90 protein-coding genes and 1 pseudogene (2 of these 91 running past the window's edge) are annotated in these 115,343 nt (G+C 71.6%); 52 read left to right on the forward strand and 39 right to left on the reverse strand.

What is annotated here, in order from left to right; translation table 11 throughout:
- Nucleotides 1–892: the 5' portion of an EamA family transporter RarD gene (gene rarD / locus WMF36_RS11470; RefSeq protein WP_437579638.1), read on the reverse strand. The gene continues 35 nt to the left of window position 1, outside the view; 892 of the gene's 927 nt are visible here — the first part of the coding sequence; its start codon is at nucleotides 890–892; the stop codon falls past the left edge of the window.
- 225 nt (nucleotides 893–1,117) lie between these two features.
- On the opposite strand from rarD, the gene WMF36_RS11475 reads away from it, so the two are divergent.
- From WMF36_RS11475 to WMF36_RS11490, 4 genes are all read left to right on the forward strand, one after another.
- The gene (locus WMF36_RS11475) at nucleotides 1,118–2,680 is read left to right on the forward strand and encodes a HEAT repeat domain-containing protein (protein WP_437579639.1); all 1,563 of its coding nucleotides are present in this window, start codon (nucleotides 1,118–1,120) and stop codon (nucleotides 2,678–2,680) included.
- Between the two features lie 194 nt (nucleotides 2,681–2,874).
- On the forward strand, nucleotides 2,875–3,120 hold the full coding sequence (locus WMF36_RS11480; protein ID WP_437579640.1) for a hypothetical protein: 246 nt from the start codon (nucleotides 2,875–2,877) through the stop codon (nucleotides 3,118–3,120).
- Nucleotides 3,121–3,191: 71 nt separating this feature from the next.
- Entirely contained in the window at nucleotides 3,192–3,434 is a 243-nt protein-coding gene (locus tag WMF36_RS11485) for a hypothetical protein (RefSeq protein WP_437579641.1), read from the forward strand.
- Between the two features lie 403 nt (nucleotides 3,435–3,837).
- Nucleotides 3,838–4,269, forward strand: a complete 432-nt coding sequence (locus WMF36_RS11490; RefSeq protein WP_437579642.1) for a hypothetical protein — start codon at nucleotides 3,838–3,840, stop codon at nucleotides 4,267–4,269.
- 132 nt (nucleotides 4,270–4,401) lie between these two features.
- Here WMF36_RS11490 and WMF36_RS11495 read toward each other — a convergent pair whose 3' ends face one another.
- Nucleotides 4,402–4,773, reverse strand: a complete 372-nt coding sequence (locus WMF36_RS11495; RefSeq protein ID WP_437579643.1) for a thioredoxin family protein — start codon at nucleotides 4,771–4,773, stop codon at nucleotides 4,402–4,404.
- Nucleotides 4,774–4,873: 100 nt separating this feature from the next.
- Between WMF36_RS11495 and WMF36_RS11500 the strand changes: the two genes are divergently transcribed.
- From WMF36_RS11500 to WMF36_RS11520, 5 genes are all read left to right on the forward strand, one after another.
- On the forward strand, nucleotides 4,874–5,410 hold the full coding sequence (locus WMF36_RS11500; protein ID WP_437579644.1) for an RNA polymerase sigma factor: 537 nt from the start codon (nucleotides 4,874–4,876) through the stop codon (nucleotides 5,408–5,410).
- Nucleotides 5,411–5,461: 51 nt separating this feature from the next.
- Nucleotides 5,462–6,259 (forward strand): N-formylglutamate amidohydrolase, encoded by a 798-nt coding sequence (locus WMF36_RS11505; protein WP_437579645.1) that lies wholly within the window; start codon nucleotides 5,462–5,464, stop codon nucleotides 6,257–6,259.
- A 213-nt stretch (nucleotides 6,260–6,472) separates the two neighbouring features.
- Nucleotides 6,473–7,267 (forward strand): hypothetical protein, encoded by a 795-nt coding sequence (locus tag WMF36_RS11510; protein ID WP_437579646.1) that lies wholly within the window; start codon nucleotides 6,473–6,475, stop codon nucleotides 7,265–7,267.
- A gap of 128 nt (nucleotides 7,268–7,395) precedes the next feature.
- Nucleotides 7,396–8,508, forward strand: coding sequence for a phytanoyl-CoA dioxygenase family protein (locus WMF36_RS11515; RefSeq protein WP_437579647.1), 1,113 nt, complete (start codon nucleotides 7,396–7,398; stop codon nucleotides 8,506–8,508).
- A 211-nt stretch (nucleotides 8,509–8,719) separates the two neighbouring features.
- A complete protein-coding gene (locus tag WMF36_RS11520) occupies nucleotides 8,720–9,604 on the forward strand; it encodes a Uma2 family endonuclease (RefSeq protein ID WP_437579648.1) in 885 nt (294 codons plus the stop codon).
- Between the two features lie 91 nt (nucleotides 9,605–9,695).
- On the opposite strand, the gene WMF36_RS11525 is transcribed toward WMF36_RS11520, so the two are convergent.
- Nucleotides 9,696–13,682, reverse strand: coding sequence for a hybrid sensor histidine kinase/response regulator (locus WMF36_RS11525; protein ID WP_437579649.1), 3,987 nt, complete (start codon nucleotides 13,680–13,682; stop codon nucleotides 9,696–9,698).
- Nucleotides 13,683–14,065: 383 nt separating this feature from the next.
- On the opposite strand from WMF36_RS11525, the gene WMF36_RS11530 reads away from it, so the two are divergent.
- Genes WMF36_RS11530 through ureG form a run of 7 tightly spaced genes read left to right on the forward strand, consistent with a single transcriptional unit; the run spans nucleotide 14,066 to nucleotide 19,273 of the window.
- Nucleotides 14,066–14,920, forward strand: a complete 855-nt coding sequence (locus tag WMF36_RS11530; RefSeq protein WP_437579650.1) for an urease accessory protein UreD — start codon at nucleotides 14,066–14,068, stop codon at nucleotides 14,918–14,920.
- A 10-nt stretch (nucleotides 14,921–14,930) separates the two neighbouring features.
- Nucleotides 14,931–15,272 carry an urease subunit gamma gene (locus WMF36_RS11535; protein WP_437579651.1) on the forward strand — a complete coding sequence of 114 codons (342 nt, stop codon included), beginning with the start codon at nucleotides 14,931–14,933 and terminating at the stop codon, nucleotides 15,270–15,272.
- A gap of 18 nt (nucleotides 15,273–15,290) precedes the next feature.
- Complete coding sequence (locus WMF36_RS11540) at nucleotides 15,291–15,602, forward strand: urease subunit beta (protein ID WP_437579652.1); 312 nt, start codon at nucleotides 15,291–15,293, stop codon at nucleotides 15,600–15,602.
- Nucleotides 15,603–15,614: 12 nt separating this feature from the next.
- On the forward strand, nucleotides 15,615–17,336 hold the full coding sequence (gene ureC / locus WMF36_RS11545) for an urease subunit alpha (RefSeq protein WP_437579653.1): 1,722 nt from the start codon (nucleotides 15,615–15,617) through the stop codon (nucleotides 17,334–17,336).
- Between the two features lies 1 nt (nucleotide 17,337).
- Nucleotides 17,338–17,955, forward strand: a complete 618-nt coding sequence (locus tag WMF36_RS11550; protein WP_437579654.1) for an urease accessory protein UreE — start codon at nucleotides 17,338–17,340, stop codon at nucleotides 17,953–17,955.
- Nucleotides 17,952–18,632: an urease accessory protein UreF gene (locus tag WMF36_RS11555; RefSeq protein WP_437579655.1), complete on the forward strand. Its 681-nt coding sequence runs from the start codon at nucleotides 17,952–17,954 to the stop codon at nucleotides 18,630–18,632. Before WMF36_RS11550 ends, WMF36_RS11555 begins: the two co-directional genes overlap by 4 nt.
- The gene (ureG, locus tag WMF36_RS11560; RefSeq protein ID WP_437579656.1) at nucleotides 18,629–19,273 is read left to right on the forward strand and encodes an urease accessory protein UreG; all 645 of its coding nucleotides are present in this window, start codon (nucleotides 18,629–18,631) and stop codon (nucleotides 19,271–19,273) included. The genes WMF36_RS11555 and ureG overlap by 4 nt, the downstream gene beginning before the upstream one ends.
- A gap of 240 nt (nucleotides 19,274–19,513) precedes the next feature.
- On the opposite strand, the gene WMF36_RS11565 is transcribed toward ureG, so the two are convergent.
- On the reverse strand, nucleotides 19,514–20,032 hold the full coding sequence (locus WMF36_RS11565; RefSeq protein ID WP_437489835.1) for a peptidylprolyl isomerase: 519 nt from the start codon (nucleotides 20,030–20,032) through the stop codon (nucleotides 19,514–19,516).
- A gap of 451 nt (nucleotides 20,033–20,483) precedes the next feature.
- Between WMF36_RS11565 and WMF36_RS11570 the strand changes: the two genes are divergently transcribed.
- Nucleotides 20,484–20,726, forward strand: a complete 243-nt coding sequence (locus WMF36_RS11570) for a hypothetical protein (RefSeq protein ID WP_437579657.1) — start codon at nucleotides 20,484–20,486, stop codon at nucleotides 20,724–20,726.
- 60 nt (nucleotides 20,727–20,786) lie between these two features.
- Here WMF36_RS11570 and WMF36_RS11575 read toward each other — a convergent pair whose 3' ends face one another.
- Nucleotides 20,787–22,370: a carboxylesterase/lipase family protein gene (locus WMF36_RS11575; RefSeq protein ID WP_437579658.1), complete on the reverse strand. Its 1,584-nt coding sequence runs from the start codon at nucleotides 22,368–22,370 to the stop codon at nucleotides 20,787–20,789.
- 390 nt (nucleotides 22,371–22,760) lie between these two features.
- Complete coding sequence (locus tag WMF36_RS11580; protein ID WP_437579659.1) at nucleotides 22,761–23,375, reverse strand: response regulator transcription factor; 615 nt, start codon at nucleotides 23,373–23,375, stop codon at nucleotides 22,761–22,763.
- Nucleotides 23,376–23,485: 110 nt separating this feature from the next.
- Between WMF36_RS11580 and WMF36_RS11585 the strand changes: the two genes are divergently transcribed.
- The 5 genes from WMF36_RS11585 (at nucleotide 23,486) to arfB (ending at nucleotide 29,085) form a co-directional block, all read left to right on the forward strand.
- Complete coding sequence (locus WMF36_RS11585) at nucleotides 23,486–24,757, forward strand: hybrid sensor histidine kinase/response regulator (RefSeq protein WP_437579660.1); 1,272 nt, start codon at nucleotides 23,486–23,488, stop codon at nucleotides 24,755–24,757.
- 52 nt (nucleotides 24,758–24,809) lie between these two features.
- Nucleotides 24,810–26,180, forward strand: a complete 1,371-nt coding sequence (locus tag WMF36_RS11590) for a hybrid sensor histidine kinase/response regulator (RefSeq protein ID WP_437579661.1) — start codon at nucleotides 24,810–24,812, stop codon at nucleotides 26,178–26,180.
- A 275-nt stretch (nucleotides 26,181–26,455) separates the two neighbouring features.
- Nucleotides 26,456–26,860, forward strand: a complete 405-nt coding sequence (locus tag WMF36_RS11595) for a hypothetical protein (protein ID WP_437579662.1) — start codon at nucleotides 26,456–26,458, stop codon at nucleotides 26,858–26,860.
- Between the two features lie 115 nt (nucleotides 26,861–26,975).
- Entirely contained in the window at nucleotides 26,976–28,493 is a 1,518-nt protein-coding gene (locus WMF36_RS11600) for a DUF1990 family protein (protein ID WP_437579663.1), read from the forward strand.
- A 163-nt stretch (nucleotides 28,494–28,656) separates the two neighbouring features.
- Nucleotides 28,657–29,085 (forward strand): alternative ribosome rescue aminoacyl-tRNA hydrolase ArfB, encoded by a 429-nt coding sequence (arfB, locus tag WMF36_RS11605; RefSeq protein WP_437579664.1) that lies wholly within the window; start codon nucleotides 28,657–28,659, stop codon nucleotides 29,083–29,085.
- A gap of 9 nt (nucleotides 29,086–29,094) precedes the next feature.
- Here the strand turns inward: arfB and WMF36_RS11610 are convergent, their stop codons facing one another.
- The 6 genes from WMF36_RS11610 to WMF36_RS11635 form a co-directional block, all read right to left on the reverse strand.
- Complete coding sequence (locus tag WMF36_RS11610; protein WP_437579665.1) at nucleotides 29,095–30,063, reverse strand: Uma2 family endonuclease; 969 nt, start codon at nucleotides 30,061–30,063, stop codon at nucleotides 29,095–29,097.
- A gap of 100 nt (nucleotides 30,064–30,163) precedes the next feature.
- Nucleotides 30,164–30,673, reverse strand: a complete 510-nt coding sequence (locus tag WMF36_RS11615) for an NUDIX hydrolase (RefSeq protein WP_437579666.1) — start codon at nucleotides 30,671–30,673, stop codon at nucleotides 30,164–30,166.
- 267 nt (nucleotides 30,674–30,940) lie between these two features.
- Entirely contained in the window at nucleotides 30,941–31,759 is an 819-nt protein-coding gene (locus tag WMF36_RS11620; RefSeq protein WP_437489857.1) for a hypothetical protein, read from the reverse strand.
- Between the two features lie 69 nt (nucleotides 31,760–31,828).
- Nucleotides 31,829–32,875, reverse strand: a complete 1,047-nt coding sequence (locus WMF36_RS11625; protein ID WP_437579667.1) for a nicotinamidase — start codon at nucleotides 32,873–32,875, stop codon at nucleotides 31,829–31,831.
- 60 nt (nucleotides 32,876–32,935) lie between these two features.
- Nucleotides 32,936–34,861, reverse strand: a complete 1,926-nt coding sequence (locus WMF36_RS11630; protein WP_437579668.1) for a hypothetical protein — start codon at nucleotides 34,859–34,861, stop codon at nucleotides 32,936–32,938.
- A 67-nt stretch (nucleotides 34,862–34,928) separates the two neighbouring features.
- Complete coding sequence (locus tag WMF36_RS11635; RefSeq protein ID WP_437579669.1) at nucleotides 34,929–35,792, reverse strand: protein phosphatase 2C domain-containing protein; 864 nt, start codon at nucleotides 35,790–35,792, stop codon at nucleotides 34,929–34,931.
- A 427-nt stretch (nucleotides 35,793–36,219) separates the two neighbouring features.
- Between WMF36_RS11635 and WMF36_RS11640 the strand changes: the two genes are divergently transcribed.
- The 3 genes from WMF36_RS11640 to WMF36_RS11650 all read left to right on the forward strand — a co-directional run bounded on the left by WMF36_RS11640 (nucleotide 36,220) and on the right by WMF36_RS11650 (nucleotide 37,929).
- A complete protein-coding gene (locus WMF36_RS11640; RefSeq protein ID WP_437579670.1) occupies nucleotides 36,220–36,918 on the forward strand; it encodes a DUF2238 domain-containing protein in 699 nt (232 codons plus the stop codon).
- Between the two features lie 69 nt (nucleotides 36,919–36,987).
- Nucleotides 36,988–37,176 (forward strand): RHS repeat-associated core domain-containing protein, encoded by a 189-nt coding sequence (locus WMF36_RS11645; RefSeq protein WP_437579671.1) that lies wholly within the window; start codon nucleotides 36,988–36,990, stop codon nucleotides 37,174–37,176.
- Nucleotides 37,177–37,452: 276 nt separating this feature from the next.
- A complete protein-coding gene (locus WMF36_RS11650) occupies nucleotides 37,453–37,929 on the forward strand; it encodes a hypothetical protein (RefSeq protein ID WP_437579672.1) in 477 nt (158 codons plus the stop codon).
- A 435-nt stretch (nucleotides 37,930–38,364) separates the two neighbouring features.
- Here the strand turns inward: WMF36_RS11650 and WMF36_RS11655 are convergent, their stop codons facing one another.
- Nucleotides 38,365–39,054, reverse strand: a complete 690-nt coding sequence (locus WMF36_RS11655; RefSeq protein WP_437579673.1) for an NUDIX hydrolase — start codon at nucleotides 39,052–39,054, stop codon at nucleotides 38,365–38,367.
- 283 nt (nucleotides 39,055–39,337) lie between these two features.
- On the opposite strand from WMF36_RS11655, the gene WMF36_RS11660 reads away from it, so the two are divergent.
- A complete protein-coding gene (locus tag WMF36_RS11660) occupies nucleotides 39,338–40,177 on the forward strand; it encodes an STAS domain-containing protein (protein ID WP_437579674.1) in 840 nt (279 codons plus the stop codon).
- A gap of 62 nt (nucleotides 40,178–40,239) precedes the next feature.
- Here the strand turns inward: WMF36_RS11660 and WMF36_RS11665 are convergent, their stop codons facing one another.
- Together WMF36_RS11665 and WMF36_RS11670 are read right to left on the reverse strand one after the other, a co-directional pair.
- On the reverse strand, nucleotides 40,240–41,754 hold the full coding sequence (locus WMF36_RS11665) for a L,D-transpeptidase (RefSeq protein ID WP_437579675.1): 1,515 nt from the start codon (nucleotides 41,752–41,754) through the stop codon (nucleotides 40,240–40,242).
- A gap of 50 nt (nucleotides 41,755–41,804) precedes the next feature.
- Entirely contained in the window at nucleotides 41,805–43,202 is a 1,398-nt protein-coding gene (locus WMF36_RS11670; protein WP_437579676.1) for a WD40/YVTN/BNR-like repeat-containing protein, read from the reverse strand.
- Nucleotides 43,203–43,384: 182 nt separating this feature from the next.
- Between WMF36_RS11670 and WMF36_RS11675 the strand changes: the two genes are divergently transcribed.
- The 5 genes from WMF36_RS11675 (at nucleotide 43,385) to WMF36_RS11695 (ending at nucleotide 45,610) form a co-directional block, all read left to right on the forward strand.
- Nucleotides 43,385–43,516 carry a hypothetical protein gene (locus WMF36_RS11675; RefSeq protein WP_437579677.1) on the forward strand — a complete coding sequence of 44 codons (132 nt, stop codon included), beginning with the start codon at nucleotides 43,385–43,387 and terminating at the stop codon, nucleotides 43,514–43,516.
- Nucleotides 43,517–43,564: 48 nt separating this feature from the next.
- Nucleotides 43,565–44,074: an RNA polymerase sigma factor gene (locus WMF36_RS11680; protein ID WP_437579678.1), complete on the forward strand. Its 510-nt coding sequence runs from the start codon at nucleotides 43,565–43,567 to the stop codon at nucleotides 44,072–44,074.
- Nucleotides 44,064–44,612 (forward strand): hypothetical protein, encoded by a 549-nt coding sequence (locus WMF36_RS11685; RefSeq protein WP_437579679.1) that lies wholly within the window; start codon nucleotides 44,064–44,066, stop codon nucleotides 44,610–44,612. The genes WMF36_RS11680 and WMF36_RS11685 overlap by 11 nt, the downstream gene beginning before the upstream one ends.
- Before the next feature lie 81 nt (nucleotides 44,613–44,693).
- The gene (locus WMF36_RS11690; protein ID WP_437579680.1) at nucleotides 44,694–45,104 is read left to right on the forward strand and encodes a DUF2809 domain-containing protein; all 411 of its coding nucleotides are present in this window, start codon (nucleotides 44,694–44,696) and stop codon (nucleotides 45,102–45,104) included.
- Nucleotides 45,105–45,199: 95 nt separating this feature from the next.
- Nucleotides 45,200–45,610: a GFA family protein gene (locus WMF36_RS11695; protein WP_437579681.1), complete on the forward strand. Its 411-nt coding sequence runs from the start codon at nucleotides 45,200–45,202 to the stop codon at nucleotides 45,608–45,610.
- Here WMF36_RS11695 and WMF36_RS11700 read toward each other — a convergent pair.
- Nucleotides 45,607–46,011 carry a DUF4267 domain-containing protein gene (locus WMF36_RS11700; RefSeq protein ID WP_437579682.1) on the reverse strand — a complete coding sequence of 135 codons (405 nt, stop codon included), beginning with the start codon at nucleotides 46,009–46,011 and terminating at the stop codon, nucleotides 45,607–45,609. The two genes, WMF36_RS11695 and WMF36_RS11700, sit on opposite strands and share 4 nt — an antisense overlap.
- A gap of 195 nt (nucleotides 46,012–46,206) precedes the next feature.
- Here WMF36_RS11700 and WMF36_RS11705 point away from each other — a divergent pair, with 195 nt between their 5' ends.
- Nucleotides 46,207–47,202: a cupin domain-containing protein gene (locus tag WMF36_RS11705; RefSeq protein WP_437579683.1), complete on the forward strand. Its 996-nt coding sequence runs from the start codon at nucleotides 46,207–46,209 to the stop codon at nucleotides 47,200–47,202.
- Between the two features lie 36 nt (nucleotides 47,203–47,238).
- On the opposite strand, the pseudogene WMF36_RS11710 reads toward WMF36_RS11705, so the two are convergent.
- Nucleotides 47,239–47,448 (reverse strand): annotated as a pseudogene (locus WMF36_RS11710) (protein kinase domain-containing protein); the annotation flags it as partial.
- Nucleotides 47,449–47,521: 73 nt separating this feature from the next.
- On the opposite strand from WMF36_RS11710, the gene WMF36_RS11715 reads away from it, so the two are divergent.
- Nucleotides 47,522–48,640, forward strand: coding sequence for a DUF3089 domain-containing protein (locus tag WMF36_RS11715; protein WP_437579684.1), 1,119 nt, complete (start codon nucleotides 47,522–47,524; stop codon nucleotides 48,638–48,640).
- Between the two features lie 34 nt (nucleotides 48,641–48,674).
- On the opposite strand, the gene trxA is transcribed toward WMF36_RS11715, so the two are convergent.
- The 9 genes from trxA to WMF36_RS11760 form a co-directional block, all read right to left on the reverse strand.
- Nucleotides 48,675–49,076: a thioredoxin gene (trxA, locus tag WMF36_RS11720; RefSeq protein ID WP_437489889.1), complete on the reverse strand. Its 402-nt coding sequence runs from the start codon at nucleotides 49,074–49,076 to the stop codon at nucleotides 48,675–48,677.
- A gap of 152 nt (nucleotides 49,077–49,228) precedes the next feature.
- Entirely contained in the window at nucleotides 49,229–49,675 is a 447-nt protein-coding gene (locus WMF36_RS11725; RefSeq protein ID WP_437579685.1) for a hypothetical protein, read from the reverse strand.
- 7 nt (nucleotides 49,676–49,682) lie between these two features.
- A complete protein-coding gene (locus tag WMF36_RS11730; protein ID WP_437489893.1) occupies nucleotides 49,683–50,072 on the reverse strand; it encodes a DUF4150 domain-containing protein in 390 nt (129 codons plus the stop codon).
- A gap of 12 nt (nucleotides 50,073–50,084) precedes the next feature.
- Nucleotides 50,085–50,735, reverse strand: coding sequence for a DUF3540 domain-containing protein (locus WMF36_RS11735; protein WP_437579686.1), 651 nt, complete (start codon nucleotides 50,733–50,735; stop codon nucleotides 50,085–50,087).
- A gap of 35 nt (nucleotides 50,736–50,770) precedes the next feature.
- Entirely contained in the window at nucleotides 50,771–51,814 is a 1,044-nt protein-coding gene (locus WMF36_RS11740; protein ID WP_437579687.1) for a pentapeptide repeat-containing protein, read from the reverse strand.
- On the reverse strand, nucleotides 51,811–54,486 hold the full coding sequence (locus WMF36_RS11745; RefSeq protein WP_437579688.1) for a DUF2169 domain-containing protein: 2,676 nt from the start codon (nucleotides 54,484–54,486) through the stop codon (nucleotides 51,811–51,813). The genes WMF36_RS11740 and WMF36_RS11745 overlap by 4 nt, the downstream gene beginning before the upstream one ends.
- Before the next feature lie 109 nt (nucleotides 54,487–54,595).
- A complete protein-coding gene (locus WMF36_RS11750) occupies nucleotides 54,596–57,019 on the reverse strand; it encodes a type VI secretion system Vgr family protein (RefSeq protein WP_437579689.1) in 2,424 nt (807 codons plus the stop codon).
- Nucleotides 57,020–57,114: 95 nt separating this feature from the next.
- A complete protein-coding gene (locus WMF36_RS11755) occupies nucleotides 57,115–59,457 on the reverse strand; it encodes a DUF2169 family type VI secretion system accessory protein (RefSeq protein WP_437579690.1) in 2,343 nt (780 codons plus the stop codon).
- Nucleotides 59,458–60,014: 557 nt separating this feature from the next.
- Nucleotides 60,015–63,944, reverse strand: coding sequence for a protein kinase domain-containing protein (locus WMF36_RS11760; protein ID WP_437579691.1), 3,930 nt, complete (start codon nucleotides 63,942–63,944; stop codon nucleotides 60,015–60,017).
- Nucleotides 63,945–64,085: 141 nt separating this feature from the next.
- Here WMF36_RS11760 and WMF36_RS11765 point away from each other — a divergent pair, with 141 nt between their 5' ends.
- Entirely contained in the window at nucleotides 64,086–64,229 is a 144-nt protein-coding gene (locus WMF36_RS11765; RefSeq protein ID WP_437579692.1) for a hypothetical protein, read from the forward strand.
- Between the two features lie 6 nt (nucleotides 64,230–64,235).
- Here the strand turns inward: WMF36_RS11765 and WMF36_RS11770 are convergent, their stop codons facing one another.
- Together WMF36_RS11770 and WMF36_RS11775 are read right to left on the reverse strand one after the other, a co-directional pair.
- The gene (locus WMF36_RS11770) at nucleotides 64,236–64,616 is read right to left on the reverse strand and encodes a hypothetical protein (RefSeq protein WP_437579693.1); all 381 of its coding nucleotides are present in this window, start codon (nucleotides 64,614–64,616) and stop codon (nucleotides 64,236–64,238) included.
- A 383-nt stretch (nucleotides 64,617–64,999) separates the two neighbouring features.
- Nucleotides 65,000–66,565 (reverse strand): AbgT family transporter, encoded by a 1,566-nt coding sequence (locus tag WMF36_RS11775; protein ID WP_437579694.1) that lies wholly within the window; start codon nucleotides 66,563–66,565, stop codon nucleotides 65,000–65,002.
- Between the two features lie 210 nt (nucleotides 66,566–66,775).
- Between WMF36_RS11775 and WMF36_RS11780 the strand changes: the two genes are divergently transcribed.
- The 5 genes from WMF36_RS11780 to ssuD all read left to right on the forward strand — a co-directional run bounded on the left by WMF36_RS11780 (nucleotide 66,776) and on the right by ssuD (nucleotide 75,615).
- On the forward strand, nucleotides 66,776–71,791 hold the full coding sequence (locus WMF36_RS11780) for an AAA family ATPase (protein WP_437579695.1): 5,016 nt from the start codon (nucleotides 66,776–66,778) through the stop codon (nucleotides 71,789–71,791).
- Nucleotides 71,792–71,897: 106 nt separating this feature from the next.
- Complete coding sequence (locus tag WMF36_RS11785) at nucleotides 71,898–72,596, forward strand: methyltransferase (protein ID WP_437579696.1); 699 nt, start codon at nucleotides 71,898–71,900, stop codon at nucleotides 72,594–72,596.
- Nucleotides 72,597–72,633: 37 nt separating this feature from the next.
- Nucleotides 72,634–73,407: a class I SAM-dependent methyltransferase gene (locus tag WMF36_RS11790; protein ID WP_437581896.1), complete on the forward strand. Its 774-nt coding sequence runs from the start codon at nucleotides 72,634–72,636 to the stop codon at nucleotides 73,405–73,407.
- 76 nt (nucleotides 73,408–73,483) lie between these two features.
- On the forward strand, nucleotides 73,484–74,272 hold the full coding sequence (locus tag WMF36_RS11795) for an SAM-dependent methyltransferase (RefSeq protein WP_437579697.1): 789 nt from the start codon (nucleotides 73,484–73,486) through the stop codon (nucleotides 74,270–74,272).
- A gap of 203 nt (nucleotides 74,273–74,475) precedes the next feature.
- Nucleotides 74,476–75,615, forward strand: coding sequence for an FMNH2-dependent alkanesulfonate monooxygenase (gene ssuD / locus WMF36_RS11800; RefSeq protein ID WP_437579698.1), 1,140 nt, complete (start codon nucleotides 74,476–74,478; stop codon nucleotides 75,613–75,615).
- Between the two features lie 74 nt (nucleotides 75,616–75,689).
- On the opposite strand, the gene WMF36_RS11805 is transcribed toward ssuD, so the two are convergent.
- The 7 genes from WMF36_RS11805 to WMF36_RS11835 all read right to left on the reverse strand — a co-directional run bounded on the left by WMF36_RS11805 (nucleotide 75,690) and on the right by WMF36_RS11835 (nucleotide 83,262).
- The gene (locus tag WMF36_RS11805; RefSeq protein WP_437579699.1) at nucleotides 75,690–76,832 is read right to left on the reverse strand and encodes a sigma 54-interacting transcriptional regulator; all 1,143 of its coding nucleotides are present in this window, start codon (nucleotides 76,830–76,832) and stop codon (nucleotides 75,690–75,692) included.
- A gap of 160 nt (nucleotides 76,833–76,992) precedes the next feature.
- Entirely contained in the window at nucleotides 76,993–77,559 is a 567-nt protein-coding gene (ssuE, locus tag WMF36_RS11810; RefSeq protein WP_437579700.1) for an NADPH-dependent FMN reductase, read from the reverse strand.
- A 498-nt stretch (nucleotides 77,560–78,057) separates the two neighbouring features.
- Nucleotides 78,058–80,034 (reverse strand): hypothetical protein, encoded by a 1,977-nt coding sequence (locus tag WMF36_RS11815; protein ID WP_437579701.1) that lies wholly within the window; start codon nucleotides 80,032–80,034, stop codon nucleotides 78,058–78,060.
- A 341-nt stretch (nucleotides 80,035–80,375) separates the two neighbouring features.
- The gene (locus WMF36_RS11820; protein ID WP_437579702.1) at nucleotides 80,376–80,624 is read right to left on the reverse strand and encodes a hypothetical protein; all 249 of its coding nucleotides are present in this window, start codon (nucleotides 80,622–80,624) and stop codon (nucleotides 80,376–80,378) included.
- A gap of 198 nt (nucleotides 80,625–80,822) precedes the next feature.
- A complete protein-coding gene (locus tag WMF36_RS11825) occupies nucleotides 80,823–81,575 on the reverse strand; it encodes a hypothetical protein (RefSeq protein ID WP_437579703.1) in 753 nt (250 codons plus the stop codon).
- Complete coding sequence (locus WMF36_RS11830; RefSeq protein ID WP_437489920.1) at nucleotides 81,572–82,177, reverse strand: RNA polymerase sigma factor; 606 nt, start codon at nucleotides 82,175–82,177, stop codon at nucleotides 81,572–81,574. The genes WMF36_RS11825 and WMF36_RS11830 overlap by 4 nt, the downstream gene beginning before the upstream one ends.
- A complete protein-coding gene (locus WMF36_RS11835) occupies nucleotides 82,177–83,262 on the reverse strand; it encodes a hypothetical protein (protein WP_437579704.1) in 1,086 nt (361 codons plus the stop codon). Before WMF36_RS11835 ends, WMF36_RS11830 begins: the two co-directional genes overlap by 1 nt.
- Before the next feature lie 961 nt (nucleotides 83,263–84,223).
- Between WMF36_RS11835 and WMF36_RS11840 the strand changes: the two genes are divergently transcribed.
- Both WMF36_RS11840 and WMF36_RS11845 read left to right on the forward strand, forming a co-directional pair.
- Entirely contained in the window at nucleotides 84,224–88,132 is a 3,909-nt protein-coding gene (locus tag WMF36_RS11840) for a protein kinase domain-containing protein (protein WP_437579705.1), read from the forward strand.
- Between the two features lie 53 nt (nucleotides 88,133–88,185).
- Nucleotides 88,186–88,920, forward strand: a complete 735-nt coding sequence (locus WMF36_RS11845) for a hypothetical protein (RefSeq protein ID WP_437579706.1) — start codon at nucleotides 88,186–88,188, stop codon at nucleotides 88,918–88,920.
- A 108-nt stretch (nucleotides 88,921–89,028) separates the two neighbouring features.
- Here the strand turns inward: WMF36_RS11845 and WMF36_RS11850 are convergent, their stop codons facing one another.
- Together WMF36_RS11850 and WMF36_RS11855 are read right to left on the reverse strand one after the other, a co-directional pair.
- Nucleotides 89,029–90,339, reverse strand: coding sequence for an ammonium transporter (locus WMF36_RS11850; RefSeq protein WP_437579707.1), 1,311 nt, complete (start codon nucleotides 90,337–90,339; stop codon nucleotides 89,029–89,031).
- A gap of 236 nt (nucleotides 90,340–90,575) precedes the next feature.
- A complete protein-coding gene (locus tag WMF36_RS11855; RefSeq protein ID WP_437579708.1) occupies nucleotides 90,576–92,228 on the reverse strand; it encodes a 4-alpha-glucanotransferase in 1,653 nt (550 codons plus the stop codon).
- Nucleotides 92,229–92,523: 295 nt separating this feature from the next.
- Between WMF36_RS11855 and glgX the strand changes: the two genes are divergently transcribed.
- The 9 genes from glgX (at nucleotide 92,524) to WMF36_RS11900 (ending at nucleotide 110,263) form a co-directional block, all read left to right on the forward strand.
- Nucleotides 92,524–94,875 (forward strand): glycogen debranching protein GlgX, encoded by a 2,352-nt coding sequence (glgX, locus tag WMF36_RS11860; RefSeq protein WP_437579709.1) that lies wholly within the window; start codon nucleotides 92,524–92,526, stop codon nucleotides 94,873–94,875.
- A 539-nt stretch (nucleotides 94,876–95,414) separates the two neighbouring features.
- Nucleotides 95,415–98,636, forward strand: a complete 3,222-nt coding sequence (gene treY / locus WMF36_RS11865; protein ID WP_437579710.1) for a malto-oligosyltrehalose synthase — start codon at nucleotides 95,415–95,417, stop codon at nucleotides 98,634–98,636.
- Nucleotide 98,637: 1 nt separating this feature from the next.
- Nucleotides 98,638–100,467, forward strand: a complete 1,830-nt coding sequence (treZ, locus tag WMF36_RS11870; protein ID WP_437579711.1) for a malto-oligosyltrehalose trehalohydrolase — start codon at nucleotides 98,638–98,640, stop codon at nucleotides 100,465–100,467.
- Between the two features lie 34 nt (nucleotides 100,468–100,501).
- Entirely contained in the window at nucleotides 100,502–101,302 is an 801-nt protein-coding gene (gene tsaA, locus WMF36_RS11875; RefSeq protein ID WP_437579712.1) for a tRNA (N6-threonylcarbamoyladenosine(37)-N6)-methyltransferase TrmO, read from the forward strand.
- A gap of 235 nt (nucleotides 101,303–101,537) precedes the next feature.
- Entirely contained in the window at nucleotides 101,538–104,630 is a 3,093-nt protein-coding gene (locus WMF36_RS11880) for a hybrid sensor histidine kinase/response regulator (protein ID WP_437579713.1), read from the forward strand.
- Nucleotides 104,631–104,922: 292 nt separating this feature from the next.
- Entirely contained in the window at nucleotides 104,923–106,008 is a 1,086-nt protein-coding gene (locus WMF36_RS11885) for a polyprenyl synthetase family protein (RefSeq protein WP_437579714.1), read from the forward strand.
- A gap of 114 nt (nucleotides 106,009–106,122) precedes the next feature.
- Nucleotides 106,123–109,371, forward strand: a complete 3,249-nt coding sequence (locus WMF36_RS11890) for a cation-translocating P-type ATPase (RefSeq protein WP_437579715.1) — start codon at nucleotides 106,123–106,125, stop codon at nucleotides 109,369–109,371.
- Nucleotides 109,368–109,652 (forward strand): hypothetical protein, encoded by a 285-nt coding sequence (locus WMF36_RS11895; protein ID WP_437489933.1) that lies wholly within the window; start codon nucleotides 109,368–109,370, stop codon nucleotides 109,650–109,652. Before WMF36_RS11890 ends, WMF36_RS11895 begins: the two co-directional genes overlap by 4 nt.
- Nucleotides 109,649–110,263 (forward strand): HMA2 domain-containing protein, encoded by a 615-nt coding sequence (locus tag WMF36_RS11900; protein ID WP_437579716.1) that lies wholly within the window; start codon nucleotides 109,649–109,651, stop codon nucleotides 110,261–110,263. The genes WMF36_RS11895 and WMF36_RS11900 overlap by 4 nt, the downstream gene beginning before the upstream one ends.
- 21 nt (nucleotides 110,264–110,284) lie before the next feature.
- On the opposite strand, the gene WMF36_RS11905 is transcribed toward WMF36_RS11900, so the two are convergent.
- Nucleotides 110,285–110,572, reverse strand: a complete 288-nt coding sequence (locus tag WMF36_RS11905; protein ID WP_437494793.1) for a TMEM165/GDT1 family protein — start codon at nucleotides 110,570–110,572, stop codon at nucleotides 110,285–110,287.
- 563 nt (nucleotides 110,573–111,135) lie between these two features.
- On the opposite strand from WMF36_RS11905, the gene WMF36_RS11910 reads away from it, so the two are divergent.
- Together WMF36_RS11910 and WMF36_RS11915 are read left to right on the forward strand one after the other, a co-directional pair.
- The gene (locus tag WMF36_RS11910; protein ID WP_437579717.1) at nucleotides 111,136–111,351 is read left to right on the forward strand and encodes a hypothetical protein; all 216 of its coding nucleotides are present in this window, start codon (nucleotides 111,136–111,138) and stop codon (nucleotides 111,349–111,351) included.
- Nucleotides 111,348–112,475 carry a collagen-like protein gene (locus tag WMF36_RS11915; RefSeq protein ID WP_437579718.1) on the forward strand — a complete coding sequence of 376 codons (1,128 nt, stop codon included), beginning with the start codon at nucleotides 111,348–111,350 and terminating at the stop codon, nucleotides 112,473–112,475. The genes WMF36_RS11910 and WMF36_RS11915 overlap by 4 nt, the downstream gene beginning before the upstream one ends.
- Before the next feature lie 335 nt (nucleotides 112,476–112,810).
- Here the strand turns inward: WMF36_RS11915 and carB are convergent, their stop codons facing one another.
- A protein-coding gene (carB, locus tag WMF36_RS11920; protein ID WP_437579719.1) for a carbamoyl-phosphate synthase (glutamine-hydrolyzing) large subunit crosses the window boundary here: on the reverse strand, nucleotides 112,811–115,343 show its 3' portion. Its footprint extends 740 nt past the window's final position; the window shows 2,533 of its 3,273 coding nt (coding positions 741–3,273); the start codon falls outside the window, past its right edge; its stop codon occupies nucleotides 112,811–112,813.

Consider the following 115,343-nt stretch of genomic DNA (forward strand, 5'->3'; position numbering starts at 1 on the left):
GCAGCGCGGCGTCGGCGCTGAACACAGCGAGCCCGGTCCAGATGCAGGCGAAGCTCACGGCCTGGGTGGCCGTGAACGGCTCGCCATAGACCAGCACGGCGAGCAGGAACTGACCGCTCGGCGCGAGGTACTGGAGGAAGCCGAGGGTGGTCAGCGACAGGCGGCGCGCCGCGTTCGTGAACCAGACGAGCGGCAGCGCGGTGATGATGCCTGTCGCGGCGAGGAGGACGTGCGTCCGCAGATCGGTATGGCCCATGGCGCCCGAGCCGTCGACGTGGAGGGTGGCCAGGTAGGCTGCGCCGAGCGGGGCGACGAACAAGGTCTCCAGGGTGGAGCCAGGGAGCGCGTTGACGGCGACGACCTTCCGCAGCAGGCCGTAAACACCGAACGTCCCGGCCAGGGCCAGCGCGATCCAGGGGACCGAGCCGGCGCGCGCGGCGAGGTACACGACGCCCGAGGCGGCGAAGCCCAGCGCGAGCCACTGGGCGGGCCGCGGCCGCTCGCGCAGGAAGAGCATGCCGAGGAGCACGCTGAGCAGCGGGTTGATGAAGTAGCCGAGGCTGGCGTCGAGCAGGCGCCCCACCGCGACGGCGTAGATGAAGAGGACCCAGTTCGCCGAGACGAGCGCCCCGGTCGCCGCCATGGAGGCGACGACGCGCCGGTCGCGCAGCGCCGCGCCGAGCGCGCCGAGCTGCCCCGTGGCCAGCGTGAGCGCGGCGAACGAGAGCAGGCTCCACACGGTGCGGTGGGCCAGGATCTCGAACGCGCCAACATGACGGAGCTGCTTCCAGAAGACGGGAACGATGCCCCACGCGCTGTAGGCCGCGACGCCGTAGACGACGCCCCACGCCGCTTCTGGGCGGCTCTCCGGAGCGTTCTCGGGCGTGCGCATGAACGGTTGTGCTCTTCGAGGCGCGATGCCCGCGGCCCGGCGCCGCCGTCACGCGGCGCCGCTCGTGTCCTGCCGGCGGCGAACATGTCCAAGTCGCTCGCGAATTTCAAGCGTCTTCTGCGGGCGGGTCCGCCGCGCGACTCGTCGTCTTCCCGCTCGATACAAGCGCAGGCGTCCCGCCGGTGGGTGACCGCCTCGCGGCCTGATAGGATCGCGGGCGTAGCCGTGAACGACCGTCGCGACACCCTCGTATCCATCCCTCATGAGGAAATCCAGAGCGCCGAGGATCGCTCGTGGACCGAGCGGCTCCTCGGCTGGCTGGTGCTGCCCGAGCTCCCCGCGGCCGAGCGGGACGAGATCGCGACGACCCTGGAGCGTGTCGAGGACCCCCGCGCGGAGGCGCGGTTGACGTGCATCGTCGAGGCGCGTGAGCTCCCCGAGGCGGCGCGCGAGGCCGCGGGCGCGATCCTGAGGAGCGCCGGGAATCCTCCGGGCGGTGCCCGGCTCAGGGCCATCTGGGCGGGGGGTGACGCCTTGCTCCGCCGTCACGCGATGCTTCTCATGGGACGCGCCGAGGCGGACATCGTCGAGCCGGTTGCCCGGGACCCCGCGCACCCGCTTCACAAGGAGGCTATCGAGGCCCTCGCGTTCGACTTCTCGGAGCCGCGCTTCCAGGCGCTGAAGATCGCCGCCCTCGAGCACCCCGACGCGGACGTCCGCAAGGTCGCCGCCGACGCACTGCTGTGGGACGAGCCCGTCGCGGCCGAGGCGCCGCTCCTCCGCGCCGCGGCGGATCCAGCGGTCGACGTTGCTATCGCTGCGCTAGACACGCTCCATTACTATCCGACCCAGCGCTGCCTCCGCGCGGTCGCCGCGCTCTGCGGGCACCCTGACGAGAGGGTTCGCGCCGCGGCAGGTCGCTGTGCCTTCGAGATCCGCGAGGACAGGTTTCGGTGGGCGCTCGACCGCGCCGACCCGGCCGAGCGGCGCCGTCTCCTTGCATGGATGGATCCGGTCCGGCATCTCCTTGGCATCCCGGAGGACGATGCCGTACCCCGGACCGACGACCCCGCTACGCACGCGCGGATCTACCCGCCCGGTAGTGACCGCGGGTCGGACGTAGATCTGGAGACGGCCGAGCTCGTTGCGCTCTATGCCGATCTCGACGGCTGCTGGGCGGACAGGAAGAGTCGGTTCTCGGAACGTTTCCGAGCAGAGCGTTATGCTGCGGACCGCGGAGTCTTGACGGCGTTCCTGGTGGGACACCCCGATCCCTGGATCCGCGAGCGGTCCGCGGCGCTCCTCGCCGCGTGGGGCGAGCACAGGGCCCTCCTCGGGCTCACCCACGACCCTGCTTTTCATGTCAAGAAGAGCGCGATGTACTGGCTCGGCCAGCTCTCGGCGAACCGGGCCCTGGCAGCTCCCGCCTGGGAGCACCTCGGCGAGCTCGGGACGACGGGCACACACGCCCTCGAAACCCTGAACACCTACGTCGCACATGCGCGGAAGGAGGATTCGATCCCCCGGCTCCTCACGCTCGCCCGCAGCGATGGGCGCGAGCCGGTCCGTTGCGGTGCCGTCGATGCGCTCGCCAAGCTCGGCGCTCGCGCCGAGATCGAGGCGCTGCTCCCCCTGCTCGCCGAGCCGCCGCAGGTGACGTGGGGGACTCACATCGCGCTCCTGAGAGCATGCAGGCCCCTCGGTCTCCACCCAGGACGGTGCGACGCGCTCCGCGCGGTCGACAACATCGATGTTCAGATCGCGCTCGTGCGCATGATGGCGGCGTGATCGGCCGCTGACTAGCTCGCCAAGGAGAGCCCTGAACATTCGAGCTGCTGCTTGTTCGATGGCCAGCATCGGAAGGTGTTGACAAGGGATGGGGTCGCCTCACGAGCGCGCTGGACGCTTATCGGCTTGCCGAGCAAGCTGCCAAAAATGGGCGAGATCCACGGGAGGCAGCGGCGCGCGCCAAGGCTGTGGAGATGGAGGCGAAGGTCGCGACGCTCAGAATTGTCGTGCCCGAGCCCGTAGCAGCGTTGTCAGGGCTGAAGGTCACGCGCGATGGAGAGGTGCTGAGGCCTGAAGCATTGAACAAGTATATGCCGGTCGACAAAGGAACGTATGTGCTCAAGGCGACGGCCAATGGAAAACATCCATGGACCAGGCAAGCTCATATCCATGCCGACGGCTTCGAGGCATCCTTCACGGTCGTCATGCGCGATCTCTAGATCTCAGCGGCGAGCTCCGGGACCGGATGAGGACCTACGGAGCCCAAAGCTCTGCGCCTCCGCTCCCGCCCGTGGACGATGCCCGCGCCACGCTGATCCCGGAGGACGAGGCGGCGCTCTGGGCCGGCGAGGGGACGTACGCACCGAAGTGGGCGCTGCCGCCGCGGGTCTCCCCGGACGAGAAGGTGCCGCGGGAGCTCCTGGTGCAGCCGCGGGGAAATGTCGCCGCGGCGGCGCGCGAGCTCGGAAGAGATCGCGCGCAGGTGCACCGGTGGCCCAGGCGGTACAACACGAACATCGACGAGCTCCGCTGACCGCGTAGTCCGCGAGGCGCGCCGCGGCCGGGATCCAGGCGACATTGGACGGCGCGGCGCTGGCCTCCAAGGACGGTCCTGCATGCCCGCTCGTGGGCTCGCCCGAGGCCCACCGTGCTCGCGGCCGCCACCGCGCAGCGCGTGCGCGTCGCGTGAGCCCCGCGCTCGCCGGCTCGATGGGGGCAGGCCCCGCGCGCGCAGGGCCGCCCGATCGCGGGCAACACCGCGCTTCCCGTCCTCCCGAGGAGAGCGGCCGCGCTCGCCGCCGCGCCGCGAGATCCTCGTGGCACCCGCGTTGCTGGGCGCGGAGCGCGGCGCCGGGATCTGCGCCGAGCACAGCGAGGTAGGAATGCGAAGTATCTACTCTGTGGCAGGGCTATGCGCAGTGATGATGGTCGCGTGCATGGACAACACGACCGACGAGACAGAGCCGGGAGAAACAGGGCCGGGAGAGGCCCAGCCTGAAAAGATGGGATTCGTCGCCGTCCAGTGGGCGATCGAGGACAGGACCGACGCCTCTCAGTGCAAGGCGTACGGCGCGAACGCGGTCGAGCTGATGCTCATCAACGCGGAGAACAACCACGTCACCAGGCAGGTGGTCCCGTGCGAGCGGTTCGACGCGAGCATCCATGTCACCGCCGATGACTACGTCGGAACGATCACGCTGATCGACGAGAACGGCAGGCCGGTCAGCGAACCGCTGCCGCTGGGACCGCTCGAGGTCTCCGGGGCCGAGACGACGACGCGCCGGATCAGCTTCCCCGCCGCCGAGGGGCAGGGCGACACCGAGGGGCAGCGAGACAGGCAGCGACCGCGCGACCGGCATCGACGGTAGCACGCGGGTGGGCCGGGTCGCCCGCGCGACCCCCCGAGCGAGCTCCAACGCGGGCTCGCCGCCGCGGCATCCCCAGTCCCCCGCCAGAGCCGCCGCGGCATCCCCACGCCAGGGAGCGCCGACGAGACGCCATCACGGCGGCGACGGCGCTCGGTCCCTCCGCTCCCCCGCGGAGAGCTCCCGCCCCTCGACCAGCTTCAGGAGCTTCTCCTTCGTGGTCAGCCCCACGTGGCGCGCCACCTCCTTGCCGCCGGCGAACGCGACGACCGTCGGGAGCCCTCGGATGCCGAAGCGGCGGGCGAGCGCCGGGCTCCGATCGCCGTCGACCGCCACCACCTTCAGGCGACCTGCGCCCTCCTCCGCCAGCCGGTGCAAGATCGGCGCGAGCGCGCGGCACGGCGGGCACCACTGCGCCGTGAAATCGACGAGGACGGGCACCCCGGCCTCCAGCACCTCGGCATCGAAGTCGAGCTCGTTGATCTCGTGGACAGGATTCATGGACATTGCGCGAGCCTCCATGCCTTCCCAGGTCTCGAGACCGGCATCCATTACACCGCTCGCCGGTGTAATGTGGGCGCGGCTCGAGACCTGACCTCCGTAGACCATGGAAGCCATCAAGGACGCGGACGACATCCTGGGGCACGTGTCGCACCTTGTGCGCTCGGAGCGTTCGGCGCTCGCGGCGCTGGCGCGCGCGGAGGGGGTGACGCCCGAGGACGCTGTCGACTGCGTGCAGGAGGGCCTCTGCACGCTGCTCACCGTCGCGCAGCAGGGCGCGCTCCCGGACGACGCCGGCGCGTGGGGGGGCGTGCTCGCCGGGATGGTGCGGAACGCCGCGCGCAACCGGCGCCGCCGCCACTTCCGCGCCCGGCCGCACGAGGACGTCGACGCGCACCCGGAGGCCGCGGGGGAGGTCCCGGCGACCGACGAGGCGATCGCGCGCGCGGAGGAGCACGTCCGCCTGCGCGCGTGCGTCGAGGAGCTCTGCGAGATCCAGAAGGCGGTCGTGACCCTGCGCATGCTCGAGGAGCAACCGGGGGAGGACGTGGCGCGCGCGCTCGGCATCTCGGCCGGCCACGTCGCGGTCCTCCTGCACCGCGCCAAGGTCGCGCTGCGCGCCTGCATGACGACGCCGTCCTGATCGCGCGCGGCGCGGACGCGCTCGGGTCTGCTATGTCTCGGGCGAGACGCCATGAGCACCCCTCCGCCTGCCTTGCGCATCCTTGCACCCGACGAGCCGCCTGCGTTCGAGGTGGTGAATCCCCAGGGTCGCTCCAGCGCGGTCCTGCTCTGCGACCACGCCTCCAACGCGGTCCCGCGGAGCCTCCCCGAGCTGGGCATGCACGAGGATGCGCTCTGCCAGCACACCGGCTGGGACATCGGCGCGGCGCGCCTTTCGCGCCGCCTGTCCGCGCTCCTCGACGCGCCGCTCGTGCTCTCCGGCTACTCCCGCCTGGTCATCGACTGCAACCGGCCGCTGGGCTCGCCGACCTCCATCCCCGAGATCAGCTGCGGCGTGCCCATCCCCGGCAACGCGATCGACGCCGCGGAGGCCATGGCGCGCGCCGACGCCTGCTTCTGGCCCTACCACCACGCGATCACCGCGCTCCTCGACGAGCGGCGGGACCGCCGCAAGAGCACGGCGATCCTCAGCCTCCACAGCTTCACGCCGTCGATGCCCGGCGAGGACCGGCCCTGGCACGCGGCCATCCTCTACGGCCGCGATCGGCGGCTCGCCGCGCTGTTCCTCGAGGCGATGCGCCGCGAGCCCGGGCTCTGCGTCGGCGACAACGAGCCCTACTACGTGACCGATGGAGGCGATTACGGGATCCCCGTGCACGGCGAGGCCCGCGGCCTGCCGTGCGTGCTCCTCGAGATCCGCCAGGACGGCCTGCTCAGCGACGAGGGCGTGGAGGCCTGGGCGCAGCGCCTGGCCGCGATCTACCGGGAGATCGAGGCCGACCTCTTCCCCGGGGCCGGCAGCGCGTGACGCCCGGCGCGCGCGGGGGCCGCCGCCGCGGGGACGCGGACGGCGCTCCAGGGGGCGCTGGCAAGAAAGGAACAGGCCGCCGCGGCGTCAGGAGATGAGGCTCCCTGGGCTCCGCTGACGCCCGGCCTCGTTCAGGCCAGCGTGGCGGAGCTGCGGCGTAGGACCAAGGTCCCATGGCGCGGAGGGGCGTCGTGACCCCACCCTGGCCGGGACATGATCCCCGAGAGGCAAGTCCTGGACGTGGTAGCGGTCGCGGCGTCGGCGGGCCGAGAGCGCCCCTCCCCGGCGAGGCGCGAGATCGGAATCCCGGCCGTCGACCTGGTCGTGCTCATCGATTCCAGCGAGGCGATGAAGGAGCTGGCAGACACGCTCAGCAAGGTGGTCGGCGCGGCCATCGGCGCCGCCGGGCTGAAGCACCCGGTGAACCTCCGCGTCACGTACCTGGGCATCGAAACCGCGTTTCCCTCTACCGTCTTCATGATCTCGGCGCGCGGCTACCTGACCGTGGCGCGCAGGGTCGATGAAGCGTTGCTCACGAGCCGCCCCCGGGGGCCATGGAGTGGCGCGTCGGAGGGGCAATCCGCCGGCGTCGAGGGGAGCGCGGGGCGCGTCCTCGTCGACATCGTGGCCCACTTCGACTGGCGATCCGGGGCCACCCGCAACGTGCTCTTCCTGGGCGATGGGCCGCTCGATGGAGTCCGCTCCCGCACGCCTGCAGGGCAGGACGAGGACCGCGGGGCCGCGGGCCGTGTCATCGAGGCCGCCCGGCAGATGGGAGCCCGCGTGCACATGTGCCCGAGCCTCGGCCGGTCCCGGGGCGACGCGGCGACGCAGGAGAGGCGGCGTACGGGCATCAAGGCAGACTACGCGCGCGTGGCCGTCGAGACGGGCGGTCAGTTCCTCGTCGTGCAGGACAGCCTGGGGGCCTGCCTCACGATGCTCGAGAGCGTGATCGGCGGCAGCACGACGGCCCCGCGCATCACCACGGCGGCGCGCATGCCCAGGTAGACGCAGCGGCGAGCCGAGGATCCCCGGGGCCACGGGCCTCGCGCGCCCCGGGTGGCGCCCGAGCGAGGAGCCGCGACATCGGTTGATGCCCCGCCGCTGGAGGTGTAGTTGCCATTGTCAGGACTGCCATGAATCCGAGTAGCCAGCGACTCATCGAGATGCACCTGCAGCACGGCGAGAGCCTGGTGGCCCGATCCGACGGGGGAACGTCCGTCGACTGCGAGCCGCACCCCGATCTGCCGCATCTCTACACCGTCGACGCGGGCAAGCTGGCCCCCGGCGAGCCGTTTCGATACGTGGTGCGCCGCGCCGATGGGACCGAGACCGCGGAGCGTTACTTCGCCCACGCGCTCGACAAGGGCGGGCCTGTGGACGTGTGGGAGGGGATCCGCGCCGTCGACAACGCCTTTTACACGGCCGAGGTCCAGCATCACATCGAGCGCCGCGGGTTCGCGGTGGTCCGAGGCGTCCTGTCCGCGGACGTGGTGAGCACCTTGCGCGCCGTCGTGCACCCCCTCATCGCCGACGTGTGGAGAGAGGACAGGGCCGCCTACCGGGACAAGATCAACCTGGAGAAGGTGCTGCTCGGTGTCCCCTGCTTGCTCCAGGCGCTGGCCGAGAAGCTGGCGCCGCTCCTGCGGAGCATCGTGGGGGACGAGGTGTTCCTCGAGTACGAGCAGGTCATGGCGGTGCGCGCGGGCTCATCGTACGCCACCCGGCGCCATCGGGACGTCGACGGCGGCAAGGACGGCTTCTCCGAGGCGTCCAGGCGCCACAAGGGCTCCGTCCACCTCTGGATTCCACTCGTCGATATCGACGAGACGCGGGCGTGCATCTATGTCGATCCGTTCGACGCGCCGGAGCGGTCCATCGAGCTGGAAATGCGGGCCGGCGACGCGCTGTTCCTGCACAACTACGTATGGCACGGGAGCCGCGCCAACGCCTCCGTGGTGGATCGCGTTTCGTGGCTCCTGAACTTCGCGCCCGCGCCGAGCCACGATGAGACCAACCCGGGCGCTGATCTCAACCTCCAGATCCTGCGCGGCGGGGCGCCCACCGATCTGGGCCCTGACGTGTGCTGCCGGCTGGTCCGGGAGAAGCACACGTTCTTGAACCTCTTCGATGCGTTCTTCACCTACGATCCATCCCTGATGCGGATGGTCCACCCGGACAACAGGCGGGTGAGGACCCCACGCGCGACCGCGAGCCATCCGTCCCGTCACGCGGACGATGAACGGTAAGCGCCTGTGGCGAGCGAGCGCGGCGATCGGGGAAGCGCGCGCTCCTGGTCGAGCATCCATCGGGCACCGGAGACGGTCCTGGCGAACGCCTCCCCTCCGCTGCCGCGACGGCGTTCGGTGCTAGGTTCTCGGCATGGTCCTACCCGCCTCCCGAACGCCGCGGCCGCCCGGCCCACCGCTGATCGCTCCGACGGAGGAGGAGTGGCGCGCGATGACCCCGGCGGAGCGCGAGCGCCTGCTGGTGAGGATCCTCGACGCCCTGTCGGACCCGAAGAGCGCCATGGCCGAAGGGCGGCCCCACCACAAGGCCAAGGGGCGGGCGATCGACATGCTCACCCTGCACTTCGGCTCCACCGGTCGCGTCATCTACATGGCGGAGGAGCTGGCGGTCCTGTACCCGGGTGAAGACGTGTTCGTCCCGGATATCCTCGCAGTGCTGGACGTTCAGCAGCCCGAGGACGATCCGCGGATGGCGTGGGTGGTGGCCGACGAGGGCAGGGGGCTGAGCCTGGTGCTGGAGGTCCTGCACCAGGGCGACCGGAACAAAGATCTCGTCGCCAACGTCGAACGGTACGCGCGCCTGGGCATCCCCGAGTACTTCGTCTACGACCGGCTCCGGCAACAGGTCCACGGCCACCGGCTCCCCGGGCCGGATGCCACGCGCTACCAGCGCATCGTGCCGCAGATGGGGCGTCACGCTTCGGCGGTGCTGGGCCTCGACCTGGCGGTCGTCGGCAACCGGCTCCAGTTCTTCCAGGGCATGGCCGAGCTGTTCGGCTCCGCGGACCTGATCGGCCGCCTGAAGGGGATGATGGAGAGCCTCGAGTCGAGGGCCGAGCAGGCGCAGGCCCAGGCCGAGCAGGCGCAGGCCCAGGCCGAGCAGGCGCAGGCCCAGGCCGAGCAGGCGCAGGCCCAGGCCGAGCAGGCCATGGCAGGCCTGCGAGAGGCCCTCCTGGCCGCGCTCGCCATGCGCCGGATCCCGTGCCCGGACGAGGCGCGCGCGCGCCTGCTGGCCTGTCAGGACCCGGCGACGCTGCAGCGCTGGCTGCTGCGGGCGATGAGCGCCGACTCCCTCGAACAGATCCTCGCCGAATAGCGAAGAATAGCGAAGAAGAGCTCCTCGCCGACGAGCGATGCCCCGCGGCTCGTTGACGGCCGGGGACCTCGCGCTCGCCTCGGCGCTGCCCTCACCCGGATGCCGGCTGCTCGCCGGGCGCGGCCAGCCGCGCGCCGAGCTCGTGGAGCCGGAACTCCTCGGCCAGCCCGCGCACCTCCCGGAGCCACGGCGCGAGCCGCGGGTCCTCCGCTTCGAGCGCGGCGAGCCGCTGCACGAGATCCTGGAGGCGACCCCGCTCGACGAGCTCGGCGAGCCGCGCGAGCTCCTCCGGGGACGGCGGCACCACCGGTGCACGCGGCGGCGCGCCGTCGCCGTCGTCCACGCTGCGCGCGCCCTCGGGCGCCGCGCGGACCCAGGTGAGCGCGAGGCGGCGCTCCAGGTGCTCGAGCAAGGCGCCGAGCTCGATCGGCTTCGGGAGGAAGCCGTCGCAGCCGGCGGCAGCGCTGCGCGCGCGCTCGGGCGCCTCGACGCTGGCCGACGTGGCCAGGATGGGCACGCCCGAAAGCCCGGGGAGCCGGCGGATGCGGCGCGCGGCCTCGTCGCCGCCGAGGTCGGGCATGCGGAGATCCATCAGCACGAGGTCCGGCCTGCGCCCGGCCGCGAGCGCGACGGCCGCCTCCCCGCCTGCGGCCTCGACGACCTCGAAGCCGAGCGGGGCGAGCGCGTCCCGCAGGAAGGCACGGTTGTCCTCGTGGTCGTCGACGACGAGGATCGCCCGGCGCGCGCCCTCGTAGCCCGCGATCGCCTCGCCCCCGCGCCGCTCGCCGGACGGCGATTCGCCGGCGAGCACCGGGAGATCGAGCGCCACGGTGAAGGTGCTGCCCTCGCCGGGCGCGCTCTCCACGTCGACGCGGCCGCCCATCCGGTCGACGATGCGGCGCGTGATCGCGAGCCCCAGGCCCGCGCCCTCGCCGTGCGCGCGCCGCTCGCCGGCCTGCTCGAACGGCTCGAAGATGCGCGCGAGATCCGCCGGCGCGATGCCGGGGCCGGTGTCCTCGACGCGGAAGAGGACGCCGCCGCGCGCGCGCCCGTCGCGCGGCGCGACCCGGAAGGTCACCCGCCCGGCGCGGGTGAACTTGATGGCATTGCCGAGCAGGTTGAGGAGCACCTGCGTGAGCCGCTTCTCGTCGACCCGGACCCACGCCGGCGTGCCCTCCGCCACCTCGAGCTCGAACCCGAGCCCCCTCTGCGCCGCCCGCACCTTGCACACCTCCGCGACCGTCCGCGCGAGCGACGGCAGGTGGACATCGCCCGGCGCGAGATCCAGCCGGCCGGCCTCGATGCGGGCGAGATCGAGGACATCGTCGATGAGCGCGAGCAGGTGCTCGCCCGACCGGCGCACCACGTTGGCGCTTTGCCGATCCTCCGGGGCGAGCCGCCCGGAGCGCTGGAGGAGCTGCGCGTACCCGAGGATGCCGTTGAGCGGCGTGCGCAGCTCGTGGCTGACGCTCGCGAGGAAGGTGGTCTTCGCCTGGCTCGCGGCGTCCGCGGCGTCCTTGGCGGCCTGGAGCTCGGCGGTGCGCTGCTCCACGAGGAGCTCGAGCTCGCGCGTGCGCCTCCGGAGCGCCCGGAGCCGCAGGCGCACGCCGCCGTAGGCGAGCCCGGACAGCGCCGCCGCGTAGCCGAGGTAAGCCCAGGCGGTGCGCCACGGCGCGGGCCGGACGCGGAAGGCGACCGTCGCCGGGCCGGCGACGTTGCCGGCGTGGTCGCGGCCCCAGACCTGGAAGGTGTACGGGCCGGGCGCGAGGTTCGTGTAGCGCGCGCTCGAGTCCGCGCTCCACGCGCCCGGCGATGCGTCGAAGCCGACGAGCTGGCTGCGGTAGCGCGTGCTGCGCTCGTGGAAGAGGCTCAGGAGCGCGTACTCGAACGAGACGGTGTTCTCGTCCCAGGCGAGCGACGCGCCCGGCGAGAGGGCGAGCGCGCCGCCCGCCGCGCGCGCGTCGAGCGCGAGCGGCTTGGGCGCGAGGTCCGGGACCTCCTCGGCCGGATCGAGCACCGCCACCCCGCCGGTCGTGCCCGCCCAGACGCGGCCCCGGCTGTCGATGAACGAGCCGTTCTGGTTGCACTCGTTGCTCGGCAGCCCGTCGTCGGTGGTGAAGGTGTAGGCGGCGAGCTCGGCGGGGTCGTCGGGCGTCGGGGCGCGCGGGGTGAAGCGGGTGACGCCGCGGTCGGTGAAGGCGTAGATCCGGCCCTGCGCGTCCGCGCGCACGCCGTAGACGATGCTGTCCGGCAGCGCCGGCCGGGTCCGCTCGTTCAGCGGCTCGAGCCACGCCTCCGCGTCGAGGTCGTAGCGCGAGATCCCGCCCTGGGTGCCGATCCAGAGCACCCGCGCGCCGCGCGCGTCCCGGATCTCGGTGAGCGCGGCGACCGCGTCCGAGGCGAGCGGCGCGTCCGCGGCCGTGTAGCTCCGCCACTGCCCGTCCGTGAGCCGCGATAGCCCCCTCATGGTGCCGAACCAGGTGGAGATCTTCCCGCCCGGGGCCGTGGTCTCGAGGACGCCGGTCACGTGATCGTCCGCGAGGGGCACCTGTGCCTTCGTGAAGACCTGCCACACGCCGTCCGCGTCCAGGCGCGCGGCCCCGGTGTCCGTCGCGATCCAGAGCGAGCGCCCGTCCAGGGACTCCGACAGCGCCTGGACGCCGACGCCGGGGAGAGGGGAGCTCTGCTTCGTGTACGTGGTGAGCTGCCCGCCTGCCCAGCGATGGACCCCGGCGACGCCGAGCCAGACCACCCCGGGCTCGCGCGTCGACGGCAGGAGGAAGGTCACCAGATCGCCGAGCTTGCCGGCGAGCCCGGGGGCGTCGATCGGCGCGAAGCCTTGCCCCGAGGACCGCACCACCGTGTCGTTCACGGCCACCCAGAGCTCGGGCGGGCCGCCCTCGGCTCCCGGCGCGCGCACCTCGGCGATGGAGCTGATGGTGCCGGACAGGCCCGCGTTCCGCTGCGTGAACCCCACCCACCCGTCGTGCCGCAGGCGCGCGAGGCCGCCGGTGTTGGTGCCGATCCAGAGCGTGCGGCCGCCGTGCGCCTCGCCGGTCGCCGCGAGCGCCATCACGTGGTCGTCCGGCAGCGTGGAGCTCTCCTTGGTCAGCGCCGTCCAGGTCCCGCCCTGCAGCCGCGCGAGACCGCCGCCGTAGGTGCCGGCCCAGAGCGTCCGCGCGCCCGTGCCGCTCACCGTCTCGGCGAGCGCCCGCACGGGCTGCGCCAGCACCGGCACGGTCGCCGGGGCGAAGCTCTCCCACCGCCCCTCCGCGAGCCGGGCGATGCCCCCCCGCGTGCCTGCCCAGAGCACGCGGCCCCCGGCTTCCCCGGGGGTCTCGAGCAAGCTCATGACCACGTTGCTAGGCAGCCCGTCGGCGGTCGTCGCGAAGCGGGCGCAGCCCCTGGCGTCGCAGCGGAAGAGGCCCTCACCGGTGCCGATCCAGAGCGCCGGCTCCCCGCCGGGGAGCGTCGTTGCGTGCAGCGAGCGCACGTCCGGGTGCTCGAAGCCGGGCCCCAGGTCCACGCGCGTCCACCGCTCGCCGTCGAGCCGGTAGAGGCCGTCCGTGGTCGAGGCAAAGACCGCGCGCCCCTGGCCCGCGGGCGCCTCGAGGAGCGCCCGGACCGGCTTCTCGGCCGCGAGCCCCTCGGCGGCCCCGAAGCGCGTGAAGCGCCCGTCTGCGTAGCGGATGACCTGGCCGGTCATCATCCCGAACCAGGCGGCGCCGTCCTGCCCCACGGCGACCGCCTGCACCCAGCTCGATCCTCCGGCGGTCGGCAGGGGGAGGGGCGTGAAGCGACGCCCGTCATACGACGCCGCGCCGCCCTGGGTGCCGATCCACAGGCGGCCGCCGGGCTCGAAGGCGATGGCGTTGATGGTGATCTGGGGGATGCCGTCCTCCGCGTCGAAGACGCGCATCGACGGCGCGCCGCGCGCCCGGAGGTCGCCTGCTGCGGGCGTGTCGCCCGTGGGGGCGGGCGCGTCGCCCGCGGCAGGCGCGGGCGCGAGGGTCACGGCGAGCCCGAGCGCGATGGCGACGCGCAGACGCCCGCCGGGGAAGGAGAATCGACCGAGCATGTCGGCCGCATTCTAGACGAGATCGCGGCGGCCGATCTGTCCCGACCAGGCGTCGCCCAGGTTCGTCCCTGGTTTGATGAGAGAATGAACCCCAGAGGACACAGAGGAGAGAGCACGAACTCTGTGCCTCTGTGGCTCAGGTCCTTTCCCATCACGGAGCCAGGAGCGAGCTTGTGAACCCCACCGCTGGAGATCGTCCGCCCTGAGAGCGGCGCTCGGACGCGTCTGGTGCAGGCGCGTCCGCTCGCCGGGAGAGGCGGCCGGCGTGGGGCCAAAGTCCTATGGACAGCGCTGCGTGCACCGGAGTACAAGCCCGAGGACGGATCGACGAGCAGCGAACGGCGGCGAGGCGGAGCACTTTGCACGATCGACAGGGGCTCTCATTGGCTGACCCGAAGGACCACCCCGAGCACCGCCTGGGGCTGCAGCGGGACAACGGGTTTCTCGAGGTCCGCTTCGAGCGGCACGATCGCACGAGGCCCGTGCACCTCGCGCACCGCGCCCCGTGCCGCATGCTCTTCCCGCGGCAAGAGCCGGACGAGCCGCTGCTCGGGGTGTTCATCACGACCTCCGGCGGGATGGCCGGAGGCGATGTCCTCCAGGTCTCCGTCGAGGCGCGCCGCGGCGCCACGGCCACCGTGACGAGCCAGGCCGCCGAGAAGATCTATCCTTCGCTCGGCGCCCCCAGCTGCCTCTCGCTCGATCTCCGCGTCGGCGAGGGCGCCGCGCTCGAGTGGCTGCCCCGGGAGACGATCCTGTTCGACAGCGCCCGCCTCGAGCGGCGCGTCGAGCTCGACGTCGCGCCCGGCGGGAGCCTGCTGGCGCTCGATCTCCTGGTCTTCGGCCGGCTGGCCCGGGGCGAGCGCTTCACGGCCGGCGCGCTGCACGACGTCTGGCGCGTCCGGCGCGGAGGGCGGCTCCTCTGGGCGGACGCGCTCTCCCTCTCCGGCGACATCGCCGCACAGATCGCGGCCCCCGCGGGCTTCGGGGGCGCCACGGCGGCGGGGCTCGCGCTGCTCGTCGCCGACGACGCGGCGGCGTGGGTCGACGAGGCCCGCGCGCGGCTCTCGCGCGGGTCGTCCCGCGCGGGCGCCACGCTCGTCGGCGGGGTGCTCGTGGCCCGGGCGCTCGGCGAGGAGCCGGCGCACGTGCGGCGCGATCTCACCGATCTGGTCTCGTGGCTCAGGGCGGCGCGCTCGGGCCATCCGGCGCGCATGCCGCGCTTCTGGTCGATCTGAGGAGGAGTCGATGAATCTCACCCCCCGAGAGAAGGACAAACTGCTGATCTCCATGGCCGCGATGGTCGCGCGTCGGCGGCTGGAGCGCGGCGTCAAGCTCAACTACCCCGAGGCGATCGCGCTCATCTCCGACTTCGTGCTGGAGGGCGCCCGCGACGGCCATTCGGTGGAAGATCTGATGTGCCGAGGCGCGCGCGTGATCTTCCTGGATCAGGTGATGGAGGGCGTCGCCGAGATGATCCACGATGTCCAGGTCGAGGCGACGTTCCCCGACGGCACGAAGCTCGTCACGGTCCACCACCCGATCGGCCCGCGGCTCGGGATCCAGTCGGAGCCCCAGGGCAAGCCGTAGAGGCGAGGAGGAGGTGTCATGATTCCCGGAGAGATCATCAGCCCGGCGGCGCAGCTCGACATCCAGGTCAACCTGGGCCGGCCCGTCGTCACGCTCAGCGTCGAGAACACCGGCGATCGGCCGATCCAGGTCGGCAGCCATTACCATTTCTACGAGACGAACGAGGCGCTCGTCTTCGACCGCGAGAAGACCCGCGGCATGCGGCTCGACATCCCGGCCGGCACCGCGAAGCGCTTCGAGCCGGGCCAGAAAGAGGAAGTGTCCCTGGTGCCCTACGGCGGCGACCGCGTCGTCGTGGGTTTCCAGGGGAAGGTCAACGGCTCGCTCTAGGAGGCTCAGGCGATGGCTCATCCGATCTCTCATTCCAGCTACGCGAGCCTGTACGGCCCGACCGTGGGCCAGAAGGTGCGGCTCGCCGACACCGATCTCTTCATCGAGGTCGAGCAGGACCTCACCGCGCTCCACGGCTATGGCGAGGAGGTCACGTTCGGCGGCGGCAAGGTCATCCGCGACGGCATGGGCCAGTCCCAGCGGACGCAGGCCGAGGGCGCCGTCGACACGGTGATCGTGGGCGCGCTCATCCTCGACCACTGGGGCATCGTCAAGGCGGACATCGGCCTCAAGGACGGCCGGATCGCCGCCATCGGCAAGGCCGGCAACCCCGACGTGCAGGACGGCGTGACGATCGTCATCGGCCCCGGCACCGAGATCATCGCGGGCGCCGGGAAGATCGTCACCGCCGGCGGCATCGACACGCACATCCATTTCATCTGCCCTCAGCTCGTCGAGGAGGCGCTCTGCTCGGGCCTGACGACGCTGATCGGCGGAGGCACCGGGCCGGCGGCCGGCACGACCGCGACGACCTGCACGCCCGGCCCCTTCCACCTCCGGCGCATGCTCCAGGCCGCCGAGGCGCTGCCGGTCAACATCGGCCTGTTCGGCAAGGGGAACACGAGCCGTCCCGCCGGCCTCATCGAGCAGATCGAGGCTGGCGCCTGCGGGCTGAAGCTCCATGAAGACTGGGGCACCACGCCGGCGGCGATCGACAACTGCCTCGCTGTTGCCGACGACTATGACGTCCAGGTGGCGCTCCACTCCGACACGCTGAACGAGGGCGGCTTCGTGCAGGATACGATCCGGGCCTTCAAGGGGCGGACGATCCACTCGTTCCACACCGAGGGGGCCGGGGGCGGCCATGCGCCCGATGTCATCGCGCTGGTCGGGGCGCCCAACGTGCTCCCGGCGTCCACGAACCCGACCCGGCCGTATACCCGGAACACGGTCGTCGAGCACCTCGACATGCTCATGGTCTGCCATCACCTCAAGAAGGAGATCCCGGAGGACGTGAAGTTCGCCGAGAGCCGTATCCGGAAGGAGACGATCGCCGCCGAGGACATCCTGCACGACCTCGGGGCCATCTCGATCATGGCGAGCGACAGCCAGGCGATGGGGCGCGTCGGCGAGGTCGTCCTGCGGACCTGGCAGACCGCCGACAAGATGAAGCGCCAGCGCGGCAAGCTGCCCGAGGAGAAGCAGGACAATGATAACTTCCGCGCCAAGCGCTATGTCGCCAAGTACACAATCAACCCGGCCATCGCCCAGGGGGTCAGCCGGCATATCGGCTCGGTCGAGGTCGGCAAGCTCGCCGATCTCGTGGTCTGGTCGCCGGCCTTCTTCGGGGTCAAGCCGGACATGGTGCTCAAGGGCGGCTCGATCGTCATGGCGGCGATGGGCGATCCCAACGCCGCCATCCCGACGCCGCAGCCCGTGCACTACCGGCCGATGTTCGGGGCCTATGGCCGGAACGCGATCGAGAGCTCGGTGCTGTTCGTGAGCCAGGCGTCGCTCTCGCGCGGGGTCGCGGCGAGCGCCGGGCTGTCGCGCCCGCTGCTCGCGGTGGAGAACACCCGGTCGGGGATCTCGAAGGCGAGCATGATCCACAACAGCGCCACGCCGCGCATCGAGGTCGATCCGGAGCATTACACGGTGAAGGCCGACGGCGAGCTGCTCACCTGCGAGCCGGCGGAGGTGCTCCCCATGGCCCAGCGCTACTTCCTGTTCTGACATGCGACGCGCCATCGAGGTTATCCCCCACGGGAGCACGCCTGAAGCCGCCGCCGAGGCGTGCGTGACGCTCGCCTACGACGACCGGCACCGCCGGAGGATCCGGCTCGCGACCGAGGATGGGTGGGAGTTTCTGCTCGACCTACCGGAGGCGACCGTGCTCGGCGACGGGGACGGCCTTCGCCTCGACGACGGCGCCTGGATCCGGGTGCGCGCGGCGGACGAGGCGCTCGTCGCGGTGACGTGCCGCGAGGCGCCGGACCTGGCCCGCATCGCCTGGCACATCGGCAACCGTCATATCCCGGCGGCCTTCGACGGCGCGCGGATCCTCATCCGCCACGATCATGTCATCGTCGACATGGTCCGGGGGCTCGGCGCCGAGGCGACGCCTCTTCGCGCGGCCTTCACGCCGGAGCGCGGCGCCTACGACCGGCAGGCGCCGCACGGCCATGGGCATTCCCACGAGCATGGGCATTCCCACGAGCATGGGCATTCCCACGAGCATGGGCATTCCCACGAGCATGGGCATTCCCACGAGCATGGGCATTCCCACGACCATGAGCACGGTCATGGGCATTCCCACGACCATGAGCACGGTCATGAGGACCGACACGGGTGAGCTCCGTGGGCGATGGCGCGCTCTACCGCCTGCTGAGCTGGATGTCGCCGGCCTATCCGGTCGGCGGATTCAGCTACAGCCACGGGCTGGAGTGGGCGGTCGAGGCGGGTCTGGTCGGCACGGCGGAGCAGCTCCGGGCCTGGGTCGCGACGATCCTCGGCGAGGGCTCCGGCCGGGTCGATGCGGCGCTCCTCGCGGCCGCCTTCCGCGCCGAGCACGACCGGGAGCTCGACGAGGTGGCCGAGCTCGGGGCGGCGCTCCGGGGCACCCGCGAGCTCGCCCTGGAGAGCGCCCAGCAGGGGGCCGCGTTCCTCACCATCACCCGCGCCGCCTGGCCGCACCCTCGCCTCGACGCGTTCGCCGAGCGCCACGCCGGTGAGGCGCCGTTCCCGGTCGCCGTCGGGCTCGCCGCGGCCGCGCACGGGGTGCCGCTCGAGGCGGCGCTCCTTGCGTACCTGCACGGCTTCGGCTCGGGCCTTGTCTCGGCGGGCATGCGCCTGATCCCGCTCGGCCAGACGGACGGCCAGCGCATCGTGGCGGCGCTCGAGCCGGTCATCGCCGGCGCTGCCCGGCGCGCCGGAGACACGCCGCTCGACCGCATCGGCGCCGCGACGCCGGGGGTCGATCTCTCGTCGATGCAACACGAAACCCAGCACACGAGGTTGTTCCGATCATGACAGCAAGCACTCACGGTCCCCTCCGTGTCGGTATCGGAGGGCCGGTCGGCTCCGGCAAGACGGCGCTCGTCGATCGCCTCTGCAAGCGCATGCGCGACGAGTGGCGCCTCGCCGTCGTCACAAACGACATCTACACGAAGGAAGACGCGGAGTTCCTGACCCGCTCGGGCGCGCTCAGCGCCGATCGCATCGTCGGCGTCGAGACCGGCGGCTGCCCCCACACGGCGATCCGCGAGGACGCCTCCATCAACCTGGCGGCCGTCCGCGAGATCTCGCAGCGCCTCGCTCCGCTCGATCTCGTGTTCGTCGAGTCCGGCGGAGACAACCTGGCCGCGACCTTCTCACCGGAGCTCGCCGACCTCACCATCTACGTCATCGACGTGTCGGCCGGTGACAAGATCCCGCGCAAGGGCGGCCCGGGCATCACCCGATCGGATCTGCTCGTCATCAACAAGATCGACCTCGCGCCCATGGTCGGCGCGAGCCTGGAGGTGATGGATCGGGACGCCCGCAAGATGCGGGGAGAGAGGCCGTTCCTCTTCACCAATCTGAAGGAGAACAAGGGAGTCGAGGAGATCGCCGCCTTCATCGTCAGGAAGGGCGGCCTCGACGCCAGGACGAGCGCCCCGGCAGGCGGCTGAGAGGCCAGCAGCGGACCCCAGGTCATGGCGGGCTGGGGAATCCCCTCATTTTGTGCCCGTTTACAGCGGGAAATTGAACAGGGAGGCGGGGAGGCGGGGAGTTTTTCTGAGATTTTACTCCCCGTCTCCCCGCCTCCCTGTGAATTTTCCGAAAAATTTGAGGGGATTCCTCAGCATGGCGGGGGGATGGGGCAGGGCGCGCGCCGCCATCACGTCAGCGCGGCAGCGCGGCGGCGCGGATCAGGCTTCCTGCACGACGACGCGATTCATGCGGATCGGGGTCTGGGGCCGATCGCCTCCGTCGGTGCGCGCCGTCTCGATCTTGCGCACGACGTCCATGCCCTCGATCACGCGGCCGAACACGGGGTGCTTCGAGGGGCCGGGCGTGAACCAGTCGAGGTAGGCGTTCTGGACGGTGTTGATGAAGAACTGGCACGAGCCGCTGTTGGGGCTGCCCGTGTTGGCCATGGAGAGCGTGCCGGGCTCGTTCGAGAGCTTGGCGTTGGCCGGGTGCTCGTCCTGGATGCATCCGTCGGGCCCGTCGCCCGTGCCCGCCCGCGGGCTCTTCGGGTCGCGGCTGTGCGGACAGCCGAACTGGAGCATGAAGCCGTTGATGACGCGGTGGAAATGCAGCCCGTCGTAAAAGCCACTCTTCGCGAGCTTGAGGAAATTGCCGGCGGTGATGGGCATCTTGTCGAGGTAGAGCTCGATCGTGATGTTGCCCAGGGAGGTCTCGAGGAGCGCGGTCGGGTTGGCCATGGGCGAGAGGGTAGTAGAAGGCGCGGTCGGGCGGCAAGAGCCGGCGAGGTGCCGCGCGCACCTCCGCCCTGGGCAACGCGCGCCGCTCGGTCCGTGGCCCCACGCGGCGCCCCGCGGCCCGCGCCGGCGCTCACCCGGGAGCGGCGATTGGCTCTTGGAGCACCGATCCGCTTGAAGACCGAGAATGAACCACAGAGGACACCGTGGACACAGAAGAGAGGCAGGGGAATGGCACGTTCATTTCTCTCTCCTCTGCGCCCGCCGCGCCGCCGCTGGAGGCGCCGGTGGAATCGGAAGAGGAGCCGCTGGCCGATCCGGCGTGAATCGAGTTCATGTTGTAATTTGGCTCACTTTTGCTTTAAAATGTAAGCAATTTTCATAGGATACATCTCCGCGGACCAGAGCGCGTTGTGGTCGCGGGCGAGTTGGGTCGCGATGGGACCAGAACGCGTTGTGGTCGCGGGCGAGCCGGGGTCGCGACGGCTCAGGATGGATCGACGTCCGAGGTGAGGACGCCAAGAAGGGCGGCGTCGGCCAGGGCGGGGGCGGTGGCCGACGGGGCGGGATCAGCGTGGAGGGCGTCACCTTCGAGCTGGGACCGCCGGGTAAGGGCGGTATCAGCTGGGACCAGGAGGGCAACATGATCACGGGAGACGACGGCGTCGCGGTCGAGACGTTTCGGTTTCCTGAATAGGCGAAGTCTGGTTCTCCGCCTGCTTCCAGGTTGCCCGTCTCTGCGCGCCGGCGAGCCGCTCTACCGCGGCCCACCGCCCGAGCCGCCGCCCGCCGCCAGCGCCGCCTCGAGCACCGGGTACTGCGCGATGAGCGCGTCGAGGCGCACCTTCCTGAAGTCGTGCGCGAGCTCGATCTCCTCGCCGAGCTTCAGGGTCTTGTCCCGCATGAGCAGTCCCCCCGTCTCGTGCTTGGGCCACGCCGTGTCGCCCGCCGGCGTACCGGTGTTCGCGAAGGAGAACCAGTAGCTGCTGACCTTCTCGGACATCGTCCGATCGGCCGCGGTGAACCTGTCCTTCCTGCCCCCGAACGGGAAGATCATCTCGCCGCCGTGCGAGACGCCGTGGGGCTGGTCAGCGCGGTCCCCCTCGGGCACATAGCTGAAGTAGTACCACCGCGTGTCGGCCACCTTCGAGTGCTTGTCGGCGAGCCACCGGGTCTGCGCGGTGAACAGCATGTCGCGCAGCACCAGGCCGGCGAAGCGGCTCGGGTCCTTGAGGTCCTCCTCGGTCACCTCGGGGTCGCTGCGGTAGAGACCCTTCAGGGTCTCCAGCGCGTCCTCGGCTTCCTCCCCGCCCGCGTCGATGATCATCTGCATGACGGCCGCCGGATCCATGCCGAACGCCGCGAGGACGCTCGCCTCGTCGCTGTTGCTGCCGATGATGAGCGGCTTTCGCGCCTGCTCGCCGGCCTCGAAGGTGGCCCTGAGCCCCGTCGGCAACACCACGTCGCCGCGCACCGGGCTCGGGCCCAGGTAGGGCACCTGGCCCCGCGGGTTCTCCGGGGTCGGCATGAACTTCGCGGTGAACTTCTCCGCCGGCACCGCCCGCAGCTCCTCGGCCGTGGCCTGCGCGCCGTTGAGCTTGAACAGCGCCGACGCCACCTTGACGCCGAGCTCGGACGCCTTGAGCCGGGTCTGCTCCGGGATCGCATAGGGGCTCTGCGCGATGCCCTTGTGGAACAGGGCCGGCGTCCTGTCCCTCGAGAGCGGGGAGGCGAAGAGGGCGAGGACGCTCTCGGCCCCCGCCGACTGGCCGAAGATCGTGACGTTGCCAGGGTCGCCGCCGAACGCCGCGATATTGCGCTGCACCCACTCCAGCGCGGCGATCTGATCGAGCAGGCCGAAGTTGGCCGGCCCGAGCTCCCTGTCGAGCCCGGGATGGGCGAAGAACCCGAGGAGGCCCACGCGGTAGTTGAGGGTCACCACCACCGCGCCCTTCCTGGCCAGCGGCCCCCCTCCGTAGAGCTTGTCGCTGCCGATGCCGATCTTGAAGGCGCCGCCATGGATCCACACCATCACGGGCTTGCGCGCGCCGGGCTCCACGCCGCTCGTCCAGACGTTCAGGTACAGGCAGTCCTCGCTCTGCGGCCCCACGTCGCCCGAGCCATCCATCGACGGATAGGTGGGCTGAAGGCAGGCCTTGCCGAAGGTGTCGGCGAACCGGGTCTCCTTCCAGGGCTCGACCGGCTGGGGCTCCTTCCAGCGCAGGTCGCCGACGGGCGGACTGGCGTAGGGGATCCCCTTGAACACGAGGATCTCGCTCTCGACGACCCCCTGGACCGGGCCCTCTACGGTGTTGATGATCGGCGTGATATTGCTTGTCATGGATTCGTCTCCTTGGATTCGAATTGTGATGGTTGGGCGCGCCGGAGCGCGCTTCCGTGAAAGCTGGGGAGATGGACGTCGCGCGGAGCGGCGCGCCGCGGCCCGGGCTGAGCGCAGGTCCCGGGCGGCCGTCCGCTCAAGGGCTCGATCCCTGCATGAGAGTCGATGAGAGTCGATGCCTCCGCGCACCGCCGCGAAGCCCGCCGGAGTTAATCCCGGAAGCTTGGCCCTCGCCATGGGACCTTGGTCCCATGAGGGTCGTCGCAGGCAGACGACAGGATGCCGTAAGACCAAGGTCCCATGGGCGGTGTCGCCTCGCCGTCGCGGGGGGGCGACGCATCACCATGAGATCTTCGTCCCATGGCGGCTCGCGCGCCCCGCGCGCCAGGATCAGGGCCCCTGGAGCCGATCCACGAGCCGCACGAGCTCCGCCACCGACTCGACGCCGAGCTTCTCCATCACCCGGCCGCGGTGCACCTTGATCGTCTTCTCCGCCGCGCCGAGCTCGTCGGCGATCTGCTTGTTCAGGAGCCCCTGCGCGACCCGCAGGCACACCTCGCGCTCGCGCGGGGTGAGCGCCTCGAAGCGCGTCCGCAGCGCCTCTTGCTCGCCCCGGGTGGCGCGCGCCGCTGCGTCGCGCGCGATGGCGCGCTCCACCGCCGCGAGCAGCTCCTCGTCGTCGCAGGGCTTCGTGAGGAAGTCGATCGCGCCCGCCTTCATCGCCCGCACCGAGCTCGACACGTCGCCGTGGCCGGTCAGGAACACGATCGGCAGGGGGCACCCCCGGCGCGAGAGCTCCTCCTGCAGCTCGAGCCCGCCCAGGCCGGGCATGCGCAGGTCGACCACCACGCAGCCCGGCCGCTCCGAGGGCGCGCGCTCCAGGAACGCGCCGGGCGACGCGTGCGCCTCCACCGCGTACCCCGCCGCGCGCAGGAGCCGCTCGAGGGCGCGCAGCACCGAGGGGTCGTCGTCCACAACGCACACCGTGGGCGAGGTCGCGAGCATGGCAGCGACCGCATTCCACGCCCAACCCGGTGAGGGCGTCAACCCGCGGGCAGACGTCGTGGCAGCGAAGCGCTTGACGCACCCGTCGGCGCGCTGGCATCTGGTCCGCCATGGCGCCGGACCGCCCCCCGCTCGTCTTGCTGGTGGACGACGATCCCGGCAGCCTCAAGCTGCTCTCGGAGGCCCTCGCGGGCCAGCCCGTTACCCTCGCGGTGGCGATCGACGGGGAGATGGCGCTCCGGCAGGTCCGGCGCGAGGTGCCCGACCTCGTCCTGCTCGACGCCGTGATGCCGGGCCTCTCCGGCTTCGAGGTCTGCCGCCGCCTGAAGGAGGACCCGGCGACGCGCGCGGTCCCCGTCCTGTTCATGACCGTGCTCGCCGACACGGCGAGCCGCGTGCGCGGGCTCGAGCTCGGCGCGGTCGATTACGTGAGCAAACCGTTCGTCCGCGAGGAGCTCGTGGCCCGCGTGCGGACGCAGCTCGCGATCCACGCCGCCGCGAGGGCGCTCTCCGAGAAGAACGACGAGCTCGCGCGCGCCCGCGCCTCGCTGGAGGTCGAGGTGGCGCGGCGGACGGAGGAGCTGCGCGCGGCCAACCAGCGCCTCGCGCGCGAGATCGAGCTGAGCCGGGCCGCCGAGCTCAAGGTGCAGAAGGCCCAGGACGAGCTCGCGCACCTGAACCGGGTGTCGGCGATGAGCGAGCTGGCGGCCTCGATCGCGCACGAGCTGAACCAGCCGCTCGCCGCGATCCTGAGCAACGCGCAGGCGGCGCAGCGGCTGCTCGCGCGGACCCCGCCGGACGTCGCCGAGGCGCGCGCCGCGCTCGACGACATCGTGGCGGACGACCGCCGCGCCGCGAAGGTCATCCAGCGGATGCGCGCGATGCTCCGCAAGGGCGAGCTCAGCGCGGTCGCGCTGGACCTCGGCGAGGTCGTCCGCGAGGTGGCCCGGCTCCTGGCCAGCGCCGCGCTCCTCGCGGGCGCGACCCTGCGGATCGAGCTCGCGCCGGGGCTGCCGCGCGTCCGGGGCGACGGCATCCAGCTCCAGCAGGTGCTCCTCAACCTCCTCGTCAACGCGCTCGACGCGGTCTCGCGCCGCCCGCCCGAGGCGCGCCTCGTGGTGGTACGGGCCCGCCCGGCCGACGGCGGCGGCGTCGAGCTCTCGGTGGCAGATTCCGGCGAGGGCGTCCCACCGGCGGACCTCGAGCGGATCTTCGAACCGTTCTTCACGTCGAAGGCCCAGGGGCTCGGCGTGGGCCTCGCCATCAGCCGCTCGATCGTCGAGGCGCACGGCGGCCGGCTGTGGGCCGAGCGCGGCGCCGGCGAGGGGGCGACGTTCCGCTGCGCCCTGCCGGTCTGGGACGAGGCCAGGGGCGCGCCCTGAGACCAAGGTCCCATGGCGGACCGCAGGGGGGGCGTGCCACAGAGTTCCCGTCATGGCAGCGCCTCGATCCCGCGCTCAGGTCGCCGAGGGTGTCCGAGGCGGCGAGGCGATCGACGCGCGCGCCGACCCGCTGGCCTCGGGCTCCCGGCTGGCGCGCGCCCGCCCGCCGCTCGTCCTGCTGGTGGACGGCGATCCCGGCAGCCGCGCGCTGCTCTCGGCGGCCCTCGCGGGCCAGCCGTTCGATCTCACGGAGGCCGGCGATGGGGAGGCGGCGCTGGAGCAGGTCCGGTGCGAGGAGCCCGATCTGGTCCTGCTCGACGCTGCGATGCCGGGCCTCTCCGGCTTCGAGATCTGCCGCCGCCTCAAGGAGGACCCGGCGACGCACGAGATCCCGGTCCTGTTCATGACCGTGCTCGCCGACACGGCGGGCCGGGCGCGGGGGATCGAGCTCGGCGCGGTCGATTGCGTGACCAGGCCGTTCGTCCGTGAGGAGCTCGTGGCCCGCGTGCGGGCGCAGCTCGCCGCGCGCGCGGCGACGAGGGCGTTCTCTGAGGTGCACGAGGAGCTCGCGCGCGCCCGGGCCTCGCTGGAGCTCGAGGTGGCGCGGCGGACGGAGGCGCTGCGCGAGGAGATCCGGCGCCTCGAGCGCAAGATCGAGCTGAGCCGGGCCGCCGAGAGCGAGGCGCAGCGGGCGCAGGAGGAGCTCGCGTGCCTGAACCGGGTGTCGGCGATGAGCGAGCTGGCGACCTCGATCGCGCACGAGCTGAACCAGCCGCTCGCCGCGATCCTGAGCAACGCGCAGGCGGCGCAGCGGCTGCTCGCGCGGACCCCGCCCGATGTCGCCGAGGTGCGCGCCGCGCTCGACGACATCGTGGCGGACGACCGCCGCGCCGCGAAGGTCATCCAGCGGATGCGCGCGAGGCTCCGCAAAGGCGAGCTCAGCGCGGCCGCGCTGGACCTGAACGAGCTCGTCCGCGAGGCGCGCCGGCTCCTGGCCGGCGCCGCCCTCCGCGCGGGCGCGACCCTGCAGACAGCGCTCGCGCCGGGCCTGCCGCGCGTCCGGGGCGACGGCGCCGAGCTGCAGCAGGTGCTCTGCAACCTGCTCGTCAACGCGTTCGATGCGGTCTCCAGCGGTCCGCCCGAGGCGCGCCGCGTGGTGGTCCGGACGCGGGTGGGCGGCGCAGGCCGCGTCGAGCTCTCGGTGGCGGACTCCGGCGAGGGGGTCCCGCCCGAGGATCTCGAGCGGATCTTCGAGCCGTTCGTCACGACGAAGGCCCGCGGGCTCGGCGTGGGCCTCGCGATCAGCCGCTCGATCGTGGAGGCGCACGGCGGCCGGCTGTGGGCCGAGCGCGGCCCCGGCGAGGGGGCGACGTTCCGCTGCGCGCTGCCGGCATGGGACGAGGGCGCGCGCCCCGCAGGGTGATCCTGGCGCATCGCGCCCGACGCCGGGCGTTGCATGGAGCGCCCCCGGGATGAGCTGAGGCAGCTTGTCTCATCCGTGGCTGCCTGCCGCGGGCGAGCCTCCTCCGGAGGCGAGGCGATGGTCAGGTCGCCGCCCGGCGAACTCTGTAAACCATCGTATTTACAAATGATTCTAGGTGCGTGCTCGCGGCGGCACCGTTCGTGTAACGGCCGCCTCCCACGCACCGGGCCCGGCCTTCGCGCCGGGTCCTTTTCAGCACAACGGAGGAGGTATCCATGACGCAGGCAAGCAATCCGAGGTGGTGGGATGAGCAGAGGACGTCCGGCTGGGAGCGCGTGAAGGAAGCGCTGCGCCGCGACTGGGAGCAGACCAAGGCGGACTTCACCAACAACAAGGGGCAGGAGCTCAACCAGGACGTCGACGACACGGTGAAGCAGGCGCTCGGCAAGCAGGCGATCCCGCCGCGCCACGTGCCGAACAGCGACTGGGACGAGGTCGAGCCGGGGCTGCGCTACGGCTGGGGCGCGGCGGGCCAGTACAGCGAGCACCGCGACTGGGACGATCGGGTCGAGAGCAAGCTCAGGGAGGAGTGGACCGATCTCAAGAGCGGGCGCACGTGGGACGAGGCGAAGGGCACCGTGCGGCGCGGGTGGGAGTCGGCGCGGCGCAAGGCGTCCTGAGCGGCGCGCGCAAGGGCGGCGGCCGGACCCGAGAGCCCCGGGCGCGCTGCGGGCTGGGCCTGGCACGGCCGCCGCCTTTCGTTGGCCATCCGATGGGTGCAAAGGAGAACGGGGAATGAAGGTTCTGGTGACCGGCGGCACAGGGGTGGTGGGCCCGGAGGTGGTGCGGCGACTCCTGCGGAGAGGGCACAGCGTCCGGCTCCTGTCGCGCCACGCGAGCGACGATCGCAGATCGTTCGAGGGCGATGTCGAGGCGTTCGACGGCAACATCGGCGACGCCGCGTCGGTGCACGGCGCCGCCGAGGGGTGCGACGCGGTGATCCACCTGGCGGCCGTCGTCGCCGAGCGGCCGCCGGAGGTCACGTTCGAGGGCGTCAACGTCGAGGGCACACGCAACCTCGTCGCCGAGGCCGAGCGGGCGCGCGTCCAGCGCCTCGTCTATGTCTCATCGCTCGGCGCCGATCGCGGCGAGTCGGACTACCATCGCTCGAAGAAGCAAGGCGAGGAGATCTGCCGCACGTTCTCGCGCGAGTGGATCATCGTCCGCCCTGGCAACGTCTTCGGCCCGGGCGACGACCAGGTCTCGCTCCTGCTCAAGATGATGCGCACGCTGCCGGTCGTGCCGCTCGTCGGGAAGGGCGACGATCCGTTCCAGCCGATCTGGTGCGAGGACTGCGGCGAGGCGCTCGCCGTCGCGGTCGAGCGCGCCGACCTCGCAGGGCGCGAGCTCGACCTGGCGGGCCCGGAGGTGACCTCGATGAACAGGTTGCTCGACCGCTTCGAGGCCATGACCGACCGGCACCCGGCCCGGCTCCCGCTGCCGGCGTGGATCGAGTCGACCGGGGCCAAGCTCGCGGCGAAATTCGGCATCGAGACGCCCGTCAACGCCGACCAGATCACGATGGTGACCGAGGGCAACGTCATCCCCGAGGGGCGCGAGAACGCCCTCGACGTGCTCGGCGTCAAGGCGACACCCCTCGACGAGAGCCTGGCCAAGCTCGGCGACTCGCTGCCCGAGCAGCTCCCGTCCGAGGGGCTCGGCCCGATGCACCGCAAGATCTACAGCGCCGAGATCCGCGGGGCGCGCTTCGACGCCGAGGGGCTCATCGCGCTCGTGCGCGACGAGCTCCCGGAGCTGACCCCCCGCAAGACGGTCGTCGTCGGGGCCGAGCCCGAGAGCCCGACGCGCCTCGAGCCGGGCGCGACGCTCACGATGGCCCTGCCGCTGCGCGGGCACGTCCAGGTGCGCGTCGAGGAGGTCTCGGCCCGCACGATCACCCTCGCCACCCTCGAGGGCCACCCGCTCGCCGGCGCCGTGCGATTCCTGGCCGAGCCCACGCCCGGCGGCGACGGGGCGGTCCGCTTCGAGGTGCAGACGTGGAACCGCGCCTCGACCCTCGCCGACCTCCTGGTGATGGAGACCCTCGGCGGGGCGATCCAGACGTACACGTGGACCTCGCTCGTCGAGACCCTGATCGAGCGCAGCGGCGGCCGCGCCGAGAAGGGCGTCGAGGTGATCCGCGACGACCCCGACGAGCGCGAGGGCAAGGCGTTCGAGCGCTGGCTGGAGGAGCTCATCCTCCGCCGCGTCCGGAGCGACGGCGCCGCCGCCCCCGCGATGGCCGCGGGCTGAGGGCCGAGGCTGGAAGGCAGGGCGAACGACGCGGACGGGGCCGTGTGGGCGGGCGCGCCCCGGAGGCCATGGGCGGCTGACGCTCTCGCCGCGAGCCCCCGCGTGCTAGGGGTCAGGCGCTCCGCGCGGCGCTCGCGCCCGCCGCAGAGCAGAGCGAGCCGCCGTGTCCCACCCCCTCGTCATCAACGATGCGCTGACCGCCCCGGCCGCGCTCCTCAGCTGGAGCGCCGTGCGCGCGTCGGGGCCCGGCGGTCAGAACGTCAACAAGGTCGCCTCCAAAGTCGAGCTGCGGTTCGACTTCGCCGCGTGGCCGGAGCTCGACGAGGGCGCCAAGACGCGGCTGTACGCGCTGGCGCATGGCCGGCTCGACGCCGAGGGGCGCCTGCTTATAGTAAGCCAGCTCACGCGTGACCAGCAGCGCAACCTGGACGATGCGCGCGAGAAGCTGCGCGCGCTGATCCTTCGCGCGCTCGTGGTGCCGGTGCTGCGGAGGCCGACGCGGCCGACGCGGGCGTCGAAGAGGAGGCGGCTCGACGAGAAGCGGCGCACGAGCGAGAAGAAGCACGTGCGCCGCAGCGGGGGGAGCGACTGACGGCGACCGTCAACGCTTGCGCCGGGAGCCCGCGACGACCTCGGCCGCCGTGGCCGCGGTGGCCGCGCGCTTGAGCCATCGCCGCAGCTGGGTCGGATCGTCGCAGCCGGCGATCGTGCGAGCCACCTTGGCCGGCACCACGACCCCGCGCGCTTGCAGCACCGTGGCGATGGCCTCCTGCGCCATCCTGATCTCGCCGAGCAGCGCGCCGCGCGCCTCGCCCAGCGCCGCGCCGCGCGCCTCGCCGAGCGCCGCGCCGCGCGCCTCGCCGCGCGCCTCGCCAAGCGCCTCGCCGAGCGCCGCGCCGCGCGCCGCGCCGAGCGCCGCGCCTTCTGCGAGCGCCGCCTCGAGCGCGGGCACGCGCTTCTCGAGCAGCGCGCGGGCCACGGCGTCGTCCGAGGAGGTGGCGTCGAGCAGCGCCTGGATCGGCAGCGGGAGCACGAGGCATCGGTCCTCGATGACCGCATCCTTCGCAAGCGGCTGCCAGCCGTCGGTCTCGCGCGACCATTCCAGCACCCGGCGCTGCTTCACCAGGATGCAGAACACCCGCCGCACGCCCCGATCGATCAGCCGGCGCGCCTTGCTGGTCGGAACGGCGAGGGCTTGCTTATCGCTGACCTCGAAGGCCAGCTCCTCCAGCCGCCGGTGGCCTCCGCGATCGGGTTTCTGCGAGAAGACGCTGGCGTCGGGCGCATAATCGCTGCCGTAATCGGCCCGGGTGAGCATGTCGACGGCGCCCCGGTAGCCCGTGGCGACGTGGGCGCCGAGGACGTAGGTCAGATCGAAATGCTGCGTCGCGTGCGGCGCATCGGCCGGGGCGGCGAAGAGCTCGGCGCCGTCGAGGTACTCCACCCGCGTCTCGGGCGGGGCCAGCCGATCGTCGACGTGCGGGCGGGCCCTGCCGGTCGAAGGCGCCTGGAGCGTGCGACCCGACGCGCCTGCGCCGGGGGCGCGGAGGACGTGTTCGTGCCTGCGCATGGCCTCCAGCATAGCCCAGCCGGCGCTCGGCAGGGCTCGCAACGCGCTCGCAACGCCGAGGCGCGAGCCGGGCGCGCCGAGGTCGGGCGCGCGGCGCGGATCAGCCGTGCGCTCTCAGGCAGCCCAGCTCGTAAAGCCCCATCCACCCGACCTCCGGGTCCGTGCAGGCGCCCTCCCTGAGCTGCGCGACGAAGTCCTCGATCGGCTTCTCGATCACGTCGATGAACTCGGTCTCATCGAGCGCCTGCTCCCCCTGACGCACGCACTCCACGGCGAGGAACGCGTGTCGTTCGATGGTCGAGTAGGCGCACTCCAGCGGGCGTCCGAGCGGCAGGAGCCGTCCGGCGACATACCCTGTCTCCTCGAGCAGCTCGCGCGCCGCCGCGTCCTCCGGGGTCTCGCCCGGCTCGACGCCGCCGCCGGGGAGCTCGTCGAGGATCCTGTCGGGCCCCGGCCTGTACTGGCGCGCCAGGATCACCCGCTTCTCGCGGGAGAGGGCGAGGACGCAGACGACGCGCCCCTCCTTCTTCAGCGAGAACGTGCGGATCTGCCCGTCCGGGAGCTCGAAGGTGACATCCTCGATCCGCCGCCACGGCGAGTGCTGGGTCACGCGCCGCTCCACTGCTTTCCACCGCACGACCGTCATCGGAGACCACCTCGGAGCCCGGAGCGCTCCGGCGCCGCCGCGAGGAGGGGAGGCGCGCGGAGGGCCGCAGGGCGAGCACGGCTACCAGGCGTCACCGCGGACAGCAAGCAAGGGGAGGGGGAGATTCGCCATGCGCCGTCCTGGCGGCCGGCCTTGCTCCCGAGCAACCTATCAGCGCCTGATCCACGACGGCACGGTGTGCTGCCCTGGGCGGCGGCGGCCTGACGCGGCTCATCCTCCGAAGCCGCCGGCGGCCGCCTTGGAGAACGACGCGCCGCCCTGGCTGGCGCGCACCGCCGACTGGGAGAACAGCGCGAACGCCTTGCGGATGTCGGCCGCGTCGCTCTTCGGCGTCAGGATCCAGCGGTCCTCGATGCCCATGTCGCGGAAGACGGCGCGGAAGTCGGTGTTCCCGTCGTCGATGCCGATCGCCGCCACGATGTGGGCCTCGGCCCGGCGCATGTCGCGGACGAGCGCGCACACGTCCTTGGCCTTGGCCCACGTCGAGCCCGCGTCGGCGCCGTCCGAGATGATCAGCGTGACCGTGCGCGCCGGGACGCCGCTCAGCGCGAACTCCTGCGCCTTCGCGATCACCGTTCCGAGGAGCACCACCGTCTGGTCGTAGAGCGGCGTGCCGAGCATGGGGTCGTAGTTCTTCGTATCCATCTTCAACGCCTGGGCGATCGGGCAATACGGATACAGCACCTCTCCGTTCAGGTAGCGGTTGTGCGCCAGGATGGAGTCGCGCTGCTTGGAGTCGGCGAGGGCGCCCACAACGAGATTGTGCCCGTCGCGCACCGCCCGGGCGTTGCCGGCGAACTTGATGGATCCCGAGTCGTCGGGCATCACCGTGACCAGCACCACCTCCGACGACGCGACGTCGTCCACCTGCACGCCGAAGCCGGCCTGGATCTGGGCGCCCAGGTCGGTGATGTGCAGCGCCTGCATCGCCTCGGGCGAGAGCGCTCCCTCGTCCCGCGCGGCCTCGAACAGCTGCTCGATGTCGAGCGAGCCACCGCCATTCATCGTCTTCCCGTTGTCTTTGCTCATGGTATCGGATCCTCCAGGGTCATGCGTTCGAGCGCGCGAAGCCGGGGCGGCCGGCCAGGCCGCGCGGCGCTAGACGAGCCAGCGCGCGACCGGGTCGGTGCTCTTCACGAGGTTCATGCCGGCGGCGGCGAACCGGCTCAGGGCCTTGTCCGCCTCGGCGGTGAAGTCGGCCACGAATCCCCCCTTGCCGTCGGGCACGGTGACCGGCGACATGCAGTCGGTCATCACGTAGATCTTCTTCGCGAGCGCGCGGTCGGTCAGCGCGACCTCGGTCAAGATGTCCTCGATCGAGCTGCGCACGCAGTGGCTCGAGGCCTGGCCGGCGATGATCACCGCGTCCGCGTGGAGCAGCGTCTTCAGGAAGAGCGTGCTCCGCTGCGCCAGCGGCTGGCCGTCGTGGCGCGTCAGCACCTCGGGCTGCATCACCGAGTAGTTCTCGGTGAGCGGGTTGCCGCCCTTGACCTCGACCCACGACTGCACCCCGCGCGCGAACGCGTGGAACATCCGCGCCTCGTGCACGACCCCCGCGAGCGCGTGGCCGTCGCTCCCGAGGATGCAGTGCGGCGGCCACAGGTAGAGCCTGTATTTGCCCGCCTTCTCGAGCTCCTCGCAGTAGTACCGGACCTGCTTCATCAGCCACGGATAGTTGCCGCCGCAGAGCCACTTCGCCACGGCCGGGTTCGGCCGCACCTCCCCCGCGTCGATCTGCGCCGTGGTGATCTCGCGGTACGCGCTGAGCGGCCGGTCCTCGCGATCCACCCAGAACGACGGGAAGAAGATCTGGTAAGCAAAATGGGTGTCCATCGTGACCGTCATGTTCGTGATGGACGCGAGGTTCCTGTAGATGAACTCGGCGATGCGGCGGCTGTCGTCGACCGCGCCCGTGCCGCTCCTGCCGGCGACGTACAGCGAGCCCTGCGGGAAGCAGAAGTCCTTCTGCACATCGATGAGCAGGAGGTGGACGTTCTGCGCGTCCGCGGCCGACGGCTTCATGCCGTGCGCCTTCCGCCACGCGGCGGCGGCGCCGTGGAGCGCCGTCTCGTCGGGGTGGTAGCCCCACCGCTCGGCGTTCCTCGGATCGTAGAAGGCGGGCAGCGGGAGCTCGGTCGTTTTCATGATCTCTCTCTCTCCTCTCAGGCGGCCCGCGAGCGCGGGCCGATCAGCTCAACCATGGATTCACGCGATGCGAAGCAAGGTGATCGACTGCGCGTCGACGACGAACAGGCCCTCGGGCCCGACGAGCAGCCGGGAAGCCTGCGTGACGAACGGCTCGGTGCCGGGGAACTGCCGCGTCTCCACCAGCGCTCCCCCTCGGACCTCGACGCGGACGATGCCGCCGTCGGTCGCCGAGAGCAGGAACCCCGACGCCGCGCACTTGCCGGTGAGCGCCCCGAGCCACGAGCCGCCTTCCCCCTCGCCGTCGGCCATCGCCTCGACCGCGCCGTCCTCGCCGACGACGATGCACCGGTGCACGGTCCGGCCGGCCTGCTCGGCCGCGAGGAAGAGCCAGGCGCGCCCGCGGCCGGTGCGGGACGCCGCGCCCGGGCCCGCGTCGAACACGCACGTGGCCGAGGTGAGCTTGCCGCCGGGGAAAGGCAGCTTGACCGTGTCCTTGAGGCCCGGCCGCTCGGCGTCGAACACGAACGCGATCGAGACGTTCCCGGCGCGGTAGAAGCCGAGCCCGAAGCGGGGACCGACCCAGAACACGGTTTGCCCGGCGAGGACATCGCCCATCGGGACGGCGTCCGCCTCGCCCGACAGCGCGGCGGCGCCCGGCCTGCCGCTGCGCAGGAGCTGGCCGCCGCGCGTCCAGTAGCGGGTGCGCTCGCTCGCGTCGAAGATGGGCCTCGTCCCGAGGCAATCCACCTGGATCCGCTCGGGCGCCGCCCCCGGCGAGAGCACAACGAGCTCGCCGCCCCGGCCGATCAGCGTCGCCCTCCCGTGCACCGCGAACCGCATCGCGGGGTGAGGCGCGCCGGACATCACGAGCGACCCGTCCTCCCGCAGGAAACGCCCGCCCTCGTTCACGAGATAAGAGAGCCCGCCCGGCCCGACCGACGCGGCGAGGATCACCCCGCGCGTGCTCAGGATCCGCGTCGCGAGCACCTCGCCGTGGACCACGGTCGACTCCTTCACCGCGGCCGGCGCGGCGCCCGCGCAGGTCGGGCAGGCAGGGCGCGCGTGCTCGACGCCGCACGACGGGCACCTCGTCCACGCGAGCGCCTCGATCAGCCGGCGCGGGAACACGCCGCGCTGGTCCTGGACGAAGACGCGGTACAGCGCGTCCAGGAGGTCGTCCGGCAGGACGCGGTAGGGGATCGCCGGCTTCGGATACCGCACCTCGCGGTCGAACACGGTGATGCGGCGGAGCGGCCTCGCGCACTCGGGCACGCGCGCCGACGCGGACCGCGGCCGGAAGACGCCGCCATAGGGCCCCACGCAGAGCAGGCTCTGCATGGCCATCACGGCGAACGCGTACCAGTCGGAGTCCGTCGAATAAGGCCTCCCCAGCATCGGCCGGGGCAGGGAAGGGTCGCAGAGCAGCGGATCGACGAAGCGCTCGGTGAACACCTGACACAGGAACGGGCCGAACTGGAAGCTGTCGGCGTCGATGACGAACGCCTCGCCGCCGGCGACGAGGACGTTGAGATCGTTGAAGTCGCCGATCACGACGCCCCGGCCGTGGATCGCCTCGACGGTCCGGTGGAGCCCCGCGAGCACCCCGGAGACCGCGGCCGACGAGAGCCCGCCGTGGCGCATCGACGGCTCGCCGTACCGCAGGAGCGGCTCCGCGCCGCGCACGAGGCGCATGGCGTAGCCCACGAGGCGCTTCCTCGCCTTGTCGGTCGCGAGCTCGACGGGCGCGATCACCTGGCCGGGCAGCGCGCCGGGAAAGGCGCGCAGCTTGTCCTGGTGGCGCTCGATGCGGTCCTGCGCCGCGCGCTGCTCGGCGTCCTGCCCCGCGTAATCCGGGTGATCGGGGGTCTTCCAGACCTTGAGCGCCCGGCCGTCGCCGAGGTCGAACACGTCCGCCTCTCCGCCCTTGCCGATCGAGGCCTTGGGGTCGAGTCGAACTCGCTTTGCACCAAGATACACGTCCACCTTCGCCTCCTTTGGGCGTTCGAAGCCCCGCGCTATCCCCCGTCGTGACGCCGCGCAGGGCGGCGCCTCAGGCGCGCGCGCTTTGCGCCCTTCGCACGACGATCAGGGTCGTGTCGTCGCGCAGCAGCCCGCCCTCGCGCTCCAGCCGCTCTTCCTTCCACACAGGCCGCGTCACCGTGCGGTTGATGAGCGCGAGCCGCCTCCTCACCGCGTCCGGGTTGCCGAAGGTGCGGTCGTCCTCCCAGAACCTGGAGAGCGGGCCGACCTCGCCGCCGCCGCCCGGGAGCTGACGGGACGACGACTCCAGGAGATCGAGCGCGCCGTCGGTGCCGAGCAGGGCAGTCCGGAGGGCGCTCGACGGGAAGGCGCGGTGCACGGTGAAGCGCGGCGCCTCGCCGCCCGGCGGGCGATCGAGCAGGCCGTACGCGAGGTACGGGGGCTCGTTCCTCGGGAAGGGGCCGAGCCGCAGGAGCTCGTCGCCGAGGGCGATCAGGCCGTCGCCGAGGGAGAACGCGCACGCCGTGTCCCCGGAGATCGCGAGGCCGACAGCGGTGAAGAGGAAGTAGGTCGACACGACCTCGGCGAGGCTCCCGCCCATGCCGCCGGCGATGGCCCGGAGCGGCGCGAGGGTCCCGAGCCGCACCTCTTCCCAGGTGTCCGGCGACGCGACGTCGGCGCCCCGCCGGAGCGCGCCGAGCACCTGCTCGGTCACGAGCCGGGCCCCGAGCGCCGCGCCCACCTCGCTGCGCGCGCCGCTGCCGCAGCCGTCGCAGACCACCGCGGCAAGACAGCCGCCCTCGGCCCGGAAGGCGTAGGCGTCCTGGTTGGGCCGCCCCACCGCGAGGTGGTCGGTCCCGGTCACGGTGCCGCCGGCGATCTCGAACGGCGAACCTCCTCCCACGTCCGTCAAGAAAGCGACCTCGCGAGACATGGACATCCCTTCTGCGCCCGGCGAGGGGGCGCTGCGGCCGGACATCGGCCCGTCAGAGCGCCACACGCGCGGCGCTCCCGGCGTCAGAGCTCCGCCATCGGCGCCGGCCCTGGGGGCCTGAACGCGGCGAGCATCCGACTGTTCGTGTTATCTATACACTAAGCTTAGTGTTCGCTGTACACCTTGTCAACCCTGGGGGGGCGGAATGCGCGAGGCGCAGCGCCTGGGCACCGCGCGCTGGCACGCGTTGAAGGGGCTGCCTTCACCGAAGGGGCTGCCTTCACCCACCGCCAGCCTGCGGGGCTCCTCCTCGTCGGCGTCACGGCGCTGGTCACGATCGCCGCAGGGACGGTACGGTGGGCGCGTCGCGGCGCCGCGAGGCTGACCGATCGACGGGAGGGGTAATGAACCGCAACCAGGAGAGCGCATGACCACCACGACCGATCTCTCGAAGCCCGAGCCGAGCTCCGACGCGCCCCGTACGACGGCGGAGCACGCGAAGCTCCCGCTCATCCTGCTCGCCGTCCTGACGATCATCAGTATCGCCACCGTGTGGAGCCCCGCGGCCGGACGCACGAGCTGGATGCTCGAGGTGGGCCCCGGCCTCGCCGGCGTCGCCGTCCTGATCGGCGTCTACCGGCGCTTCCCGATGTCCCACATCGTCTATTGGGGTGTCTTCCTCCACATGCTGATCCTGATCTACGGCGGCTATTACACCTACGCGCTCACCCCGCTCGGCAGCTGGGCCAAAGAGGCCTTTCATCTGAGTCGCAACCATTACGATCGCGTCGGCCATATCGCGCTCGGCTTCTTCCCCGCGCTCACGATCCGCGAGGTGCTCCTTCGGCGGACGCCGCTCCGCCGCGGCGGCTGGCTGACCTTCCTCATCCTCTCGGTGGTCCTCGCGATCGCCGCTTTCTGGGAGCTCCTCGAGTGGTGGGTCACGCTGCTCGTCGCGTCCGACGTGGGGCAGGCCTTCCTCGGCTCGCAAGGCGACATCTGGGACGCGCAGTGGGACATGGTCCTCGCGCTGATCGGCGCGATGGTCGCGCTGCCGCTGCTCGGCGGGCTCCACGATCGCTCGATGGTGCGTGTCCCTGGGCTGATCGAAGGGGCGCCGCGTTGACCGCGGTCGAAGCCGCGATGAGCTCCCCCGTGCCGGCCGACGCCGCGTGGAGATCCCTTCCATGAGCTTGTGCGCTTCGGGGTCCGGGACTACGATCCGGAGGCGGGAAGGTGGTTGAATAAGGATCCAATTGGGTTCGTGGGTGGGGATACGAACCTGTATGCGTATGTCGGCGGGGATCCGGTGAATCGGATCGATCCAAATGGGATGGATCCCGGCGATCGTTACGAATCCCCTCTAGAGCGACAAACGGGTTGAAACCCCAAAAAACAGGAATTTCACAGGGAGGCGAGGAGGCGGGGAGTGAGAGACGGCGAGAGGGAAAGATTCTCTTTTTTTTTTTTTCCTCCCCGCCTCCTCGCCTCCCTGTGAAAATTCTCCGGGTTTCAACATGATTGGTGTTCTGGGCTCATCGAGTTTTGGGTATCGCGAATACACGTCGTTTTTGGCGACGCCTCACGGACGTATCGGCATATACAGGGGCGACCATAAGCCGTGGTAATCCCCTCCAAGCTCTGGCTACGGAGTGCCGTGATGTCTCGTCATGTGACTGCGATCCCGGTGTTACTTGCCATTGCGGTTGCTGGTTGTGGAGCGGATCCAAATCGTGTCGCATCCAAGTCGCCGAGCCCAGAGTGCTCGTTCGGAACGCCGGATCCGACCGCCGTCGCCACAGACCTTGACCAAGTACTTGCTGATCCCGAGAGATTTGCTGGGCGACGTGTACGGCTTCGCGCCTTCTTGATGAACGAATTTGAAGATCACGGTCTTTATATCAGCGATGTGAGCACAAAGAAGCCAACCCTTGGCGGCAAGCGTGCGCCGCGTTGTGACGTGCGAGCCCTCGTTCCGCCCATGAAGGCGTTGTGGTGGGACGCCGCCGGAACGCCGGGTGCCGGGTGTAATCGCAGTCTTGTGACGATCGAGGGAATCTTTGACCCTTGCGAAGGTGGGCATATGTCGTTGTTCTCCGGCGGGCTGCACAATGTGAACTCTATTCATTCGGAGTAGAACGATCCCGGCCCTGGTTGGTGATGGCCGCGACGCCCGAGAGGGGCTCAACGCTTGAAGCAACCCATTGTGGTCGTTAAACCTCGCCATCCGACGGCTATCCACACGCCATACAAGCAACCCGATCCGACTCCTCCGCCATCTCGTTCAGCTGGAACGCGCAGGGGAGCTGCACGTCGCTCAGCGTGCACAGCGGGTCGCGCTTCCTGCCCTGAGCCATGCATCCCTGGTTGCGCGATGTTGTTCTGATCGGAGCAGGGGTCGCCGCGGGGACGCTCGCGGCGACGCTCTGCTGGGCGTCTGTTCGCTGACCTGAGGTCGGTCCAGGGTAGCCTGGGCATCGTCCACCAGCAGATCGAGAGGCAGAATGCCCGGTGCGCCGAGAGCGCGCCTGGCAAGGTCGACATGGACGCGCCGGGCGCCGCCCGCCCCGCCTCAGATCTCGAAGCTGAACCCGTCCTTCTCCAGCCGCTCGTACTTCCGCCTGTCGAACCGGTAGAGCCGCGCCGCGCGGTGGGCGACGTCCTGCTCGACCTCGTCGAGCTCCACGAGCAGCCCGGTGCCGAGCGCCTTCTTGCGGAAGTTGCGCTTGTCGAGCGGGCGATCGAGGATCTTCTCGTAGAGCCGCTGGAGCTGCGACAGCGTGAACTTCGGCGGCAAGAGCTCGAACCCGACGGGCCGATACCGCACCTTGCCCTTGAGCCTCTCCAGCGCCATCGAGAAGATCTCCTCGTGATCGAAGGCGAGCGCCGGGGTGTCGTCCACCGAGAACCACGCGGCCTCGCGCGCGTCGGTCGCCGCCTTGACCCGGTGATCCCCGAGCTTGACCAGCGCGCAGTACGCCACCGAGACGACGCGCTCGCGCGGGTCGCGCCCGAGCGCGCCGAACGTGTAGAGCTGCTCCAGGAACACCCCCGAGAGCCCCGTCTCCTCCGCGAGCTCCCGCCGCGCGGCGTCGTCCAGCGCCTCGTCGACGCGCACGAAGCCGCCAGGGAGCGCCCACCTGCCGCGGAACGGCTCGAGCTCCCGCCGGATGAGCAGGACCTTCAGATCCTCCTCATCGAGGCCGAAGACGACGCAATCCACCGTCAATGCCGGCCGTGGGTGCTCGTACGCGACGGACATCCGAACCTCCGTGTAACTTCTACACGAGGCTTAGTGTGTACATTACACCATGTCAACCCGCGCCCCGCAGCGCCGGCTCTGCGGCGCGGGAGGCGCGCCGGCACGGGGGACTCCATGCCTCGATTCTCTCACCGGACATCGCGTGTGAGAAGGGCAGGCGAGCTCAGCGAGCTGTGCGATGTTTCCCCCGGTGGGGTCACGAAACTCGCCGGCCACGGTCGACAAACGCTCGACGGCCAGCGCGCGCGCGGGATAGAAAGCTCTCATGGTGGGGGAAGAGAAAATGACCACGGCAGGGGCGGAGACGCGGGAGGAGCTCGAGGCGAAGCTCCGGGAGGCGCAGCTGCTCCTCCGCGCCATCCTCGACTATCTCCCGATCAGCGTCTGCAAGTACGACCGCGTGGGCACCTTCACGTTCCAGGAGGGCAAGGGGTTGGAGCGAGTCGGCGTGAAGCCGGGGCAGCTCCTCGGCGCGAACGTGCTCGAGCTCTATGCGGACCACCCGGAGGGCTCGGAGGGGATCCGGCAGGGGCTCGCGGGGCGAGCCTCGCACGGCGTCCTCGACGCGCTCGACACCGTCTGGGACACATGGTTCGTCCCCGTGCGCGACGAGCGCGGGGAGCCCGATGGCCTGATCAGCATCAACCTGGACGCCACCCAGGCGACGCAGCGAGAGAACGAGCTCCGGAGCAAGCTCGATCTCATCGAGAAGCAGCAGAAGGTCATCCGCGATCTCTCGACGCCCATCATCGAGGTCTGGGACAAGGTGCTGACTCTGCCCATGGTGGGCGTGGTGGACAGCCTGAGGATCTCCGAGGTGATGGATAATTTGCTCTCGGCGATCGTGAACAAGGACGCTCGCTTCGCGATCCTCGACCTCACCGGCGTCGATGCGGTCGACACGCGGACCGCCGGATACCTCATCGAGATGATCAAGGCCATCCGGCTCCTCGGCGCGGAGGGAATCATCACCGGGATCCGGTCGAACGTGGCCCAGACGATGATCGCGCTCGGGCTCGACCTCTCCGGGGTCACGACCGTGGGCAACCTCCGCGCCGGCCTCAAGCTCTGCATGCGGCGCATGGCCGCGGAGCACGAGGCGGCCAGCGCGCCGGTGAAGTAGCGGCCCGTAGAGGCGCCCGCGAGGCGCGAGCGAGCGAGTTACCCACGCTCGGGCCGCGGCGGTCAGCGGTGGATCACGAGGCGCGTCGACGGGTCCTTGCGCGTGACCTGGACCGCGTACCACCCCTCCGGCACGGGGGGATCGGTCCAGTGGAAGAGCCACTTCGCGTCGACCGGCGAGAGGTTCACGCACCCGCCGCTCTGCCCATCTCCCCAGTTGTTGTGCCAGTACGCCGCGTGCAGGAGATACTTGCTGAAGAAGTGCTGGCTCCACGGCACTTCCGCCTCGATCCAGTCGTCCGCGTTGACGTGGGGCGTGATGAGCGTCTTCGTCACCCACTTGCGGTTGATGTGGTACTGGCCGAGCGGCGTCGTGGAGGGCGGCACGAACGGCTCGGGGCTCTCCGACCTCTCCGGCTCGTCAGCGCCGTTGCGCCCGGCCGAGATGAGCGTCGCGAAGACGGGCCGGTCGTCCTCGTACGCGATGAGCCAGCCGTCGAGCGCCGCGATCTCGATCCACGTGTTCCTCGGCCCCTCGGCCGGGGGAGGGGGCGCCTCGCCGCCGAGCTGGATCCGGCGTCCCCACGGGTTCCGCGACTTCCGCGGCTTGACGACCACCGCATCTCGCTCGAGCACCCAGCGCCCGTCGTCGCGGGTCTCGAGATAGGTCAGCTTGCCGGCGCGCTTCGATTGGCCCGTCAGCCCGACGCGGTCGAGGCGCTCCCACACGGCGTCCGTCTTCTCGAGCTGGTTGTCCTCGGTGAGGCGGTACTTGGGGCGCGGCTTGCGGCGAAAGAACGCGAGGGGGAGCCGCACGTCGGGGCCGAGGTGGACCCCCTCGAAGGTGGCGGGCTCATAGGGCTTCACCTTGTCCTTCGGCACGAACGTCAGATCCGACGCCCAGAGCCACGTCGCCCCGCCGGCCTCGACCTCCTTCGTCCATGCGACCGACGACCGCGGGCGGACCTGGATGTGCCGCAGATCGTGGATCCCCGCGGGCCACGCCGGCGCGTCGATGCCCTCGACGTTCAAGAGGCGCTTGAGCCCGAGCGACTCGCCGTAGAGGTACGGCAAGGGCTGATCGACCTGCGGGGCGTGGGCGAGCAGCGTCTTCAGCATGGGATCGGCCGCGTCCAGGGTGGCGCGCTCGCCGTCGACGCAGACGTACCCGCGCGGCTCCACGGCGTAGAACGCCGGGCAATCGCCGGCGCCGCGCAAGGGCTCGGGGCTCTTCAGGCGGACCGAACCGCCGATCGAGAGATAGCCGATCCACTGGGCCTTCGGCCTCGGCGCGGACCGGATCCACACCTCGCGGCTCTTCGAGTACACGCGGGAGGGACCCGCCGGCGCCGCCTCCGCAGCGGTGGGCGGGGCCCCGGCGGCCGGAGCCTCCGGCGGATCGAGAGCGACGGCCGGCGCGACGGCGCCCGGGGGGCCTGCAGGGCGCCCGCTTTCGGGCTCTGCGACCGCGACGCCCGCGCTCCCGGCCGGGTCGGCGCCCGAGCCGGCGTCGTGCCGCGACGGCGTGCACCCGAGGCAGAGCACGCCGAGGGCAGCGAACCACGAGCGGCCGGACATAGGCACGGCACCCTAGCACGCCGAGCCTGCCCGGCAGAATGATCTGCCAGTCAGAGCCTCCGGCGGAAAAGGCCGTTCGCGCCGAGGAGCGCGTGGGCGCCGGCGTAGACCCAGCGCTGCTCGTAGTCGACGGCGAGCGACTCGACCTGTGCTCCGAAGAAGCCGAGCGAGCGCCAGCTCCTCCCGCCGTCGGTGCTGTGCAGCACGCCCTCTCCCGAGCAGCCGATCACGAGCTCTTCCTCCCGCTCCGGGTTCACGCTCACGGCCGAGCCCGTCGTGCACGGCGCCGCCTCGACCTGCGTGTGCTCGCCGTCGACGGTCACGAACCATGCGTCGCTCATCGGTCCGCCGTGCACCAGGATGTACGCTCGCGTCGGCCCGAGCGCCGCGCGCGCGGCGAAATCGGGGACACCGCGACGGTCGAGCTCGCGCCAGCGCTCGCCGCCGTCCTCCGAGACCAGCCACCGCGAGCCCACGACGAGGCGGCGGTCGCGGAAGGCGGCCAGCGCCGAGCAGCGCGCGATCTCCGGCGATGCGGTCCAGCCGTCGCTGTCGTGGGGGCTCCGGTAGAGCCCGTCGGGGTAGGCCGCGAGCACCTGCCGTTCGTCGACGGCGAGGCCCCGGAGGAAGCCCTCCTTCGGCAAGGCGACCTGGTACCAGCCTCGCCTGGCCTCGTCGAAGAACGTGAGCGCGTCCCCGTCGCTCGGCGCCATCCAGATGCGCCCGCCGGCCGCGTCCTCGACCAGGCTCGTCCCTGGATGGCCGGGCAGGTGCAGGCTGTCCCAGGAGCGGCCGCCGTCGCGGCTCGCGTGGCTGCTCTTCTCCTCGCCCTGGGTCGTGGCGAAGAGCGCCCCCCGCCTCGTCAAGAGCACGAGGGGCGAGTCCCACGTGGGCCCCGAGCCCAGGGGTTCCCAGCCGGCGTCCGCCCGCGCGATCCCCAGCGCCGCGCGCGCCGCGCTGCTCGCGTTGACCCCCGCGAACCCGAGCACCAGGGGCCAGGCGACCCAGGGCGGGAGCGGCGAGCCCTTCGGCCAGAGCGCGAGCAGGCTCCCGCCGAGCATCAGCGCCCCGAGGAGGAGCGCGACGGCCAGCTCGCCTGTGTGCGCCGTCCGCGCCGCGAGGCCCGTTCCCAGGAGCAGCGCCGCCGCTCCGAGCAGGAGCGACAGCACGCCGCGCACCTGATGGACCCGGACCTCGAAGTCCCGCACGGCGCGCTCCGCCGCCTCCGGGCCGAGCGCGGCCCGGCTCAGCGCGACGAGCAGGCCGCCGCCGAGCACCAGGGCGAGGCCCGCCGGCGCCTGGGCCCACCGCGCCTCCCCGAGCAGCTGTCCCACATCCGGATCGAGGGCGAACCCGAACCAGCCGAGCGCGGCGTTCGCGATGAAAAGGACGCCAGCGACGACGAGGACGATGCCGGCGGCGAGGGGGAGCCGAGCCAGGGAGCGCAAGCGCAACCGCTCGTATGCCGGGCGGGATACGGCCGCAACGGCCGGCGCGTGCATGGGTTCGGTCGCCGGGATCCCGGTCGCCGGGATTTCGATCGCGCGGGTGTCACGCTCGCCCCCGCTCGCGCCTAGAGCCGAGGAAGGCCGGTGAGGACAGCCGGCCGGAGAAGAAAAGGAGAGCTCCCATGCGTCGTTGGCTCAAGGTGACCCTGTTCGCGGCCGTCCTCGGAATCCCGTCGCTGGCCTATGCTGGCACGCAGCTCGCCGGCGGTTGTCCGTGCGCGGATTGTCCGTGTCCGGACTGCCCCTGCGGCTGAGGACCCAGCCCGTTGGAACTGCGCGCGCGATCGCTGCTCAACGCGTCGATGAGACGCCTCGCCGACGGCGATCGCGCGGCGTTCGAGCCTGTCTATGCCGCCCTCTGGCCGGCGATCAGCGCGTTCTGCCGCCGCATGCTCGGCGGCGGCGAAGCGGACGCGGAGGACGCGGCGCAGCAGGCGCTCCTCAAGGTGTTCGATCGCGCCAGCTCGTTCGATCCTGAAGCGGACGCGCTCACCTGGGCGCTCGCCATCGCGGCGTGGGAGTGCCGCACGGCGCGGCGGCGGCGGACCCGGTCGAGGGAGGCGCCGGACGAGCTCATCCCCTCGGTCGCGGCCGACCTGCCCACGCCGGAGGACGCGGCGATCGCCCGGGATCTGGACGACGCGGCGCGCGAGGTGCTCGGCACGCTGGCCGAGGCGGATCGCGAGACGCTGAGGGCGACCCTGCTGGAGGGCGATCGCGATCCATCGGTATCGGGCGCGGCGTTCCGCAAGCGCCGCGAGCGCGCATTTGCCCGCCTCCGGGAGGCGTGGAGGAGGATCTATGGAACCTGAGGCGCTCGCCGGCCTGAAGGAGAGGGCCTATCGTGCGTACGAGCGCGGGAGAGCGCGACAGGCCGCCTGGGCGGCGTCCCCGACGATCGCCGTGGCGCTCGTCGCCTCGCTGATGAGCGACCGTCCGCTCACCACCGCGATCCTCGGCGCGGCGCTCTACGTCGCCGCGGCGCTGCTGTCGTGGCGGGGGCGGGAGCTCGGGCGGGGCGTGCTCCCGGGGGTCGCGGCGGGGCTCGTGCCCTTCGCGATGGCGCACGCGGCGCGCGCTTACGGCCACCTCTGCACGCCGGCGGGGTGCGCCTCCATCTGCGTCCCTGCCTGCCTGGCGGGTGGGGTCGTCGCCGGCGTGGTGCTCGCGCGTGCGCTGCGCCGGTCGGACCGGCTCGGGGCCTCCTGGGCCTCGGCGTGCGGCGTCGCCGCCCTGACGGGCGCGCTCGGCTGCGCCTGCGTCGGCTTCGGCGGCGTGCTCGCCCTCGCGGCGGGGCTGCTCACCGGCACCGCGCCGCTCGCGCTCCGGCCTGCGCGCGGCGGCGCGTGAGGTGGCGTATCGCCTCGGCGAGCGCGACGTGCCGTATCGACGACCCCGCGGCCCGGGCTGGAGGGGTGTATGCTGGGCGCCGTGGAGGATACGGCGCACAGCCCGGAAGCTGCTCGCAAGCGCGTCGCGCTGGCCCTCCTCATCGTCGCGGTCGTCCCCGTCGGCCTGATCGCCCGGTTCCACGGCGGTCCGATCTGGCTGCGCAACGGCGCCGGCGCGGCGCTCTACGAGGTCGTGTGGATCGCCGCGGCGCAGCTCGTGTGGATCTCCGCCCGCACGCACCGGCTGGCGCTCGCGGTCCTCGCCGCGACGTGCGTCATCGAGCTGCTGCAGCTGAGCGAGCTGCCCTGGCTGTGGGCCGCGCGCAGCACCACCCCGGGGCGGCTCCTGCTCGGCGCGAACGGCGGATTCGATCCCGGCGACTTCGCGCTGTACGGCATCGGCTGCGTCCTCGGTTATGCGCTCTGCCGGCCGCTCCGGGCCTCCCGATGACGCAACGCCGCGCCGCGGCGGTGCGGCGGTTGCGCTGCGCGCCCGGAGGGACCAGGCTGGCGCTCGCGACATCCAGGGACAAGGAGGCGACGTCCATGACCGAGGCTCACCACACCGGCGGCTGCCTGTGCGGCGCGATCCGCTACCGCGCGCGCGGCGCGCCGGCGAGCGTCAATGTTTGCTACTGCAGCCAGTGCCGGCGCCAGACCGGCTCGCCCATGCCGTCGTTCGCCACCTATGCTGATGAGCAGCTCGATCTGCTCTCCGGCTCACCCGCGACCTATCGGTCGTCCAGCTTCGCCGTCCGCCAGTTCTGCTCGACCTGCGGCTCGTCGCTGTTCTGGCGCCGTGACGGGACGCGGGAGCTCGACATCTTCCTGGGCACGATGGACCGGCCCGGCGACCTGCCGCCCCCCGCCTTCCAGCTCTGGACCGTGCACCGCGTGCCCTGGTTGCCCGCCATCCCGGGGGCCACCGACTACCGCGGCGACAAGACCTCCGGCTAGGGCTCTGGCACGGGGCGCGGCGTCCGCAGCATGACCACGGCGGCGACCACGCAGTAGACGACCGCGGAGCCGTGGACCATCAGCGCGTAGGGGATGCTGCAACGACCGCTCGTGCTCGTCACCAGGCAGTCGACGAGCGGCATCACGCTGGAGGCGAGGGTGACGACGCCGAGCGCCGTGCGCATCCGCAGCGCGAGCAGACCCACGAACATGAGGCCGATCCCGAGATCGCGGCCCGCCTTGATGTGGAGAAAGACGGCGTCTCCGACGTCGAGGAGCGGGAGGCCGAAGCCCTGAGCCGCCGCCACCGGCTGGGCGAAGCCGCGCACCGCGAGGAACAGCATGAACGCGCCGCCCAGCGCGCCGAGGATGAACGACGGCGAGGTGGGCTTCCAGGACAACGATGGCTCCAAAGGTTCACGCTTCACGATCCGCCTCCTCCGATACGGCATCACCACCCTTGCGGTGCGCGAGCCGTTCGATGCGAGAGAAGTTGGGGATTGTCGCCGCCACGAGCCATCGCTCCGGCTCTCGATGTTTTGTCTGAAGCGCTCACGGCGCGATCGATCGGGAGAAGGCTGCTAACGTGGCGTTCGATGAACGAGGGCGCGGCGCACGATGTGCTGGGAAGGGTGCTGGAGCTGACGCACCTGCGCGGCCGGATCTACTGCCACTCGTCGGCGCGGGCGCCGTGGGGGCTCTGCGTCGACGCGTCCGCGGACGCGGTCTTCCACCTGGTCACGGCCGGCACATGCTGGCTCTTCCTCGGCGAGCAGCGGGTCGCGCTCGGGCCGGGCGACGTGGTGCTCCTGCCGCGCGGCAGCGCGCACGCGCTCGCCGATCACGCGCGGAGCCGGCGGATACCGCTCGCGGCGTGGCTCGCGGCGCGCGGGACCGTCGACCACCGCATGCGCCTCGGCGACGGCCAGGGCGCGGAGACGCAGGTGCTCTGCGGGGTGTACGCGTTCGACGTCCCCGGCGCCCGCCACCCGGCGCTGCGCGTGCTGCCCGAGCTGGTCCACATCCCAGCGAAGAAGACGCGCGGAAGGCCCGATCTCGCCGAGACCATCGCCGGCCTGACGCGCGAGCACGATCGCGCGGATCTCGGCCAATCCCTGGTGGTGTCGCGGCTCCTCGACGTGCTCTTCGTGCAGCTCCTCCGCGCCTGGGTCGACGATCAGCCCGCCGGCGGCGCCGGCTGGCTGGGCGCGCTGCGCGATTCGCTCGTCGCCGCGGCGCTCTCGCTCCTCCACGAGGACCTCGCCGCGCCCTGGGACGTCGCGACGCTGGCGGCGAAGCTCGGGACCTCGCGGCCCACGCTGGCGCGCCGCTTCGTGGCCGAGGTGGGTCTCTCCCCGCTCGCGTACCTGACCCAGGCACGCATGCACGAGGCCGCGAGGTGGGTGCGCGAGACCGATCGACCGCTCACCGAGATCGCCGAGGCGGTGGGCTACACCTCGGTGTCCGCCTTCAACCGCGCCTTCCACCGCGAGCACGGGGTGCCGCCCGGCGCGTTCCGCAAGCAGGGCGCCGCGCATGACCGGCGTGAGGCCGGCGACGACGCGCCGGCTGCGCCCTCCCTCATCGAGTGAAGGGCGGGAGCACGCTCGACGCGTGCTCGCGCTCTGCGCCCCGAGGGAGTACAGATCCGTGCGGTGATCGACGGCCCGGTTCATCCGGCCGGTCTGCTCGGGCGACATGTATGCGAGCGACCCCCTCGAGCCGCTTCGGGTGCACGGCACACTGGTGCTCGCGGGGAAGGAGGGAAGCGATCCCGAGGTCGGTGAGCCTGACGTGGAATGTCTCATGTCGACAAGGATATTGTCGGGGCGCATGTCGACTCCGCTCTCTCATGCAGGATCTGGGCGACACGCTGGCGTTCGGCTTCGTTCCTCGATACGGAGTATCCCAATGAAGAGATCGGCGCGGATCGCGCTCGGGGTCGTCCTGGGCATCGCCGCCGTCGCGGCGATCGCGGCCCTGAACCTCGGCGTGCTGGTCCGGCTCGCCATGAGCCCGGGGGCTCCCTTCGACGCGGAGGCGCCGCCGCCCGCGCCGGACTACGCGGATCCGCGGAGCTGGAGCGCGCTCCCGGAGCGCGACGACGCCGGGGACCCGGCGCCGACCGGCGCGCCGGCGGTGGACCAGCGCCACGCCGCCGCCGACGTCTTCTACTTGCACTCGACCTCTTACGTGGGCCGTTCCTGGAACGCCCGCATGGACGACGCCACGGTCAACGACGCCACCGATCGGGGCGCCACGGGGATCCAGGCGACGGCGTTCAACGGCTGCTGCGCGGTGTACGCGCCCCGGTACCGGCAGGCGAATGGGATGGCGTTCACGCGATCGTCCTCCGACGGAGACCGCGCGATCGACGTGGCCTACGGCGATGTCCGCCGGGCGTTCGACGCCTTCAACGCGAGGCGCGGCGCCGGCCGTCCGTTCCTCCTCGCCGCCCACAGCCAGGGGACCGTCATGGCCGAGCGGCTGCTGCGCGAGGCGATCTCCGGCACCGCGCTCCGGGACCAGCTCGTGGCGGCCTACCTCGTCGGCGGTGCGATCACCGTCGATGGGCTGCGCGAGCGCGCGCCCGACATCCCGCCGTGTCGCGCGCCGGACGACCTGCGCTGCGCCGTCGCGTGGAACGCGCGCGGGGCGGTGTATGTGCCGACCGAGTTCGAGATGCACCGGACGGACCCTCGGGAGCGGCTCTGCACCAATCCGCTGTCATGGCGAACGGACGGAGCCCGCGCGCCCGCGGACCTGAACCGCGGCGCGGTGTTCCTGGAGAGCGACGACAGGGCGCCGCGCACGAGGCTCGCGGGCGACGCCCAGTGCGTGGACGGCACGCTCGTCCTTCATGACGTCGGCGCCGCTCCCCGGGACCTGCCGAGCCGGATCCTCGATCGCGTGCTTGGCAAAGAGAACTACCACGCGATCGAGTTCCAGCTCTTCTTCATGAACCTCCGGGAGAACGCCGCTTCGCGGCTGGCCGCGTATCTCTCGGCATCCGAGGACCGACCCCGGTAGGGAGCCTCTTTCGCCCTGCCGGCTCCCGCCGCGCTCAGGGCCCCTCGGCCGCCTGGCCTCCCTCGGCCGCGCTCTTCGCCTCTTCCTCGGCGATCTTCGCGCGCACCTCGTTCATGTCGAGCGAGCGCACCTTCTCGATCACCTGATCGAGCGCCGACGCGGGCAAGGAGCCCGCCTCCGCGAACAGGAGGACCTTCTCGCGGAAGATGAACAGCGTCGGGATCGACCGGATGTTGAAGGCCTGGGCCAGGTCCTTCTGGTCGTCGGTGTTGATCTTCCCGAACACGATGTCTGCGTGCTTCTCGGAGGCCTTCTCGAAGACGGGCCCGAAGACCCGGCAGGGGCCGCACCAGGGCGCCCACCAGTCGACGAGGACGATATCGTTCGACTCGACCGTCTGCTCGAAATTCTCCGCGCTGAGCTCTCGGGTACTCATCCGCGGAGCATAACCCCGAAACCCACCCATGTCGCCGAGCGAGCGGCCGATCGCGCCGCGCCCGCGCCTCCGCCGCCGCGCGCAGGCCGGAGCGCGAGCGCGCCGACTCTGCCTGATGTCGTCTCCCGCTGACTCCGCTGCTCCCGCCGCGCTCAGGGCGCGTTGCAGACCATGATCTGCTCGATCGCCTCGACCAGGAGGTGCTCGACGCGGTCGGGCCCGACGTCCGCGGCGCGGGCGAACCGCTCCAGATCGAACGGCGTGGGGTTGACCTCGAGGTAGGCGAGGATCTGGAGCGGGTAGCCGGTCCAGCGGATGACGCAGAAGCCGACGACGTTGCGGCTCGCCTTGGCGTCGCGCAGGCCGAGGGCGAGCTCGATGCTCGGCGTGTCGTGCCCCTCGTCGATCACGATGCGCGGCGCGTGGCCCGCCCTCCGGAGCTCGGCGGCGAGCTCCTCCATCGGGGGGCGCAGCACGCGCTCGCGTAAATCTTCGAATTCGCTTATGAAATCGACCTCCGCCGGGGCGCGCGCCGCCTCGATGCGCCGCGCGTAGCGGGCCGTGAGGCGCTCGATGCGGAGCCGGTTGTGCTCTTTCATGGGCAGGCTACGGGGCGAGGAGCAGCACCTTGACCTGGCTCGGGACGAGGCTGACGCCGGGCGCGTTGACGGAGTTCTGCATCGTGATGCTCGTCATCCGCGTGGCGGGCGCGCCGCCCACGAGCACCGTGAACGCCGCCGTGACGTGCCGCGAGGGCCCCATCACCGTGTGCGAGACGACGCCCGTCTCCAGGCCGGCGTTGTCGCCGTTCGTCAGCGGCACCTGCGTCATCATGTTGTGCGCCGGCGTGCACATGAAAAGCACGTTGTAGACCGCCGGCACCCCCATCGGCTGCGCCGCCAGGTTGGGGTAGGGCACCGGCAGGTGCGCCGGCGGCGTCAGGCACACGTCCGGCCCGCCCAGGGCCATGCCTCCCATCTGCGTGTTCGCGAACATCGGTGCCTCCTGTCAGCCGAGGTGGATCTGCCCACCGTCGATCTTTGTCAGCTCGCCGCTCGAGATGAGCGTCGCCTGCGCCTTGATGTTGACCGCGGCCTTCGCGGTGACCTCGTAATACTGCGTCCGCACCTGCTCCGACTCGGCGATGAACCGGTAGGCCCGGTCGAGCCGCTGCACCCAGCGGTCCGCGATCGACTCGACCGACCGCGCGACCGTCTTCACGCGGTCCACCTGCGCGACAAGCCGCTCGCCCACGTACGTCATCGCCCCGACGGCGAGCGACGCCTCGCTCGCGGCGACGCGCACCTTGCCCGCGGCCACCGAGGCCTCGGCCGGCGTGACGAGGCGCACGCCCTCGCCCGCGGCGATCGTGACGCGCCCGCCCGGGGCGCTCACCTCCAGGTCCCCCTCGGCCACGAGGCGCGTCGGCGCGTCGCCCTCGCGGTCGAGCACCGCGAGCACGTGGCACCCCGCGTCGTGCAGCGCGACGAGCACCCGGTCGCCGAGCGCCGGCTCGACAAGGCAGCTCACCGCGCGCTTCGCCGCGTAATCGCCCGACCCGACGCGCACCTGGAACGACCGGTCCACCGCCCCGAGGACCGTACCGACCTCCTGGATCGCGAAGGTCTCCACCCGTTGTCTGGCCAGATTGTCTCGCATGGTCTCGTTCTCCTGCTGTCGGGAGGGGGATCCCCTCAGGGCGTCCATCGCTCGGCTTCGAGCAGATCCGGGTCGTCGCCGAGCGCGGCGGACCGGCTCGTGAAGGTCGCGCCCGCGTCGCGCGTCTGGTGGAAGCGGGCGCGGAAGAGCTTCGCATGCGAGAAATCCGCCTTCTCGACGCTCGCGTGCGAGAAGTCGGCGTAGGTCAGGTCCGCGTCGCGGAAGCTCGCCAGCGGGCAGGCCGCCCGCTGGAAGATGGCCTGGTAGAGGTCGGCGCCGGCGAGGTTCGCCGCCTCGAGGTCGGCCTCCGCGAAGATCGCCTGCCGCGCCTTGAGGCCGGCCGCGGAGACGCCCGCGAGCCGCGCGCCGAAGAAGAGGCCGCGCTCGGCGTCCGCGCCGTCGAGCTTCGCCGCGGTGAGGTCGGCGCCCTTGAAGCTCGCCTGGACGAGCCGGGCGCCTCGCAGGTCGCACCCGGCGAGGTCGGCGTCGGTGAGCTGCGCCAGGGTCAGGTCCATGCCCGACAGATCCTGCCCGCGGAGGCGGGCGCCGACCAGCACCGTGAGGTGCATCGTCGCGCCGCGCAGGCTCGCGGTCGACAGGTCCGCCTTGATGAAGCAGGCCTGCTTGAGCTTCGCCCCGTCGAGCGCGAGGCGCGTTGCCTCGGTCTCCACGAGCGAGAACCGGTCCAGGTTGGCCTCGCGGAAGCTCGTCTCGTCGGCGCGCCCCTTGATCATGCTCCCGATCGTGAGGTTCACGCGGTCGAAGCTGGCCCGCGACACGTCGCACTCGGCGAAGCTCGCGGAGACGAGGTCGCTCTCGTCGAGGCGCGCGTGGAGGAGCGCGCACCCGCTCCACACGGCGTGGCGGGCCCGCGCGCCGGACAGGTCGGCGCTCGAGAGGTCGCACCCGTTGAACATCGACTCGCTGACCTTCGCGTCCTTCAGCTTTGCGCCGCGGAACGTCGTCTTCTCGAACACGACGCCCGACAGGTCGAGCCCCGACAGGTCGAGCCCCGACAGGTCCTCCCCGGCGATGACCTCGCCCTCGGCCACCTTCGCGATCAGCTCGTCGCGGGTCACTTGCTCTGCCCCGTGAACACGACGTTCTTGATGTGCGCGTCGGAGAAGGTGGTCCGCGGGTCGCCCTTCGCGTCGAGCAGGTTGGCGCGGAAGAGGTTCGTGTTCTCGAAGCGGGCGCCGGGCACCTTGGCCTTCTGCAGCATGGCGTCCATGAGGTTCGCGCCCGTCAGATCCGCGTCGGTCAGGTCCGACCGCATGAACCGCGCGCCCTTGCCCGAGAGCTGCACGAGGCGCGCCTTCCGGAGGTTCGCCTCGCTGAAATCCGCGTTGTCCGCCGTGGCGCCCTCGAAGATCGCGCCCTCCAGATCGACCCCACGGAGGTTCGCCCGCGCGAGCTCGGCGCCGGTGAAGTCCGCGCCCGGCAGCGCGGAGGCGGAGACCACGCGCAGGGCCGTGGCCTTCGCCTTGCGGAACGAGGCCTTCTCGCCCTTGAACTCGACGAAGGCCGCGTCCTCGAGCTCGGCCTCGCCGAAATCCGCGCCCGCCCCCGTGCACTGGAAGAACGTCGCCTTGCGCAGGCTCGCGCCGGCGAAGCGCGCGCCCGTGAGATCGAGCTGGAAGAAGAGGACGTCGTCGGCCTGCGCGCCGCTGAAGTCCGCGCCTCGCACCCGGGCCTCCAGGAAGTCGGCCTCGGCGAGGTCGGCCCCCGAGAACCGCGCCTCCTCGAGCCACGCCTTGTGGAGGACCGCCTTGCGGAGGTCGGCCCCGTCGAAGCTCGCGCGCGAGGCGCGCGCCTCGCCGAGGTTCGCCCCGCGCAGCGTGGCCTTCCCGAGCCGCGCGCCATCGAGCTTCGCGCGCGTGAGCACCGCGCCCGTCAGATCCGCCCCGCCGAGGTCGCACGCCGACAGATCCGCGCCCTCGAGGAGCGCCTCGCGCAGGTCGGCGCCCGCGAGGCTGAGCTCGTGGAGATCGGCGCCCGTCAGGTCGCGCCGGGCGAGCGACTCGCCGGCGGCGAGCGCCCGCTCCACCTCGGCGCGCAGGTCGGACTTCTTCCCCTCGGGCGCCGGCTCGGCCGGCGGATAGAAGTGAGCGAAGGCGCGGTACGCGAGGAGGACGTTCTCCTCGGCGTTCCGGAGGCTCGCCGCGAACGCCGGGTCCGCGAGCTTCGCCTCGATGTCGTCCATCGGGGAGCCCGCCTTGCGTCCCACCTCCGCGAGCTCGCGCAGGCGGGCCATTTCCTCGTCGGCGCTGAACTTCGGCGGGCCGCCCCCGTCGCTCTTGCTCTTCGCGATCACCGCGTCGAAGTCGAGCCCCTGCTCGGCGCACAGCTTCCGCACCTCCTCCTCGGTGGCCCTGCGCTGCTCCTCGGCGTCCTTCTGGAGCTCCGCGGCTTCCAGGTCCATCCGCTCGGCGTAGTCCGCGAGCTCGTCGGGCTTCGGCTCCTCCGGGCGCTTGATCTCCCGCGGGAGCTTCTCGTCCGGGTTCATCCCGAGCACGAGCAGGGTGAGCCGCGCCTGATCGAGCTCGCGCTGCGCCCGCGAGATCGACCGCTCCTCCATCGCCCCCTCGCGCCGGATGAGCTCGTCCATGTCGCTGATGACCTCGTCCGGGAACGACGGGGCGTCGGGCTCGGGCTCCGGGAGCAGCTCCTTCTCGCGCAGCGCGTGGAGGTGCCCCTTGTCCTTGTCGAGCCGCCTCTCCAGCGCCGCGCGGTAATGCTCGACGGGCCTCGGCGCGTCGGCCCGCTCGAGGCCGGCGATCAGCACGCGCACGTCCTCGGCGTCGTCCTCGGCCACCGGCACGACGCCGCGGAAGATCGCGACGCCGCGCTCGAGGTTGGGGAAGAGGAGCACCGTCTCCAGGCGCGTCGCGATCTCCCGGAGGGGCTCCTCGCCGTCGGCCACCGTCTCGCCCGTCTCGTCCCGCTGCCGCACGAAGCACCGGGCGCGGAGCTTCGGAGCGTGGGTCTCGAGCAGCGGCCGCGCCGGGTGCAGGTTCTTCAGGCGGATGGCCTCCCCGCCCTCGAAGTAGTCGGGCAGCCGCTGGTCCTCCGGGGCCACCTGGAAGTACTCGGGGTCGAGATCCCGGGCGAAGCCGGGAAAATCGTGCTGGAGCCACTCGCCGCCGTAGGTGCCGAGCTTGGCTGTCCGCGAGGCGAGCGTGGGATCGAGCGCCCCGAAGCCCGCGGGGGGCGGCCTGTCGCCCGGCGACATGAGGAGGCGTCGCGGGTCCTCGAGGTGCGGCAGGGGATGCACCTGGGTTCCCTCCTCGTCGACCGGGGCGAGCCCCATCCCCTTCGGGTTCAGCGGGTAATCCGCGCCGCCGAAGGCGTGTTCCCAGGCGAGCAGCATCTCGGTGATCGGCTCGGGCTCGGTCGGCGCGCCGAGGTGCCACCGCCGCTTGCCGACGACCGCGATGGACTTGTCGACGAGGGGCCTGTCGACCGGGCCGACCTCCAGGCCCGCGGCGAACGCCGGCCGAGGCTCCCCGCCGGGCGAGAACGCCTTGCCGAAGACGAGGACCTCGCCCCGCGGCTTGGGCATCCCCTCGTCGAGGAGCCCGTCCTTGCCGAGCGCGGGCATCACCCGCTGCCACATCGACACCTCGGGCAGCGGGACCTCCGGCGCGTCGAGCGGGAAGAACACGAGGAGCCCGATGCTCAGGTGATGGTTGCGCCGGACCGTGAGCACGCGCTGAAGGACGGAGAGGCGGAGGGGCTTGATGACACGCATGGGGCTCGGAGGATCGGTGTTCGCGGGTGGGGCCTCGCTTCCGCCCTTTCGCGGTCGAGGTCGATGTCTCGCTGGCGTGGCGACGGCGAGCGCGCGGCGCGCCTCGTCGCTAGCTGACCACGAAGATGCCGTGCTTCCTGATCTCGGCCGCGACGCTCTGCAGGGTGAAGCTCCCGTTCTTGAGCTCGACGGTCTTCGTCGTGAACTTCGGGCCCTGGATGGTCAGCTCCGGACCGTTCTTCACGGAGACCGACGCGCCGAGCTTGAACTCCACGGAGTTGGTGAGGTTGAACGACACCTTCTGGCCAGCGGTGACTTCCATGTTCCTGCTCAGCGAGAACGACTGCTTGCTCCCCACCGTGAACTCCTGTGCGCTCGTCGCCTTGAGCTCCGTCGTGCTCGCCAGCTTGATGTCGAGCGACTTGGAGACGTTGACCGACGTGAAGCTACCGGCCTTCAGGTCGAAGGATTTGCCGAGGGTCAACGACGTGGCGTTCGTGAGCTTGAAATCGCTCGTGGCGCCGACCACGATTGAGCGGAAGGCGCCCAGCTTGGCGTCGAGCGAAGCGCCCACCATGGTCGACGAGCTGACGCCGAACACGTGGGCTCGCGAGCTTCCCAGCGTGGTGACGCTGTAGTCGCCGGTCCTCTCGATGTGGTGATTGGCCTTGAGGATCTCCTTCTTGTCCCCCTCGGCCTCGAGGTACAGCTTGCCCTTCGCCGAGATCTCGACGTCGTTTCCGAGGGCCTTGACGATGACCTTGCCTGTGTTGGAGGTGATCGTCACGTTCCCCTTGGCCGTCTCGGTGAGGGTGCCTGCGGTGGCGGTGGTCGTGATGTTGCCAGCGCTCGCGGTGGTCGTGATGTTGCCTGAGGTGGCGGTCGTCGTGATGTCGTCCTCCACGGTGCTCGTCCAGCTGGCGCCGACCTGGAAATCCATCTTCTGCCCCGCGTCGAGCAGGATGTTGCCGTCGGTCTTGCCGATGAGCTCGTGTCCCTTGTTGGGCGACCCCATGCGCATGTACGTGTTCGAGTACGGCGTCGAGAGCGTGATGCGCTGCGCCCCGGCCTGGTCCTCCAGCTCCAGGCGGTTCCTGCCGCCGGTCTGGATGACGTTCTTCGTGTGGTTGCCGCTCGTCACCGGGCTCGGCGTGAGCACGTTGGGCACCACGCCGGCGATCACGGGCCGGTCCGGGTCGCCGCCGAGGAAGCTCAGCACGACCTCGGTCCCCCGGCGCAGCGGGAAGTGGAACCCTTCGACGCCGCCGCCGTGAGGCTGCATCATGCGCACGAACGTGGAGCCGCTGCCGTCGCGCGGGCTCGCCTCGTCGAACTTGAGCTTGACCAGGTAGCGCCCGTGCTCGTCGATCTGCGCGTACTCGCTCGACGCGGAGCCGTCGACCGAGCCGTTCTCGTAACCGTAGATGCGCGGCCACGCCGTCCGCGACTCCGCCCGGAACTGCGTCGCCGCCGGGATGGCCGAGACCTCGACGAAATAGACCTCCTCGTGCATGAGCCCGGCGAGCTCCGCGAAGTCGCCGTGCCCGGCGGACTGGTTGCCGTGGTGGCGCAGCTCGACCGCGAGGTACTTCGCGTTGAACCGCGCGCGCGGGTGGTCCTCGAGCTCGAACGTGGTCCCCGAGCGCAGGTGGAGCCGCGCGCCGGTGGCCTGATAGACCGCCTCCCGGGCGAGGTATTCCTCCGCGCGCAGCTGGGCCAGCCGCTTGCCGGCGTCGGCGCTGAAGAAGCGCTCGCCATGGAGGCTGATCTCCCCGGTGCCGTACGGCGACACCGGCGCCGCGCCCGCGAGGGGGAACTGCGGCCGGACATAGTCGTAATCCTTGAGCTTCACCCGCGACGGCAGCGCCCCGTGCTGGCAGGAGAAGGTGCGGAACGAGGCCGAGGCGCTCCGGTCCTCGCCGGTCTGCGGGTGGTAGCGGACCGGCGCGCCGAGCGGCTCGGCCGGGTAGCTCCTGTCGTCGCAGAGGATGAGCTTCTCACCGTCCTCGGTGTGCTCGAAATAGTAATAGATCCCTTCCCGTTCCATCCAGCGCGAGATGAAGTCGAAGTCGCTCTCGCGGTACTGGCAGATGTGCTCCTCGGTCTCGTAGCTGCCGAGGTTGAGCTCGACATCGCCGCCCGTGATGCCGTTCTCCTCGAGCACGAGCTTGATCACGTCGGGCACGCTCTTCTTCGTGAAGATGCGGCTGTGCTTCGACAGGGTGAGCCCCCAGAGCCGCGGCACGAGGACCGCCCGCAACAGGGCGCGTCCGCCGAACTCGTGCAGGAGGTCGACGCCGGCGAGCACGCCGGTGAACACATAGGGCGGATTGAACTCCTCCTGGCGGTCGATCGAGAGCCGCGCCTTGGCCCCGACCATCTCGGCGAAATCCGTGTCGTCCTCGCCCTCGCTCGGGATGGAGAGGAAGATCTCGACCCTGTACGGGCGCGAGATCGCCTCCACGCCGCGGAAGCCGACGACGCGCGCCGGGCCCTGCAGGATGCTCGAGGAGAACGTGATGAAGTCGCTCATGGTCGTGTCTCTTCCAGGGTGCGAGGAGGTGAATGCTCCGCCTTCGTTCCCGAGGGAGCTCGTTCTATGGAGCTAGACGTAGATGAGTCAGCGCGTCAACCTTGTGAAGAAACGTTAATGTCCTCTGCCACCGGTGGTATCTCGACGATGGCGCTCAGGATCGCGCCGCTCGACTTCGCGTTTGCGAGCTTGACTCCATAGACGTTGGCGCCCGCGAGGTCCGCTTCGCGCAGATCGGCGCCATCGATGTTGGCGCACGCGAGGCTCGCTTCCTTGAGCTTCGCCGCGCGCAGGAGGGCGCCAGCGAGGTTGGCGTTCGCGAAGCTCGATCGCGAGAGGTCGGCCTTGCTTCCGTTGACGTCGGCGAGGCTCGCCCGGTTGAAGACGGCGTTGGTGAGGCGGGCCTGCCGCAGGTCGGCGCCGTCCAGCGACGCGCCCTCGAAGCGCGTGTGCGCGCCTCTGGCCGAGGTGAGGTCGGCGCTCGTGAGGATCGCCGAGGAGAGCTGCGTGCGGTCGAGCGTGGCGCGGGAGAGGTCGGCGCGCGTCAGGTCGGCCGCCGTGAGGCGCGCGTCGGTCAGGTCGGCGCCGCTCAGGTTGGCCCTGGCGAGGCGCGCGGAGGTGAAGTTGCACCGGGCGAGCGTCGCGCCGGCGAGGTTGAGGCGCTCGAGGGAGGCGCCGCTCCAGTCGATGCCGTCGAGCTCGGCGCCGGCGAGCTCGAGGTCGTCGAGCGGCTGGCCGCTCTTCAGGCGGGCGAGCACCGCCGCGCGCATGCCGCGCGCTTCCGGCTCGGGCGGCGGCGGCTCGGGCGGCGGCGGCTCGGGCGGCGGCGGCTCGGGCGGCGGCGGCTCGGGCGGGGGCGGCTCGGGCGGCGGCGGCTCGGGCGGCGGCGGCTCGGGCGGGGGCGGCTCGGGCGGGGGCGGCTCGGCGGGCGAGGCGTCGGCGGGGGCGGCGTCGGGGGGAGCAGCTTCGACGGGCGGGGCGGCGCTCGCGGGCGCGGGCTGGTCGATGACGGGGTGCGTCTGGTCGAGCCCGGCGAGCGGCGGCTGCACCCGGGGCGGCGGCTCGGGCGACGCGGCGTCGGGGCCGGGATGGGCGAAGGGCATCGCGAACGGCACGGAGCCGGGGGCAGGCTCTGGGCGCGGCGGCGGCTCGGGCGCGGGCACGAAGGGCAGGGGAGGCGGCGATTGCAGCGGCGTCACCTGCTGCGTGACGGCGCTCCAGTGCGGCTCCTGGCGCTGCACGAAGGGCAGGGGAGGCGGCGATTGCAGCGGCGTCACCTGCTGCGTGACGGCGCTCCAGTGCGGCTCCTGGCGCTGCGAGAAGGGCAACGGGGGCAGCGAATGCAGCTTCGTCACCTGCTGCGTGACGGCGCTCCAGTGCCCCGCCGGGAGCTCCGCCCCCCGGGGGGCAAGCGCGCTCCCCAGCTCCGTGATCGAGACGGGCGCGAGCGGCGGGGCGATGCCCGCCGCCGTCGAGGACCACGGCAGGGGCCGCCCGGGCATCTCGACGCCCGCGACCACCCGCATCCGGGCCGGCAGGTCGCCCGGCAGGAGCGCGACGTTCCCCCGCCAGACGAGCGAGCAGAGCAGACGATCCGCATCGATGGTCAGCGTGTCGGCGACGAGATCGAGCGGCTGCCCCGGGTCGTCGCCTCCCGGCCCGGTCCGATGGAGCCGCGCGAGCCCGTGCGCCGAGGGCAGCCTGGACCGGATCCACGGCATGTGCGGGTGCAGCCCCTGAAGAAAGATCCACTCGTCGCCGCGGAGGAGCTCGATCCGCTGGTCGGCGGGGGCGGCGTGGAAATAGCGAAAATCGAAGCTGGCATCGAGATCCGGCGCCAGGAGGTCGGGCGCCTGATCCCGCGCGAGGAGGCCTCTCCTCGGAGCCCAGTGCCTCGCGATGGGCCCGACGCCCGCGGGCCTCACCGGATGGGCCGGATCCACGATGCTCGGCAGCGCCGTCCCGGAGCCCACGCCGACCGGGTTCGCGTCGATGCGCGGGCCGCCGAACGCGCGCTCGTACTCGAGCGGCATGAGGCTGAAGGGACGCGGGCTCGGCGCCTCTCGCGTCGATTCGCCGTAGACGTGGAGCACCTTGTTGAAGACCCAGCGATCCTCGCGGAAGAGCGCGACCCGCACCGAGAGCGCCGTCGCGGTCGTCCCCGCGGGGGCGGCCGCGTGTCCACGCACGAGGACCTCTGCGCCCGGCAGGTAGGGCGCTGTCTCACACGCCTCCTCCAGGCTGCCGCGCCCCTCGCGGAGCTTGTCGGAGCGGACCAGCGGCGCCGGGGCGGCGAGCTCGGCGTTCCGGTCGTGGACGAGGGCAAACGTGGCCTTGACGATGACCGTGAGCCGCTCTGCGCCCTGCATGCGCCACAGCACGGCCCCGCAGGAGGCCGGCGTCAGGGCGACGATCGGGAGAGGCCAGGGCGATTGCACAGCGTGATCTCGGCTGGTCCGCGCGCCTTCACCGCCGCGGAGGGCTCTCAGACAGCCGACGATACGCGGCGCGTCTCTCGGAAGCAAGCGCGGGAGTCGGCGTGGACGACAGCGCGTGTCGAGCGTTCTCGCTCACAGGACCATGGCGCTGTGAAGATCGGCGGAGCCGCAGAATCTGTGGTGCATGGTAGGGAGATGCCATGACGGCGCGCCGGTGTCCCGCCGCGACGCACGGCCGCCGCCCGTGGCATGTTGGGCAGCTCGCTGTACCGTTTGGCTGAAACTTTGTGTCTCGTGGGAGATAGGGAATCAACGCAAAGACGTACCTCGATCAGCCCCGGGCCTCCAAGGGGACGATGCACCTCGATCGCAGGGTCGACGACGACCTTGGGAATCTCCTCCTCGGTCATTCTCTCTCTGCCTTTTTGCGTCTTTGCGCCTTGGCGCCTTGGCGTTGAATTCCGAGATTCGTCGACGACGTCGGCTGGAGGCACGACTCGCCCCCCGGCGAGTTGACAAGCTGCCATCCGGCGCCCTCCGCCAAAGTGACTTCTTGGTCAGCTGTCGCGCTCGCCCAGCCACGCGCCGGCGAGGGCGAGCGTGCGGGCGTGATCGTGCACGTTCTCCAGGAATCCTGCCCGCCACGCGGGGTCCGCGATCCGCGCCGCCCGCTCCAGCAGCCGGCCGCGGGCGGTGGCGATCGCGGCGCGGGCCTCCCCGTGCGCGCCGCACGCCTCCAGGGCCTCCGCGCGCACCAGGTAGATCTGCGACTCGCCCTCCTCGAGGTGGCCCTGCGCGGCGATGATCGGGGCGGCGAGCTCCGCGGCCCGGTTCGCGGCTTCGAGCGCCTCGGCGGCGCGCCCCGCGGCGAGCAGCACGCCCGCGAGCGTGCCCAGAGCGCAGGGGATGAGCGGCGGCACGTCCGCCAGGAGCTCGCAGCCGCGGCGCGCCTCCGCCTCGGCGCGAGCGAGATCCCCCGCGAGGCGAGCCACGTCCGCGAGATAGACGTAGGTGCCCCCCTCCATGCGCCGATCGCCCGAGGCCACGAACGACCGGAGCGCGTCGTCCAGCAGGGCGCGCGCCTCGTCGAGCTCGCCGAGGTAGCTGAGCGTTCGGCCGAGGTTCTCCTTCGCGAACGCCACCATGTACAGCAGGCCGAGCCGCTCCGTGTCGGCGATCGCGGCGCGGAGCAGGCGCGCGGCGTCGGCGTACGCGCCGAGCTCGTTGCAGAAGTGACCGGCGTTGCCGCGCGCGCCGCAGGCGCCGCGCACGTCGCCCGCCGCCTCGAAGGTGCGGATCGACACCTCGCCGAGCTCCCGGGCCGTGCCGACGTCCCCGGCCAGGATCGCGCAATGCGTGCGCAGCCGCAGGACCGGCGCGCTCACGGTCGGGTCGTGCTCGAAGCGCGCGAAGGAGGCGTCGATGCGCGACGACAGCGCCTCCGTCTCCTCGCTCCGGCCCTTCTTGTAGAGCAGGACCATGGCCGCCTGCGCCATGGCGACGAGCTCGGGCCCGGTCGTCGACTCCGCCGACCACCGAGCGCACAGCGTCCTCGCGAGCGCGACGACGCCGTCCTCGCGCCCCACCAGATGGGAGGTCCAGAGCGCCACGCACGCCGCGCGGCACCACGGCGCGCCCCCCTCGGGCAGCGCCGACATCGCCCTCGTCGCGTGCAGCTCGGCCGCCGCGCTCTCGCCCCGGTACTGGTACGCCTCCGCCTGGACGGCCTCGATCTCGCCGAGCGCCTCGCCGGCCGCGCCGCACGCGATCGCGCGCTCGGCGCGCCCGATCGCCGCCGCGTAGTCGTTGCCGCCGAGCGCCTGCTCGGCCGCCCGGCGGTAGCAGCCGATCGCGCGCTCGAGCTCGCCGCCGCGCTCGAAGTGGGTGGCGAGGACCATGGCGTCGGTCTCGCCGGCCTCGGCGAGCCACGCGCCCGCGAGGCGGTGGCCGAGCCGCCGGTCCTCTTCGGTCAGCATCTCGTAGGCCGCGTCGCGCACGAGCGCGTGCCGGAAGGCGTACTCCACCTCGCCCTGGAACGTCGACTCGTGCACGCGCGTGATGAGCTCGCTCCGCGCGAGCTCCGCCAGGCACGCGTCGAGGTGCGCCTCGCTCGCCTCGGCCCCGAGCAGCGCGCCCGCCGCGCCGCGCCAGAACGCGCCCCCGAGCACGCTGCCCGCGCGCAGCACCCGCCGCGCGTCCGGCGCCAGCCCCTCCAGGCGCGACTGCATCATCGCGAGCACCGTCTCCGGGACGCCGCCGCCGTGGCCCTCCGCCGCGGCGCGCACGAGCTCCTCCAGGAAGAACGCGTTGCCCCCGGAGCGGTCGACGATCCGCGCGACGCCCTCGGCGTCGAGCCCCCCGAGCGCCTCGCCGACGAGCTTCTCGCACGTCCTCCGCGAGAGCGCCGTCAGCCGCAGATCCGTCAGCGCCCGCTTGCTCCACAGGTCCGGGAAGGCCTCGCGCACCTCGGGGCGCGCGAGCGCCAGCACCATCAGCCGCTCGCCCTCGAGGACCCGGAGCGCCGCGTCGACGTACTCGACCGTGGGCCGGTCGCCCCAGTGCAGGTCCTCCAGCACGAGCAGCAGCGGTCGCGCCCGGGACTCGGCGCGCGCGAGCTCCACCCACGCGGCCTGCATCTGGTCGCCCATGAGCTTCGCGTCCTGCCGCGCCGCCCGGAGCAGCACGCTGTCGTCCGCCGGGAAGGGCGTGCCCGCCATCTCGCCCAGGAACTCGGCGACCTGCCGCCGCAGCGGCTCGGCGACGTTCACCGCCACGCGCGCGGCGAGCTTCTGCCGCCGCGCGTCGAGCGGCTCGCCGTCGAGCAGCCGCGCGGCGCGGCGGACCCCCTGGCCGAGCAGGCCGAACGGCGCGCCCACCCGCATCGGATCACCGCGCGCGATCCAGAGCTCGAAGGGCTCGCCGCGCGCGCCGAGGCGCCGCACGAGCTCGTGGCGCAGGCGCGACTTGCCCACGCCGGCCTCCGCCGTGACCAGCACCGCGCGGGCCTCGGACTCGGCCACGCACTCGTCGAAGGTCGCCTGGAGGAGGAGCAGCTCGCGCTCCCGCCCCACGCACCGCGTCGGCTTGCCGAGCAGCTTGCGCGCCTCGTCGGCGGGCTCGAGCTCGCCGACGAGCGCGAGCCCCACGCCGTCGAGGGCCACCTCGAAGCGGTCGCCCAGGAGATCCGCGGTCATCCGGTCGAGGAGGACGGGGACCGCGTCGGCCGAGCTCGCCGCGAGCAGCGCGCTCGCGCGGTCGATGACCTGCCCCATCGGCTGCGTCTTCTCGAGCTCGTCCCAGCCGGTCGTGAGCGCCACGCGCGCGCGGGGCAGGAGGTCGCGGAGGGCGAGGGCGCAGCGCGCGGCGTTCACGGCGAGATCCGTCGGCGAGCCGGCGCCGGAGAGGACGGTCGCGAGGGAGCCGTCCCGGAGCAGCTCGAGCTGCGCGCCGTGCCGGGCGGCGACCTGCCGGAGCGCCTGCGACGTGTCGAAGAGCGTGGTGAGCAGCGGGGCGTCGCTGAGCGAGGCGGTGATCTCGCACGAGTCGACGCGCGCGGGGATCCGGCCGCCGCCGGCCGCGTCGGACGCGAGGATCACGCTGACGAGGCGCCGCTCGCGGCGCGTCAGGCCGGCGACCGAGGCGGGCGCGCTCGAGGACGACTCGGCGACGCGCTCGGCGAGCGCGCGCAGCTCGTCGAGGACGGCCCGCGCGGCGGGGCGCTCCTCCGGCCGCTTGGCGAGCAGCCGCGTCACGAAGGCGTCGAGCTCCCGCGGCAGCCCGGGCACCAGCGCGCTCGGGCGCGGGGCCTCCTCGAAGACCACCCGGGCCAGCAGGGCGAGCGGGTGCGACGCGGCGAAGGGCGGCCGGCCGGTCAGGCAGGCGAACAGGACGCACCCGAGCGAGTAGATGTCCGCGCGCGCGTCGACCTCGCGCTCGCCGACCACCTGCTCGGGCGCCATGAACGACGGCGTGCCCACCGTCGCGCCGGTGCGCGTCAGCGAGGACGTCGCGTCCTCGAGGCGCGCGAGGCCGAAGTCGACGAGGGTCGTCCGCTCGATCTCGCCGCCCGGGAGGAAGAGGTTCTGGGGCTTGATGTCGCGGTGGATGACGCCCTGCGCGTGCGCGAACGCGAGCCCCTCGGCCACCCGCAAAAGGAGCCTGAGCGCGGCGATCTGCTCCATCCGGCCCCGGGAGAGCCGCGCCCCGAGGTCTTCCCCTTCGAGCCACTCCATCACGAGGTAGAGCTCGCCGTCCGGCGTCGTCCCGTGGGCGACGTACTGGACGATACACGGGTGCGACAGGCTGGCCAGCGCGCGCGCCTCGCGGGCGAACCGGCTGCGCTTCTCGTCGGTCGGCTCCCTGAGGACCTTGATGGCCACCGGCGCGCCGCTCGCGTCGTCGCGCGCGCGATAAATGGTGCCGAGGCCGCCCTTCCCGGCCTGCCGCTCGATCGTGTAGCGCGCCCCCAAGCGCTCCCCCGGTGTCATCGGGGCCAGAGTATCTCATGGAATGAGGGCGTATCCGCCAGCGGCAATCGGCGCCGGCGGCCCACGAGGCCACGCCTCGCCGGGGTCGCGACGAGGCTTGAACGACGGCCATCACCTCTTCTATTGTATTGCTGCCCCGGGGTGCCGGAGCTCACCGGTGCGCTGCCGCCCATCGCCGCGCAGGCCCGGACGTGGCATTACCTCGACCCGTGCGAGCTGCTCGCGGCCGACGCGCGCAGCGAGCTGCGCCCCGAGCTCCGCGAGCGCGACGCGGGAGACGGGTGACGCGGCTCAGCGGCGCTCTGCGTCAGCGCCCGTCTCGTCACGATCCCCGGCGCGGGCCGCGTGGAAGGCCGCGTCCAGCCGCGCCGCCTCGCGCGCCGCCTCGCCGGCCGGCAGGCCGCGCCCTCCTGCGGCGGCGACGATCGCCTTCCGGAACTGCGCGCCGGCCCGGCGGTATTCGAGCGTGACGAGGGTCAAGCAGAAGGCGACGAGCAGCACGTCGCGGGCGTTCGGTGACGGTAGAGACCAGGCGAGCCAGCCGGTGGCGATGGCGAGCAGCGCGCCGCAGAGACCCCAGGACTCGGAGCGCTCAGCGCTCCCGACCACCGCCGCGGCGGCCAGCGTCCCCGCGACGGAGGGTGGCGGCTCGGCATCCTTGTCGGAGGGCACTCGCCCCCTTGCGCCCTGAGCGTCTGGCGCGCCGCCGCCGGCCATGGGGGGTGCCGAGGACACCACGACAGCGTTCGATGCCGCACCGCGATGCATTGAGCTCATACAAACACCCTCCTCGCTTTGCCGTCCAGCCCTGCACAATGTCCGCGCTTGCACGCCGCGCGCCGTCGCGTAAATACGCGAGCACACTAGAGGATCTCACGGCTGAGGCCGCATCGCATGCGCATTGGTCGCGCGGGGCACGCAATTGGTGCGCGTTCGTCGAGATCTCGGCCTGGCCGAGGCGCACCGAGGGCGCAGAGGTGGGTGGACGTCGCTCGCTCCCTCTCCTCCGCGAGCGCGCGGCGCAGCCCGGGCTCCGCGGCGGGGAGCGCAGGCGATCAGGGGTAGACGTAGGGCGCGTCCAGCCCGAGCGGGAGCCCGAGCTGCCAGTAGGCGAGGAGGAACAGGCTCCACGCGACGAGGAACGTCACGGAGTAAGGCAGCATCAGCGCCATGAGCGTGCCAATCCCGGTGCCCTTCACGTACTTCTGGCAGAACACCACCACCAGGGGGAAATACACCATGAGCGGCGTGATGATGTTCGTTGTCGAGTCGCCGACGCGATAGGCCGCCTGGGTGAGCTCCGGCGAGATGCCGAGCGACATGAGCATGGGCACGAAGATCGGCGCGAGCAGCGCCCATTTCGCCGACGCGGAGCCGATGAGGAGGTTCACGGTCGCGGTGAGGAGGATGATGCCCACGATGGTCACCGTGCTCGGGAGCGCCATGGCCTGCAGCGTCGCAGCGCCCTTGAGCGCCAGGAGCGCGCCGAGGTTCGACTTGTTGAACAGGTAGATGAACTGCGCGGCGAAGAAGGCCATGACCAGGTAATAGGCCATCGTGCCCATCGTCTTGCTCATCCCGCCGATCACGTCACGGTGGCTCGTGAACGTGCCCGCCGTGTAGCCGTAGACGATCCCGGGGAGCAGAAAGAACAGGAAGATGAGCGGCACGATCGCGGTCATGAGCGGCGCCGTGCTGCTCGTCAGTTGACCGTCCGGCGCGCGCAGCGGCGACGACGCGGGCGCGCTCGCGGCGACGAGCAGGGCGACGCACAGCGCCATCGCCGCGAGCCCCGCCCAGAGCGCGCGCGCCTCGCGCGGCGTGAGCTCCGCCACGCGCGGCTCCTGCTCCGGCGCGGCGTCGACGGGCGTGCGGGCGAGGCGCGGCTCGATCACACGGTCGGTGATGAACCAGCCGAGCCCGACGATCAGCAGGCAGGAGGCGCTGCAGAAGAACCAGTTGCAGAGCGGGTTGACGGTGCGCTTCGGATCGAGGATGCCGGCGCCGGCCTGGGTCAGGCCCTGCAGCAGCGGGTCGAGGCTGGAAGGGATGAAGTTGGCGCTGAAGCCCCCCGAGACGCCCGCGAACGCCGCGGAGATGCCCGCGAGCGGGTGCCGGCCAGCGGCCTGGAAGATGACCGCGGCGAGCGGGATGACGAGCACGTAGCCCGCGTCGGCCGCCGTGTGGCTGATGATGGCCACGACGATCACCATCGGCGTGAGCAGCACCCTCGGGGTGATCGCGAGGAGCTTCTTCAGACCGGCGTTGATGAACCCCGAGTGCTCGGCGATGCCGACGCCGAGCAAGGCGACGAGCACCACGCCGAGCGGATGGAAGCCCGTGAAGGTCGGGACCATGCTCGCGAGGAACTCGGTGACGGCCTTGCCCGAGAGCTGGCTCTGGACCTGGAGCGGCTGCTTCGTCCTCGGGTCGATCTCGCTGAACTGGAGCGGCGCGAGCGCAGCGGACAAGACCACGACCACGGCGGCGAGCACGACGAAGAGCAGCGCGGGATCGGGGAGCTTGTTGCCCGCCCTCTCGAGCGCGTCGAGGGCGCGGCTCGCCCGGCCCGCCCGCGCTTCGAGCGGGGCCGGAGGGAGCTCGGGTTGCTTGCTGGACATGCGCGCATCGTAAGGCGATCCGCCCGGCGCGTCGCCGGTTTCGTAATGGACGGCCCATACCGTCTCCGTCGGACGCGACCGGGCGCTCGCGAAGCGACGCGGCCCCGACTCCACACCTCTTTCCGTCGGTAGTTCACACGGGGCTGTTCAACAGGGCAGGTGGAACTCAAGCCTTCAGCTGCTGTACGATGGCCCAGAGGGGCTCGTTACATGCTAATTCTTCAGGATTACACTGCGACGGAAAAAATCTACGAAGGCATCACGTCGGTTCTTTATCGAGGCCACCGGAATGCGGATCAGCTGCCTGTCGCCGTGAAGCTCCTCAAGAGCGAGTACCCAGACCCGCGAGAGCTGGCCAAGATCCGGCACGAGCACGCGGTCATGAGGGACCTTCGTGTCCCGGGCATCCCCGTGGTGATCGAGGTGGGGAAGCACGGGAATGGCCTGGCGCTGATCATGGAGGACAGCGGCGGGCGGTCGCTGAGCGACATGATCCGGTCGCAGCGGCTCAGCCTCGCGCCGGCGCTGCGGATCGTGGCGTCGGTCGCTGACATCATCGACTCGGTTCACCAGCGCCATGTCATTCACAAGGACATCAAGCCGCACAACATCCTCGTCGACCCCGAGACGATGCAGGTCAAGCTGATCGACTTCGGCATCGCCACGCGGCTGTCGCGCGAGAACCAGGTCGCGCTGGCGCCGGACGCCCTGGAGGGGACGCTCGCATACATGTCGCCCGAGCAGACAGGGCGGATGAACCGCGTCGTCGATCATCGCAGCGATCTCTACTCGCTCGGCGTCACCCTGTACGAGGTGCTCACCGGCGCGCTCCCGTTCCAGGCGAACGACGCGATGGAGCTCGTGCACCACCATATCGCGAGGAGGCCCGTGCCGCCGGCGGAGGTCAACGCGCAGCTCCCCCCGATCGTCTCCGATATCGTGATGAAGCTCCTGGCCAAGACCGCCGAGGCGCGTTACCAGAGCGGCGCCGGGCTCAAGGCCGATCTGGAAGACTGCCTGAGCCAGCTGGAGGCGACCGGTCAGATCCAGCCGTTCGTGCTCGGGCGCTCTGACCGCGTCGGCGAGCTCCGGATCATCCAGAAGCTCTATGGCCGGGAGGAGCAGGCGGCGACGCTCCTCGCCGCGTTCGACCGCGCGAGCCGGGGCTCGGTCGAGCTCCTCCTGGTCTCGGGCGAGGCGGGCGTCGGGAAATCCGCCCTGGTGCAGGAGGTCCACAAGGCGATCGCGCACCGCCGCGCGTACTTCATCGAGGGCGCGTTCGCGCAGAACGGCCGCAGCGCCCCGTATGCCTCCGTGGCGAGCGCGCTCCGGAGCCTCGTCCGGAATCTCCTGGCAGAGCGCACCGACGCCCTCGAGCTCTGGAAGGCGAAGCTGCTCGAGGCGCTCGGCCCGAACGGCCAGGTGCTCATCGATCTCGTCCCCGAGCTCGATCTCGTCATCGGCCCCCAGCCGGCCGTCGCCGAGCTCGGACCTACCGAGTCCCAGAACCGGTTCAATCTGGTGTTCCAGAACTTCCTCCGCATCTTCGCGACGCGGGAGCACCCCGTCGTGCTCGCGCTCGAGGACCTCCAGTGGGCGGACGCGGCCTCGCTCAACCTGATCCACACGCTGATGACCGGGCCGGGCACCGCGCATCTCCTGGTCATCGGCACGACCCGGGAGGGCGAGGTCGCCGCGGCCCACCCGCTGCGCCTCCTCGGCGACGCGCTGCGGAGCGCGAGCGTCGCCGTCCACACGATCGCGATCGAGCCGCTAGAGCGGCCCGCCGTCGCGCAGGTCGTGGCCGATGCGCTGGACTGCGCGGTGGAGCAGGCGGCGCCGCTCTCGGAGGTCGTCTTCGAGAAGACCCGCGGGAACCCGTTCTTCGTGAACCAGTTCCTGCGGGCGCTCCGCCAGGAGGAGCTCCTGCGCTTCGACGCGCGCTCCCGTTCCTGGACATGGGATCTCGCGCCGATCCAGGCGATGAAGATCACCGACAACGTGGTGGCGCTCATGGCGGGCAAGCTCCAGGAGCTCGCGCCGGACACGCAGCGCGCCCTGATGCTCGCGGCGTGCCTGGGCCACGAGTTCGAGCTGGAGGTGCTCTCGGTCCTCTGCGATCGATCGCGCCGGGACACGGCCGCCGACCTCTGGGAGGCCCTGCGGGACGGGCTCATCCATCCCACGGGCAGCGAGTACCGCTTCGTCCACGGCCCGGCGCGCAGCGACGCGGCGGGCGACGTGCCTTCGACCCGCTTCAACGTCTCCTACCGGTTCTTGCACGATCGCGTCCAGCAGGCCGCGTACTCGCTGCTCGACGACGAGCGCCGGAAGGCCGCGCACCTACGGATCGGCAGGCTGCTCCTGGCCAAGGCCGGCAGCAGCCCGCGCGACGACGCGCTGTTCACCGTCGCCAACCAGGTGAACCTCGCCGCCGACCTGATCTTTGAGCCGGGCGAGCGCGTCGAGTTCGCCAGGCTGAACCTGGCCGCGGGGAGGCGGGCGAAGGCGGCGAACGCCCACCAGGCGGCCGCCGACTACCTCACGGCCGGGACATCGCTGCTCGGCGAGGCGTCCTGGGAGCGCGACGGCGCCCTGATGTTCGCGCTCTGCGTGACACGCGCCGAGTGCGAGTACATGTGCGGTCATTTCGATCGCGCCGAGTCGCTCTTCGATCTCCTGCTGTCCCGCGCGAGCTCCACGCTGGAGCGAGCGCAGGTCCATAACCTGCGGATCATCCTCTATCTCACCCTGTTCAAGGTCGCGGACTGCATGAGCGTCGGGCGCGCTGGCCTCGCGCTGTTCGGGATCGAGCTGCCTCGCTCCGAGGAGCAGTACCAGGCGGCGCTCGATGCGGAGCTCGCGGAGGTGCCCGTCCACCTGGGGAGCCGGCGGATCGAGGAGCTGGTCGACGCGCCGGAGCTCGAAGACCAGGAGACGCTGACCGTCCTGGAGCTGCTGACGAACCTCTCCTCGCCGGCCTACCTCACCGACGCGAGGCTCGCGGCGCTCGTCACGGCGAAGCAGGTCAACCTCTCGCTCAGGCACGGTCACTCGGAGGTGTCGGCGTTCGGCTTCGTGCTGTATGGCCTCTACATGGCCGTGCTGCGCGATCGGTACGACGAGGCGCAGCGGTTCGGGCGGCTCGGGCTCGCCCTCGACCGGCGGTTCAATAACGTCGAGCTGGCCTGCAAGATCCACTTCACGTTCGGCGTCTACGCCCATTTCTTCTCCCCGCTGAGCGAGACGATCGAGCTCCTCCGGCGCGCGCTCGAGGCAGGGATGGTGTCCGCGGACTTCCCCTATCTCTCCTACACGTGCAACGCGATCGTCATCGCGCGGCTCGGGCTCGGCGAGGAGCTCGCGTCGGTCAGGAAGGAGCTCGATCGCTTCCTGGGGCTCATGGCGCGGACCAAGAACGCGCTGTCCACGACCTTTCTCACGATCGCGCGGCAGATGGTCGCCTGCCTCGAGGGGCGCACCGAGGGCAGGGCCGCGCTGGGCGACGACGACTTCATGGAAGCGGAGCTCGTGGCGACGTTCAGCGCGCCGAGCGCCATGTTCGCGGCCTGCTGGTATCACGTGGTCAAGCTGCAGCTCCTGTTCCTGGACGAGGAGCACGCCGCCGCGCTCTCGGCGGCGCTGGAGGCCGAGCGGACCCTCGGGAGCAGCATGGGGTATTTCTCCACGACGGAGCTGTCGTTCTACGTCTGCCTGACGCTGACCGCCCTGGGCGAGGACGCCTTGGGGGGGCCGGCGCGGAGCGCGGCGATGCTCGAGGAGCATCACGCGAAGCTCGCGCGCTGGGCCGAGAGCTGCCCGGAGAACTACCGGCACAAGCACCTCCTGGTCGGCGCCGAGCGCTCGCGCCTCTCCGGCGATGAGCTGACATCGATGGCGCGTTACGAGGAGGCGATCGAGGCCGCGCAGCAGAGCGGGTTCACCCGGGACGAGGCGCTCGCGAGCGAGCTTTACGCGAAGTTCCACCTCGCGAAGGGCAGGAACAGGACGGCGCGGTTCTACCTGGCGAGCGCGTGCTACGGGTACGTCCGCTGGGGGGCCACGGCCAAGGCGCAGTCCCTCGTGGACAGGTATCCAGAGCTTGCCCTCCAGCCCGCGGTGGGCTCGGGCCGCGCGGACGGGACGGTATCCTTCACGATGTCGAGCACGAGCTCCTCGAGCGCCAACACAGCGCGCAAAGGGGTGCTCGACGTGACGGCGATGATCCGCGCGGCGCAGGTGATCGCCGGCGAGGTCGAGATCGACAACGTGCTGGAGCAGCTGATGCGGATCGCCGTGGAGAACGCGGGGGCGCGCAAGGGCGCGCTCGTCCTCGATCGCGGCGAGCGGCTCGTGGTCGAGGCGCTCGCGACCGTCGATCCCGACGTGCTCCGCACGGGGATGACGATGCCCGTCGAGGACAGCGCCGACATCGCCGCCTCGGTCGTGCAGTACGTCGCCCGGACCCGAGAGACGGTGATCCTGGTCGACGCGACCGAGGACGGGCGCTTCGCGGCCGATCCGTACATCGTCGCGAGCCGCCCGCGGTCGGTCCTCTGCATGTCGATGATCCACCGAGGCCGGCTCACGGGCGTTCTTTACCTGGAGAACGACGTCATCAGCAATGCGTTCACCGTGGCGCGGATCGAGCTGCTCGGGCTGCTCCTGTCGCAGGCGACCATCGCTGTCGAGAACGCGCTCCTCTACGCGCACTTGCAGCACCGCACCGAGGAGCTGCGGGTGGCCGGCGAGCGGCTGGAGATCGAGCTCGCCGAGCGCGCGCGCTCCGAGCAGACCCGGGCGTCGCTCCAGGAGGAGATCATCCGGGTCCAGAATGACAGGCTGGCCGAGCTGTCCACGCCGCTCATCCCCATCACCGATCGCATCATGGTCATGCCGCTCATCGGGACGATGGACGCGGCGCGCGCGGAGCAGGTGCTGCACACGGCGCTGCAGGGGGTCGGCGCGAACGACACGCAGGTCGTGATCCTCGACATCACCGGCGTCAAATCGATCGACACCAGCGTCGCTGCCTCGCTCATCAGCACGGCGAGCGCCCTCCGGCTGCTCGGGGCGCAGGCGGTGATCACCGGCGTTCGCGGCGACGTCGCGCAGACGCTGGTCGCGCTTGACGTCGATTTTGGGGCCATCGTGACGAAGGGGACCCTGCAAAGCGGGATCGCTTACGCGCTGGAGCAGAGCAGAAGGACTCGCCGCCTGTCCTGAGCGCCGCCCTGGGCGCGCCGCCGATACCGGGGGTCCTCATCGTGGCGCGGACAGGCGGTCGTGCTTTCTCTCTTGTTGCGGCGCGACTCGAACTTATAGTTGAAGAATGGGTCTGAGTGAGCATGCTCGGCGCGATGCCGAGTTGTACGCGATCCGCCGCCGACAGCCGTACGGGATCGACATCGACGGACTTCGGTTGTGCGTCGCAGAGGACGTCTTCCCTCCCGATCTCGGCTACTCGCCGCGCCGGCTCGCGGCCGTCCTCCGGCGGTACACGCCCCGTCGCGCGCTCGACATGGGGTGTGGCTCGGGGTACCTCGCCCTGGTGTTGAGCAAGAACGGAGCCAGGGAGGTCTGGGCGGTGGACAACCATCCACCCGCGATCGCATGCACGACAGAGAACGCGGCGAGGAACCCTCCGCTGCGGGTTCGCGCTGTGGAGAGCGACCTGTTCGCGGCGATCTCGCCTGGCACGACGTTCGACCTCATCGTGTTCAATCAGCCATTTTACCCGAGCACGACCCGGCGAGGCGTCTTCGGTATGAAGCGCGACGGTGGACGGCCCATCATTGAGAGGTTTTTTACCCAGGCGAGAGGCTTCATCACGCCCGAGACCGTCATGCTCATGCCCTTCTCGCAGGTGGCCGGAGAAGAGAACGACCCGGGCGTGGTCGCCGCGCAGCTCGGGTATACGTCCCGGATAGTGCACCGTGAGAGCGACGGCCCTCACGCGCATGTCATCCACGAGATTCGAGCGCCTGGCTCGCGTCCTGATGCCGACAGGAGAGGCCATGTCCTGGTTTGACGTCAGCTGTTACTCTCCCTGCGGGGCGCCGGAGGGAATGCCCGCTCGCCGCCGGAGGCCGCACCGGCTGACGCATCAGGCCTGGGCCCTCGCGTCGAGCCGGTTCGTCCGGAACGACATCCCCCCGATCCTCGACGCGCTCGAGGGGTGCAGGAGGATCCTGGACGTCGGCGGGGGCACCGGGGCGGTCGTGCGGCGCATCGCGGAGCGATTCGGCGGCTGCATCACCGTCGAGCCCGACGCGGCCAACGTCTCTGCGATGGACGAGGAGCGGCGGGAGGACGGCAGGATACGCGTGCTGCACGGCAGAGCGGAGAGCCTGCCGATCGAGGAAGACACGTTTGACGGCGTCGTGTCGACGTGGGTGCTCCACTACGTGGATGACATCGTGGGGGCCGTCCAGGAGATGATCCGGGTGTGCGACAAGCGCGACCCCGGATCGAGGATCGTGATCGTGCAGGGGGCCCCTGATAACGAGATGGTCGACCTGCTGAACAGAAACTGCTGCGCCGTGGCGGGCGACGAGGCAGAGCACCAGGGACATCTGCTCGCGACGGCCGCGGATGTGCTATGGCGCCACGGCTTCAGGAACATGGATATGGCGAGGGTGAACGTCGAGCTGCGTTTCGATGAGGCCGACCTCGAGGAGAGGATAGCGAGGGCCGCGGAGGTCCTGCAGCGGTTCTGGTACGATCGGCATCCGGCGGCGGAGCTCATGAAAAAGAGGCTCTCCGCTGACCTGAGAGCTCGTTTCACGAGGAATCCGACATCCATCGGAGACGACGGGGTCATGATGATCGCGCGTCGATGAGGTGTCGCGCCGGACGGGCGAGCGCCCGTCCGGCGCGACACCTCATCGGCGCGCGACGTGAGATCGGAGGTAGACGATGAGTACTTCAGCATCCGGTAGCCGGCTCGCTGGCGCGAACTCGGCTCGCATGATCGATTACTGGCTCGGCGGCAGGCACTACTTGCCGGTCGACGTCGACGCGGCGAAGGAGTTCGAGGCTGCGTACGGGGACTTCCGAGGCATGTTTCGCGTCCTCCGCCAGTTCATCGGGCGCGCTGCGAGGTCGATCCGCGCGCAGGGGATCGATCAGCTCATCGTCTTCGGGGCGGGGCTGCCGACCTCGGGGAACGTCCACGAGGTAGTGCCTGACGCGCGGGTGCTCTACACCGACATGGATCCCACCAACATCTCGATGGGGCGGGAGATCCTGGCCGACCTGCCGAACGCCGATTACGTCTACTGCGATGCGTCGGACCTGACCACCCTGGATCATGCGTCGGTCGAGCGCGTGCTCGGTCCGATCCGGCGGCTCGGCATCGTCTTCGTGGGCGTCGCCGCCTTCATCTCCGATGACAAGCTGAGGGCGGCGTTCGCGTCGCTGTACGATTGGGCGCCGCCCGGCAGCACCATGGCGCTCGATTTCGACAGCGAGATGGGCCGCCAGTACCCGAAGATCGTCGAGATGCTCGAGGCTCCAGGGCTCAAGTTTCACATGCGCTCCCCGGAGGCCATCCGCTCGCTCCTCGGTCCGTGGCGATTGACGGACGATGGGATCACCCCCGTCTCCGCCTGGCGCAATCAGGGCGAGGATGCGGACTATCCGGCGTTCATGTATGGCTGCATGGTCCACTGTCCGGACGCCGAAGAGGGCCGCCGGGGTTCGTGATGGAGCCTGTCCGGCGTTGCTGCTCCAGCAGCAAGCGCTGCGTGCGGGGTGCTCCTGGAGCAGCAACGACAGAGGCCCGGGCGCGCAGCCGCCTTCAGGTGGCGGCCGGCGATCGCGCGGAGATCCATCGCTCACGGCTGCGGCGCGAGACGTGCTTGCGGGCCTCCGGCCCGGCGAGCCACGGGCGAGGAGCCCGTGTTTTCATGAACGTCTTCTGGTTTCTCCCGACGCACGGTGATGGCCGCTATCTCGGCACCGCCGAGGGGGCGCGCCCCGTCTCGCTCTCTTACCTTCGCCAGATCGCGCAGGCCGCCGACGACCTCGGCTATCACGGCGTGCTGCTCCCCACGGGGAGGTCCTGCGAGGATGCCTGGGCGATCGCGTCGGCGATGATCCCGCTCACGCAGCGGCTCCGGTTCCTTGTCGCGCTGCGGCCGGGGATCGTCTCTCCCACGTGGGCTGCCCGCATGGCGTCCACGGTCGACCGCCTGTCGGGCGGCCGCCTGCTGCTCAACGTGGTGACCGGCGGCGATCCCGCGGAGGCCGAGGGCGATGGCGTCTTTCTCGGCCACGACGAGCGCTATGCGGTGACCGACGAGTTCCTCACCATCTGGCGCCGCGTCATGGCCGGCGAGACGGTCGACTTCGAGGGCAAGCACCTGCGCGTCAAGGGGGCGAAGATCCTCTATCCCCCGATCCAGGCGCCGCACCCGCCGCTCTACATCGGCGGGTCGTCGCCCGCGGGGCACGCCCTGGCAGCGCGCCACCACGACGTCTACCTGACCTGGGGCGAGCCGCCGGCCGCCGTGGCCGAGAAGATCGCGGACGTCCGCCGCCGCGCGGCCGCCGAGGGGCGCGAGGTGCGCTTCGGGATCCGCCTGCACGTCATCGTCCGCGAGACCGCCGAGGCCGCGTGGGCCGCCGCGAACGACCTCATCCGGCACCTCGACGACCGCGCCATCGCCGCGGCGCAGCAGGCGTTCTCGCGCTTCGACTCCGAGGGCCAGCGGCGCATGGCGGCGCTGCACAGCGGGCGGCGCGAGGCGCTCGAGATCAGCCCGAACCTCTGGGCCGGCGTCGGGCTCGTGCGCGGCGGCGCCGGCACGGCGCTCGTGGGCGATCCGGAGACGGTCGCGCGTCGCATGCGAGAGTATGCCGCTCTCGGGATCGACACGTTTATCCTGTCGGGGTATCCGCACCTCGAGGAGGCCTATCGCGTCGCCGAGCTGCTCTTTCCGCGGCTCTCCATCGAGCGGAAGGGGGCCGATGTCCGGCCCAACCTCACGGGGCCGTTCGGCGAGGTGATCGCCAACGACATCCTCCCCCAGCGGTCGCAGAGCTGAGCCGGTCGCAGCGCCGGGCCGCGCGCGGCGCCGAGCTGCGCAGGGCGCCCGCCCCGGCGGCGCGCCCCGCGCGGTCAGGAGTCGAAGGTCAGGAGCTCTCTCACCGCCGCGCGCGCCTCGCCGGCCTTCGACAGTGTGGCTGGAGGCTCCGACGTCGGGGGCGTCGCGAGCTCGCCGGATTGGAGCAGGCGCGCGCGCACGAGGTCGCGGCTGACGCCGAGCCGGTTCGCCGTGTGTCCCAGGTTGCGCTCGCAGCGGCGGTACGCGACGCGGACAACGACCTCCTCGACGCGTTCGTACACGTTGGGATGGTCGCCCTCGAAGAGGGCGGCGATGGTGCTCTCGAGCGTGGCCATCAGCGCGTCGAGGCGGCTCGATGCGCCGGGGAGCGCGAGCGCCGGCGCCTTCGGGGGCAGGCTCGTGAGCCGCAGATCGTTCCCTGTCACGCGGCCTGCGCGGCAGACGAGGAGCGCCTTCTGGATGACGTGCTCGAGCTCGCGGATGTTGCCCGGCCACGGGTGCGCGAGCAGGCGCTCCGCCGCGGACGACGAGAGCACGCACGGCGCGGGGCCGAGGCGGCGCCCGTACATGCCAAGGAAATACCGCGCGAGCGGGAGGACGTCGCCTGGCCGCTCGCGCAGGGCCGGGGCCGCGATCGCCGCGCCGTTCAACCTGGAGAGCAGGTCTTCACGGAACCCGCCGACGGCGACCATGTCCTCGAGTGGGACGCTGGTGGCGGCGATGACGCGCACGTCGGCCGGCACCGGCTGCCGCGCGCCGAGGCGGAGCACCTCGCGCTCCTGCATGACGCGCAGCAGCTTGGCCTGCGCGCCCAGCGGGAGATCTCCGATCTCGTCGAGGTAGAGCGTGCCGCCCTCGGCGGCCTCGATCAGGCTGCGCCTTGGCGCGGGGCCTCTCGCGCCGGTCCCTGGCTCGTGTCCGAAGAGCTCGCCCTCCGCGAGCGCGGGCGACAGCGCCGCGCAGCTCACGGCGATGAAGGGCCGGCTGCGGCGCGCGCCGAGGTCGTGCACGTAGCGCGCGAGGATCTCCTTTCCCGTCCCGGTCTCGCCGGCGAGGAGCACGGCCGCGTCGCCGGTGGCGGCCTGCTTCACGCGCTGGAGCAGCTGCTGCGATCTGCGGTCCTCGAAGACGAGCGCCCTGGCGCGCTCGGTCGGGGCCGTGGTCGATTCCGGGGTGGGGAGCGTGAGCAAGCGCATGGGTCTACCTCGAAGGATCGGGAGTTGTCGGCGCGTGTCCTGGGGTCGAGTCGGATCGATTCCGATCGCGTGCGATTGAGCTCGTTCGAGCCCGAACGCGCGCGATCGAGCGCGATCGAGCGGAAGGGCGCCGTGCGCCGCCTTGCTCCCCGGCCGGATCTCAGGCGGCCACCTCGCGCGCCGGGAGCGCGAGGCCTTCGCGGAGCACGCTGTCGATGAAGGGCCTCACGATCTCCTCCAGCTTGCTCCCGAGCTCGTCGTCGATGTCGAGCAGCCCGTCCTCGCCGAGCCGCAGCGCCTTGTCGAGGAGGAACAGCCCTGCGAGCACGTGCCGGGCGCCGAGCGACTGGAGGACCGGGCGGAGCCCGTAGTCGATGGCGAGCACGTGCGCGAGGGTCCCGCCCGTCGCGAGCGGCAGCACGGCCTTCCCCGCGAGCCCGAACTGCGGCAAGAGGTCGAGGAACGCCTTGAGCACGCCCGTGTACGAGGCCTTGTAGATGGGTGTCGCGATGACGACCCCCGCCGCCTCGGCGACGATCCGCGCCGCGTCCGCCACGGCGGGGGAGTCGACGCGGCCGAAGAGGAGGTCCTCGGCGGGGAGGTCGCGGACTTGGAGGATGGTGACGCGAAACCCCTCGCGCCCGAGCCGCGCCGCGATGCGGGCAGCCAGCGCGGCGGTCTTCGAGCGCGCGGAAACGCTTCCAGTGATGATGGCAATGCCTGACATGGGGCGCGTCATAACAAAGCCCCTCGCCGTTGTCTATCATAACGGATGAATCATCCGTTACAACGGATTGTCCTCGGCGGACCGGCGCTGCCGCCCTGCATGGGAGCCTGTCTGCGCGGGAACGGAGGGCGCGGTCGCGGTGCTCCCTGGCACCTACATGCACCTGCACGGCGCGCGATCGGACCTTGGCAGCGCATCTGCTGTGGTCTCCGTTCCGGTCGTTGCTCATGCCACCTGACTCGTGGATGGTTCGACGGCGGCTGTCCTTCATCCGAACGACCGGGAGCACGAATTTTTCCGGCTCTGTTGGCTCGGCAACAACCGACAAGCATCACCCGAGCTCCCTTGGAGAGCAGGCGTCGGGGGGAGTGGCCGTGCGCGGGCGCGCGTGGGGAGGGCCGATGTCGGAGCACAAAAGAAAAAGAAGAGGACGCCGGCTGGGGGGGAGCCGGCGCCCTCTATGAACGCGCGCTCGCTCTCACGAACGCGCGCTCGCGGCTAGTTCTCGAACCGGACGTCGTCCAGGTAGTAGGGCCCCGTGTTGCTGGTCACGTTGAGGTTGAACTGAAGCTTCACGTCGCTCGGCGCTGCGTTCAGCGCGTTCAGGGTCGCCGTCGGAAGCGCGGCGAACTGGATCCTCTGGAACGACCCCGGGGCGACCAGGCTGAGCGAGGTGTTCCCGGCCCACTGGTTGTGGATGCCGGCCGACGGGATGGAGATCAGCACCTCGATGTTGCCGGCCCAGCCCGGGGCCGGCTGGATGGGGGACACGAAGAGGTCGAGCGTGATCTTGTTGCCCACCGGGGTGAGGCCCGCGGTGCTGAAGCTCGGGCTGACGATCGCGTTGAAGCTGGCCGGGGTCTGGACCTTGAGCGAGGCGATGCCCTCCACCGCGCGGCCCGTGTGGACCGACAGCTGGGCCTGCGTCGAGGTCCACGCGCCCGGCTTCTCGAACCCGAGGATCGGGTTGTTGAGGAGGAAGTCGGCCATCACGTCCTTCCGGAACGGGATGAACAGGTCGGTGAGGGCCTCCGAGATGATGAAGCGCTGCCCGCCCTCGATGGGGTCGCTCTCGAGCTGCTCGGTCGTCTGGATGAACGGGCTCGTCTTGGCGAGCGTCTTCGTCGTGCCGAGGTCGAGATCGACCGTCGGCGAGCCCGTGGCGTCGCCGATGGGCTCATGGCACCCGCTGCACGAGAGCGAGAACGCGCGCCCGACGATCTGGTCCGGCGTGAGCGTGCTGCCCATGGCGGTGAGCTTGCTCTGGATGCTCGTCCTGAGCGCCGAGGGCCCGCTGCCGAACGTCGCGAAGTAGTTGTTCTGCAGGCCGATCATCTGGCTCTCCCCGGCGTTCATGGTCGTCGGGTAGCTCGGCTCGAAGGCGAAGCGGTTGATGTCGTCCGCCGCGGCGAGCCGCTCCACCACGCCGGGGAACGACGTGCTCCGGAAGGCGACGGCGCGCGCGTCGGTCGAGGCGGGGTCGAAGAGCGGCGCGGCCGGGGTGTCCTTCACGAAGGACGGGGTCACGACCAGCGTGGCGCTGCTCCCGGAGCCGCCGTGCAGGAGCCTGAACTCCCGCAGGTTCCAGGTCGTGAAGGGCACGGGCGGATCCCCGACGACCTCGGGGGCGAAGAGGAACTCGTTGGTCCGGATCTGGCCGCCGTACGGCCCTGCGTTCTGGCCGTAGTGATCGATGTGAATGACGGGCTCGAACCCGGACAGGCCCTCGAAGTAGAAGTCGTGCAGCGCGTCCCTCCGGGTCGCCAGGCTCTTCGTCGTATCCGACAGGCCGTACCAGAAATTGGCGACCGGGCGGCACCCTTCCCGGCCGAGGCTCGGCGTCGGGTTCGGCAGCCGGGCCTCGAAGATGATGAAGTTGCGCAGCTGGAACGCGCCCGGCGTCATGCCCGAGCGCCTCGCGAAGACCACGCGGTACTCACCGCAGTTGGCGCCGTCCGGCGGGGCGAGGTCGAAGCGGTTTGACAGGGTCGTGGCGACGTACGCGTTGTCGGCCGTCTCGTCGGCGAAAGGATCCCTGTCGGCCTCGAAGCCCACGGCGCGGGCGCAGTCGATCGGCCAGCCGTTGATGGACCCGTCCGAGCCGGGGATCACCACGTCATCGCAGTTCGGGCCGAGGCCGAGCCCGTCCGCGGCTTTCCGGTTCGTGTCCATGAGCTGCCGGAACAGCTGGAGGGGCGTCATGCTGACGCCCGCCTGATCGATGAGCTGCTGGAGCGTGTCCTTCAGCGTGAAGGCGCTGAGGATGTCGGCGTTCGTGACGACGAGCGACTTTCGCCCCTCGATGGCGAACGGCAGGGAGAGCGCCTGGGCGGTGGACGCGGCTTCGCCCTCCGCGAGATCAACCGGCTCGCCGTCCCCCGGCGCGATGTCCGCGCAGGAGACCGGCAGCATCGCGAGCGAAACCAGCGCGGCGCGCCACGCCCCGGCGGGGGCAGAACCAGAATGAGAGTGCACAGAACTGCTCGAACTCGACCACCTAGAGAACATGAAACCTCCTGAGAACGACGACGACAAACAACGATGGATCCGCGCTGCAGAGCGCGCGCTCGCGGACGGCGGATGAAGGTGCGGGCCGGGCTCGACGACCGCGGGCGAGCGCGTGCGTCGGCCCGCGAAGAGACGGAGCCAGCGCGCGCCCCACAGGGACACGCCTCGCCTCGGCCGACGCCGGCAAGGCGGCGTGGCAGCACCAACCCGTCGAGCTACGGCCCCGCGACGAGGCGCTCCGGCGCTTTCATCGCCCGGAGCAGCTGCCCGTGAACGCGGGCTGGAACTTAGTACTGTTTACGAAGCGATCAAGCTCTATCAGATGTCGTGTTCGTGGCGCGCGATCCCGGTGCCAGGGGATCACGATCGGATCGCAGTTCGTGAACGAGTGGAACCTCGTGGACGAGGTGATCGCCCTTCATGTATTCGAACGTCGTGTGGAGCTCGTACGTGAAGCCGTCGTTGTGCTCGCGCTCCTCGTTGCCCCAGCCCTGGTCGTCGATGGGGAAGAACTCCGTCTCCAGGAAGATGCCTGTCCCGCGATCTCTCACGTTCATGGGGACGGTGTACGGGATCGCGAGGTTGACCCCCGGCTCGTTCCGGAACCATGGATCGAACGCCGCGGGTCCGGTGGTGCGGCCCGTGGGCCCGGAGGGGTTCCCTTCCCGTGAATGCTGCCGAGCCCGCCGGTCCTTCACGGAATCGTGAGGGGGTCGCGTCGTCCTCCCGGCACCCGGCCTCCCGGCGTCACGGGCTCACGGCGCCGCGCTCACGATCCGGCGCACCGGCTCGGTGAAGGAGCTCGACGGGTAGCGCGCGACGAACGCCGCCGCGCGCGCCCGCGCCTCGTCGGCGCGCCCGAGGCGCATCAGCGCGCGGATCGCGATGAACTCCCGCTCCTCCGCGAGCCGCCCCTTCGGGAAGTCGGTCTGGTGCCTGTCCAGCGCGGCCAGGGCGGCCTCCGGGTCCTGCGCGAGCGCCGCCCTCGACTTGTCGACGAGGTTCGACTCGCGGACCAGATCGTCGTTGTCCACCGCGACGATCGCCTCGGGCGCGGGCGCGGCGGGCCGGGTGTTTCGCGGCGCCTCCCGGCGGGCGGCGGCTGCGGCCGGCGGCGGAGCCTCGGGCGCAGGCGGCGGAGCCTCGGGCGCCGGCGCCGGCGCCGCGGCGGGGGCGCCGCCCCGCGCGCTCGAGAACAGCTGCTCCAGAGGCAGGTCCGTCAGCGACAGGGGCGCCGCGGCCGACGCGGCGGCGCTCCGGCCCTCGTCGAGGGCGACGTGGAGCCCGGCCCCGCCGGCGCCGAGGCCCACCGCGAGGAAGATCCCCTTGATCCACATCGGCACCGTCGCACCGGCGCCCGCGGTCGTCCCCAGCGGCGCCACCCGGGCCGCGGTGCGCGCGAGCTCGGCGGCGGTCATCGATCGCGGGCGCGCGGCGGCGAGGAGGAGCTCGCGGGCTCCCAGCGGGGCGCCGCCACCTTCCTGGTTCCATCGCTTCGGATCGCTCATCTGGCCCCCCTGCGTGCGCACTCGGCCTCGCTCTTCTTCAGCAGCGTGGCGAACTCTTTTCGTGCTGCGTGGAGCCGCGAGTATACGGTCCCGACGGGGACGCCGACCAGGCTCGCGATCTCGTTGCAGGGCATCTCTTCGATCTCGAACATGACAAACACGGCTCTTCGGTCGAGATCCATGGCCTCGAGGATGCCATCGAGCTGCAATCTCGCCTGACGTTGGGAGGTGATCTCTTCGGGGCCGCGCGCGGAGTCCGGCACGTCGTCCACCGCCTCGCCGAGCCGCTCCCGGCGCGTGTGCGCGCGGCGGCGGTGCGAGGCGGCGACGCGACGGCAGATCGCGAAGAGCCAGGTCGTGATGGGGCAGGCCCAGTCGAAGGACGGGAGCCGCCGCTGGACGACGATGAAGACGTCCTGGAAGGCATCTTCCAGGTCCGGACGCTGGATGCCGAACCTCTGCAGGGTGGCCCAGACGAATCCGCCGTGCTCGGCGTGCAGGGCGACGAGGCTCCGTGGCGGCTGTCTGGCGTCGCCCAGGGCCTCGGCTTGTAAGCATTGCTCCACGCTCTGGTGGATGCCGTCAGCCGGGGGATCCTTCATCAAAACGTGACCCCGACACCCCCGAACGCCGCGCCGGCGACGGCCGGCTGCTCGAAGCCCGCCGGCTGTCCGTCCTGCAGCTGGAAGCTGTACCGCGTCATCGGAACGAAGAGGTCGATCCCTGTCTCGAGCCGCAGCGGCCCGACGATGCGGACGCCGAGCCGGGTACCCGCCCCGAGGCTGAGCCACGCCCGCGAGCCGACGTCGGTCGGCAGGATCGTCGGGGTGATCTGCTCGTCCCCGTAGATGACGGCGTAGATGGCGCCCGCCACCACCCGGCCGCAGAGCCCGAAGACGAGCGCTCGGCTCCGGACCATCTCCAGGCACCCGCCGAGCCACCCCGCCGTGAGGCCGAAGGCGAACGTCCGCCGGGTCGCGTGCTGCTCCGGGAGCCAGAGCGCCCCCGTCTCGAGGGTCCATCGCGGCAGGATCGACCACTCGCCCGACAGGGCGACGCCGGCCCCGGGCGAGGGGACGATGCCCACGGACGCGAACCCGCGCCAGGCGACCGAGATCCCCCCGGGCGGCGGGCCCTCGGCCGGCGGCGGCGCGGCCCGGGTCTCCGCCGGCCAGGGGAACGGTGGCTCCGGGGACCGCACGGCCGCCGGAGGGCTCGGCGGACGCACGGCGGCCGGCGGGGGCGGTGGGCTCGGCGGCGTCTCGGCGGCCGGCGGCGGGGGAGCGTCGGGCGGGGGAGCGTCGGGCGGGGGGGCGAGGCCGGCCTCGGGATCGGTGGTGAGCATGATGTGCACGGCCGCGGCGGCGACGATCCCGTCGCAGCTCAGGCCGTGGTCGGAGAACTCGCGGACGGTCGGCGGGGCGCCGTCGCACAGCTGGGTCCGGATCGTGGCCGACCAGGCGCCGGGCTGCCCTTGCACCACGGCCTCGATCGAGGCGACCTTGCCCGTGGTGACGAGCTCGCGGCCGAGCCGCCGCGAGATCTCGGCGCGGAACCGGGACGCCGCAGGGCACTGCACCTCCGCGCCCGCGAGGCGCACCCACGACACGTCCGCGGCGGCGCGGTCGCACTCCTCCGCCCGCGCCCCGGCCGGCGCGAGCGCAACGCAGGCGCCGAGGACCGACACGAGCGTACGTAGTACGGCCGGCGCGCTGTTCACCGCCGCCTCCCTTCGCGCCGGCTGCTCGGGCTCGCTGCGGGGGAAGGGGCGACTTCGTGGGGGGCGGCGCGCCATGACGGAGAGAATGTTAGCTCAGTCGCCAAACGGTTCGGGGCTCGTGTGCACGCGGGTGGTTCACAACTCACAGGAATTACGGGCGCCGTTGCTGGTTTGCTTCCCCCGCGTGTACACGAGGAGCCCCGGGTGGGGAAGGCTCCCGGACGAGGCGTGGATGCCGGCAAGGCGACGAGTGCCCCGGCCCTCCGCGCGCTTACGCGCGGTGGGCGGCGAGCGCGATTCGCCTGGCGTGCGCCCGCGATCGGAAGGCCGCGGGCGTGCGCGTGGTGATGGAGTGCCGGCGGCGCCGCGGTGAGCGAGGCGGAGCCCGCTACGGATGGCGCGCCACGAGAGCACGAGCGCGCGGGGTAACGTCGTACGCTCCGCCGCCTGGAGGACGACATGGCCGCCGCGAAGCGAAGCGCAGCAGTCATCGATTCGCTATGGGCTCGAGCGGCTCTTCATCGACCAGGAGCTCGACTGGGTGAGCGACACGATCGCTCCGGAGCTGCTGCCGCCCTCGACCACCGGCGGTCAATCTCGGCGATCTGTCCACCCATCAATCGCTGTCGTCGGAGATCGAGGACATCGTGTCGAAGGGGCTCCGCGCGCTCCGCACGAGACGTAACGGCGCCGGAGCTCGGATTGGCCACGGCGCGCGCTGAGCGCGCGCGCAGCGCTGTGGACTCCCATGCTCGCTCATCGCTCGGTGTAGACATGTCTGGACATAAGCACGTCATGAACGTGCATGTCGGCTGCCAGCGTGAGTGCCGAGCACGAGAGACATCGAGCGAGGGACCCACGAGGACCGACTCTCCTTCTCCCGCTCGCGCGCTGGACAGCGCATCGGCCGCCGGGCGATACTTGCTTCATGCAGGTCGGCGATGTCGTCGGGCAGCGGTTCGAGCTCCTGGAGCTCGCTGGCTCCGGCGGCATGGGGGAGGTCTTCCGGGCGCTCGATCGGGCGACCGGCACGACGGTCGCCCTCAAGGTGGTGCTTGGCGGGAGCGCGCTCGAGGCGCGGTTCGAGCGGGAGGCAAGGCTCCTGTCGGAGCTCTCCCACCCGGGCATCGTGCGGCACGTGGCGCACGGGAGGACCGGCTCGGGCAAGTCCTATCTCGCCATGGAATGGCTCGAAGGGGAGGACCTCGCGCGGCGCCTCCTGCGCGGCCGGCTCACCATCGAAGAGACGGTGACGCTCGGGGTGAAGGCCGGCGAGGCGCTCGCCGCCGCGCACGCCCGCGATATCGTCCATCGCGATCTCAAGCCAAGCAACCTGTTCCTCGTCGACGGGCAGATAGACCAGGTGAAGATCCTCGACTTCGGGATCGCGCGGCGGCTCGACGCGACGCCGATGACCCTGACGGGGGTCGCCCTCGGGACGCCGGCCTACATGGCCCCGGAGCAGGCGCGCGTCGGGTACAGCGCGCTCACGCCGCGCGCCGACGTGTTCGCCCTCGGCTGCGTGCTCTTCGAGTGCCTCACGGGCAGCCCCGTGTTCGTCGGTGAGAACATCCCCGCCATCCTCGCGAAGATCCTGTTCGGCGAGGTCCCCGCGGTCCGCTCGCTCCGGCCCGAGGTCCCCCCCCAGCTCGACGCGGTGATCCACCTGATGCTCGCCAAGGAGCCGGAGGAGCGCCTCGGCGACGGGGCGACCGTCGCCGTGATCCTGAGCACGCTGCGGTGCGCCGGCAGCATTCCCCCGCGCGCGCCCGCGTCGGAGCGCTCCGATGCGCTCACCTCGAGCGAGCTGCGGCTGCTCTCCGTGCTGCTCCTGGGGAGGGAGCCCACGCCGGCCGAGGCCGAGACCGCGACGCTCGATCAGACGCTGCAGGTGACCGTGGAGGTGCAGCTGCGGCGGGTCGTGGAGGCGCACGGCGGGCACATGGAGGCGCTCGCCGACGGCTCCTCGGTGATCGCCATCGTCGCGAGCCGGGACGCGACCGACCAGGCGGCGCACGCGGCGCGCTGCGCGCTGGCGCTGCGGAAGCTCGCCCCGACCCGGCCCATGGCGCTCTCCACGGGCCGGGCGCACATGGCGCGGCAGCTGCCGATGGGGGAGGCGATCGACCGGGCGGCGCGGCTGCTCGGCGCCTGCGAGGCGAGGCGGGCCGCCCAGCGGCAGCCCGACTCGCGCGCGCCGCCGATCGCGATCGACGACGTGACGGCCCGGCTCCTCGGCGCGCGGTTCGAGGTGTCGGGCGAGGGGGAGCGGAGGGAGCTCCACGGCGAGCGCGATCTCGCGGGCAGCGCGCGGACGCTGCTCGGCAAGGCGAGCGCGTGCGTCGGCCGGGATCGCGAGCTGCTCACGCTGAACACGATCTTCGCCGAGTGCGTCGAGATGCCGGGCGCCCGCGCCGTCCTCGTGACGGCGCCCCCCGGCATCGGCAAGTCCCGGATCGCCCACGAGTTCACGCGCGCGCTCCGCGCCCACGGCGGGCCGGTCGAGATCTGGACCGGCTGCGGCGACGCGCTGCGCGTGGGCTCCGCGTTCGGCCTGCTCGGGCAGGCGATCCGGTGCGCGTGCGGCATCCAGGACGGCGAGGCGGCCTCTGCCCGCAAGCAGAAGGTGCTCGCGCGGGTCGCGCGGCACGTCCCCGGCCCCGACCGCGAGCGCGTGGCCGTGTTCCTCGGGGAGATCGCCGGCGTCCAGTTCACGGGCGCCGAGAGCGCGCTCCTGCGCGCGGCCCGCGAGGACGCGGAGACCATGAGCAAGCAGATGCGCCGCGCGTGGGAGGACTTCCTCGCCGCCGAGACGTCGGCCCACCCCGTCCTGCTCGTGCTCGAGGACCTGCACTGGGGCGACCTGCCGACCGTGCGCTTCGTCGACGCGGTGCTCGGCGCGCTCGGCGAGCAGCCGTTCATGGTGCTCGGGCTGGCGCGCCCCGAGGTCCACGAGCTGTTCCCGTCGCTCTGGGGCGGGCGCGCATTGAGTGTAATTCATCTCACAAAATTGCCGCGCAAGGCGTGCGAGCGCCTGGTCCGCCATGCGCTCGGCGAGGACCTGGATGCGGCGACGGTGGCGCGGCTCGTGGCGCACGCGGATGGCCACGCGTTCTATCTGGAGGAGCTGATCCGCGCCGTGGCGGAGGGCAAGGGCGACGTGCTGCCGGAGACGGTGCTGGCGATGGTCCAGGCGCGGCTCGCGGCGCTCGACGGCGAGGCGCGGAAGGTGCTGCGCGCGGCGAGCGTGTTCGGCGACGTCTTCTGGCGGGGCGGCGTCGCGGCGCTCCTCGGGAGCGCGGAGGCGTGGCCCGCTGCGCGCGACGTGCTCTCGGAGCTCTGCGACGGGGAGGTGATCGTCCGCCGCAAGGAGAGCCGGTATCCCGGGGACGAGGAGTTCATGTTCCGGCATGCGCTCCTGCGGGAGGGGGCGTACGAGATGCTCACGGACACGGATCGCGTCCTCGGGCACCGGCTCGCCGCGGCGTTCCTGGAGCAGAACGGCGCGAGCGATCCGACGATGCTCGCCGAGCACTACGAGCGGGGGCTCGAGCTCCTGCGCGCCGGGAGCTTCTACCTGCGCGCCGCCGAGCAGGCGCTGCGGGGGAGCGATGCGGACGCGGCGATCGCGCGCGCCCGGCGTGGGCTCGAGTGTGGCGTGCCGGACGCGGTGCAGCTGAGCCTCCTCGGCGTGCTCTCGGAGGTCCACGCGTGGCGCAGCGAGTGGGACTACGCGCTGCTCTACCTCGAGCAGGCGCAGCGCTTCTTGACGCCCGGGAGCATGCCGTGGGTGAGGACGGTGCCGGCGAAGATCACCGCGGACATCCACCTCGGACGGCTGGACGAGCTCACGACGACGGTGCGCGCCCTGCAGGCGGTCGAGCTGGCGCCGGAGGCGACCGGCGTGGCGGTGTTCGCGCTGGCGGTCGGGAGCTACTATGCGGTCCAGCTGGGCGAGTTCAGGCTCGCCGAGGCGCTGACCCGGCGGGTGCGCGAGGTGGCGGAGCCGGTCGCGGAGCGGGAGCCCGCCGCGCGCGGGTGGCTGCAGATCGCGCAGGCGTTCCACGAGGCGTGGCGGGACGGGGATCTGTGGAGGGGGCTGTGCCTGGCCGAGGCGGCGCGCGCGAGCTTCGTGCAGGCGGGCCACTGGCGCGGCTCGATCGTGTCGCAGGTGGCGATCGGGATGAGCGCCCGGCTGCTCGGCGATCTCCGCCGGGCGGAGCGCGAGCTGTTCGAGACGATGTCCGCGGGGGAGGAGCTCGGTCCGGTCTCGTGGCTCCGGACGTTCCTGCGCATCGAGATGCTGATCGACGGCGGCGCGCTCGGCGGCGCGCGCGCCGAGACGACCGCGATGCTGGGGATGGGGCTGGAGCGGCGCAACCCGCTGCAGCAGGGGTTCGCGCGCTGGGCGCTCGCGAGCCTGCTCCGCAGCGAGGGGGATCTGGAGGCGGCGGAGCGCGAGGCGCTGATCGCGATCGATCTCCTCGCGTTTCTGCCGCTGGAGCAGGTGGGCGCGAGGGCGCTCCTGTCCTCGATCCAGCTGGCCGCGGGCCGCGTCGCGGACGCGCTTGCCACGGCGAAGGAGGTCGTGGCGGCGCACGAGCGCTGGGGCGCGTCCGGGTACAAGAGCACGTTCGCTCACCTCGTCCATGCGGAGGCGCTCCACGCCGCGGGCGACCGCGAGGGCGCGTCCGCGGTCATCGCCGGCGCGCGCGAGCGGCTGCTCGCGCGGGCGGAGAAGCTGCCGGCGGCGCACCGCCGGAGCTTCCTCGGCGAGATCCCCGAGAACGCGCGCGTGCTCGAGCTCTCCCGGCAGTGGCTGCGCGCCGCGAGCTGACGCGGCACGGCGCCCGGCCCCGCTGCTGGGGTCGGCGCGTGGTAAAACGGCGCGTGCCTTCTTCTATCTCGGTTATCCCGGTGCGCGCCTCGCGGCGCGGTCCCGTCGCGGCGCGAGCTCGGCTGTGGCTCTGCGGGGCGCTGGCCGGCGCGTGCTGCGCCGGGGCGATGGGCTGCGCGGAGAGCGCGCCCGCTGCGCCGGCGCGAGGGGCCCGGGCCGCCTCGACGGCGCCCGCGGCGCAGGTCGCCTCGGCGGCGCCGGCAGCGAGCTCCGCGCCCGCCGGCACGCCGCCGGCGTCTCCGCCGGTGGAGAATGAGCGACCTGGCGAGGCGTCCCCGCGCGAGCGCTGGGTCGGCACGCTGACGCTCACGAAGGGCGAACAGCCGCTCATCGCCGGGAGGATGATGTCGCGGGAGGACGCCGAGCGCTGGCTCGGCCCCGGCTGGCGAGCGCTGGAGGGGCAGCGCGTTCGCGTGACGGCGGTGCTGCGCGACCACGTCTGCGAGCCGCACGCGCAGTGCATGATGGGAGGGCGCATCCCGCTGCTCGAGCAGGTCGCGTCGATCGAGCTGTGCAGCGGCGGTGACGCCGCCGGGCGACCGGAGGTCATCGACTGCACGCCGTCGCCTGCTCAGCTCGCGCGCTGCGAGGCCGAGTGCCGCGGCCTCAGCGACGACTGCGATCAGCGCGCCGGCGACCGCGGTGCGCTGCGCCGCTGCGGGTGCGCCAAGATCACGTGCGAGCAGCGCTGCCGCGAGACCGGTGAGCCTCTCTTCGCGTGCAGGTGACGCGCTCGCGCCGCTCGACGCCCGCGCCCGAAGGGCGGGGGACAAAACGGCGAGGGCCGCCCGGCTTGTGCCAGGCGGCCCTCGCGGGCGCGCTTCCGCTGCGCTGGATCAGGCGCCTTCGCGCGCGAGGAGCGGCGACGCAGAGGGCACGGGGGAGGCCGGCGGCGTCGACTCCACGGCGTGGGCGCCGCCCTCGCCGAGCGAGTAGGCCTCCTCGCCGTGGAGGGCGCCGTCGAGGCCCTCGTCTTCCGTCTCGTCGTTGACCCGGAAGCCCATCACCGCGTTGATGCCCTTCACGAGCACGAAGGTGACCACCGCCGCGTACGCTGCCGCGACCCCGACCGCGATCGCCTGCTCGACGAGCAGCGCCGAGTTGCCCTTGATGAGGCCGTCCTGGCCGGCCGAATTCCACACCTTGGAGGCGAACACGCCGGTGAGCAGCGCGCCGAGCAGACCGCCCACGCCGTGGATGCCGAAGGCGTCCAGGCTGTCGTCATAGCCCAGCTTGCCCTTCATCATCACCGCGCCGTAGCACACAGCGCCTGCCGCGAGCCCGATCGCGACGGACGCCATCGGTCCGACGAAGCCCGCGGCCGGCGTGATGGCGACGAGCCCCGCCACGAGCCCCGACGCCACGCCGAGGAGCGACGGCTTGCCGAAGCGCACGCCCTCGATGAGCGCCCAGGCGAGCGCGCCGATGGCCGCCGCGATGTGCGTGTTCACGAACGCCACCACCGCGAGCCCGTTCGCGGCGAGCGCGGAGCCGCCGTTGAAGCCGAACCAGCCGAACCACAGCATGCCGGCGCCGAGCAGCGTCATGGTGAGGTTGTGCGGCACGATCTTGCGCGCCGGGTACCCCTTGCGCTTGCCGATCATGATCGCCATCACGAGCGCGCTCACGCCCGAGGCGAGGTGCACCACGGTGCCGCCCGCGAAGTCGAGCGCGCCGCGCGACAGGAGCCACCCGCCCGGGTTCCACACCCAGTGACAGATGGGGCTGTAAACCACGAGCGACCACAGCAGCGTGAACACCACGTACGACGAGAACTTGATGCGTTCGGCATAGGCGCCCGAGATCAGCGCCGGCGTGATGATGGCGAACATCAGCTGGAACACCATGAACAGGAGATGAGGCACCGTCATCCCCGCGCGCGGATCGGTGCCTACGCCGTTCAGGAACGCGTAATCGAGGCCGCCAATCAACCCGCCCTTGGATTCGGCGAACGCCATCGAGTACCCGATGGTCACCCACGCCAGGGTCACGATACCCATGGCGAAGAAGCTGTGCATGTATGTGCTGAGCGTGTTCTTGGTTCGGACCATGCCCCCGTAAAACAGGGCCAGCGCTGGCGTCATCAGCAGTACCATTGCCGACGAGACCAGGAGCCAGGTGGTGTCCGAGGCGTTGATTTCGTTCACTGGTGGCCTCCTCGACGGCGAAGGTAAGAGAGGCCAGTTTTCCGGAATGTTTCGGCGGCATGTACTTCACGAGCTCGTGAAATGTGCCACCGCGACGCAGCGAGTCAGTCTGCGTGGGCTCCCCAACCGCCGGCGCGCGGGGCGGATTGGGACTTACAGCGGGTCAATGGATTTGCAGCGATGCCGCACGTCGGCGAGGGCCGCGGGCTTCAGTTATGGGCAGCTCGGCTCGGCGCTCAGCCACGCCCGCTCGCGTGGATGCTCTCCCGCACCCGCTCGAGCGCAGCCCGCACCTCGGGATCCCGATCCATCGCCGCCGGCGCCGCCGGCAACCGCAGCGACCAGTTCTCCGGCCCCACGGTCCCCGGCGTGTTGACCCGCTCGCGTGTCGCGAGCACGTCCTGCACGAGCAGCAGCACGAGCTCGCTCTTCGACCCGTGGATGAGGTCGAGCAGCGCGCGGTGCGTCTCCTTCGTGAACTCCCGCCCTAGCTCCTGCCGCCGCGGCGAGAGCTGCGGCAGATCGAGCACCCCCGCGCGCTCCCGGTCGTCCCGCGACTCCCACCACGCCACCACCGAGTCGGTGTCGTGCGTCCCGAAGCACGCGACCGAGAGCGCCGGATACTCCGCCGGATTGCGGAACAACACGTCGTCCTTCTCCCAGATCAGCACCTTGTAGCCCGGCACGCCGAGCTCGGTCAGCGACGCCCGGACCCACGGCGGCACCGCGCCGAGATCCTCCGCCACGAGCTGCGCCCCGGTCTCCGCCGCCCCCTCGATCATCGCCCGCACCACGCGCTCGCCGTGCTCGCGCTGCTCCGGCTCCTCCGCCGGATCGAACGTCGCCCTGGGACGCTCGCCCCCCTGGCCCTGGCTCCCGCGCTCCGGGAAGATGTACGTCCGGTAGAAGCCGACCAGGTGATCGATCCGGAACCGGTCGCAGAGCAGCCCGGTGTAGCGGCAGCGCCGCCTCAGCCACGCGAAGTCGGTCTCGCGCATCCGGGCCCAGAAATACGGCGGAAGCCCCCAGTTCTGGCCCTCCGTGTTGAACTGGTCGGGCGGGGCGCCGACCGACCTGTCGTGCCGGAACTCGCCCTGATGCGCCCACACGTCGGCGCTGTCGCGCGCCACCATGAACGGGAGATCGCCCATGATCTCCACCCCCTTGTCCCGGAGATCCGCGCGCGCCGCCTCCCACTGCGCGTGCGCGAGCCACTGGACGTACTCGTAATAGAGGATGTCCCGCGCGCGCTCCTGCCGCAGCTTCTCGAGCGCCTCCGGCCTCCGCTCGCGGATCTCCTCGGGCCAGTCCCACCACGCGATGCCGTTGAAGCCGTCCTTGAACGCGCGGAACTGCGCGTAGTCGGGCAGCCAGTCCGACTGCCGCTTCACGAACGCGGCCAGCTCGGCCGCGCGCGGCGTCCGCTTCGCGTGGTGCTCCCGCTCGAACCTGTCGAAGGCGAAGCGCAGCGCCCGCCCCTTCACGCGGCGCACGAGATCATAGTCGACGCGCGCGCTCGTCCTCGCGCGATCGAGCGCCGCCATGTCGTCGCCGAGCGCCTCGCCGTGGAGCTCCGCCGGGAGCTCGGGCACGGCCGAGAGCGAGATGAACATCGGATCGATGCCGAACGCGGAGAGCGCCATGTACGGCGACGTCTCGCCGCCCGCCACCTCGCCGAGCGGCAAGAGCTGCACGAGGCGAAGCCCCGCGGCGCGCATCCACGCGGCGAACTCGGGGAGATCACCGATCTCGCCGATGCCCCACGAGCGATCGCTGCGCAGCGAGAAGAGCGGCACCGTCACGCCGGAGATGCGGCGGCGCGCGCCGGAGGGAGGTGGCGAGCTCGGGGACGAGCCCTGGGACTGATGTTCGGCAGAGGGGGAAGACATGGGCGTTTTTCGCTTGGCTCCAGGCGTTCGGGGCGGAGTCTATCCCGGGTCGCGCGCTTGGCGATGGTCCTTCTGCTCCGTCGAGCCGCCCCGGCGCCGCCGCGTCGTTGTTGCCTTCCCGCGCGCCGCTCCGCGCCGGGCCGGGCAGCGCGGAAGGCGGCGCCCGACCGGCGAGCGGGCGCCTCCTGAGCGCTGCAGGGATCCGGGCCCCGGGAGCGAAAAATCGAGCCGCGGGCGCTTGTGTCTCGACAGCGGCGCCGATTTCGCGAATAGGGCGGCTCCACAGGTTTTTCCGATGACCAGACGCATATGGCCCGGCACGCCGACCCCCCTCGGCGCCGTCTATGACGGCGAGGGGGTCAATTTCACGCTGTTTTCTCAGTCCGCCACGAAGGTCGAGCTCTGCCTCTTCGAGGCCGTCGACGATGTCGTGGAGCGCGAGCGCATCGAGCTCCCCGAGCGAACGGCCCATGTTTTCCACGGGTACGTGCCGGGGCTCAAGCCCGGCCAGCTCTACGGCTACCGGGTGCACGGGCCCTACGACCCGCGCTCCGGGCACCGCTTCAACCCGGCGAAGCTCCTCGTCGATCCGTACGCGTACGCGCTCTCCAACGAGCCGAACTGGAAGGCGCCGCTCTACGCCTACGACCGCGGGGGGCCGCCCGAGCGCGGCGAGGGCGGCGCCGGCCGGCCCAAGGAGGCGGGCCGCGACGGCGCGGCGGCCGAGAAGGGCGAGGGCGCGCGCGCGGGAAAGACGGCGAGCGATCGCCGCGGCGCCGAGGCGCGCGGGAAGGAGTGCGCCTCCTCGCCGCCGCCCCCGCTCACGCCGCCGCCCCCGCTCGACGACCTCGAGATCTGCCACCGCGACAGCGCCGGGGGCGCGCCGAAGTCGGTCGTCGTCGACCACCGCTTCGCGTGGGACGGGGACCGGCCGCCGGCGACGCGCTGGCAGGACACGATCATCTACGAGGTGCACGTCAAGGGGTTCACCCAGCGGCACCCCGGCGTCCCCGCGCACCTGCGCGGCAGCTACGCGGGGCTCGCCTCCGAGGCGGCGATCGCCCACTTCAAGAAGCTCGGCGTCACCGCGATCGAGCTGCTCCCCGTGCACGAGATGGCGAGCGAGCGCGAGATCTGGGAGCGCGGGCACATCAACTACTGGGGCTACAACACGCTCTCGTACTTCGCGCCCGCCGGCCGCTACTCGGCGAGCGGGCGGCTCGGCCAGCAGGTGACCGAGTTCAAGGCGATGGTGAAGGCGCTCCACGCCGCCGGCATCGAGGTGATCCTCGACGTCGTCTACAACCACACAGCGGAGGGCAACCACCTCGGCCCGACGCTCTCCCTGAAGGGGATCGACAACTGGAGCTACTACCGGCTCGTGCCGAACAACCCGCGCTATTACATGGACTTCACGGGCTGCGGGAACACGGTGAACTCGCGCCATTACCAGACGCTCCAGCTGGTGATGGACAGCCTGCGCTACTGGGTGACCGAGATGCACGTCGACGGCTTCCGCTTCGACCTCGCGTCGGCCCTGGCCCGCGGCCACCACGACTTCGACCGGCTGAGCTCGTTCTTCGACATCATCCACCAGGACCCGGTCCTGTCGCGCACGAAGCTCATCGCCGAGCCGTGGGACGTGGGCGAGGGCGGCTATCAGGTCGCCAACTTCCCCGTCCTCTGGACGGAGTGGAACGATCGTTATCGCGACTCGGTCCGCCGCTTCTGGAAGGGGGATCTGCTCGCGGCCGACCTCGGCTACCGGCTCACCGGGTCGAGCGATCTGTACGCGTCGAGCGGGCGCCGGCCGTACGCGAGCGTCAACTTCGTGACGGCGCACGACGGCTTCACGCTGAACGATCTCGTATCGTACAACGAGAAGCACAACGAGGCGAACGGCGAGGGGAACCGGGACGGCACGAACAACAACCACAGCTACAACCACGGGGTCGAGGGCCCCTCCTGCGACCCGGCGGTCGTCGAGCTGCGCGAGCGCCAGAAGCGCAACCTCCTCGCGACGCTGCTCCTCTCGCAGGGGGTGCCGATGATCAACGCCGGCGACGAGATCGGCAAGACGCAGCTCGGCAACAACAACGCCTACTGCCAGGACAACGAGATGTCGTGGCACGACTGGGATCTCGACGAGCGGCGGAAGGAGCTCTTCGAGTTCACCTGCCGCCTCATCGCCCTCAGGCGCAGCCAGCCGGTGCTGCGCCGGCGGACGTTCTTCTCGGGCGGCTACGTGCACGGCAGCGGGCTGAAGGACATCGTGTGGTTCCGCCCCGACGGCGCCGAGATGAACGCGGAGGACTGGACGCACCCGAACGCGAGGGCGATAGGCTATCTGCTCGGGGGCGACGCCCTCTGGTCGATGGGCCCGCGCGGCGAGCCGATCGTGGGCGACACGCTGCTCGTGCTCATCAACGCGAACCATTCTCCGTTCGAGTTCGTGCTGCCTGCGATCGAGTTCGGCGAGCGGTGGGAGGTGCTCATCGACACCCGCACGGCCGGGGAGCCGGCGCGCACGGTGCCGGCGCGGGCAGGGGGAGAGCGCTACCTGCTCGTCGACAGGTCCGTGGCGGTGCTGCGGCTCCTGGAGCGGAAGGAGAAGAAGAAGACCAAGCGGGTGAAGGCGCGGGCGTGACACCTCCCGTCGGCTCGCCGCCTTACGACGAACGCGCGGGGCTCCATCTCATGCGCTGACGCGTGTCTCGTCCGAACGCGCCGCCGCCGGCGCCTCGACTCCCGCTCCGGTCGGCCCGACGCTCAGGACCGAGCAGCCTGCGGACGCGGCCTGTTTCGCGAACTCCATGGCTCTGCGCCGTGCGTCTGAGTGCGCGACGAATCTCGGAGCGCTGTTCATCAATGGATCTCCTGATTCGGCCGGACGAAGGCTGTCTGTCTCGCTCCGCCCGCACGGGCGGGGCCATGGCCAACCTACGGAGGACCGCGTCGACGGCGCTGCGCTGCCCGGACGCCGCGCCGCCTTATCCGAGCACGGTCCACCGGGCTCAGCAGAGGTAGGGGGCGGCTCCGGGCGCACCTCTGCTGCCATTCCCTATGTGCCTCGGGTTCTCCCTTCGTCGACCGGTCCAGATCGACAGGAGCTCGCGGCAATTATGACAGATCCTCCCTGCACGACGCCTCGTTCGAAGTAGATTCTGCCCCGGAGGCACTCGACGAATGACGGAAGCGCCGGACGATCGGAATCAAAAGACGAGCAGCCAGCCAGACAGCGCCGCGCAGCAGGCGGCGGCGCGGCTCGTCGCGGCGGCGTGCGAGGGCGTGGCGCCGCGGCTGCCGCGCGCCACGTACCGCGTGCAGCTCAACAAGGATTTCACCTTCGAGCAGGCGCGGCGCGTGGTCGCCTACCTCGACGCGCTCGGCGTCAGCGATCTCTACTCGTCGCCCTTCTTCAAGGCGCCTCCGGAGAGCCTGCACGGCTACGACCTCGTCGATCACAACGCGCTGAACCCCGCGATCGGCGGCCGCGACGACCTCGATCGGCTCACGGGCGAGCTCGCGGCGCACGGCATGGGCTTCCTCCTCGACTTCGTGCCCAACCACATGGGGGTCGGCACCTCCGACAACGCCTGGTGGAACGACGTTCTCCAGAACGGCCCGAGCTCGCTCTACGCGCCGTTCTTCGACATCGACTGGGCGCCGCTCAAGACGGAGCTCAAGCACAAGGTGCTGCTCCCCGTGCTCGGCGACCACTACGGGCGCGTGCTCGAGCGCGGCGAGCTCAAGATCGAGTTCGACAGCGGCGCGTTCGTCCTCCGGTACTTCGATCACGTCTTCCCGGTGAACCCGCGGACGTACGGGATGATCATCGGGCCGCTCGTGCCCGGGCTCGTCGCCGCGCTCGGCGAGGAGAACGACGCACTGCTCGAGCTGCAGAGCATCATCACAGGGCTCCGCAACATGCCGCCGCGGACCGAGACGCAGCGGGCCAAGGTGATCGAGCGGCGTCGGGAGAAGGAGATCCTCAGGCGGCGGCTCGCGGCCCTCGTCTCGGACTCGCCCGACGTCGCGTCGGCGGTGGCGGAGGGGGTCGAGCGCATCAACGGCAAGGTGGGCGATCCGCGGAGCTTCGACCTGATCGAGGCGCTGCTCGAGGAGCAGGCCTACCGGCTGAGCTACTGGCGCACCGCCGCCGAGGAGATCAACTACCGCCGGTTCTTCGACATCAACGAGCTCGCGGCGATCAGGATGGAGCACCGGCCGGTCTTCACCGAGGCGCACCGGCTCGTCTTCGAGCTCTGCGAGCGCGGACAGGTCACGGGGCTGCGCATCGACCACCCCGACGGCCTCTGGGACCCGATCGGCTACTTCGAGGACCTGCAGCGGGGCTACCTGATCGAGCGCTGCCGCCGCCGCTTCCTCGCCGAGGCCGAGGCCGAGGCCGAGCCGGAGCCGCGGAGCCGTGAGGACGCGCGCCGCCGCCCGTCGGCCGCCGCCCGCTTCGCCAAGCTGGAGCCGGCGATCCGCGCGGCCATCGACGAGCGCACGGGCGCCGGGGGGGCGCACGCCCCGCGCGGCGCGTCGAGCGCGCGGCCGATGTACGTCGTCGTCGAGAAGATCCTCGCCCGCGGCGAGACGCTGCCCGAGGCGTGGCCCGTCCACGGGACGAGCGGCTACGAGTTCACCGCGGCGGTGGGCGAGCTCTTCGTCGACTCCTCGAGCGAGGCGCCGATGAACGCGATCTACGAGCGGTTCATCGGCGATCACCTGGAGTTCGAGGCGCTCGTCTACGAGAAGAAGAAGGTGATCCTGCGGACGGCGCTGGCGAGCGAGCTCAACGTGCTCACGCACGCGCTGAACCGGCTCACCGAGCGCGACCGCCGCTTCCGCGACTTCACCCTGGGCTCGCTCAACGAGGCCCTGCGCGAGGTGATCGCGTGCTTCCCGGTGTACCGCACCTACGTCAACGAGCAGACGCCGACGATCTCGGACCACGACCGGGTCGCGATCGGCCGCGCCGTCGCCCTCGCGCGCCGGCGCAACCCGACGATGGAGGGCACGATCTTCACGTTCGTGCGCTCGGTCCTGATGCTCGATCCGGATCTCTTCCGCGAGGAGGACCGGCGCCACTTCTGCGAGTTCGTGATGAAGCTCCAGCAGCTCACCGGGCCGGTGATGGCGAAGGGGCTCGAGGACACGTCGTTCTACATCTACAACCGGCTCGTGTCGCTGAACGAGGTCGGCGGCGAGCCCGAGCGCTACGGCGCGAGCGTGCTCGCGTTCCACCGCGGCAACGTGCAGCGGCAGAAGACGTGGCCCGCCTCGATGCTCGCGACCTCGACGCACGACACGAAGCGGAGCGAGGACGTGCGCGCGCGGATCAGCGTGCTGTCGGAGATCCCGTCCGCCTGGGAGGAGGCGCTCCACCGCGCGGCCGCCGCGGCGGCGCCGCTCAAGGCCGAGATCGAGGGCCGCCTCGCGCCGGACAGCAACGAGGAGTACCTCTTCTACCAGACGCTCCTCGGGAGCCTGCCGATCGATCTGCTGCTCGGCGCTCCCGGAGGCCCGCGCGCGCCCGAGGGCGACGCGCTCTCGTCCTACGCGGACCGGCTCGTGGATTACATGCGCAAGGCCACGAAGGAGGCGAAGGTCAACACGTCCTGGATCGACGCGCAGCCCGAGTACGACGCCGCCGTCGAGGCGTTCGTGCGCAAGGCGATCTCGTCCGCGGACGTGGTGGGCGCGCTCCTGCCGCTCGCGCGCGTGGTCGCGTACCACGGCATGTGGGGCTCGCTCTCGCAGACGCTCCTCAAGCTCACCTCGCCGGGCGTGCCCGACATCTATCAGGGCAACGAGGTGTGGGACTTCAGCCTGGTCGACCCCGACAACCGCCGCGCGGTCGACTACGCGTCGCGCGAGAAGGCGCTCGCGGAGATCCGCGCGCGGTGGGATGGCGGCGACCTCACGCTCGCGCGTGAGCTCTGCGCCGAGGCGCGCGACGGCCGCATCAAGCTCTTCGTCACGCACGTCGCGCTCGAGCTGCGCCGGCGGCACCCGGCGCTCTTCGGGGCCGACGGGGACTACGCCCCGCGCGCCGTGCTCGGCGACCGCGAGACGCACGTCGTCGCCTTCGCGCGCCGCGGCCAGCAGGACGGGCGCTCGCTCGTCGTGGTCGCGCCCCGGTTCAGCGCGCGGCTGCTCGGCGGCGCCTGCTCCCCGCCGACCGGGAAGGCGTGGGCGGGGACGTTCGTCGACGTGGAGCCCGGCCTCTACACGGATCTCTTCACCGGCGCCGAGATCGAGGCGTCGCCGTCCGGTTCCTTGCCGCGCGACGCGGCCGCGACGTCCGAGCCGAAGGACGGCGCGGTGCTCCCGCTCGACCGCGTGCTCTCCGATTTTCCCGTCGCCTTGCTGCTGCGGGCGACCCAGCGAGGTCAGTGACATGAAGGCGATTCGCACGGTGGGCGCATGGATCGAGGGCGACGCGGTCCGCTTCCGCGTCTGGGCGCCCGACCACGATCGGATCGAGATCGTCCTCTACGGCAAGGACGGCGAGGCGATCACGGGCACGCTGCCCGCGACCCCCATCGGCGACGGCATCTTCGAGGCGACGGCGCCGGGCCTCGGGGCCGGCGCGCTCTACAAGGTGCGGATCGACGGCGAGGGGCCATTCCCGGACCCCTACGCGCGCGCGCAGCCGTTCGGCGTGCACGGCCCGTCGGCGGTCGACGACCCCTCGTTCGCGTGGACCGACGCGGGGTGGAAGGGCGTCGCGCTCGAGGACCTCGTCCTCTACGAGGTGCACGTCGGCGCGGCGACCCAGGAGGGCACGTTCGACGCGCTCATCGAGCGGCTCGCCGACCTCCGGGAGCTCGGGATCACCGCGATCGAGCTCATGCCGGTCGCGAGCTTCCCGGGCGAGCGCGGGTGGGGGTACGACGGGGTCGACCTCTTCGCCCCGGCCGCGGCCTACGGCGGCCCGGAGGGCCTCCGCCGCCTGGTCGACGCGGCGCACGCCGCGGGGCTCGGGGTGATCCTCGATTGCGTCTACAACCACTTCGGCCCCGACGGGAACTACCTCCGCGCCTACACGAAGCGCTACTTCACCGATCGCCACAAGACGCCCTGGGGCGACGCGGTGAACTACGACGGCGAGGGCGCCGAGCAGGTGCGCGCGCTCGCGATCACGAACGCCGAGATGTGGATCCGCGACTACCACATCGACGGCCTCCGCCTCGACGCGACGCACGCGATCGTCGACGACACCGAGCCCCACATCCTCCGGGAGATCGCCGAGCGCGCGCGGGCGGCCGGCGAGGGGCGCCACATCGTGGTGATCGCCGAGGACAGCCTGAACGACGCGCGCCTCGTGAAGCCCGTCGAGCAGGGCGGGTACGGCCTCGACGGCGTGTGGGCCGACGACTTCCACCACGAGCTCCGCGTCCTCTTCGCCGGCGACCGCGACGGCTACTTCGAGGATCACCGGGGCACGGCCGAGGACATCGCCGCGACGATCCGCAAGGGGTGGCTCTACGAGGGGCAGGTCTCGAAACACGCGGGCAAGCCGCGGGGGACGCCCGCCGAGCCGGTGCCGCCGCCGCGGTTCGTGCACTGCATCCAGAACCACGATCAGATCGGCAACCGCGCGCTCGGCGATCGGCTCGGGGACAAGGTGAGCCCGGCGGCCTTCCGGACGAAGTCGGCGCTGCTCCTGCTCACGCCGTACACGCCGCTCCTGTTCATGGGCCAGGAGTGGAACGCGCGGACGCCGTTCCAGTACTTCACCGACCACAACGCCGAGCTCGGCCGGCTCGTGACCGAGGGCCGCCGGCGCGAGTTCCAGTACTTCTCCTCGTTCGGCGACGCGGAGGTGCCGGATCCGCAGGATCCGCGGACGTTCCAGCGCTCGAAGCTCGACTGGAGCGAGCGGCAGCGGCCGGAGCACGCCGGCGTGCTCGCCTGGTACCGCGAGCTCCTCGGCCTCCGCGCGTCGCACCCCGCGCTGCGGGGCCGCGCGCGCGACGCCTTCTCGGCCGAGGCGCTCTCCCCGGACGCCGTCCGGATCGAGCGCCGCGGCGGCGAGAGCGCCGTGATCGCGCTGGTCGCGCTCCGCGGCGCGCTCGCCCTGGACCTCGGCCGCCCTGAGGCGCGGGTGCTCGCGTTCAGCGAGGAGCCGCGGTTCGGCGGCGCGGCGCAGCGGTCCCCGATCGAGCGCGGCCGGGTGGCGTTCGAGGGCCCGGCGGTCCTGATCGTCGAGGTGCCGCTCCCGTGACGGGGGCGACGGCGATCCCATGGATTCCGACGCGATGCTGAGGCCTGTCACGTTCACGCCCATCGGCGTGGTGCGCACCCCGTTCCCCGACCGGGTGAGCGCGCCGCGACAGCCGCACGCCGCGGCCGGGGCGGAGGGGACGATCGAGCTCGTGCCCGGCCGCGGCCTGGACCACGCGCTCTGCGACATCGAGGGGTGGGACTACCTCTGGGTGGTCTTCTGGTTCCACCTCAACGAGGGCTGGCGCCCGAAGGTCCTGCCGCCTCGGAGCGCCGGCAAGCGGCGCGGCGTGCTGTCGACGCGCTCGCCGCACCGCCCGAACCCGATCGGCCTCAGCGTGGTCAAGCTCCTCGCGGTGGACGGCCTCACCTTGCGCGTGAGCGGCGTGGACATGATCGATGGCACGCCGGTGCTCGATCTGAAGCCGTACGTGCCGTACGCGGACGCCTACCCGCACGCGCGCACCGGCTGGGTCGCGCCGCTCGCTCCGGCCGAGGCGCCGGCGGATCCGGAGCCGGGCTTCGAGGTGGTCTGGGGCGAGCGGGCGGCCGAGCAGGCTGCCTGGCTCGATGCGGCGCACGCGGTCGCGCTGCGCGAGCGGGTGGACCGGGTGCTCGCGCTCGGCCCGCAGCCGCACCCTTACCGGCGGATCCGCGCCGACGGGGACGCGATGCGGCTCGCCGTGACCTCGTGGCGGGTGCGGTTCCGGTCCGAGGGGCGGCGGATCGAGGTGCTGTCGGTGGCGACCGGCTACCGCGAGCAGGAGCTCTGGAGCGGAGATGCGCCCGAGCTCGCCGCGCACCGGCAATTCGTGGAGCGGTTCGGACGCGGCTAGGGCTCGCGCTCTTCTCGCCAGGATCGCCGGGTCTGCCTGACATGCCGAGGACTCCACCTCGGCGGTCCATCCCCCGGCCCTTGCGGAACGAGCTGAGCGCAGCCAAAGCGTCCACAACGTTTCATCAACGTTTCATCGGCAACGCCGGGCGGAGTCGATCGACTCGAACCGAATGGGCGTGATCTCTACAAAGTATGTTCGCAGTGCCAGGCCGTGTGGAGCCGAGCAGCGTGGGATGGATCCGCAGTTCCGTCTGCTCGCCGAGAGCATCCCGCAGCTGGTATGGGCCACCGGCAGCGACGGCTCGTGCGACTATGTCAACGGCCGCTTTCGCGAGTACACCGGCCTGACGGCGGAGCAGGCGACCTGCCTCGGGCTGGCCGCCGTCCTCCATCCGGAGGATGCGGCGCGCTGCACCGCCGCGTGGAAGGCGGCCATCGAGCGGGGCGCGACGCTCGAGCTGGAGGTCCGCGTGCGGCGGCATGACGGCGCCTATCGCTGGTTCCTCGCTCGATCAGAGCCCATCGAGGGCATCGGCGGCGGGGGAGCCCGCTGGCTCGGCACGGCCACCGACATCGACGAGCCGGCGCGCGGGGAGGGGGCGCCGCGCCGGCAGATCGAGGGCGAGCCGCGCCTGAGGGCGGCCGTCCTGGATCAGGCTGGCGAGGCGCGCCTGCGCGAGAGCGAGGAGCGGTTGCGGCTGGCCCTGAGGGGGGGCCAGCTCGGCGTCTGGGAGTGGGATGTGCCGAGCGGGCGCCTCTTCTGGTCGCGCGAAGCGCTCGAGTGCGCGGGCATCCACGAGGCGCAGTTCGGCGGCACCGTGGACGATTTCACGCGGATGCTGCACCCCGACGACAGGGCCGGGGTCTGGGCGCACGTCGAGAGCGCGCTGCGCGGCGAGGCAGACTACTCCGTCGAGTTCCGCGTCCTGCACGCCGACGGGCAGGTGCGCTGGGTCCACAGCCGAGCGCTGGTGCAGCGGGACCGCGACGGGCGCCCGCTGCGGATGGCGGGCGTGGTCGGCGACATCACCGGCCGGAAGCTCGCGGAGCTGATCCTCCGGGAGAGCGAGACGCGCTTCCGCAACATGGCCGATCAGTCGCCCGTCATGGTCTGGGTCACCGGCCCCGACGGGCGCGCCACGTACGGGAACCGGTGGTGGTCCGAGTTCTCGGGCCAGACCGAGGCGACCAGCCTCGGCTTCGGCTGGCTCGACGCGATCCACCCCGAGGACCGTCCGGCGACGATGGAGCTCTTCCGGCGGGCGGAGGCGCGGCGCGAGCCCTTCCGGCTGGATTACCGCCTGCGTCGGCACGACGGCGTGTTCCGCTGGTGCATCGCCTCGGGCTCGCCGCGGCTCGGCCCGGACGGCGAGTTCCTCGGCTACGTCGGCTCGGTCATCGACATCACCGAGCGCAAGGATGCAGAGCTCCTGCTGCAGGAGAGCGAGGAGCGATTCCGCCGCGCCGTGATGGCGGTCCCGTTCCCCATCATGATTCACGCCGACGACGGCCAGGTCGTCTGCGTCAACCGCGCGTGGACGGACATCGCCGGCTACGCCAGCCGGGAGATCCCCACCGTCGAGGAATGGCTCGCCAGGGCGCATCCGGCGCAGAAGGACGCCATCCTCTCGAGGATCAAGGCCCTGTACGCGCTGGAGGGCGCCACCAGCGGCGAGCTCGAGGCCGCGATCACCACGGCGAACGGCGAGCAACGCACGTGGCTGTTCCGCGGAGCGCCGCTGGGAAAGGACGCGGCGGGCAGGCGGCTCGTCATCAGCGTCGCCCACGACATCACCGTGAGGAAGCAGGTCAGCGACACGCTCCGGGAGAGCGAGGCGAAGTTCCGGTCGCTCGCCGACGCCATGCCGCAGATCGCCTGGACGGCGCGTCCGGACGGCAGCATCGATTACTACAACCGCAGGTGGTACGAGATCTGCGGTGTGAAGGAGGGCGAGGCGACCGGCGACAGCTGGGTCTCCTTCGTGCATCCGGACGATCGCCAGCTGTGCACGGACAGCTGGTGTCGTTCGGTCCTGTCCGGCGAGCCGCTCCAGATCGAATACCGCTTCTGGGTCCTCGGTGCCCGTGAGCACCGCTGGTACCTGGGCCGCGCGGTGCCCGTGCGCGGACCTTCGGGCGAGATCGAGAAGTGGTATGGCACGTGTACGGATATCCACGATCAGAAGTGCGCCGAGGCGACGCTGAAGGAGGCGGACCAGCGCAAGGACGGGTTCCTGGCGATGCTCGCCCACGAGCTGCGCAACCCGCTCGGGCCCCTCCGCAATGCCGCCGAGCTCCTGCGGCGGTCCGGGCCCCAGCAGCCGTCGAAGACGTGGGCGTGCGGCGTGCTCGATCGGCAGGTCTCGCACATGGCCCGGCTGGTGGACGATCTCCTCGACGTCTCGCGCGTGGCCCGCGGCCGGATCGAGCTGCGCAAGCGGCGCTGCGACCTGACGCAGCTGCTCCGGCAGACCGCCGAGGACTACCGCAGCACGCTGGAGGCGAGCGGCCTCGGGCTCTCGCTGGAGATCCCGGCCGCGCCGCTGTGGGTCCACGGCGACCCGACCCGGCTGTCGCAGGCCATCGGCAACGTGCTGCACAACGCGAGCAAGTTCACCGACGCCGGCGGCCGGGTGACGGTCACCCTGTCGGCGGCGTCCGAGAGCTCCGCCGCGATCCGCGTCCGCGACACGGGCATCGGCATGGATGCGGCGATGCTGGCGCGCGTCTTCGTGCCGTTCAGCCAGGCCGATCGCAGCCTGGACCGCAGCCGGGGCGGGCTCGGGCTGGGCCTCGCGCTGGTCAAGGGGCTCGTCGAGCTGCACGGCGGCGCGGTCTCGGCCGAGAGCGCGGGCATCGGCCATGGCGCGGAGATGGTCCTCCGCCTGCCGCTGGAGCGCGGGAGCGCGCCGTCGGCCGGGAGCGCCGCGCCGGCGTCGGACCTCGTGGCGCGATCGCTGCGCATCCTGATCATCGAGGACAACGTGGACGCCGCGGAGACCTTGCAAGCGCTGCTCGCCATGGAGGGCCATCAGGTCGAGGTGGCCCTGTCCGGGCCCGCCGGCGTCGAGGCGGCCCGCTCGTTCCTGCCAGAGGTCATCCTGTGCGACATCGGTCTTCCCGGCGGGATGGATGGATACGGCGTGGCGCGTGCTCTGAAGGGAAACCCAGGCCCGTCTCCCTCGCTCATGATCGCGCTGACCGGCTATGGCCGGGAGGAAGATCGGCGCCGGGCCCAGGAAGCCGGCTTCTCCATGCACCTCATCAAGCCGATCGAGCCGAGCGCTCTGCAGACCCTCCTCGCTTCCATCGCAGCGCGGGGGTGAGGCGCCGGGCGCGGGGCTTGCCGGCGCTCGGCGGCCTCGGCGCCTTCACGCCGGAGGCGTGAGGGGGACGCTTCGACGATCGATCATCAGGCGGTCCACCCGCCGTCGAACACGAACGCGGATGCCTGTCCGATCCCCGAGCTCGCGCCCGTGATGGCGATGATCTTGTCTTCAAGCAAGCGTGCGATCATGGGACCCTGCTGTGCGCGCGTCGTCATCGGAACGCGAGCGGTGCTCCGCGCGGGGCGGGCGCGGCTCCGTGTCACCCGGTCTGCCAGATAGCAATGAATCCATGAGCGAGCCGCGGTCGAGCCCTCCTCCTGCAACCCACCAGCGCGACGAAGATCCCGACGGGGAGCGACAGGTGAACGGCCCCACGCGGGGAGAGGCGTCGCGCGAGCCGCCCCTGACCCGTGCTTTGCAGCGGTCGCTCCGCGCGCTCCCCGCGGCGCTGCCCGAGGAGCTGTGGGGCGAGGCGCTGGTCGGGCCGGCGCGGGGCTTCTTGCAGCGCCCCGGCAAGGACTTCCGCGCCCGGCTCGTGGCGCTCTGCTGGGCGCTCGGCGGCGGCGACGCCGCGCGGATGCCCGACGAGCTGCCGCTGCTCGTGGAGATCCTCCACGCCGGCTCGCTGATCGTCGACGACGTTCAGGACGACTCCGCCGCGCGGCGCGGCGCGCCGGCGCTCCACCGCGTGTGCGGGGTGCCGCTCGCCATCAACACGGGCAACTGGATGTACTTCTGGGCGTTCGACCTGCTCGGCCGCACGCGCCTCGGCGCCGCGACCCGGCTCGCGCTCTACCGCCGCCTCGGCCGCACCCTCATGCGCTGCCACGAGGGGCAGGCGCTCGACCTCACCGTGCGCGTCGCGGTGCTGGAGCAGCCGCTCGTGCCCCGGGTGGTGGCGACCATCACGCGCCTGAAGACGGGCAGCCTGATGGGCTTTTGCGGCTACCTCGGGGCCCGCGCTGCGGGCGCGAGGGAGCTGCTCGCGCGGCGCATCGCGCGGTGCTGCCGCGAGATCGGCGTGGGCCTGCAGATGCTCGACGACCTCGGCGGCATCACCTCCGCGGCCCGCGCCGAGAAGGGGCTCGAGGACCTGCGCCACCGCCGCGCGACCTGGCCCTGGGCGTGGCTCGCCGAGAACGCCGATCCCGCGACCTTCTCCGACGCGCAGCAGCGGCTCGCCCTGGCCGCGGACGAGCGCGCCCTCCGGAGCGTCGCCGGGACGCTCCGCGAGCGGGTCGAGGCGACCGGCCGGATCCGCGTCGCGGGCCACGTCGGCGGCGCCCTGGCCGGGCTCCGGGCCGCGGTCGGGGGCGCGCCGGCGGTGGTCGAGATCGAGCGCGAGATCGAGCAGCTCAAGCGCAGCTTCGGCTGAAGCCGCGCGCGGCCTGCGCGCCGCCGCGCCGGCCCGGCCGGGCGATGTGGCCGGCTCGCACACCGGCGCTGGCTCGACCTTTGAAGAGGTCTCGAGCCCAGCGCGGAGAGGATCATGGGGCGTTCGGGCACGGGCTGGATCGATCTTACCGGCGCGGGCAGGGGACGCGGCGGCGGCGGCGGCAGCGCACGGCGGCTCCGCCGCTCGCCTGGGCGCGATCTGCACGGGCGCGCCGGGACCGCGCGGGTGCGCGCCGAGGTGGGCGGCCTCTTCGGGGATCCTGCGCGCGCCGCGCGCATCGAGCGCGACCTCGCCGCGATCCCCGGCGTCGTGTCCGCGCGGGCGAGCGCGCGGACCGGGCGGGTGCTCGTGCTCGTGCGGGAAGACGCGGCCGAGGCGTCCGCCACCGCGCTCGCCGCCCACGCGGTCGTCGGCGCTCCGCTGCCGCCTTCCGCGCGCCGCGCCGCGCTGGCCGTGGCCGAGGGGGTGAGCTCGCTCGTCCGCGGGGCGTACCGCCGCGTGCGCCGCGAGGGCGCGCCGGCCGAACGCGATCGTCGCAGCGGGCGCGCGCCGGCCGAGCGAGACGGGCGCGCGCCGGCCGAGCGAGACGGGCGCGCGCCGGCCGAGCGAGACGGCGAGGGCGCCGCCGCCCCCGACCGAGCCCACGCCGAGGACGTGAGCGAGGTCGCCCGCGCGCTCGGCGTCGACCTGACCGCGGGGCTCGGCGCTGACGAGGCCCAGCTCCGCCTCCGCGACGTCGGTCCGAACGAGCTCGCGGGCGTCGCGACCCGCTCGTCGATCGAGATCCTCGCTGAGCAGATTTTTACAGTGCCCACCGCGCTGCTCCTCGGCGCGGCGGGCCTGTCGCTCGCGCTTGGCGATGTGGTCGACGCGGGCGCCGTCCTCCTCGTCGTCGGCGCGAACGCGGTGATCGGCACGTACACCGAGTCGCGCGCCGAGGAGCTCCTGCACGCCTGGGGCGACCTCAGGGTCGGGTGGGCGCGCGTCGTGCGCGACGGGCGCGAGCAGCGGCTCGCCGCGTCGGGGATCGTGCCGGGCGACGTGCTCGCGCTGCGCGCCGACGAGCCGGTCGCGGCGGATGCGCGCGTCGTCGCCTCGCGCGACCTCACCGTCGACGAGAGCACGCTGACGGGCGAGAGCGAGCCCGTCGAGAAGGGCCCCGCCAAGGTCGACGCCGGCGCGCCGCTCGCCGAGCGCCGGGGCATGGTGTACGCGGGCACCACGGTCGCCTCGGGCGAGGGGGCGGCGGTGGTCGTCGCGACGGGCCGACGGACCGCGCTCGGGGACATCCAGCGTGCGCTCTCCCGCGAGGGCGATCGCACCCCGCCGATCGAGAAGGAGCTCGCCTGGATCGGCCAGCGCCTCGCGGCCTTCGCGCTCGCGAGCTCCTCGGCGGTGGTGGTCGTCGGCCTCGCGCGGCGTCGGCCGCTCCGCGCGCTCGCGCGGAGCGCCGTCGCCCTCGGCGTCGCGGCCATCCCCGAGGGGTTCCCCGCCGTGGGCACCACCGCGCTCGCGCTCGCGAGCCGCCGCCTGCGCGGCCGCGGCATCATCATCCGCCGCCTCGCCGCGGCAGAGACGCTCGGCGCGGTGAGCGTCGTCTGCGCCGACAAGACCGGCACGCTCACCGAGAACCGCATGCGGGTCGCCGAGATCTTCCTCCCCGGCGAGGGCGTCCTGCGCGTCGCCCGCGCCGCGCGCGACGAGCGCGGTGGCGGCGGCGAGCGCGGCGTCGGCGCGGGGTCGCCGCGCGGGCTCACGCTCGTCGGCGAGGACGGGCGCGAGGTCGCCGTGAGCGCCCCGTGCGTGCACGCGCTCGCGCGCATCGCCGCGCTCAACGCCGACGTCGAGCTGAGCGACGTCGGCAAGGTCGTCCACGGCAGCGGCACCGAGCGCGCGCTCGTCGAGTTCGCGCTCGCGGCCGGCTACCCTGTGTCGTCGCGGCGCCTCGCTGCGCGGCGCGTGAGCGAGGAGCGCCGCTCGGCCGAGCGCGCGTTCATGGTGACGGTCCACGACCACCCGGAGCTCGGGCACATCGAGCTCGTGAAGGGCGCGCCCGAGCAGGTCGTCTCGCGCTGCGACGCCCCGCGCGGCGCCGGCCGCGACGAGGTGCTCCGGCACAACGACGCGATGGCCTCGCGCGGCCTGCGCGTGCTCGCCCTCGCGTGGCGGCGGAACGGCCGGCCGGACAACGACGCCCCGCTCGAGCTCGCCGGCCTCATCGGGCTCCGCGACCCGGCGCGCGCCGGCGCGCGGGAGGCGCTCGCGACCCTCTCCGACGCGGGCATCCGCACCCTGATGCTCACGGGCGATCAGGAGCGGACCGCGCGCGCGATCGGCGTCGAGCTCGGCATCCCGGCCGACGCCGTGCACAGCCGGGTCACGCCCGAGGCCAAGCTCGACATCGTGCGCGCGCTCCAGCAGCGCGGCGAGATCGTGGCCATGACGGGCGACGGCGTGAACGACGGCCCCGCGCTCAAGGCGGCGGACGTCGGCGTGGCCATGGGCAAGCGCGGCACGGACATCGCGCGGGCGGTGGCCGACGTGGTCCTCGCCGAGGACGACCTGCCGAGCCTCACCGAGGCGGTCTGCGAGGGGCGGCGGCTGCACGACAACGTCCGCCGCGCGATCGCGTACTTCGTCGCCACGAACGCGAGCGAGGTCCTCGCGATGCTGGCCGGCGCCCTGGCCGGCGTCTCGCCGCTCACGCCCCTGCAGCTCCTCTGGATCAACCTCCTCACCGACGTCGCGCCCGCGCTCGCGCTCGCGCTGGAGCCGGCCGAGCCCGGCGTCATGCGGCGCCCCCCGCGCGACCCTGCCGCGCCGCTGCTCGGCCCGCGCGACCTCCGCGCGCTGGGCCTCGACGCGGCCTTGATGTCCGGGGCGTCGCTCGCTGCCTACGCGCTCGGCGGCCGCGCCGCTGCGGGGTCGAGGGCGTTCACCGCGCTCGTGACCGCGCAGCTGCTCCACATGCTCGCCTGCCGCGCCGGCGCCGTGGAGGGGGCTCCGGGGCCCCTGCCGCGCCGGGACAACCCGCACGTGGCGCGCGCGCTTGCCGCGACCTCCGCGCTCCAGGCGCTCGCGCTCGGCTCTCCCTCCCTCGGCCGGCTGCTCGGGTCGCCGCGCCTCCGCGCCGGCGAGCTCGCGCTCGCCGTGACCGCGGGCGCGCTGCCCTCGCTGCTCCGCGGTTCTCTCGGGCGCGCTGTGGGCGCTGGCCGCGAGATCGTGATCGTCAACCCGGTCAACACCGTCAACCCGGTCAACACCGTCAACGTCGAGCGCGCGGACGAAGACGTGAGCGCCGCGCGCGCCGCCTGTCCGCGCAAGGGGAATACTGCATCATGAGGTTTCATCCACCGTCGTTCGCCCTGGGGGTCGGCAGCGCCGTCCTCCTGATGGGCAAGAAGCAGCATCTCCGGCCGGTGGTCGTCGAGATCGCGGCGCTCGGGCTTCACCTGGGCAGGCTGGGCCTCGCCTTGGTCGAGCGCCAGCGGGAGCACGCCGAGGATCTCTGGGCCGAGGTCGCGGAGCGCGTCCGGCACAAGGCCGGGGGTGCGGTGCGCGGCGAGCGCGCTGCGCGCAGGAGCAACGGCGCCTCCGTGCTCCACGGCGAGCCGTCGTCATGAGGCCGCCGGTGCTCGTCGCCCACGTCCTGGAGCGGCGCGTCCGCCTGCGCGCGCCGGCGCTGGCCGGCCATCGTCGCGCGTGCGAGGGCGTCGCGGCGCAGCTCGCGGCCGATCCTGGCTGCGAGGTCGTGACGGTCCGTCCGGCCACGGGCTCGGTGATCGTCGAGCGCCTCGAGGGCGGCCTCGATCCGGAGCGCCTCCGCGCCCGGCTCGCCGAGCTGGTCGGCGAGGCGCGCGCCGACGACGGCCACCTGCTCGCCGCGCCGCGGCCCGAGGGCCACCCTGGCCCGACGCGCGTCGCGCGCGCCGTCGCGCACGCCGTCGTCGGGATCAACGCGGATGTGCGCGAGGCCATGGACTACCGCGCGGATCTCGGCACGCTCTTGCCGGTCTTCTTCGCGACGGCGGGCCTCGCCGAGGTCGGCGTGACGCGCCGGCTGCCTGCGCCGGCCTGGTTCAACCTGCTCTGGTGGTCGCTCCGGTGGTTCATGACGTTCAACCAGGGGGCGGTATCGGAGGAGCTGCGCACCGCCGCCGGCGGGGCGCCCTGCCCTCCGGCCGGCGCGGGCGACCGGCCCGGCGGCGCGGACCCGCCTCGTGGCGCGCTGTAGCGGCGCGGATCGCGCTGCGGGCTATCCCGCGGCCGGGCGGATCGCGCCGACCAGGTAGATGCCGCCCATCACGATGAGCAGGGCGCCGGCGAGCCCTTGAGTCCAGCGCGGGTTGATGCGCGAGTTGACCGCCTCGGCCAGCGCGACGGCGATCAGCGTGCTAAGCACCAGGGCGGCGGACGCGCCGACGAACACCGATATGCGGCTCTTGCCGGCGGCGCCGAGCGTGAAGACCGCGATCTGCGTCTTGTCGCCGAGCTCGGCCAGGAACACCGTCCAGAAGGTCGCCAGAAGGACTTTCAGATCCATGGCCAGAGTTAAAGCATGCTCCCTCCGCGGAGTCTCCTCCGTCGGACAGCGCTGGAGCGCAGCCGGCGGCCTGAGCGGTGCGCGGACTGAGCGGTGCGCGGGGTGGGCGGGCTCTCGGCCGGATCGGCTGCGCGGCGCGAACGCGGAGGAGCGGAAACGAAGGAGCGAGAGCATTCCGCCGGAGAGCGAATGTTTCTCGTAGCGCACCTCGCCTCGGACATCTTCTTGCGGCGTGATTGCGGCGTGAGCGTTTCGGCGCGCTGTCGTGCTCGTGGTGCCTCCGTCGACCCCGACGTAAAGCGGCGATGTCTCACAATGGCTCGGGATTCGATTGAACCTTGGTGGCCTCGCGCGTACCCTGCTGTTCCGGATCGTAAGCCCCGGAAGCAGAGGGGAACACGTTGATGGCGCGATGGCAATTTCCTGTGCGGTTTGGCCTGTTTATTGCATCGCTCGCCGTGTCTCCTGGCTGCAGCTGCGGCAGCGATGATGTGACGGTGACCGGGCCTGGGTCTGGCGGCGGGGGGTTTGGGGGCGCCGGAGGTGCGGGAGCTGGCCCGCAGGTGGCTTCGAACGGCGGGGGCGGGGAGGGGGGGAGCGAGGTCGCGGACCGGGGCATCGCTGCGAGCGATGTGGTCAGCGCGGGCAAGGTCGTGAGCAGTCCGAGCTACCGCATGGTCTTCACGCTCGGTCAGCCGACGCAGAATCAGGGAAAGACGACCTCGCCGAGCTACCGCATGCAGGGCGGGCTGGTTGGGGCGAACGGGAGCTTGCCATGAACGGGATGGGACGGCGTGTCCTCGCGATTTGTGTCCTTCTCGCCGCCTCGGTCGGCGTCGTGCGCGGCGCGTCCGCCGCGGTGCCGACGCAGATCACGCACCAGGGTCGGCTCTTCACGGCGAACGGAGAGCCGGTCAATGACGCGCTCCTGGTGACGTTCGCCGTCTACGCCGCCGAGGCGCCCGAGGACGACGATTCGCCGCTCTGGAGCGAGACGATCTCGATCTCCTTCGATGACGGATATTTCTCCACGGTGCTCGATTTCACCGAGGAGCAGGCCGCGAAGGTCTTCGACGGCTCGGTCCGCTACCTCGGGATCACGGTGGCGAACGATCGGGAGATGGAGCCTCGCACGTCGATCGGGAGCGTTCCGTACGCGATGGTCGCGAACAATGCTGTTGGTGAGATCACGCCGAAGCTGGTGAAGATCGGCGACAAGGTCATCATCGACGAGAACGGCAACTGGGTCGGCAATCCGAGCGGGATCGCGGGGCCGCCGGGGCCTCCTGGGGCCCAGGGTCCAGCGGGTCTGCCTGGCGAGAGGGGTCCTGCGGGGCCGCCGGGGCTGCCGGGGCTGCCGGGCCCTACTGGGCCCGATGGGCCGATGGGCCCGGCGGGTCTACCTGGCGAGAGGGGTCCTGAGGGGCCCCAGGGTCCTCGCGGTCCGGAGGGCCCGCAGGGTCCGTCCGGTCCGTCGGGTGTGCTCGCGACGTTCGCGATTGCGGGCAATGTTGCCCCCTCTTTTGATGGCGGCAGCGCCGCGTATGTCTTCGTCGGTCCTCCGGGGTCGGTGACCATCACCGGCAGGCAGCGTGTGACCGGATCGGCCTCTGCGATCCTCGGGCTGGGGTCGTCCAGCGCTCCGTTCGTCGCCCCGGTCGGCCTCTGTTACCAGCGGAGTGACGGCACCGGCGAGATCGTCAACTTCCTCGGAAGCAGCTTTGCGTTCCACTATTTCACGCCGACCCCCACAACCTACTCTGTCTCTGGCACGACCGTGCTGCCCGAGGGTTCGTGGAATATCGGCATGTGCCTCCGCAATGAGGGAACCACGATTCTCGGATCGCGCTCGACGACCGCCGGCAGCATGGTGAACGGCTGGTTCATCGTCACGAGCGACTGAGGGCGAGTCCCTCGCGCTCGACCTTGAGTCCGCGGCAACGATAGGATCGAGGCGCCTCAGAACCAGCCGTATCGAGGAGCTGCAGAGCGGTGAGCCCGAGGCGTCTCGGAGCCAGCCGTATCGAGGAGCTCCAGAAACGATAGGCCCGGGGGGCCCCTTGTTCGTCGCGCGGCGCGGGGAGGGCCGATGTCTGAGCCCCGATTGCCATCGATCATCCGGCGGAGCCCGATGATCGATGGCTCAGGCGAGTCCGGCGGGGCCCCCGCGCCGCGCGACGAACAGGGGCTCCCCGGGCCGGGCAGCTCGGCAAGGCTTCCCGTGCCGAGAGTTGCCCGTCAGCGCAGCGCCACCGGGCTCCGCGCGATGTACTCGTCGTAGGCGAGCGTCCGCAGATCCTTGATGTCCTTCGCGCGCATCGCCCCGATGACCGCGCGCGCGAGCTGGAGATCCGTGATGAGCGGAATGTTCGCGTCGACCGCCCGCCGCCGGATCAGGTACCCGTCCGGGCGCCCGAGCTGGTCGTACTCGCGGGGGATGTTGATCACGAGATCCACCTTCCCCTGCTCGATCGCGCTCATCGCCGTCTCCCCCTCGTCCGGCTTCTTCGCGAGGCTCGTGCACGCGAGCCCGAGCGCCCGGAGCGCCTCGGCCGTGCCCGGCGTCGCGAAGATGGGGAGCTTCAGGTGCTCGGCGATGACGCGCGCCTCGTCCGCGAACCAGTACTTGTCCTCGAGCGGGCCGAGCGACAGCAAGACGCCCTTCTTGGGGAACCGGAAGCCGGTCGCGAGCAGCGCGTGCAGGAGCGCCTCGTGCATGTCGTCCCCGAAGCAGCCGACCTCGCCGGTGCTCGCCATCTCCACGCCGAGCATCGGATCGGCCCCCACGAGGCGCGAGAACGAGAACATCGGCGCCTTCACGGCGACGTAATCGAGATCGAGCCCGCGGTTCTCGACCGGCTGCGACACGCCGAGCATCCGGCGCATCGCCTCGCGGACGAAGTTGTTCCCCGTCACCTTGGACACGAACGGGAAGCTCCGCGACGCGCGCAGGTTGCACTCGATGACCTTCACCGTGTTGTGCTTGGCCAGGAATTGCATGTTGAACGGCCCGGTGATCGAGAGCGCCCGCGCCACCTGCTGGGCGATCTGCTTGATCCTGCGGATCGTCGCGATGTAGAGCGACTGCGGGGGCAGCACGAGCGTCGCGTCGCCGCTGTGGACGCCGGCGTTCTCGACGTGCTCGCTGATCGCCCAGAGGACGAGCTCCCCCCGGTCGGCGACCGCGTCGATCTCCACCTCGCGGGCGTGGGTCTCGAACTTCGAGACCACCACGGGGTAGATGGGCGAGACGGCCTTGGCCCGGGCGAGGATGCGATCGAGCTCGTTGGGCTCGTGCGCCACGCTCATGGCCGCGCCGCTCAGCACGTAGCTCGGGCGCACGAGGACGGGGAAGCCGCCGAGCTTCTTCACGATCTCGCCCGCCTCGGCCGCGTCGACGACGTGGGCCCAGCGCGGCTGATCGATCTCCAGCCGGTCGAGCAGATCGCTGAACTTCTTCCGGTTCTCGGCGGTGTCGATGCTCCCCGGGCTCGTGCCGAGGATGCGCACCCCCGCCTCGTGCAGCCGGAGCGCCAGGTTGTTCGGGACCTGCCCGCCCATGCTGACCACGATGCCGTACGGCTGCTCCCGCTCGTAGATGTCGAGCACCGTCTCGAAGCTGATCTCGTCGAAGACCAGCTTGTCGCACGTGTCGTAGTCGGTGCTGACCGTCTCCGGGTTGTAGTTCAGCATCATGGTCTCGTAGCCGAGCTCCGAGGCCGCGCGGATCGCGTTGACGCAGCACCAGTCGAACTCGACGCTCGATCCGATGCGGTAGGCGCCGGAGCCGAGCACCATGATCTTCTTCCGCCAGGACGGCGTGACGTCCGTGGCCGACGCGTGATAGCTCGAATAGAGGTAGTTCGTCTCGGCGGGGAACTCGGCCGCGAGCGTGTCGATCTGGGCGAGGTGCGGCACGACCCCGTGCCGCTTCCTGAGCTCCCGGATCGAGCCGCGCGCCGCGCCCGTCAGCGTGCCGATCATCCGGTCGCTGAAGCCGAGCTGCTTCGCCTCCCGCAGGATCGCCTCGTCGATCGCGGGCTCTTGCACGGGCGCGGCCCTGTCGGCCTGCGCCGGGACGGCGACCTTGAGCGCCCTGAGGTCCTTGTGCATCCGCACGACGGGCTCGATCTGGTGCAGGAACCACCGGTCGATCTTGGTGAGATCGTGGATCTCGTCGACCGACATCCCCTCCTGCAGCGCGCGGGCGACCGCGAAGATCCGGAGCGGGGTCGCGTTCTGCAGCTCGTCGCGGAGGTCCGTGAAGGTGAACGCCTCGGGGTCGAGCCCCTTCACCCCGATGTCGAGCATCCGGAGCGCCTTCTGGATGACCTCGGGGAACGTCCTGCCGATGGCCATGACCTCGCCGACGCTCTTCATCTCGCTGCCGATCCGCATCGAGGCGCCGCGGAACTTGCCGAGGTCCCAGCGCGGGGCCTTGCAGACGAGGTAATCGAGCGCCGGCTCGAAGAACGCTGTCGTCCTGCGGGTGATCGCGTTGGCGATCTCCGGCATCGTGTAGCCGATGGCGATCTTCGCGGCGACATAGGCGAGCGGGTAGCCCGTCGCCTTGCTGGCGAGGGCGCTCGACCGGGAGAGGCGCGCGTTCACCTCGATGACCCGGTAATCGGTGCTGTGCGGGTCGAGCGCATACTGGATGTTGCACTCGCCCACGATCCCGAGGTGGCGGATCGTCTTCAGCGCGACCGAGCGGAGGAGCTGGTACTCCTCGTCGTTCAGCGTCTGCGACGGGGCGACGACGATCGACTCC

The organism is Sorangium sp. So ce887, from assembly GCF_051521455.1.
In the GTDB taxonomy this organism is placed as follows: domain Bacteria; phylum Myxococcota_A; class Polyangia; order Polyangiales; family Polyangiaceae; genus Sorangium.

Coding starts and splice junctions, on each gene's coding strand:
- WMF36_RS11480 (WP_437579640.1), top strand. CDS start 2,875: ATGGAGGCGAAGGTCGCGACGCTCAGAATTGTCGTGCCCGAGCCCGTA.
- WMF36_RS11490 (WP_437579642.1), top strand. CDS start 3,838: ATGGACAACACGACCGACGAGACAGAGCCGGGAGAAACAGGGCCGGGA.
- WMF36_RS11495 (WP_437579643.1), bottom strand. CDS start 4,773: ATGTCCATGAATCCTGTCCACGAGATCAACGAGCTCGACTTCGATGCC.
- WMF36_RS11500 (WP_437579644.1), top strand. CDS start 4,874: ATGGAAGCCATCAAGGACGCGGACGACATCCTGGGGCACGTGTCGCAC.
- WMF36_RS11505 (WP_437579645.1), top strand. CDS start 5,462: ATGAGCACCCCTCCGCCTGCCTTGCGCATCCTTGCACCCGACGAGCCG.
- WMF36_RS11510 (WP_437579646.1), top strand. CDS start 6,473: ATGATCCCCGAGAGGCAAGTCCTGGACGTGGTAGCGGTCGCGGCGTCG.
- WMF36_RS11515 (WP_437579647.1), top strand. CDS start 7,396: ATGAATCCGAGTAGCCAGCGACTCATCGAGATGCACCTGCAGCACGGC.
- WMF36_RS11520 (WP_437579648.1), top strand. CDS start 8,720: ATGACCCCGGCGGAGCGCGAGCGCCTGCTGGTGAGGATCCTCGACGCC.
- WMF36_RS11525 (WP_437579649.1), bottom strand. CDS start 13,682: ATGCTCGGTCGATTCTCCTTCCCCGGCGGGCGTCTGCGCGTCGCCATC.
- WMF36_RS11535 (WP_437579651.1), top strand. CDS start 14,931: ATGAATCTCACCCCCCGAGAGAAGGACAAACTGCTGATCTCCATGGCC.
- WMF36_RS11540 (WP_437579652.1), top strand. CDS start 15,291: ATGATTCCCGGAGAGATCATCAGCCCGGCGGCGCAGCTCGACATCCAG.
- ureC (WP_437579653.1), top strand. CDS start 15,615: ATGGCTCATCCGATCTCTCATTCCAGCTACGCGAGCCTGTACGGCCCG.
- WMF36_RS11550 (WP_437579654.1), top strand. CDS start 17,338: ATGCGACGCGCCATCGAGGTTATCCCCCACGGGAGCACGCCTGAAGCC.
- ureG (WP_437579656.1), top strand. CDS start 18,629: ATGACAGCAAGCACTCACGGTCCCCTCCGTGTCGGTATCGGAGGGCCG.
- WMF36_RS11565 (WP_437489835.1), bottom strand. CDS start 20,032: ATGGCCAACCCGACCGCGCTCCTCGAGACCTCCCTGGGCAACATCACG.
- WMF36_RS11575 (WP_437579658.1), bottom strand. CDS start 22,370: ATGACAAGCAATATCACGCCGATCATCAACACCGTAGAGGGCCCGGTC.
- WMF36_RS11580 (WP_437579659.1), bottom strand. CDS start 23,375: ATGCTCGCGACCTCGCCCACGGTGTGCGTTGTGGACGACGACCCCTCG.
- WMF36_RS11585 (WP_437579660.1), top strand. CDS start 23,486: ATGGCGCCGGACCGCCCCCCGCTCGTCTTGCTGGTGGACGACGATCCC.
- WMF36_RS11590 (WP_437579661.1), top strand. CDS start 24,810: ATGGCAGCGCCTCGATCCCGCGCTCAGGTCGCCGAGGGTGTCCGAGGC.
- WMF36_RS11595 (WP_437579662.1), top strand. CDS start 26,456: ATGACGCAGGCAAGCAATCCGAGGTGGTGGGATGAGCAGAGGACGTCC.
- WMF36_RS11600 (WP_437579663.1), top strand. CDS start 26,976: ATGAAGGTTCTGGTGACCGGCGGCACAGGGGTGGTGGGCCCGGAGGTG.
- WMF36_RS11610 (WP_437579665.1), bottom strand. CDS start 30,063: ATGCGCAGGCACGAACACGTCCTCCGCGCCCCCGGCGCAGGCGCGTCG.
- WMF36_RS11620 (WP_437489857.1), bottom strand. CDS start 31,759: ATGAGCAAAGACAACGGGAAGACGATGAATGGCGGTGGCTCGCTCGAC.
- WMF36_RS11625 (WP_437579667.1), bottom strand. CDS start 32,875: ATGAAAACGACCGAGCTCCCGCTGCCCGCCTTCTACGATCCGAGGAAC.
- WMF36_RS11635 (WP_437579669.1), bottom strand. CDS start 35,792: ATGTCTCGCGAGGTCGCTTTCTTGACGGACGTGGGAGGAGGTTCGCCG.
- WMF36_RS11640 (WP_437579670.1), top strand. CDS start 36,220: ATGACCACCACGACCGATCTCTCGAAGCCCGAGCCGAGCTCCGACGCG.
- WMF36_RS11650 (WP_437579672.1), top strand. CDS start 37,453: ATGTCTCGTCATGTGACTGCGATCCCGGTGTTACTTGCCATTGCGGTT.
- WMF36_RS11655 (WP_437579673.1), bottom strand. CDS start 39,054: ATGTCCGTCGCGTACGAGCACCCACGGCCGGCATTGACGGTGGATTGC.
- WMF36_RS11660 (WP_437579674.1), top strand. CDS start 39,338: ATGACCACGGCAGGGGCGGAGACGCGGGAGGAGCTCGAGGCGAAGCTC.
- WMF36_RS11665 (WP_437579675.1), bottom strand. CDS start 41,754: ATGTCCGGCCGCTCGTGGTTCGCTGCCCTCGGCGTGCTCTGCCTCGGG.
- WMF36_RS11675 (WP_437579677.1), top strand. CDS start 43,385: ATGCGTCGTTGGCTCAAGGTGACCCTGTTCGCGGCCGTCCTCGGAATC.
- WMF36_RS11680 (WP_437579678.1), top strand. CDS start 43,565: ATGAGACGCCTCGCCGACGGCGATCGCGCGGCGTTCGAGCCTGTCTAT.
- WMF36_RS11685 (WP_437579679.1), top strand. CDS start 44,064: ATGGAACCTGAGGCGCTCGCCGGCCTGAAGGAGAGGGCCTATCGTGCG.
- WMF36_RS11695 (WP_437579681.1), top strand. CDS start 45,200: ATGACCGAGGCTCACCACACCGGCGGCTGCCTGTGCGGCGCGATCCGC.
- WMF36_RS11705 (WP_437579683.1), top strand. CDS start 46,207: ATGAACGAGGGCGCGGCGCACGATGTGCTGGGAAGGGTGCTGGAGCTG.
- WMF36_RS11715 (WP_437579684.1), top strand. CDS start 47,522: ATGAAGAGATCGGCGCGGATCGCGCTCGGGGTCGTCCTGGGCATCGCC.
- trxA (WP_437489889.1), bottom strand. CDS start 49,076: ATGAGTACCCGAGAGCTCAGCGCGGAGAATTTCGAGCAGACGGTCGAG.
- WMF36_RS11725 (WP_437579685.1), bottom strand. CDS start 49,675: ATGAAAGAGCACAACCGGCTCCGCATCGAGCGCCTCACGGCCCGCTAC.
- WMF36_RS11730 (WP_437489893.1), bottom strand. CDS start 50,072: ATGTTCGCGAACACGCAGATGGGAGGCATGGCCCTGGGCGGGCCGGAC.
- WMF36_RS11735 (WP_437579686.1), bottom strand. CDS start 50,735: ATGCGAGACAATCTGGCCAGACAACGGGTGGAGACCTTCGCGATCCAG.
- WMF36_RS11745 (WP_437579688.1), bottom strand. CDS start 54,486: ATGCGTGTCATCAAGCCCCTCCGCCTCTCCGTCCTTCAGCGCGTGCTC.
- WMF36_RS11750 (WP_437579689.1), bottom strand. CDS start 57,019: ATGAGCGACTTCATCACGTTCTCCTCGAGCATCCTGCAGGGCCCGGCG.
- WMF36_RS11760 (WP_437579691.1), bottom strand. CDS start 63,944: ATGACACCGGGGGAGCGCTTGGGGGCGCGCTACACGATCGAGCGGCAG.
- WMF36_RS11775 (WP_437579694.1), bottom strand. CDS start 66,565: ATGTCCAGCAAGCAACCCGAGCTCCCTCCGGCCCCGCTCGAAGCGCGG.
- WMF36_RS11780 (WP_437579695.1), top strand. CDS start 66,776: ATGCTAATTCTTCAGGATTACACTGCGACGGAAAAAATCTACGAAGGC.
- WMF36_RS11785 (WP_437579696.1), top strand. CDS start 71,898: ATGGGTCTGAGTGAGCATGCTCGGCGCGATGCCGAGTTGTACGCGATC.
- WMF36_RS11790 (WP_437581896.1), top strand. CDS start 72,634: ATGCCCGCTCGCCGCCGGAGGCCGCACCGGCTGACGCATCAGGCCTGG.
- WMF36_RS11795 (WP_437579697.1), top strand. CDS start 73,484: ATGAGTACTTCAGCATCCGGTAGCCGGCTCGCTGGCGCGAACTCGGCT.
- ssuD (WP_437579698.1), top strand. CDS start 74,476: ATGAACGTCTTCTGGTTTCTCCCGACGCACGGTGATGGCCGCTATCTC.
- WMF36_RS11805 (WP_437579699.1), bottom strand. CDS start 76,832: ATGCGCTTGCTCACGCTCCCCACCCCGGAATCGACCACGGCCCCGACC.
- ssuE (WP_437579700.1), bottom strand. CDS start 77,559: ATGTCAGGCATTGCCATCATCACTGGAAGCGTTTCCGCGCGCTCGAAG.
- WMF36_RS11820 (WP_437579702.1), bottom strand. CDS start 80,624: ATGAACGTGAGAGATCGCGGGACAGGCATCTTCCTGGAGACGGAGTTC.
- WMF36_RS11825 (WP_437579703.1), bottom strand. CDS start 81,575: ATGAGCGATCCGAAGCGATGGAACCAGGAAGGTGGCGGCGCCCCGCTG.
- WMF36_RS11830 (WP_437489920.1), bottom strand. CDS start 82,177: ATGAAGGATCCCCCGGCTGACGGCATCCACCAGAGCGTGGAGCAATGC.
- WMF36_RS11840 (WP_437579705.1), top strand. CDS start 84,224: ATGCAGGTCGGCGATGTCGTCGGGCAGCGGTTCGAGCTCCTGGAGCTC.
- WMF36_RS11855 (WP_437579708.1), bottom strand. CDS start 92,228: ATGTCTTCCCCCTCTGCCGAACATCAGTCCCAGGGCTCGTCCCCGAGC.
- glgX (WP_437579709.1), top strand. CDS start 92,524: ATGACCAGACGCATATGGCCCGGCACGCCGACCCCCCTCGGCGCCGTC.
- treY (WP_437579710.1), top strand. CDS start 95,415: ATGACGGAAGCGCCGGACGATCGGAATCAAAAGACGAGCAGCCAGCCA.
- treZ (WP_437579711.1), top strand. CDS start 98,638: ATGAAGGCGATTCGCACGGTGGGCGCATGGATCGAGGGCGACGCGGTC.
- tsaA (WP_437579712.1), top strand. CDS start 100,502: ATGCTGAGGCCTGTCACGTTCACGCCCATCGGCGTGGTGCGCACCCCG.
- WMF36_RS11880 (WP_437579713.1), top strand. CDS start 101,538: ATGGATCCGCAGTTCCGTCTGCTCGCCGAGAGCATCCCGCAGCTGGTA.
- WMF36_RS11885 (WP_437579714.1), top strand. CDS start 104,923: ATGAGCGAGCCGCGGTCGAGCCCTCCTCCTGCAACCCACCAGCGCGAC.
- WMF36_RS11890 (WP_437579715.1), top strand. CDS start 106,123: ATGGGGCGTTCGGGCACGGGCTGGATCGATCTTACCGGCGCGGGCAGG.
- WMF36_RS11895 (WP_437489933.1), top strand. CDS start 109,368: ATGAGGTTTCATCCACCGTCGTTCGCCCTGGGGGTCGGCAGCGCCGTC.
- WMF36_RS11900 (WP_437579716.1), top strand. CDS start 109,649: ATGAGGCCGCCGGTGCTCGTCGCCCACGTCCTGGAGCGGCGCGTCCGC.
- WMF36_RS11905 (WP_437494793.1), bottom strand. CDS start 110,572: ATGGATCTGAAAGTCCTTCTGGCGACCTTCTGGACGGTGTTCCTGGCC.
- WMF36_RS11915 (WP_437579718.1), top strand. CDS start 111,348: ATGAACGGGATGGGACGGCGTGTCCTCGCGATTTGTGTCCTTCTCGCC.